This is a genomic window from Echinicola shivajiensis (genome assembly GCF_018642165.1).
Taxonomy (GTDB): domain Bacteria; phylum Bacteroidota; class Bacteroidia; order Cytophagales; family Cyclobacteriaceae; genus Echinicola; species Echinicola shivajiensis.
On sequence record NZ_JAHHZM010000020.1, the window covers coordinates 1 to 93,713 of the forward strand.

The window sequence follows — 93,713 nt, forward strand, 5'->3', positions numbered from 1 at the left end:
ATCCATGATTCAGTCAGATCCAACTCGCCGTCATTATCTGCGTCGCCACTTTCAAGGGTAGCCCCACCCGCAAAGGCATCCGCTACACTTACCCCGGTCAAGCTTACATTTCCGGTGTTGGTTACAGTAATTGTATAGTTAAGGGTAGTCGGTGAACTGATATCAGCCACGTCTACCACTTTTTCGATAGCAATACCTGGGGTCTGCGTGATCGTCGTTGTAGCATCATCCTGCGCATCGGCAGTCTCGTTGCTGCTTACAATGGCTGTGTTAACCAGGTCAGCACCTGCATCGATATCCGCTTGAGTAGCATCATAAGAGGCGCTGTAAATCCATGATTCATCAAGATCCAACTCACCGTCATTATCTGCATCGCCACTTTCAAGGGTAGCCCCGCCCGCAAAGGCATCCGCTACGCTTACCCCGGTCAAGCTTACATTTCCGGTGTTGGTTACAGTAATCGTATAGTTAAGGGTAGTCGGTGAACTGATGTCAGCCACGTCTACCACTTTCTCGATAGCAATGCCTGGAGTCTGCGTAATTGTCGTTGTCGCATCATCCTGCGCATCGGCAGTCTCGTTGCTGCTTACAATGGCTGTGTTAACCAAATCAGCTCCTGCATCGATATCCGCTTGAGTCGCATCGTAAGAGGCACTGTAAATCCATGATTCATCAAGATCCAACTCACCGTCATTATCTGCATCGCCACTTTCAAGGGTAGCCCCGCCCGCAAAGGCATCCGCTACGCTTACCCCGGTCAAGCTGACATTTCCGGTGTTGGTTACAGTAATCGTATAGTTAAGGGTAGTCGGTGAACTGATGTCAGCCACGTCTACCACTTTCTCAATAGCAATTCCTGGGATCTGCGTAATCGTCGTTGTCGCATCATCCTGCGCATTTCCGGACTCATTGCTGCTTACAATGGCTGTGTTAACCAAATCAGCTCCTGCATCGATATCCGCTTGAGTCGCATCGTAAGAGGCACTGTAAATCCATGATTCAGTCAGATCCAACTCGCCGTCATTATCTGCATCGCCACTTTCAAGGGTAGCCCCGCCCGCAAAGGCATCCGCTACGCTTACCCCGGTCAAGCTTACATTTCCGGTGTTGGTTACAGTAATCGTATAGTTAAGGGTAGTCGGTGAACTGATATCAGCCACGTCTACCACTTTCTCGATAGCAATGCCTGGAGTCTGCGTGATCGTCGTTGTCGCATCATCCTGCGCATTTCCGGACTCATTGCTGCTTACAATGGCAGTGTTAACCAGGTCAGCACCTGCATCGATATCTGACTGGCTAGCATCGTAAGAGGCACTGTATTCCCATGCTTCAGTCAGATCCAACTCGCCGTCATTATCTGCATCGCCACTTTCAAGGGTAGCCCCGCCCGCAAAGGCATCCGCTACGCTTACCCCGGTCAAGCTTACATTTCCGGTGTTGGTTACAGTAATCGTATAGTTAAGGGTAGTCGGTGAACTGATATCAGCCACGTCTACCACTTTCTCGATAGCAATGCCTGGAGTCTGCGTGATCGTCGTTGTAGCATCATCCTGCGCATTTCCGGACTCATTGCTGCTTACAATGGCAATATTCACTAAATCAGCACCTCCATCTATATCCGCTTGAGTAGCATCATAAGAGGCGCTGTAGATCCATGCTTCATCAAGATCCAACTCGCCGTCATTATCAGCATCTCCACTTTCAAAGGTAGCCCCGCCCGCAAAGGCATCCGCTACGCTTACCCCGGTCAAGCTTATATTTCCGGTGTTGGTTACAGTAATCGTATAGTTAAGGGTAATCGGTGAACTGATATCAGCCACGTCTACCACTTTCTCGATAGCAATACCTGGGGTCTGCGTGATCGTCGTTGTCGCATCATCCTGCGCATCAGCAATTTCATTACTACTTACAATGGCAGTATTAACAAGAGCAGTTCCTGCATCAATATCTTCTTGTGTAACTGCGTAAGATGCTGAATATATCCAGGTTTCATCTATATCCAGTTCATTATCTCCATCATCACCACTTTGGTATGTGGCTCCACTTGCGAAGGCATCTGCTACGCTCACGCTGGTCAAGCTTACATTTCCAGTATTTCTAATAGTAATAGTATAGTTCAAAGTGGTTGGTGAACTAATATTAGTTTGATCAACTACTTTATCAATTGCAATACCAGGTCCTTGACTGATTTCAGTTGTTGCGTCATCTTGAGCATCTGGCGCTTCATTACTACTTACAATGGCTGTATTCACCAAATCATTTCCTGCATCAATATCTTCCTGAATTGCATTATATGAAGCACTATATTCCCAGATTTCTGCCAAATCCAGCTCACCATCATTATCCGTATCACCACTTACATAAGTTGCTCCGCCTGCAAAAGCATCCGCTACGCTTACACCAGTTAAGCTTACATTTCCAGTATTTGAAACCCTAATCGTATAATTCAAGGTAGTTGGAGCTCCTATGCTGGTAGCATCAACTGTTTTTACAATGGCTATACCTGCATTTTGATCGATAGTAGTGGTAACATCATCCTGAGCATCTGCAGCTTCATTGCTGCTTACAACTGCTATATTTACCAAATCATCTCCTGCGTCAATATCTGCCTGACTTGCATTGTAGGAGGCATTGTATACCCAAGATTCTGCGAGATCTAATTTGCCATCATTATCTGTATCACCACTTACATAAGTTGCTCCGCCTGCAAAAGCATCCGCTACACTTACACCTGTCAAGCTTATATTACCAGTATTGGTTACAGTAATCGTGTAGTTCAAAGTAGTAGGTTCGCTGATACTTGCTTCATCCACTACCTTCTCGATAGCAATACTTGGCGCTTGATCTATTGAAGTAGTAGCATCATCCTGAGCATCAGCAGTCTCATTGCTGCTTACGATCGCAGTATTTACCAAATCAGCACCTGCATCTATATTTGCTTGAGTAGCATTATAACTTGCGCTATAGATCCACTCTTCATCCAAATCCAATTCATCATCTCCATCTTCATCACCACTTACATAGCTAGCTCCATTTGCGAAAGCATCAGTCACGGAAATATTTGTAAGGCTTACATTACCTGTATTGGTTACTGTAATGGTATAATTAAGTGTAGTAGGGGCGTTAATTTCATCTACATCCACCACTTTCTCAATAGCAATACCAGGAGTCTGGTCAATAGTAGTGGTTGCATCAGCACTAGCATCGTCAGTTTCATTACTGCTCACCACAGCTGTATTCACCAAATCATCTCCTGCATCAATATCCTCCTGGGTAACTGCATAAGTAGCACTATATTGCCAAGACTCATTGAGATCTAATTGATTGTCATTATCAGTATCACCGCCTACAAAGTTTGCGCCACCTGCAAAGTCATCCGTTACACTAACTCCAGTCAAGCTTTGATTACCTGTATTGGTAACTGTAATGGTATAGGTTAATGTACCTGGGGCAGAAATGCTAGTTTGATCAACTGTCTTTTCAATATTAATATTTGGCGCATAAACAGTAACCACAAAATCATAATTTGCAGTATTTCCGCACTCATCAGTTGCAATCCAAGAAACATTGGTATCTCCCAATCCAAAAGAAACTCCATCCAAGGAATTAGCTACAACTGCGGTACCACCATTTATGGTATAGCTCAACTCAACATCACTACAGTTATCAGAAGCAACAGCATCAAATTCTCCAGCCGCTGCGATATATTCAGTTCCGCCGGCATCTATTGACCTTACTTCTGAATTGCTTGGTCCAGAACTAAAGGTTGGATCTGTAGTATCATTAATATTGATAAGCTGAATTTGGGTATCAGAAAGACCGCAATTGTCAATTACTGTAAAAGTTCTAGTAACCACAATTGGACAAGTTCCTAAGAAACTGTCCTGATAAGTAATGCTTGAAATATTATCTTCTATTATGCTTCCTCCCTCATCAATAAAATCTTGAAGAGAAATAACCACCTCAGTATCACTGTAAGCCAATGCAGTTTCTCCACTTCCCACTAAATCATCAACACCACAAGCTTCTAGATCCAATCCAGCAGGAGCTGTCATCACAGGAGCCACATCATCATCCAGAACAATGCTGGCATTTATTTCAGTCTGACAACCTCTAGAATCAGTAATCGTTATCATATAATCCCCTACAGGAAGATCAGAAAAAGTCGATCCATTTAATGATCCAGCAGCGGGTGAAATAGAATAAGAATAAGCTCCATCGCCGCCTAGAATATTGGATAGAACAATCGAACCATCATCTACTCCTGAGCAACTTGCATCTATTACTTGTATATCTGAACTGATAACTGGATAAACATTAACTGTCTGAGAATATGTATTAACCGTACCTTCATTATCTGTTACAGTTAATTCAACATCAAAATTTCCAGCATTAGGAAAAGTATGCAAAGGATTCTCATCAGAAGAGCTTGTTCCATCCCCAAAATCCCAATCTATCGTATATGGCGAAATTCCTCCATTGGTGGTGGAGGTGAATTGTACGGTAAAATCACTTTCGGACGGCAAACAGGACTGACTATCAAACTGGACTGCTAAAGGTGCCGCAACCAAAATGCTCTCAGGCCGTTCACATTGAGATTGTGAATAATCCCCGCAATCAATTGGTTCGTCTGGAGCATTGTTACTAGTTTTCCAAACAACCAACGGAAAGCTCAAAGTTAACTCTTGCCCACATTCCCAATTAATCGGACCATAGATCACCTTGTTGGTCACCTCGTTTTTACTGGAAGGCATATTCCCTAAAGGAACATCCAAATAAATAGAAGAGGATCCGATGATTAAATCAGCATATAACCTACCAAAGTAGTTACTGGCATTTTGATTGGACAGAATTCCAATTGAAACGTAAACACCATTAATTGGATCTCCCGTTGTACATGTTTTGTTCGCATCCGTAATTGGAACTCCATTCGCATCGCTCAAATATACTCCAGCAATTGAATAATTGTTGGAGGTACATCCGTATCCACAATCTCTCAAATCAGCATTTGATTGAGCTTGGACATGACCAATGTTAAATATTCCAATTAGACAGAAAAAGATTAATACGAAATACGTAGATAATGATTTCATGACTGTCTCTTTATTAAAGTGAAGCAACCGCTACACTTGTTAAATTGATATGTTGAAAATTAAAACCAGTGTCCTGGATATAAACTGGTGAGCGCAGGAAAGACATATCCTCCTGATCTTCAGTACCTAAAATTCTGCTCATTGAAAAACCATCCATTACTAGATGCACAAGCAGAATGAATTTTTCTCCTCTATTTTTTACTAAATCAAAAAACTCGTTGCGTGTAATTTCCTTGTAAAAGTTTTCGTTCATAAGCCTACTGTTTATTCTTACTTGATGCAGCTCAAACAATCTTTCAGAACACTTATAGACTATTTTACGCTGTTTAAATACACTATTTTGCTATAAAAGTACACCAATTGTGTTTTCCTACAAAGGAAAATGTATTTTATTTTTAAATAAAAGTCATTTTTAATAAACTCAATTGCGTTTTTATGTGTATGAAAAGTGGTTAAAATTACTAGAACAGGACCTATTTAAACGCTTGAAGATGAGGACTATTAAGCACAAAAGATATTTTTCCTATCTTGTATTAAACCAGCAATAGGATAAAAATAGCAGCTATGAATACTACTGAAATTTTATCAAACACCTTCACTCATCAAAAAATCAAAGCAATTGCCAAGAGAAAAAGTACAAGTGAAGAAAGGACAAATTCACTAAAAAAATTACGTGAGTGGATCAAGAAAAACCAGCAAGAAATTGCCAAAGCCATCTATGCAGATTTCAAAAAACCAGCTGCTGAAGTCGCAATTACCGAGACCGCTTATGTCCTTATGGAAATCAATCTTGCCATCAAAAATCTAGCAAGCTGGATGAAACCACAAAAAGTTGCAAGTCCGATATATTTTATAGGTAGTAAGTCTTACACCATCATTGAACCAAAGGGACAGGCATTAATTATAGCTCCTTGGAATTTCCCCTTTAACCTAAGTGTAAGCCCGCTCATTTCTGCCCTTGCTGCCGGTTGCACAGTTTGCCTTAAGCCATCAGAGCTTACGCCGCACTCTTCAGCATTGATCAGAAGGATGTGCATGGAAAATTTTGAAAATGATGAAGTCGCTGTATTTGAAGGAGATGCTGAGGTAGCCAAACAACTATTAACACTCCCCTTTGACCATATATTTTTTACAGGCAGCCCAGGAATAGGTAAGATGGTGATGAATGCCGCGGCACAACATCTGTCAAGTGTAACATTGGAACTTGGAGGAAAATCTCCTGTAATTATTGATAAAGCTTATGATTTAGAAGATGCTGCGCCAAAAATCTCCGCAGGAAAATGGATCAACTGCGGCCAAACCTGTATTGCCCCGGATTTCCTTTTTGTACATGAATCCCAAAAAGAACTTCTTTTAGAATTACTTAGTAGCCAAATCAAAAAAATGTATCCTTCAAAGAAAGAAGGCATCTCCAGTAATAAAGATTATGGAAGGATAATTAGCCGGAAGCATCTGAATAGGCTGCAGCACCTACTGGTGGATGCGCAAACAAAAGGAGCTACAGTTAACCATGGTGGTGAAATAAAAGCAGAGGAAAATTTTATGGAACCTACGGTTATATCAGGAATGACAGAAGAAATGCTCCTGATGAAGGAAGAGATTTTTGGGCCGATTTTACCGGTGATAACTTATAATAAAATGGACGACATTATCACATACCTGTTCCACAAACCAAAACCGCTGGCCTTATACCTATTTTCCAAAGACAAAAGTACTGTTGAAATGATACAACAAAATGCCAGCGCTGGAACCATGGCGATCAACGACTGTGGCATTCAATATTTACAAAACACACTGCCTTTTGGAGGAACGAAACAAAGTGGAATGGGGAAAGCACATGGACATTTCGGATTTTTATCCTTTAGTAATCAAAAATCTGTGTTGAAACAACGTAATGGAAAAACACCATTGAATATGCTTTATCCTCCCTATGACCTCAAAACCAATAAAATCATTTCCGGCTTCCTTAATTTCCTATCCAAAGGCTAAGCCTAGCCTCAGTCAAATTCTAGGAGGTCTTCCATATGTCCCTTATATAAAATCAATGTTTTAGGTTCATCATTGAGATAAAAGTTAATCATATTTTGCTGTTCCTGAAAATCACTGACAAGTACTTTATTGGTGATCTTAACTTTCTTTGGCATAGGTACATTTTTGGCTTCCATATAAAACCAAGCAGCATCTTCTTCAATCTCATAACCGAGGTAATCAATCCTAACCAAATTTCCGTTTACCTCAAACGCATTATTTTCAAGCAGGTATGCTTCTACCAACTCATTAAGTTTTTTGAGGTCTTTAGGATGTAAAAAATCAAGATCCTCATCGTATTTCTTGTTAAGGGCCTGCTCTAAATCGTCCCAAAAAATCTTTTGCGCAATTTCCAAACTTTTGGCTTCAGTATTATAGTTAACATCTGTCACACTGATATAAAAGGGATGAAAGTTAACCATCCATCCAAGCATCCATATGACTATATAATTATATAACATTTCGTTATTGATTTTTACTTTTTGTCCGAATTAAACATTAATATTACACCGCTGTTTTTCTTACCCATATAAAACTAAGCCAAGTCCTCATTGAGAAGTTTCCAAAAGCTTGTGTTTTTTTACAAAAATACATCCTTCAAGCCGAATCTTTTCAATCAGATGGAAAAACGAAAAATTACATGAATCAGTTTCAAGCGTATTTTAAGTTAGGCATGGACCACATCCTTGACCTAAAAGGTTTTGACCACATCTTATTTATCATTGCACTTTGCGCAATTTACCTTCTGAGAGATTGGAAGAAAATATTAATCTTGGTAACCGCGTTTACCATAGGTCATTCCATCACCCTTGCACTCGCTACTTTAAATATCTTTACAGTTAAAGGAAGCCTTATCGAGTTCCTTATACCCGTAACTATAGCTGTCACTGCATTTTTTAACATACTCCGTCCAAGACCCTCTAGCGGTTCTGGAATACAGGCCAACTACTTCTTTGCCCTGTTTTTCGGATTAATTCATGGACTAGGTTTCTCCAACTATCTGAAATCATTGCTAGGTAGAGAAAGCTCCATCTGGGAACCATTATTGGCTTTTAACCTTGGATTGGAAGTGGGCCAGCTGGTTATCGTAGGAATCTTTATCTTGATATCATCTATCGCCATTGGCATATTGAGTGCCAACAGAAAAGAATGGGCCTTGGTCATTTCTTCTGTGGTATTCGGGATGGCCATAATGATGATACTGGATGCAATATATTGGTAATTAACACAACCCAAATACAACCTATTTAAGAGTTCACCGATGAATCGGTGAGAATAGTTCTGTTACTTATTCATAAAAACTCAATAGAGAGATATGAAAAAATTAATTTACTCAATCGCATTTAGTTTAATGTGTGTGGCTACTGCAAATGCCCAGCACAGTGAACAAAATCACGCGGAACGCTTCGAACAACTTGGGCCAATGCTTCGTTCTCCAAACGTTTACCGCACTGCCTCAGGAGCTCCTGGACACTTATACTGGCAGCAGCAGGCCAATTATGATATTAAGGTAGTTCTGGATGATGACAACCAAAGCATCAAAGGATCAGAAACGGTAACTTATATCAATAATTCGCCTGACCAACTTAGCTATCTATGGATCCAACTGGACCAAAACCAAAGATCTAAGGATGCAGAAAGCCAAAAAGCTACCACCAGCAGTATTCACGAAAGGATGTCAATGCGTCAATTGGAATCCATCCTATGGCACGATCTTGACCTTGGATACAAAATCCATAGTGTCAAAGATGCCCAGGGAAACGATATTCCTGTAGCCATCAATGAAACCATGATGAGATTGGATCTTCCGGAGCCGCTTAAAGCTGGTGAGCAATTGGAATTCACCGTGGACTGGAGCTTCAATATCCACGATAGAACCAGCTTTATTGGAGGGAGACCGGGCTATGAATACTTTGAAGAAGACGGAAACTACCTTTATACCATGGCTGAATGGTTCCCTAGAATGGCGGTTTATTCGGATTTTGAAGGTTGGCAAAACAAACAGTTTTATGGCCGTGGAGAATTTGCCCTGACCTTCGGTGATTATAAGGTAAGCATCACCGTGCCTGCAGACCACATGGTGGGAGCAACTGGTGTACTTCAAAACCCTGAAGAGGTTTTGAGTGAAACTGAAATGGACCGGTGGAACAAGGCCAAAACGACCTTTGATGACCCTGTTATCATCCGTACGCAGAAAGAAGCTGAGAAGCTTGAAAAAGGAAAGGCCTCTGAAACCAAAACTTGGGTATTCGAAGCAGAAAACGTGAGGGATTTTGCATGGACATCTTCAAGAAAATTCATTTGGGATGCCATGGCAGTAAACGTGGGTAATAAAGATGTAATGGCTATGTCTTACTATGCCAAAGAAGCTAACCCTCTTTGGGAACAATATTCCACCCGAGTAGTGGCCCATACATTGAAGTCATATTCTGCAAAAACTTTCGATTACCCATACCCTACTGCCATTTCTGTAGAAGCTTCCAATGGGATGGAATACCCAATGATCTGCTTCAACTATGGTAGACCTGATAAAGATGGCACCTATTCTGAAGCCATTAAAAACGGGATGATCTCAGTTATCATCCATGAAGTAGGACACAACTTCTTCCCGATGATTGTCAATTCTGACGAACGTCAATGGACCTGGATGGACGAAGGCCTGAACACTTTTATGCAGTTTATGGCTGAGCAGGAGTGGGACAGAAATTACCCATCCAGAAGAGGCCCTGCCCACAAAATCGTGGATTATATGAAAGGCGAAAAGCAATATTTGGAGCCTATCATGACCAATTCAGAGAATATTATTCAGTTTGGAGCCAACGCCTATGCTAAGCCTGCAACTGCCCTTAATATTCTTAGAGAAACGGTAATGGGCCGCGAACTATTTGACTTTGCTTTCAAAGAGTACGCAAAAAGATGGAAATTCAAACATCCAACGCCTGACGATTTCTTTAGAACTATGGAGGATGCTTCAGCAGTTGACCTAGACTGGTTCTGGAGAGGTTGGTTCTTTGGTACTGAGCCAGTCGACATTGCTATTGAAAATGTTCAATGGTACCAGCTTGACAATAGAACTCCTGCAGAAAAGAAAAAAGCTGAAGCTGCAGATCACGAGAAATATGAGAGTTATATTTCAAGAACTGTCAACGAAAAGGATATCCAAGAAACTGTATTGGAAAAAAACCCAAAAACGAGGGACTTCTATACCACTTATGATAGATTTACAGTAACTCCAAGTGATGAAAAAGCCCATAAGGATTTCGTAGCTAACTTGAGTGAAAAAGAACGAAAGTTATTTAATAGCGGCCTTAATTATTATGAGCTTACCTTCAAAAATGTAGGTGGATTGGTTATGCCACTGATTGTACAGTTTAACTATACTGATGGAACCTCTGAAATAGAACGAATCCCAGCCAATATCTGGAGACACAACGAAACAGTCGTCACCAAAGTATTCCCTAAAGAAAAAGAAGTGGAATCAATCGCGCTAGACCCTTATAGAGAAACCGCTGATATTGACGAGTCTAATAACTTCTTCCCTCAGAGAAACTTACCTTCACGCTTTGAACTTTACAAAAGAGAAAGCGCACCGAGGGGAGCAGCATCTGGCAGCAACCCAATGAAAGACGCTAAGAAAAAGAAGTAATTTAAAGTAATTCGATCCAGAAACTAAAAGGGGATGGCATTAATAAAATGCCATCCCCTTTCTCATTATATCCTTTGTTCGTAATCAGCACCTCAAAGTGCGAATCTCCGAAAGTCTGCTTTTGCATCAAGAATTTAGTAAATTGAAGAAAAGCATTTATAGCCATGATGATATCAAGCCAAGCATTTAGCAGTTTTGCGGTAGACAATTTGGAAAAGGCCAGAACATTCTACGATAAAATACTGGGATTAAAAGTCACTGACCATCCTATGGGAATCCTTGAAATCCATACCAAGGGCAACAATCCAATCATCATTTATCCCAAAGAGGATTTCAAAGCAGCTAGCTACACTGTACTGAACTTCCCTGTGCCTGACATCGAAGCAGCGGTAGAAGCATTAATTGTCAAGGGAATTAAATTTGAGCAATACGCGGGCAATATAATTACTGACGAAAAGGGAATTTCAAGAAGTGAAAAGGGACCGGCCATTGCCTGGTTCAAAGATCCAGCTGGTAATATTTTGTCCGTGATAGAAAGTTAAACAACGATATAAAATCCCTCATAATACGTTCTCTGCTAATCAAAAAGCCGTTTGCATTATTAGCGTCTGAAACATAAACCTTTTGAAGGATCTCGACTCATTTTTTCAATAAGGCAATTGGTTCAAATGCCAATTGAGAAACTCCTTAAAAGCAAAACAGCTTTATATCGTCATATAAAGCTGTTTGATGTAGCCTCGCTAGGAATCGAACCTAGATCTAAAGTTTAGGAAACTTCTATTCTATCCATTGAACTACGAGGCCATAGGAATCTGGAATGAATTATTGGGATAACTTATCATCAATAGATGATACAGTTAAAAAGCCCCTCTGTTTCGAGCCGCAATTTAAAACATATTTTTTCTATTCCGCAAATATTCCTAACCTAACTTGTTCTTTTCAAGATAAATCCGCTATCTTTGCATTCCAAATTTACGATGGACGGGATCCATCAATTAACTAAATATCAATATACTATGGCAGTAAAAATCAGATTAGCACGTAGAGGTAGAAAAAGAATGGCCATCTACGATGTAGTTGTAGCTGATGCAAGAGCTCCACGTGATGGACGCTTTATCGAAAAAATCGGATCTTATAACCCGAACACTGACCCTGCTTCTATCAACATCAACAATGAGCGCGCTCTACAGTGGTTGTTGAATGGTGCACAACCTACGGACACCGTTAAAGCTATGCTTTCTTACAGAGGTGTATTATTGAAGAAACACCTTCAAATTGGTGTTTTGAAAGGTGCTATTTCCCAAGAAGAAGCTGATAAGAAATTTGACGCGTGGAAAGAGCAAAAAGAATCAGCTATCACAGGTAAAATGGACCAATTGGCTAAAGCAAAAGCTGATGCCCGTCAAAAAGCCCTTGATGCTGAAACAGCTAAAAACACTGCTCGTCTAGAGGCGATCAAGAAAAGAGAAGAAGAAGCTAAGGCTGCTGCCGCTGCTGAAGAAGCAGCCGCATCTGAAGAAGCTCCTGCAGAAGGAGACGCTTCTGAATCTAGCGAAGAAGAAACTCAAGGTTAATTACACGTTTTTCCATGAACAAGGAAAATTGTTTCCAAATAGGTTACATTGCTAAGGTTCATGGACTCCATGGGGAAGTAACCGCTGTTCTTGATGTGGATTACCCAGAAGAATATGAAGACATCGAACATGTCTTTCTGGATAAAAACAACAGATTGGCACCTTACTTCTTAGAACATTTTGTCTCACAACCTAACGGCAGAATATTAGCCAAATTTGAAGGTTATGATGACAAAAGTTCTGCAGAAACCTTGGTTGGCTCTGTGCTTTACCTTCCTCTCAAGGATCTGCCTAAGCTCAATGATGACCAATATTATTATCATGAGTTAGTGGATTTTGAAGTAGAGGATGAGACCCGAGGAGTAATTGGAAACGTGCAAGTTATATATGACCTTCAAACCCAGTATCTAATCGGGTTAAACTACCAAGGAAAAGAAATACTAATTCCTATTCAGGATGATGTTATTCTCAAGGTAGATAAGGCAGCAAAAAAAGTTTTCTGCCGTTTGCCGGAAGGCTTACTTGAAATTTATTTGGAGGATTAGTCCATGCAGATCGATATTATCACGGTGGTTCCTGGGCTTTTAGAAGGTCCTTTCTCCCATTCTATTTTAAAAAGAGCGGAAGAAAAAGGTCTCGCAAAAGTCAATGTCCACAACTTAAGGGATTATGCCAGTGGCAAACACAAGCAGGTCGATGACTATGCTTTTGGTGGCGGTGCTGGAATGGTAATGATGGTAGAACCTGTGGCCAAGTGCATTGAGACACTTAAAAGCCAAAGAGAATACGATGAAATTATCTACATGACCCCAGACGGTGAAACGCTTGATCAACAAATGGCTAACACCCTATCCTTGAAAGGAAATCTGATGATCCTTTGCGGTCATTACAAAGGAGTGGACGAAAGAATCAGACAAAAGTACATCACGAAAGAAATTAGTGTTGGAGATTTTGTCCTTTCCGGAGGAGAGCTAGCTGCTGCAATCGTAGCTGATGCTGTTATCCGCTTGATCCCAGGAGTACTCAATGATGAGACCTCTGCCCTTTCAGATTCATTTCAGGATGGACTGCTTGCCCCGCCGATCTATACTAGACCAGCAGAATATGATGGTATGAAAGTACCTGACATATTATTATCTGGACATAATGAAAAGATCGCTAACTGGAGGTTTGAAGAATCGGTTCGCCGCACAAAAGAAAGAAGACCCGACCTATTGGAAGGGAAGGATTTCGATTAAGGCGATTAAGGTAAATAATTGATAATTAATTGAATAAAATAGATAATTGCATACCTTTGCAATTCGAATTTGCGATAAGCACATAAATATAAAGATATGAGCGAACTACTTAAAATTGTAGAAGAGGAATACAAAGACGTAAGAGCTAAGTTCCCTTCTTTCAAGGCAGGAGATACGATCAACGTTCACGTTAGAATTAAAGAGGGTAACAAAGAGCGTATCCAGCAGTTCCAAGGTACCGTAATTCAGAGAAAAAATGTAAATTCTAATGGTGAGACTTTCACTGTAAGAAAAATCTCTAGTGGTATCGGCGTTGAAAGAATCTTCCCTATCCTAGGCCCAAGCATCGAAAAAATCGAACTATTGAGATCTGGTAAAGTAAGAAGAGCTAGACTTTACTACCTAAGAGGTCGTCAAGGAAAGGCTGCAAGAGTAAAAGAAAAAATCCACGTGAAGAAGTAATTCCTCACCCGATGAATACAAAAAAGGAATCCAATATGGATTCCTTTTTTGTTACCGTCCCTTTTATGGACCAGCGACCTTTCCTCCCAGTTCAAATTCCTTTAATACAGACCACCTGTAATCCTTCTTTTTGAGCAGCGCTATTTTGTCCACCTTCATTTCTCCATAAAAGCCTTTCTCTTTGATCCATTTCCAACATTCATCAAAAAACCTATCCTTCAGATCACTATACACCAAGGTCATATGTGGCGTATAAGCCTTATCACTTAACTCTTCATTCAACTTCAACTCCTTCCTACAATATAGCTTAAGCTCCTCCTGCAGAACAGACAACTCAGGACCGTGGCTAACACGCGCATACATGATCCTTTTGCCAAATCTACCTATCCCCTTAAATGTAATTGCAAAAGGCTTGTACCTCTCAAAAAAGCTTGATAAAAGAAATTCTAATTTATCCTCCTTTCGCTCATTCCAGACAAATGGCATTTTCAAGGTTACGTGCGCCGGAGACTTAAGAGCATGCTTTGCATTATACATTTCCTTGACCTCTTCCTTAATCAGCACAGCATCTTCCTGTATTCCTTCACTTGGAACTATAGCCAAGAAATATTTTTGTATCGATTTTGCCATTAAAGAGCATCGTTTTTATTATTAAAAATGGACTTTTAGTCCTAATCCATGATTAAAATCATGATACAAATTTAACATATAATACACTCATAACTTTAATTCTTACAATTATCCATAATTGCTTTCTAAGCTGAGCTCAATCTATTAAATTGTTACAAATCCGTTAATCTTTAATCATGGAAAAACGAAATACCGCTTTAATAGGCTTGGATCTTACCCAGATGGACCAAGTTATTCTTGAAAACACCAACAAAGTCATTCAACTTTTAAATCTGGAAAAAATTTATTTTATGCATATAGCGGAAGACCTGGCTCTTCCTGAGGATATTGCGAGTACTTATCCCAACTTATTGGCACCAATTGATGAAAGCATAGAAAAAGAAATCCTCAATAAAGTAAAATCCCTAAATCTACCAAAAGAAGTAAAAATAGAAGTTACGGCAGAGGAAGGCCATCCTATGGAAAAACTGCTGAGATGGTCCAAAATCAAAAATATTGATTATATCATCATGGGCCGTAAAAAGGAACTCAAAGGTAGTGGTGCGCTACCAAAAAGGATTGCTCAAAAAGCCCCTAATTCCGTCCTCTTTCTTACCGAGGGCATGAAAGATATTGAATTCAAAAAATTCATTGTGCCCATTGATTTTTCTAAGCACACGGAAGTAGTGCTTGAAAGGGTAGAAAAATTCATCAAGTCAAATACTGACGCCGAAATCCAGTATTTACATGTGTATGAAGTACCTATCGGCTACCATAAGACAGGAAAATCCTATGAGGAATTTGCTGAAATAATGCTGAAAAATGCCCAAAAAGAATTTAACACTATGGTGGCAAGGCATAAGATAGAAAAGCATCCTTGTGATTTCATCTTAAAAGGAAACCAATCCAGTGCAGATCATATCTTGGATGCAGCGGAAAGACATGGTGCGGATATGGTTGTCATTGGAAGCAGGGGAAGAAGTAATTCTGCAGCCATTTTACTGGGTAGTGTGACAGAAAAACTCGTTCATATCAACTATAAAATACCTATGCTTGTGATCAAGAAAAAAGGTGAAAACATGAGCTTTCTTGAAGCCCTGCTTAATATCTAAGCCTTTACAAAATAAAAACAGGCCTGATCTCCTTGTCCCTCTCTATTTAAATTGAGGGACATTTTTTTATATTCTTCCAATTCTTCTTTTGAAAAGAAAGAATCCAATTTAGCCCGATGGCGTGGAATTCCCTTTTTATTCAATTCACTGCCCCAAAATTGAAAAGGAGTACTATCATATACCGTTTTTCCCAAAGTGAAACCAACACTCTCTCCAAGTTTTTTCATGGACGTTTCGCTATGAAGATATAAATGCCTAGGTGCGTCCAATTGGACCCAGTCAGCGCCATATTTTCGCCAAGCTTCTTTGTCGGCAAGAGGGATCCTTACGAGCAATTTACCTCCCTGATTCAGCAGATCAAAAGCTTTTCCAAGCACCTCTTTGGGATTTTCCATATGCTCAAAAGAATGATGCATCATAAGACAATCAAACTTTTCCTCAATCTCAAATATTGATTTTTTCAATAATGTTAGGGTACTATTAACCCTCTTGCTACTCGATATAAATGGGTCAATTCCTACTAAAGAAGTATATCCGGACACAGACCATTCATATAACAGTTGTCCATTACCACAACCAATATCTCCAATTTTACTATTAAAAGGAAGATCAAGTTCTTCAAGCCAATCTCCATAATGGTAATGTTTAAGAAAGTTTAGTTTTGTCCATTTAAACAATGATCCCCTAATGATCTTAACAATCTTCTTAATGCTATTCGAATAGTTAATTTCACCAAGAGAATAATACTCGTTTGGATAATATTTACCTAAATCTTCTGGAACCTTGACAATCTGAATTGTTTTGCAGCTACCACATTCGACATAATCAAAAACTTCCTGAAAGCCAAACATCATCTCCCTTACAGGGAATATCGAATTTCCATTATCGTTACCACAAAGTCTACAAGAAGGCGGTTTAATTTCGGCCATTTAATAAACATTATCCCTATTAAGCCCTAGCTCTCTTATCGTTTTGAAAACAATTTCCAAGTCCATCCAAAGTGTCCAATTTTGGATATAGAAATAATCTAAACGTACCCTTGATCTAATTTGATAAGGACGGATAATTTCACCTCTATACCCTTTTACCTGCGCAAGTCCAGTTATACCAGGTTTGATTTTATGACGGGCATTATACTTTTCAATTTGGGTGCGAAAGTTTTCATTCATTGGGACTGTATGTGGTCTTGGCCCCACAATAGACATATCTCCAATAAGTACATTCAAAAACTGTGGCATTTCATCCAATGATGAGCTTCTTAAAAATGTGCCAATACGTGTTATCCTTGGATCATTTTTGACAGCCTGATGGGTGTCTGCGTAGTCATTAGGTGTCATTGACCTAAATTTTAAGCATTTAAAAACCCGATTATTCTCTCCATTTCTATTCTGTATGAAAAAGATAGGACCTTTTGACTCTAATTTAATTAGCAGCCCCACCAAAGGAATCATCCAACTAAGCACAAATACCGTGACAAACAAAGAAAAAAGAATATCAAACGCTCTTTTACTAACTCTATTCAAAGTATTATCTAACGGGATAGCATTGATATTGATTACAAAGAAATCACCATACTTGGAAAAAGAGAGTTTCTTTTCCAGCTGAAGATTACCTCCAGGTATCACTTTAACTTTAATATAATGTTCATCTGCATAATTGATGATCTTTTTCATGGTGGACATCTCAAGTCTTTCATTGATATAAATCAAATCCAAATCCATATTTTTCACATCCCTGAAAAAATCATCGAGATTCCCTCTGGTCTCTACACATGAACTTGCATCATCATAATACCCCATAAAATTGATCCCAAAATCCTTCCGACGTTGAAACACCTTGGCCAACTTATAACTCGTTCCGCCCTTTCCTATAATTACTGCATTCCTATAGTTCCCCCCTCTTGAGCGATATTGTTTTAACACTATATGTACAGAAACCCTATAAACACTAAAAAGCGTCAACATAGCTCCTGCATTCACAAGCAAAAACAGCCTACTTAAATGATATGCCTGAAATGCGATCCATAACACCGATATAATAGAAAAGAACCATAATATGGATCCAAACAGTTTCTGAAGAGTAAAAATATAATCTGTGGTCCGACCTACTTTATAGTCTTTTCTGTACACAATCAGCATTAACCAAATCAATACATAAACACCATAAATCCCCATGCTGATATTATCTACAGCAACATAATTTGATACAATTAAATGCGTAAGTATTAATGATGCTACAATTACCAATGCATCACCCAAAACAAATAACCAAGGGAAGTATTTGTAAAACCGTCTTGCCATAAAAATTTTTCCTACTTATGAATTCCGCAAGGCTAAAGCAATTTAAATACCATTTCTTCTCGTTGTAAAAAATTGCCTGTGCTCTGTATTGATTAAATAGTCTTATTTTTCACTAAAGTCTTGTAAAATTATAAAAAATTCTTTTTTATTCAGCATTAAATATCTGTTAAAATATTTTTACTCCCTTTCCTTGACATCCATCAATATGATTTCTCGAATAAAATCCATGCTTTCATCATCCAACCATCCTGACTCTTTAGGAATGAAATTTCGTAAAGCAAGATTTGAACTATTTACCCAACTTTTTTGGAATACTTTTGAGAATTCCGAAAAAATAAAAATTTTAGATGTCGGAGGTACAGAAGACTTTTGGAAAGACCAAGAAATCCTAAAATCAGGAAAAGTTGACGTGATTATCCTCAATTTGTCCAAAGAACCAGTTTCCACTCCACACATTTTCAGTGTCGCCGGTGATGCTACCGACCTATCAGAATTCGCCGATAATTCAATCGATTTGGTCTTCTCAAATTCTGTAATAGAACATCTCTATACTTGGGATAACCAAATTCTGATGGCAAAAGAAATAAGAAGAGTTGGGAAAAAGCATTTTGTCCAAACCCCTAACAAATATTTCTTTTTAGAACCCCACTATGCTCTGCCCTATTTCCAGTTTTGTCCAAAAGAATTAGGTTATACTATTCTAACAAAAACCAATTTAAGTCGATTTAAAAAGTGGGAATCAGAACAAGCGCGCCAATACTTGGAGGAAATCAGATTAATCTCTGAAAAAGAAATGAAACAATTATTTCCCTTGAGCAAAATCCATTACGAAAAATTCGTGGGACTTAACAAATCGTTTTACGCACATAATCTAAATCATTTTACTAGCTAAAGTCTTAAAAATCTGGCGCCTTTTTATTTAACCACTCAACAAAAAGGCTTAAGTTTTCAATAAAATTAGAACGAAATCTGATCTTTTTCCGTTAATTTTGCAACAATTTAGATTTAATCTAATTTCATAAGCATGAGTACGGCGGATAAAATAGAGCAAGGAAAAATGGCAGTGATTGATAGTATCACGCCCAGTGAACTTACCTTACATTTAATGGAAATGGGCTTTTTACCAGGAAAACGTATTTCCCTTTTGCAAAAAGCACCACTTAAGGACCCCTTAGCTTTTAAATTGGAAAATACTGTCATTGCCCTTAGGAAATCTGAGGCTCGTCTTATCCAAGTGAAATTAGAAAATTAATCTTATATGCCTGAAGTACTTACACCTGAGACTCCTACCCAGCAATCTACCTTTACTGTTGCCCTTATAGGAAACCCTAATGTGGGTAAGACAACTATTTTCAATAGGTTAACAGGACTCCGCCAAAAAGTCGGTAATTACCCTGGTGTGACCGTAGATAAACGATTCGCCAATATTAAATTAGGGGATCAAGAAGCCACAATATTGGATCTACCCGGAACTTATAGCATCTACCCCAACTCAGAAGATGAAGTAATCGTCCATAGAGTATTGAACGGCTTGGATAAAGAAAATAAACCTGACTTTGTGCTGGCTGTGGTCGACATGTCCAGCATGGAAAGAGGCTTGTTTTTGGTGACTCAAATAATGGATCTTGGTCTTCCAATGGCAATAGTGCTAAATATGGAAGATTCCGCAGAGGAACAAGGCATCAAAGTAAAAACCCATGCTCTTTATAAGTCTTTAGGTGTTCCTATCATTCAATCAAATGCCCGAAGCAATAAAGGAATCAACGGGATTTCTGACTTGATTGAAAAAAAGATGTTTGAAAAACCTCAACCTTTTTTAAACATCCAAGAACTATTACCTGAAGCGCTATCCAATGCCATTCAGGAAAAATTTCACTTGCAGAACACTTATCAAGCCTATCAACTTATCCGGTTCCATGAAAATGAACCACTTTTGGATGAGGGCCAAAGGGAATGGTTAGAAAATCAAATGGATTCATCAGGTTTTGATATCAAACAAATCCAATTAGATGAAACCCGACACCGGTATGAAGGCATTCAGTCTGTTTTGGATAAAGCTATTGAGAAAACTGATATCGGGAGAAAAAGATTAACAGACAAACTTGACAGTATATTCCTCCACAAAATCGGTGGATATGCCATTTTCTTAGGTATCCTATTGGTTATTTTCCAATCAGTATTTGCTTGGTCAGCAGTCCCAATGGATTTGATAGATGGCTTTTTTGCCTCGCTCAGCTCTTCTGTTGCCAAACTTCTTCCCGCTGGAGTTCTGACCAATCTCATCACAGAAGGAATTATCCCAGGTATTGGGGGTGTGGTGATATTCATTCCCCAAATAGCCCTGTTGTTTGCCTTCTTAGGCATTTTAGAGGACACGGGCTATATGTCTAGGGTAGTTTTTCTTATGGACAGGATCATGCGTCCATTTGGCTTAAATGGAAAAAGTGTTGTTCCTTTGATATCAGGCATTGCATGCGCAATCCCGGGGATAATGGCCACCAGAAATATTGGTAATTGGAAAGATCGTTTGATCACTATCATGGTCACTCCACTGATGAGCTGCTCCGCAAGACTTCCTGTTTATGTTATCTTAATTGGAATCGCAGTTCCTGAATCCTATATTGGCCCCATTAACATGCAAGCCATCGCATTATTAGGAATGTACTTGTTGGGAATTGTCGCTGTACTTTTCACTTCATGGATTCTTAAACTGGTTTTAAGCTTTAAGGAGAAAAGCTATTTGATGGTAGAAATGCCTTTATATAGACTCCCAAGATGGAAGGATGTGCTGATCACGATGTATTCTAAATCAAAAACCTTTGTTTTTGCCGCTGGAAAAGTGATTTTAACCATATCTGTCATACTTTGGGTACTCGCTTCTTACGGCCCTTCAAGCGTCAAAGAAGAAGTCATTGCAAATATTGAAGTTCCATCAGACAATGCTTCGCAAGACGCATTGGATAATTATCAAACTCAATTGGCCTCAGCAGAACTGGAATCCTCGTATATAGGAATAATGGGCAAGTTCATTGAACCTGCTATCAAACCATTGGGATATGATTGGAAAATAGGGATTGCCCTGATTACTTCTTTTGCAGCGAGGGAGGTCTTTGTCTCTACCATTGCCACCTTATATAGCGTGGGAACTGATGTGGAAGATGAATTGACCATACAGCAAAAACTGGAATCTGAAGTCAATCCTCAAACAGGTGAAAAAGTATTTAACTTGGCCACTGCCTTTTCCCTCATTGTATTCTACGCCTTTGCGATGCAATGCATGAGCACCTTGGCAGTTGTTTATAGGGAAACAAAAGGCTGGAAATGGCCAATTATTCAGACAGTTTATATGACAGCGCTAGCCTATGTATCAGCTTGGGCTGTATACCAAATATTGTCTTAAGAAAACTAGAAGATTATGTGGCAGGAAATTATCGTATTTGCATTATTTGTTGGCATTATTGGCTGGAAAATCTACCAATATGCCAAACCAAAAAAAGCTAATGCTCTCGACTGTGGCTGTAGGAAATGTGATGCAGTAAAATCTTCAAAAAATTAAAATTCATAGTATTTCAGGATCTCTTTGTAAGATCCTGAAATACTGCAATATATTGATCAGTTACATGATCCCAATTGTATTTTTGGGTCAAGCCTCGTTGGGAATTTTCTCTTAATTTTTTCATCATTTCAGGATTAGCCTCTGCCCTTTCCACCATCTTGCCTACATCGCTTTTATCTTTTTCAAAATACCAACCGTACTTCCCGTTCTGAAGCATTTCCTGATTAAACCTCGTATTCAATGCCAAAATAGCACAACCATAACCAAGCGCCTTTAACATGGCGGGATTGGTACCACCATATTCATGTCCATGAAAATAGCCATAACAGTTTTGATACAAGGCTGCCAATTCATGTGGATCTTTCACATACCCCGTGAAAAGCAAACGCTCATCTGGAATATCTTTCAACCTTTCTGCATAGCTGTCCTGATAAGGAACATCTCCCACTACCACTAATTTCCTTTTAGTCTTGGATCGAATAAAGCCTTCAATGACCAAATCTGCATTATTATCAGGCACCAGTCTTCCTACAATCAGGTAGTAATCCTCTTTCTCCAAATTCCACTTTTGGATTAAATTCGGATCTGCTTTTAAGCCTGGATTAGAGCCATAGGCGATTACCTTTGATGAAGCTTGGAAAAGCTCCTCATAGACTTTCTGCATCTCATCAGAATCATTGATGATCTGATCGTAGAATTTAGTGGCCATTTTCGAAGCCCAGTAAAAATATTTGGCACCTAAGCCCTTCCATTTGGGACGCAACCACTCCAAGCCATCCACATTGATAGCTGTGGGTTTTCTGAATAGTTTTGATATCAAACCAAAAGGACCATTGCCACTATTAACCACAAAAATGACATCTGCATTCGAAAAGCAGGCGTGAATCATGGAAAAAAAGGAATGGGTCAATTGGGTAAAAGACTTTGACTCTATAGCGGGCATATAAACTAAATCGATTCCATTAACCTGTTTCGGTCTTTCCTTAAACAAAGAACGATGACAGTAAACCGTTACTTTAACTCCCTTCTTCACCAAACGCTCCCCCAGCTCTTTGACCATAGTATCATATCCCCCATAGACATATGGATAACCTTTTGCGCCAAAAATGGCTACTCTCAGTGGCTTTTCCCTACTCACTTTATGCATTTTCTTTATTGTTGGGCAAAATTGATTGAAATATCTCGCCCATATTTTTAATATAAGCTTCAATAGAAAAATCCTTGATCACCCTTTGTTGACCAGCATTTCCAAAGCTTATTCTTAAGTGTTCATCTCCGATTAATTGCTCAAAGGCTGATGCAGCTTTAGGAGCATTGTCCCAAGGTACCAAATGACCTGTTTGCCCATCCAGTACCATTTCCTTTGCTCCACCATGATTAGTGGCAATCACTGGCTTTCCAGCTGCCATGGCTTCCAAGACGGTAGTAGGCAAGGGATCAGGAAGTATTGAAGGAAGCATAAAGATATCCAAGCCACTCATTATCTCCGGAACATCGGTTCGATAGCCCAAGTCAGTCACTTTGCCCTCAAGGCCATTTTCCTTGATTTTGTGCTTTATCTCATCATATAAATACTCATATCCAGTAAAGGCATCTCCCACCATCACAAAATGAATTTGATCATATTTGCTAGCCAGCTCCTTTGCCACATCCAAAAAGTAGGTTTGCCCTTTCCAAAAATGTACCCTGGCGATCATCCCGATCAAAATGGTGTCCTGGGGAATGCCTATTTCGGCTTTAAGATTATATTTGGTCTCTTTAAACGGAAGGTAATCGATACCATTGTAAAGTAACTTTATTTTGTGATCGGGTAGATTTGGCCTCATATTTTCCATTACAGCCTTAGAAACACAAACGGCCAGCTGACCAGTATACTTGATATATTTTTCTAAAACATACTTGAACCACTTTGGTTGCAATATTATTTCATGGATATGCCAAATATGCTTAACACCTGTTAATCGACTCACAATCCCCCCTACCACATTTGCATTGGAATTGGTATAAATGAGCTTTACCTCTTTTTCTTTTACCAACTTGGCAAGTTTCCTACTTGAACGGAATAATTGTAAACCCAATTTAACCAGACCTTGAGGAGAAAGGTTTTTTCTTCTTAAAACCCCATGGTCAAGAAGAATCACTTTAAATCCAAGATCTTCGATTTGATTCACTAAAGGACCATCAAAAGGAAGTACTGTTATAGGCTCCATCCCTAGACTCTTTATCGCCAATAATGATCTCACTAAATTTCTACTGGCACCATAGAGGTCTGCAGCACTATGAATTACTAAAACACTTTGCACAATTGGTTTTACTTATTGATTTTTAGCTGTTCCACTTCCAAAAAACTTATTTTTTGTCTGCACCAAAAAGTTATAATTATTGGCAAACATTTTTTTAAAATAAGAACTATCTTCCTTAGGGAACCAGTCTGTAGTACGTGGCTTCTCTATGAACATTTTATGCTCTTGGTAGGCATATGTAGCAATTGAAGTTCTGTAGCGTCCCTCAGGAAAATTGGTCATGTCATAACCATGTAAGGTATAAGGACCACATTGCTGGATTATTAATCGATTAAACGGTACGGCTATCTCAGCTTCCTTATCAGTCCTCAAATCCCTTATTCGTAACCCCCCCTTATATTCTGGCTTCCAATCTTTATTCAAATACAAAAGTAAATTCAGTTCTCTGTACCAATTCTTTTGAATGGGATGATAATTGAAATCTAGATGCATATCCAAAAAGCTATTTTTCTTACCCTGATGCAATCCACCACCATGATTTTTTGGATCAACAAAAATTTCCTTGGCCGTAATAAATGAAAGAATTTTATTAAAACGATCAGAACTCAAATCCTCATAAAGTTCTTTAAGCTCAGGACCTATTTCTTTATAATTTGATTTCTCAAATTTATTATTTGCAAATACATAATCCCTACTTTTATTTTCTAGTTCGGGTATAGAGTTATAAGCTGAAAGAAGCTTTTCTTCATCACAGAAATCATCAATTACCAAATGGGGAAAAGGCTGTGCGGAGAGGTAATCAATCCTTAAATTCTCTAAATTCTTTTCTAATTTGTCAAAGTTGATCATATCTTTTATTAATAAAGAAAAACTAAATATCTGTATTTATTGACTTCAACCTGCTTTTAATCACTCTTGCAGGATTACCCCCAACAACACTATATGGAGGTACATCTTTGGTCACCACACTGCCAGCAGCTACAACTGAACCTCTTCCAACCGTAACCCCTGCAAGGATAATTGAATTAGAAGCTATCCAACAATCATCTTCAATAATGGCATAAGATCGAGTTACACCTTGATCGATCATTGGTTGGTTAGTATCTGCAAAATTATGATTTTCGGAATATATGCTTACTCTTGGAGACACCATCACATTATTGCCAATTTCAATATATCCAGAACAGCCTATATAGGCGTATGGCCCAATACTTGAGTTATCTCCCACTTTTAAGCCTACACCCGCTTCTCCACCGTAAAGGTTGGTCGGTCTAATAATGGCATAGCTACCTACCGTCACCTTATCCCCAAAAACAATGCCCTTTTGAGACAAGCAATTAATTTCACAATTATCCTGCGCGATAAAATTCCTACCAACGCTGAGATATTTTGACTGTCTGATAGTAACCCCTTTCCCGATCAAAAGCATTCCTGATGAAGACTTGAACCAAAGTCTTTTCCATAATCCCCGAATAAACCAAACGAACATTCTGAAGATCACTCCTAAAGTGGACTTACTGTCCCAGTCCTCATTAAACCTATCAGAAAAGTCCAAGCCTGTGGCTTTACTTATTGTATTTGCTAGAAAATTGGCCATTATAGTTGCAAAGCTAAAAGGCTAAACTTATTTATTGGCAATTATTGTAAGAAAATCACCTGTCAAAAGTGAGTATCATTTTATCCAAACAAAAATATCTGAAAAAATAATATCTAATAAATACTGAGGTTTAAAACGCCTTTAACAAATTAGGCTATTCATCAAAATAAAAATGGTGGAAGCATTTTTTATGCTTCCACCATTAAATTAAACTTTTTCTTCAATAGGGAAAATACCCTAATCCGTCATTTTTAGAAATCACACATATTTGATTCCGACTTCCATACTAATTTGACTTCAGTCAAATCACTAATTTCTAAGTCTTCCTGAACTTCACCTTCGCAATTATAGAAAATAGGAGCCCAATTGCAGTTAGGACAACAAGATCCCACATAATAATAGTTGTTTCCTTCATAATTCCCGCTTCTGATATAACCATAATCTCTACCTATTTCCGTTGACTTCAGCTCATCAATTACCGGCTTCATCCAAGCCAAATCCTCCGCAGGATTTTCGACGCCACAGCTTGCACTCGGCTGTTCCTCATCTTTACATGATATAGCGAAAACTAAAAAGCAAGCAAAAAGAAAATAAACGGCTTTTTTCATAATATTCATAATTAAAAGATTAAACATATCAACCCCTATACGTGTAAAAACTGAATTATGCTACATAATAAAAATATTATTTCCTGATTACTTTAATCGGCCAATGTCATAGTCGAAAAAACTTTCTCCAGCTTAGCTAAAAAACGGGATCCAGAAAAATTCTTAAGCCTCTTTTCAGCTCTTTCCACTAAGGATTTTCGCACTTTATTATCTTTCACCAATTTTCCCATTTCTTGGGCAAAAGCTGTAGCTGAATCATCCTCAGGATATAGCACTGCATCACCACCAACTTCTCTCAATGCGCCCTGATTGGAGATGATCACTGGAATCATATAGGAAAAAGCCTCCAAAATGGGCATACCAAAGCCTTCACTCAAAGAGGGAAAAACATAGGCAAATGCATGACGATAATAATTATCTAGCTCACTTTTACTGACAAAACCAGGCAAAATGACCTTTTCTTCCAAGCCCAGCCTTTCGATCTCCCTGATGATATTATCATAATCGTCCAATTCTTTCCTAGGACCTCTTTGCCCTACCAATACTAGCTGAAACTCCTTATTGTCTTCTTCAAAAAGAAACTTACTAAAAGCCCTTATTAAAGTCACTAGGTTTTTTCGCTTCTCCATTACCCCTACATGCAAAAAATAGGGAGATGAAATGATTGAATGATCTTCTAATTGTTCTTTAGCAATAATATTTGATGCAGGGTAAACCACATGAACGGACAGTTGCGGCATTTTAAGATACTTCTGGATCTGCTTTTTGGAATAGTCAGTAATAGTGACTACTTGGGCATTTCTCCTGAGTGAAGTCTTCAACAGCCATAGATAATACTTCAACCAATGGGGATTATAATGGCTGGGATTTTCCCAAAAAAAAGCATCATGAATAACAGACAGTTTTTTGCCTCTTGACCATAGTGGAGAAACAATATCCGGGGAGAACACAATATCACTTCTGTACCAATAAGTGAGCAAGGGTAAAATGATTGCCTTCCTTAATAAATAAAGTCCCTGAAAAAGCAGGTTTTTCCATTTGGGGGTTTTCCCTCTATAAAACTGGCTAGACTTTACTTTTGTATAACTGGGCGAAATGATATATTCAAAATCAGTTGTATGCTTGGCTTGAATACTTTCCACCAAAGATGCTGTATAGGTTTTTATGCCTGTTTGGGCCACATACAAATAATAAATATCAACCAGTACTCTTTTATTTCTCATTTTCCTTCTCCCTACCTCAGCCTAAAGCTAAAGAAGTGCTTTTTTGATACTTTAACTTATTGTATTCTTTCACACTGAGTCCAACCATCCACCATGTCAACCAAGAGACAAAGGCATATAATTCTGCATTGGCTGTAAACAAAGGTAATAATAGCCCCACCTTAACAGTAGCCGCGATAAAAGCTATCCTGGCTATATGAGTATTTTTAGAATCCCTAAATACCTTGATCCCCGTCCAGATACCCATTCCTAATATCAATATGTAAAGGAACATACCCAAAAAACCCAACTGTACCCCAAAAACCAAAAATTGGTTTTCCCCTCCAATTCTTAACTCATCTGAAACGCTTCCAACATTCCCACTTGTAGCCAAGCCTGAACCAAAAGGAGCAACCACCATTTGATTTAATGCCTCTAACCAAGCAATCACATGCCCTACACTGGACGCATTCTCAAAAGTGATGGTATCCACCACAAAATAATAAAACTCATCGCTGGCAAAAATGAAAACGAAAACAACAAATGAAGCTAATAGAGCCGCTCCCAATTTAATCAAGCCATATAACCTAAAGATCACCGCAATAAAAATCAGCATGATAAAAAATGAAGCAAATGAGGCCCTTGAAGCTGCAAAAAACAAGCTTCCTATGGAAACCAAAATAACAAGAATAAATATCCAAGATTGTGCTCTTTTTGAGCTAAGATATCCAATTAACCCTAAAGAAAAACCCAATAAACAGGAGCTGGCCAACTCTAAGGGATCGGAGAAAAAAGAGGCCAATCTCATTCCCCCGGTTTGGGTTTCGAAAGTCCAAGTTAAATCATAATTTCCAGACGGTTCAACATTATTAATGGCCTGATTAAACAATGCATAACCAGTAATGTTTTGAAAATGTAGGCCCACGAGCTTTTCAAAAAGATTCAATCCCAATGCCGCAACAAAAATCAACATGATGGATTTAAATAAAACTCGGTAATCCAGATCACTAAAGTTCGTATTCCTGCCTAAAAAATAAAGCATGCCCATCATCAACACATTTTTAAAGTATAGGGCTTTTGTAAGCATATTTGCCGGCCCAATGGGCAAAAACAAAAACACCAGCCCCAAGCCATAAAAGGCCAAAAACAGCTTATCTGTTATTTGTAGCCTAAATGGATAGTCAAACAGATTCCGCTGATAAAAAACAAATGATAGCAGGGAGATCAGTAATACAAATTCTTTTAAATATTGAAAAATACTTACAAAGAACGGAGAACCGGTAGCTTGATATACAATGCTTAAAATTGAGATATAAAATGGCAGGTAAAGCGACATAAATATTATTACCCATTCCCACTTGGTCTCAAATACAATCTTATTAACCGTAATGGAAAGTAATAATCCTACCGCTATAACCACAAAGACAAATAACACTAACCTCCTAATTGATCATTTACATTCCTGAATCATTCCATCCTTGATTCCCATCAGCATGGCCAAAAATTTCTGCTTTCTTCCCCTAAAAAGAAAATAAAGTCCATAAAGCCCCATTTTCCCAAATTGGAAGGGCCATGCTGTAAGCAAATATGGAAAACTCAAATGGTTCCTAAGCTGGAATAGTTGATTTCTGGCATTTAAATAATGAACCTTGGGGGCTAATCTACCTTCTTTGCCTTTTGATTTGGATTTAGAAGAAGCCCCAGCCTCGTGGTAAATTACGGATTTTGGAACCACCCACATTTCATAACCTGCTTTTTCCATTCTTAGGGACCAGTCTACATCCTCATAATAAGCAAAATAATGTTCATTTAGCTTTCCCACCTCTCTAATGACACTGGACCTAACAAGAATACAACAACCTGTAATCCAATCTGTTTTATATGCTTCTATCCCCCTAGGCTTTGAAGTATTAGTAATGGAACTACCTGTCCATGGATTCCAAACAGCACCAGCATTCCAAATTTGTGATTGGTCATGAAGATAATACATCAGGGGCTGAACCGCTCCAATGTTCAAATTGGCCTCCATTAAGTTTAGCAGGGGATCCAAAAAATCAGGCTCTACTTCTGTATCATTATTGAGTAACATAATATAAGCATGGCCCACTCCCAAAGCATAATTAATTCCTACATTATTTCCACCCGTAAAACCTAAATTTTCCGAATTGCAAATGAATTTAGGGAAGTCAAATTCTTCTTTAAGTTTATCAACTGATCCATCAGTAGAGGCATTATCCACTAGAATCACTTGGAAAGCTTGCTTTTTGACCTTTTGCAATGAACGCAAGCATTGCCGAGTATAGTCATAACCGTTCCAGTTAAGTAGGATTATTGCGATGGAATTACTTAATACTTGGGAAGTTCTTTCTTCCATCCATTAACTTTATTTACTCTCACAATTGCTTCTAAGTCCTCTGCAAAAAAACCAGTGCTATTCCCTATCCGTGCCAACAGGTTATAGATCAACCCAGGTCCTTTTAAGCTGTAATTTTTGTAATAATACTTTTCAACTTTTATATCAAAATCATCACTCAAAAACTTAAAATACCGTTTAATCTCACTTCCAGAATATTCCTTCCAGTGATGTCCATATGTTACGCAATCAAAAATTCTAGGTACGCTAATTCCTATTCCTCTTAGCGTAAACAAATTCTTCATACCAATTGCTATACCTGGTAAACTCAGGCTATTTGGAGTAGAAATATAAATGATTCCACCACTTTTCAGGGACTTATAGACCTGTTTCCAAAAATAAATGGGGTTAAAGGTGATATGTTCTAATATTTCAGTAAATAAAATGATATCATAATAATCCTCCTTGTCATCTAAAGAAGCTATTGTCCCCAGATCATTTTCAATAATGGGGTTTAGGCCATAATTAGCCGCCCTATTTTTAACAAAATCTAGCTCCCAAAAATCAGATACATCCATACTGTCCACTTCATAACCTATTTGTTTGGCTAGGATAGAAGTATGCAAATAATGACTTCCAATATCTAAGACTCTCTGTGGTTTATTTCCCTTTTGATTTTTTAAAAAACCATGAACCCTTTTAAACCTATTTTTGTGGAAATTATAGTATTCCTTATCCCTTTCTAAACCCAAATAATCAACTTGATTATTTAATTCTTGTAAAACATTTTCCATTTCTTTCCAATAACATTTTTTCCTAATTAGGGAAACCAATTGATTACCTTAATTCAATTAGACCGCACCAATCCATAAAATAGATCGGGAGCTTTACGCTTAATGAGAATGCTCGAAAAAATAAATACAAGGGCTTCAGATATTATTAGCCCATAACAAAGACCTATCCCTCCAAATAATTTTATTCCAATTAAGGAGAAAGTCAACATGGATAAACACATCACCCAAGATGAATTAAACAATAAGCTTTTATAGTCAGAAACTAGCATTAATAATGAGTTCCCAATGTTCATACTTGCTAGAAAGGGAATAAAACATAGCACCCTTAGAAAAGAAACACTTGTTGCCAGTGATTCCTTAGATAATATTTCAATAATAAAATCCGCTAAAAAATAGGTTACTAGTGATATGGCTAGGCATGATAAGATAGAAAACAGATAAACCTTCTTAACATAGACGAAAAATCTTTTCTGGTCACTTTTATAAAGCTTTGTTGCATGGGGATAAACTGCCTGAGCAATTAAAGCAGGAATAATCCGCAATACAGAACTAACCCGCTCAGCCAAACTGTACATCCCTAGAATTTTGGCACTAGCAAAAAAACTAAGGAGCACAATGCCTCCGCTTACAGAAACATGACTTGCTAAGGTAGATAAAAATAGATACACATTGGCCTTCCAGGATTGAACAATCTTCCTCAGCTTGGGAATGAAAAATTGTATATCCATTACAAAATGGACATAGACTAATATGACCAAATTAGTAGCTAATGCCGCTCCGCCAAAAAAGAAATTCACCAATTTGGCATGCTCTGGGCCAACAATAAAAAGTACTATGCCCATTAGATACAACAGTTTACTGAATACATTGGCCACTGATACTAGCCGCATCTTTTCAATCCCTTGGAAAAACCATACAGGAAGTGTTGCCTCTGAAAAAAGCATCAATAAGGAATAAACCAAAATCACTTGGTATTCCGGGAATAAATCAAAGCCAAAAACCGCTATCAGCAAAGCTAAAGCCGCAATGATCGCCAATAACGTTTTACTGAAAATGGTACGGGAAACAATCTCAGAAAGGGCCTCCTTATCATTTTGGTTCAAGGCTACTTCCCTAGGAGCACTGAGATTATAGCCATATCCTACAAACATATTTGCAATGAGGATAACTGACAAGGCTAAACTCACCAAACCAAATTGATCCACCCCTATTGACTGAATCAACAGAGGCATCACCATCAAAGAAATAAGGATATTGGAGGATTGTATGAAAAGTAAAAAAATAAAGTTCTGAATAGACTTGTGTCTTATCAGCTGTAAAAGTGAAATAGAGCTAAGCTTTTCAAACATAAAAATAATAGCTTAGCCTTCAGTGTTTTTAATATTAGCCTGATATAACCTGCCAACATATAAATAAACTAAAGCAAGGAAAAAAGCAATTGCACTCCCCATAAATAATCCAACATACCATTTAAGCTTCGTTTCCGTGAGTGGAAACCGTGGATGGTCTATAATCTGAATCAAAGGCGAGCTATTTCTATGATTAATTTTAGCCACCTCGAGATTTTTTACTATTTCTGTATAAGCACCACTCGTCACTTGAAGATCAATCTGCTTGCTTTTTGCCTCTACAGCTGCACGCTGCATTAGTGGATTGGGATTAGGTCGATCATCTTGCATTCCGGCTAATTCCAACATATCCTGATCTAATATACTTCTCAGGCTGTCTGCCTGGTTTTGAAGAATAGAAACGTTTTCAGAAGTCTTTTTGGTCTTGGTTTCAAAATAAAATTCATTGACATTCTCTACCAATTTCTCATTATAAGCCTTGGAAAAAATTTCGTCTTTGGATGTATGGGTAACTTTGATAATGCTCAACTTCCTATCTGGTTTGGAAACACCTAATTCCTTGTCTCTAATGATCTTTGCAATGGCTTTCATTACACTATCCTGCAGGACAGAAAAGTGCTCTCTATCCTTAGTAAAATCCAGTTTTTCAAAATCTACCTTATCAGCCCACTTTTCATCCAATTTATGAAAGCTAACAAATCTATCTACCAATAGCCCTCCAGCTTGTTCACTAGGACTAAGAAGCGTCTTAATGAGCATATTATCTGAGCGATATAGTTCCATGATATTATCACCTTGAAACAATCCACTGCTGGACCCCAAGGATCCAAGGTTAATTCCTGCCAAACTGGCCAAACCTGACAAACCTCCCATTCCAGCACCATCGGATTCTTCTAATACAAAGGTAGTTTCAGCGGTGTACCTTGGCTTTTTAAGCCAAGAGGCCACTAGTCCAAGTATTCCTCCAATAACCAAAGCGATAAGCAAAAACCTTCCTTTACTTTTAAAAAAATTCACCCAGTCTTTACCTCTTTGGACAAGTTCTCCAAAAGTAATTTTATCATCAATAATATGTTGCTGACCTGCCATTAGTTTGCTTATTATTAGTTTATTTGAGTGATCACCAATACCAAAGTGGCCAAACCGGATGTCAAGCCAATAATTTCTCCCAGTCTAATGGGCGTACGTGGTCCCTTGGATGGAACGATCACTTCTGAACCCGGCTCAACGGTTGGAAAGGATTTCATGAACAAAAAGGTCTTGGTTCTGGCCACTTCACCATTGGCATAGACCACATAGGTTCTCTTCTTTTTGGCCCTTGTTTCGAAGCCTCCCGCCCTGTCAATATAGTATTTCATGCTACGGTTATTTTCATATCTAACCGTAGTAGGGTAGATAACATCACCTCTCATCCTTACTGTCTGAAGTTGCTTTGGAACGCTAATAATATCACCTTCTTCCAAAATGAGGTCATACTTTGAACCAGGATTTTCCATTATCGCCTCCAAATCAATCGCAATGGCTTCTGTCTCCTTGATTTTTATTGCTGTTTGGGGACCTTCCACCTGGCTGATATCCTTTAATGTCTCCTCTTTTGTTTTAATGATCAAATCACTTTTTGAATTTTGACCATTACCTTTTCCGGTTTCTTGCTGAAGTCTCAATTTTTGGTTGGATTGTGCTTCTGAAGGATCCGTAGCCTCTGTATCCAGCCTTTCAAGAAGCTTTTCCATATTCTTCTCTCTCCTAATCCTCTCAGATTCTGTATTAAAAAATTCAGTTCTTCTGATCAAAGTAGCTCCCTTTGGATAAGCAAAACTGGTCAAACCACCAGCTCTTTTTATGACGTCTGAAACTTTTTCCTCGGCACCACGAAGCGCAAACTCCCCAGGAGCATTGACCTGTCCATCCACCATAACGATTTTTTCCAAAGCAAAATTAGGCTTTCTTCGGATGATCACATTGTCGAAAGGCTTCAGTACAGCTGAATTGGCATTAATGCTTAAGTCTTGATTTACACTTACTGGGATAAGCTCGGCAATCTCTCCTTCACGCTCTCCTTTTAACCTTCTGGCTATTTCAAGATCATCTATTGAAGCGGCCTCATTAAAGCCACCGGCACTGATGATAAGGTCTTCAACGGTCATTCCTTCCGAAAATGGATAAATTCCGGGATTTCTAACCTCACCAGAAATCTTCAAATAATACTCATCCTTTAAATCATAAATAGAAGCTATTTTGACAATATCATCAGCTTCCAGTTTAGTATCTTCAGATCCACTAATCACCTTGTTCAAATCTACCTGAATCACTGAAGTACTCAGGTCCTTCGCTGTCCTTACAATGCTGGCTCTTTTTAGATAGGCCTCACCCTTTAATCCCTCAGCCTTATCAATCAACTTTGATAAAGTCAAGCCATCAGTCAAAGCGTAGTTTCCAGGCCTATAAACAGCTCCTTTAATCTGAACCCGGTTTTTATATCGATCTAGTACGTTCCCAACTTTATATTCATCTCCTCCTTTCACTGTAAAAATATCGTATTGCCCAGCAAATACATCAGAAACTGCTTTTTCCTTTTCTGTATATCGGGTCACATTTACCCTTTCAGTATAGGCATTATCTGTAAATCCTCCTGCATACCTCAAAATGTCTCCAAAGGTCTCCCCTTCCTTTGCCTCAAAAATCAATGGGCGCTTTACCGCTCCCTCCAACTTTACCCTTGATTCGTAGGGCTCTACCAAAATAACATCTTGATCCTGTAATTGAAATCCCATATTGGCTTTTCCATCCACAAGAAAATCATAGGCATCAACCACCGCCACTTGTTTATTATTTCTTATGACTTTGATATTTCTCATGGTACCATTAATATTGGGACCGCCCGCAGCATAAAGCGCATTAAAAACAGTACTGAAAGCACTCAAATTAAAAGTTCCTGGAAGTCTCAGTTCTCCAACCAAATGGACTTTGATACTCCGTATATTTCCCAATGACACCTGAACGAAGGTGCTTGGATTTTCACCTTTCATTTCCACATAATACTGGGACAGCTTATTTTTGATCACCTTACTTGCAGCATCTATGGATAAACCTGCAACACTTATTGGCCCGATATTATCCAATATCAATCTTCCTTCGGGAGTGATGCTTGACTCGTAGTATTGTTCAGATGCTCCATATACATCCACATATACTAAATCCCCTGCTCCCAAAACATAAGTTCTTGGCGTAGCTTGGTTCAAACTCGGTTCAAAAGTCAACTTCCTTTCTTTCTGATAGAATAAATCTAATCCAAAATAGGGTTGGATTTCTTCTAACTCCTCAATTTCTTCTTGATTACTTAGGACTCCTTGTAAAATTTCATTTAGATCCATTTGCCTTCTTGGCTCCCGATTTGACGAAGTTGAGCTTGACTTCATGGTAGTATTCTGTCCATCAAGTTTTTCAACTCTTTTTACCAATTTTTCAAGTTCCATTGTTGACATACCTCTTGCTTTTGCCATTTGCAAAAGTTCCGCCTGACTAATGCCTGCATCAGCGGCCCTTTCGACCATGTCCCTAATTTGGACATCTGAAAGTTCGTCTACTTTAATATTGGCAATATCTGGAATAGATTGGGCTTGCAGCATTGGCTCACAGGTAAAAAGCAGGGCCAGAGCCACAATCAAGCCCAAAGGCATTGACTTTAAAAATTTTATCATCTTTTTTCTTCTCGTTTTTCCATTAAGTTTGCTGTGAACAAAACACAGCTTCGCCACCTTACTCCCATAAAGGGAACAATCCATAGTTTTCAAAAGATTTTGTTTTGAATATTGAAAACCACCGTAAAGATAATTATTCCGAATGATTGAGCCCTATTCTTGATAAGTAATTAGAGCTTCGCTAGACAAGCAACAAACTCAAAATTGATATTTACTATAATCCATCAAGACTTAGAGAATAACCTTAGAATTGTAAGAAGTGGATTTCACTATCAACTATTGTGCTCATCATTGAGTCTCCCCAAAAATAAATTCATCCCGTTAAAAAATCTATGCACACTATTCCGAACAATTTTTGCAGATTTCAATTTGACTTCGATCACTGAGAAGCTGTCGCCTAAATCCATTATAAAGGGAATTTCTCCATACTTTACCAAGTCTTTCCTTAATTAAATTGCCCATTACATGTGAAGCATCCTTGTCAAAGCAACATGGAACAACATCCCCATCCCAAGTCACGACCGCCCCTTGCCACATTCTCCAACATTTGTTTTTGATTTCCTTTTTAAGCTTCCACTTTCCGTTTTTAAGAGGAAGATATCTTGAAAACCTAAGGTCAGAAGGAATTAATTCAGACCCATTTTCATAATCATAAATTTGGGCAGTTTTCAGCTGTAGTTCATCCACTTCTAGCTCCTTTGCCAATTCCTTTATTTTAGGAATTTCATGCTCATTTTTTCCGGTCACCAAAAATTGAAAAATCACTTGTGGAAAACTCGAACCTTTTGCTTTTCTTTCCTGAATCAACATTTTAATTCCTGACTTAACGCGGGAAAGATCTCCTCCTATTCTGTAATTCTCATACACACTTTGGGTAGCACCATCTACAGAGACAATCAATTGTTTTAAGCCCGAACTGACCACCTTCGCAACGGTTCTTTCATTTAAATAATGGGCATTGGTGGAAGTAGCGGTAAAAATCCTTTTTTTATCAGCAAAGCTCACCAAATCTAAAAATTCTGGATGGAGAAAGGGCTCTCCCTGAAAATAGAGGTGTAAATAGGTCAGATGGGTTGCTGATTCATTTATTATTTTATGATAAGTTGATTTTTCCAACATCCCCCTGGGCCTAGTGAAACTCCTCAAGCCTGAAGGACATTCTGGACAGCGCAGGTTACATCCCGTAGTTGGCTCAATGGACATGGCGGTAGGCAAGCCCTTAATAATAGGTTTTTTGGTGAACCTTGACCGATAAAATGAAATATACAGTAAACAAAAATTGGCCAACTTTGCCCATGTAAGGTAGTTCAAGTATGCTTTACCAAGAATCCATTTACTTTTCAAACTCATTTGATTTTTCCATCATTAACCAACAAAACTCACTCTGCAGTAATTTCCTCAATTTTCTCCTGGATCCAAAACAGCTGTTATTCCATGAAACACACCATTAACTGCATACTTATTCACGTAATCAACAACTAAGTTAGTCTCATTTACCTTAGGTCCATCAGAATCTAGTTCCAGCAGGCTTCCCTCTAACCATGTATTCAGCTTATCTCCTTTTCTAAAATCTTGGGTAAAAACTCTCCCTAAAGCAACATGATATTGAAGAGTAGCCCTTAATAGGTCTTCATCTACTTGATAATATCCTGTTACACCCAACTCTTGGTACCATAAGTTGAAAGCCTCATTGTTCGGAGCAAAAATGGTGAATGGTCCCGTACCATCCACTTCCAGATCATTAATGAGACCTGAATATATCATGGCCGCTTCAAACTCAGAATAATTGGCTGAATTACTGCTTTCTGAAAGCAAAATCACAAGCGACTTATCAGGTAAAGTATACACTATATCCACACTATTGATCAAGCCATTTCCAGCATTAATATCTCTATTGCCGATAGAGGCCTGGCCATTTATCCACAAACCATCCTCTATATCCCTGCTAAAATATATCATACCACTTTCAATTGTTTCTAGCTCCCCAGAAACCAAATCAGAGGATTGCTTCATCCCCTCTAGGATAAACAAAGATATAAATGACCTCAAATTAGTAGAAGCAAGCCAGTCCTCTTTAGTGATACCTTGCTTTTCAAAGTAAGCCTCAAAAGCTTCATTGCTTGGAACAAAAACGGTGTACAAGCCTTCTCCTGAAAGTAATTCATCAAAACCAGTTTTTTTAAGCCCATCTACAAAAATGCTAAAACCGAGACTTTCTGAAACTTCCAATAAATTTAAATTCACTGGTTCCAAAATTTGTTCTAATCCATGAACCTCACCATTGGAAGTAGAAATATCCTTGACCAATATCTTAACTTCAGAATTCACCAACAACTGCCTGTCCACCTCCGAAACATACCAGAAATAACCTGGAAGTAAAGTCTCTTGTATCCTATTTAACAAGGAATCACTTATTCTTGCCTCTTCAGTCAAGTGGTATCTCACTATCCTCTCCCACTCTTCTGATGTCCGGTCATCTACCGACTGAATTCCAATTGCTTCAAAAGCCTTGTTTGTAGGAGCCATAAAAGTAAATTCCCTATCACCGTTTAATATCTCCGCCAAACCTGTTAGCTCCATTGCTTCAGACAATATGCTAAAATTAGGATCTTGGTTTATAAATTCGGTAATGGTAAATTGTTTGAAGTCCGGAGGAGTACTCTCCTCCCGACAGCTCGGTAATAAGCCAATAGTCGATATCAAAAAAAATAGACCATATAATACACTTATATATTTGGACTTCCCAAAATGCATAGATTAATGATTTATTAAGCAGAATTCTTGTAAAACTACAAATGCCGTGCTTAAGTTTACCTTTACAAATATAGCGCTATTAAAAAAAATCCTGACCTTTTATTTAATTACCAGAAAATACATGCTCCAATGAAAACCAATCCACTGCTTTTTCTTGCTCTGTTAATAGTTTTATTTTCTTGCCAAAAGGAAAATCAGGATTGTGATATTTCTGAAGATGTACAGGCTATTCAGGTAAATCTAAAAATAGAACGGCTTGAGGATTTACTTTTTAAAGCCAAAAATCAGGAGGACATAGATTATTTCCTTGAATCTCATCCTGATTTCTCTTCGAAATACTTACAAGAAGGACTGTATCCCAGTAGAGAAGCGCTGGTCTCAACCCTTGCTGATATCCCTAAAGACACCCTAATGTTTGAGTTATACCAGGAAGTAAAGGCTGAATTTTCCAACATCAGGGAAATAGAAAAAGATTTAGAGCTTGCATTTAAACATATAAAGTATTTTTATCCAAATTATAAGATACCTAAGGTTTATACCTTTGTCAGTGGTTTTACTTCTGATATTTATCTGGATGAAGAAATGTTGGTAATTGGCTTGGATTATTTCTTGCCCAGTGACCATCGCTTTCAACCTCCAGAAATGCCAGACTATATAGCTAAAAGATATGATAAAGACCATCTTGTCCCCATGATCATAACGGCCATTTCTTCTGTCTTTAATGAGACAGATCTACAAGACAATACTTTATTGGCTGAAATGATTTATTATGGAAAGGCTTATCATTTCACAAAATCCATGCTTCCCTGTATACCAGAAAGACTGATCATTGGATATACAACAGAAGAACTAGCCGCCTGCTATTCCAATGAGGACTTTATCTGGACGCATTTGATCGAGGAAGAGGCTATTTATGAAACTAATCCTTTCAATATTAGAAAATATACCGGAGAAGCTCCCTCCACAGACGTGATCAGCCCTGATGCCCCTGGGAGAGTTGGTCGTTGGGTGGGCTGGAATATTGTCGATGCATATAGTGAAAAGAATAATATTGGACTAGTAGAACTAATGGCCCAAAAAGATGCCAAGAAAATCTTTATGCAATCAGCATATAAACCTCGTCAATAGCAGGCAGCGGGTATTTCTTAGGATCAAGAGTAAACAAAAGCCTGCTGAGCGCCTTCTCTTTTGAAAAATGCAAAACTGCCAAATCATTTGCCCTTTGCTTCATTCCACTGAGTTTCTTTCTATCAGCATCTAAAGCTTCCAGATCAGCCATGCCTACATCCATTTTTTTGGCATTATATAAAATCCCAATCCTATTATGCTTGACTAGGTTATAAACCCAACCCTGATGGTTGACCATAATGGCATTCCCCATGGCTATTGCATCAAAAAATTTATTTGGGCTGTTCGTTTTGAGCACTGGAAGATGATCAAAGGAAATAAAGGACACATCAGTTACTGACAATAATTTCTTGACCGCTGCCTTATCCCCAAAGGGAAGAAATTGAAGATTGTCCAGTTTTTTCTGTTTTGCTTTAGCTTTTAAATCTTCCAGTCGCTTTCCCTTGCCCATAATGGCAAACTGCCAGTTTTTGTTTCTTCTCTGGGCCCCTTCTGCTAAATCCAACAATTCGTCCACCGCATTCACATCCCCTATGGCGCCAGTATAAGCAATACTCAATGCTCCTTTTTTCCAACCAAGATCTTGAAGATATGCTTCATCTTTCTGAAAACCAGGTTTAAAAAATCCTATGTCAGAAAAATTTGGAATCAAATTAACATTGGCTTCTGGGACTGAATCTTCAATATATTTTCTTATTCCAGGAGAAAGGGCCACAATCTTTAATGCATGTTGATAGATTCGCTTTTCAAGCTTATAGAGGGCTTTTTTTAATATGGGGTTTTTCACTGCACCTACCTGAACAGGCGCTTCAGGCCATAGGTCTCTAACCTCAAAAATATAAGGAATCGCCAACCTACGCTTTGCCCACAAGCCAATCAGACCAGTAGTCAAAGGCGTAGAAGTAATATAAAGCAAATCAGGCCGATTAAGCTTCTTCAATAAATGTTTTGCCTGCCTAACAAACCTGAAAAACGCCAATGACCGCTTAGCAAAACCGAAAGAATTATCATAAGACACAGGAAGATAATGTACTTTGACCCCATCCACTAGTTTGAAGTCATATTCCTTAGATGAATGCGCAGTGATCATTTCCACTTCCATACCAGCATCGACCAATCCTTTGGCGAGATGGTATGACCTCACAGCCCCTCCTTCTTGGGGGGTCACAAAATACTGGTGAATATAAATGATTCTCATTTTTGAATTTTCCTATACCAACCTGCAAGCACAAAAAGGTTCCAGATTTGAAGGAAACTGTCATTAATGTGTAAACTTGGCTTTCTAGCTAAGTTAAGCATTTCTTCAGGAAAGTGCTGCCCCTCCTTGGTTTCAAAATCCCTAATTTCCTTGAAAACTTTATCTCTGAAGTTTTTATTTAACTTCAACCATTCTCGTATAGGTAAACCAAACCCTGCTTTTTTTCTATTTGCCAATTGCTTTAGCCCAGTATCTTCAAGAAGCTCCTTGATCCATTTTTTATTGCCTGATTCCAAATGCTCCTCCTCATTAAGTGATAAACTCAATTCCACCAATCCCTTATCCAAATAAGGTGCTCTCCCTTCAATTCCATGGCTCATCAATGCATTATCATGAATTTTCAGTATATCATTTACCAAATAATATTGCCTGTCCCATTCCAGGGCAGCTTTATAAGGATTTAATCCTTTTGGGAAGTATTTCAAAAATGTACCTATATCTTTTTTGGGTATCCTTTGCAAAGAACTGAAATTTAAAAATGTAATTTGCTCTACCTCATCTATCGCATAGGCCATTTTACTGGCCTTACGGCTTAGAAAGGGAAATACCTTTCCAATCTTTGCCATTTTCAGCAATACTCTCTTATTTTTTAGATAGTACCTAAAAGCTGTATGTCTACTGTATCCGCTGAAAAGCTCATCAGCACCAGCACCACTGACCAAGATTTTAACATACTTTTTAGCTTCCTTCGCTATCATCCAACTAATGAAACCTGCACTATCCCCAATTGGCTGATCAAGTGAAGCTAGATAATCTTCCCAATTCTCTAACACCAACTCTGGAGTAATCAGTATTTCGTGATGAGCTGAATTATATTTCTTTGCTACATTTTTGGCATATTTTGAGTCTGGGTATTCCTTTAAATAATTGTCTTCAAAAGTGAGTGTAAATGTATGCAGGGGAATCCCCGTCTCCTCCACCCATGTATGAAGCAATAAACTGCTATCAACACCTCCACTCAATAATACACCAACTGGAACATCAGCCTGAAAATGCCTCAGCACAGCCTCTGTCAATAGATTTTTGAATTCCTTCTTACCAGAAAATTCATTTTTACAAGGTTTTGTAACTAGTTTAAAAGTATCTAAAATTTCTCCGCTGAAGTCTAGTTTTATTATTTCTCCAGCCGCTAACTGATTGATGGATTTGTAGAAACTTTTATCTGGAAAACTATGCCTGCTGTAATAATACGGCAGATATTGGTCTACATCCACAGCGGTATTTATTAAGCCAGAGGAAGCAATTGCCCTTGCCTCTGAAGAAAACATCCATTGATCTCTATAATGGAAATAATAAAGTGGCTTTTTTCCATATTCATCGCGGGCAACTATTATCTGTTTCTTTAGCTTATCCACAAATGTAAAGGCAAACATTCCCTCTAAATCTCCTATTCCTCTCTCTCTCTTTTGTATTAACCAGCGCAAAAACACCTCACTGTCAGACCTACTTTCGAAAGAAACCCCGTCTTGGAGAAGTTGGTTTCTAAGCTCCTCAGAATTATAAAGCGCTCCATTCCAAGCAAAAAAATATTGATCATCAATACAGACCGGTTGGTTTGCCCAATCACCTAGATCTACGGTTTTCAACCTATTACCTGCAATAAACAAATTGGGATTAATTGACTTCCAAGATGACTGGTCTGGACCACGATGCCGAGTTGACTCCATCATAAGCTTTATGGCTTCCTTCCCCGCCGTGGAAAAATTCAATACCAGGTTAATCCCGCACATAGCCTATTTCTTGGAGCCTGACAATAACTCTTTTTCTATTTCCATTTTGGCTTTATTTTTCTCATAATATCTACAGAAATAGGTAATATCGCACACATCACATTTTGGCTTTCTTGCTAGGCATACATATCTTCCATGAAGGATCAACCAATGATGAGCAATGTGTATATGTTCTTCTGGGATATGCTTGATCAATTGCTTTTCTACTTCCAAAGGAGTTTTGGCATTCTGAGGGACCAATCCCAATCTTTTGGAAACCCTGAAAACATGCGTGTCCACTGCCATATTGGGCTGGTTCCAAACAACGGAAGTGATTACATTGGCTGTCTTCCTTCCTACCCCTGGAAGTTTCACCAACTCTTGCACAGTAGAAGGAATTTCGCTATTGAAGTCTTCCACCAACATCTTCCCCAAGCCGAGCAGGTGCTTGGTTTTATTATTGGGATAGGATACCGATTTGATATAAGGAAATAACTCATCAAAACTGGAGGAAGCTAAGTGTTCAGGCGTTGGAAAATCCCTAAAAAGAGCTGGGGTCACCATGTTGATCCGTTTATCAGTGCACTGAGCACTGAGCACTACAGCTATTAAAAGTTGAAAAGGGTTTTCATACTCCAATTCCGTTTCTGCCACAGGCATATGGGTGGAAAAGTAATCTGTAAATGCCTTATATCGCTCTTTTTTCAACATGTTTTGTCTCCTTTATCCTTTCAAATATAAGGGAATTCTAAGCCATTATTTAAGTCCTTGGCTATAAAAAAGCCCTCTGAATATGTTTATTCAGAGGGCTCTCACCAAAGTTTCTTGATGTCAGACCTTTTGGAGCCCAGAAGTCTTGGCTTTTTCCTTGATAGTAGCTACCACCTTATCAGACGGCTCCAACATCAAACCATTGATTTGATCAATGGTACTCAAAAAGCCTAAGTAATCTTGCATGAGACCATCATCTTCACGCAAGAGCTGCTCGAATTCGATACTTTCTTCTTCGCTCATTTCCTGATAGACATACCGTATCAGGTGATCATTTGGGGTAAAATATATTGTCATAGGCAACATTTATTTGTTTTAGTTTCTTCCTAATGTTGATCAATGCATACCTCATCCTTCCAAGAGCAGTATTAATACTTACTCCAGTCTGATCAGCTATCTCCTGAAAACTCAAATCCATATAATGTCTCATGATCAAGACTTGTTTCTGAGAATCAGGCAACTCATTGATTAAATCCCTTACCAATTCATGTGTCTCATCTTTGACCTTTTGGTCTTCGACATTATCCTCGGCAAATTTTAATGTATTGAATAAACTGGAACCATCCTCCATGACAATAGAGGGATACCGCTTCATCTTTCTGAAATAATCGATGGCCAAGTTATGCGCAATGCGCATGAGCCACGGCTGAAATTTTCCTTCTTCGTTATACCTGTCTGAGTTTAGGGTCTGGATTACTTTTACAAAAACATCTTGTAATAAATCCTCCGCTAATCCTTGATCTTTCACTATCATATAAATCGTGGTAAAAACACGCGATTTATATTTATCTACCAACACTTCGAAAGCTGCTTCGCTTCCATTTCTATACTGAGCAATAAGCTCACTGTCTTTAGGTCCTAACCTTTTACTCATAAATTCTGACGTTTAAATAACGTAGAGGTTTATTTCATATTGCGGATTTTAGGTGGGAAACTGAAATTATTATTATCAAATGTATCGAATTGAAAAACACAAAGCAATGAAATAAATGATTTTTTTATGTTGTCAAAACTCTTATAATCAACCCTTTCCAAACAATTATCTGAATTACATTAAAAAAACAAAACTTTCAATTGAATCCACCATATAGCAGCAGGTGAATTTCCCAAGATAACTCTGGTTAAAATACCTGATTTACCGCTGTCTATACCATTAGAGATAATTAAAAGCCAATTCAGTCGATATTTTTCAAAGCATCTTGCTAACTGGCTCATTTATTGATAAGTAGAACTCAAAGGTCGAAAATTTTTCATTTAACCACTTAACAACTATGAAAATCATCCTGATCAATACCCTCTTATTTATAATTATTTGTACTTCAATATTTTCCTGCAACAATCAGCCAAACCAAGAATTTCAAACCATAGAAATAATAGGAGCTGCTGAAATTAATTTTGAATCGCTACAGCCTTGTTTGAATATCAATTATAACGGTCAAAAAAAAGGCAAGGAAAGCTTAGAAAAATTAATGAATGGAAAGAAAATGGAAGCCTTTCAAGCCAAAAAAATGTATGAGAATTATTATAAACCTAATAACTTAAAAGGAGGAGAATTTGAATATGGAGTTAATTACCGCTTAATAATAAATAAAGAATCCGACAGGGACCAAATAAGTACCCTGTTACAAGAAAATAATATTTCTGCCAATCTAAACAGCGGCGGATATTACATCGAAACATCTGAAATGAAATCTAAAAATGATCAGGGATTTAATATTGCTATAGAAAATGCAAAGTCGAGAATTGAGAAACACGCCGGTTCTTTGGGAAAATCTTATAAAATATTGTCCATCGAAGAAATCGATGATTACCAACAATTTCCCATTGATGGCATCATTTACAATAATAGCCTTATCAAAAAAGTCAAAGTAAAGGCCCAATTACAATAAAAATACCATAAGGAACTTTTCATCTTAATTCAGCTTTAAACAAATTACCATTTCACCTGTTCACTTGGTATCTTTGTAAGCTATGAATGAGACTACTGCTTTGAATAAGACTTCCATAGAAGATCTTAACCCCAAAGAATATATAATTATTAAGAATGCTAAGGTAAACAACCTTAAAAGTTTGAGTGTGGCTATCCCTAGAAATAAACTGGTGGTGGTCACAGGGCTTTCTGGATCTGGTAAATCCTCATTGGCTTTTGATACCTTATTTGCTGAAGGCCAAAGAATGTATGTGGAAAGTCTCAGTTCCTATGCAAGGCAATTTTTGGGCAGAATGGAAAAACCAGATGTGGAATACATCAAAGGAGTCTCTCCTGCCATAGCCATACAGCAAAAGGTTACCACAAAAAACCCACGCTCCACTGTAGGCACTACTACAGAAATCTATGATTACCTCAAATTATTATTTAGCCGAATAGGAAAAACCTTCTCTCCAATCAGTGGCGAAGAAGTAAAACACAATACCGTCACCGATGTCGTGGATTATATCCATAGCTTTGATGAAGGAGAAAAGGTAATGATCAGCTGCCCCTTGCAGATTAGCGAAGGCAGAAGTATTAAAAAAGAATTGGAAGTATTACTACAAAAAGGCTTCACTAGGATATTGATCGATGGTGATGCCCATTTTGTAGAAGACCTTTTGGAAGAAAACAAAATCCCTGATGGACAAATTGAAATCCTCATTGACAGGGCCATGATCCAAAAGGAGGACGAGGACAATCAATTCAGAATTGCCGATAGCGTTCAAACCGCATTTTTTGAAGGACATGGGGAATGCATAGTGGTGGTACCAAGAAAAACCAAGAAAAAATTCAGTGACAAGTTTGAAATGGACGGCATGTCCTTCGAACTACCTACTGTCAACTTCTTTAGCTTTAATAATCCATATGGGGCTTGTAGAAGATGTGAGGGATTTGGATCAGTACTTGGCATAGATCCAGATTTGGTCATTCCCGATAAATCGCTTTCCATATATGAGGGAGCCATTGCCCCCTGGAGAGGGGAAACCACCAAAAAATGGGCTGCCCCTCTTATAAAAAATGGAATCCAATTCGACTTTCCCATCCACAGACCTTATGAGGAGCTAGATAATGCCCATAAAGAGCTTCTTTGGAAAGGCAACAGTTATTTCAAAGGACTTGATGCCTTTTTCGAACACCTTCAAAGCAAAACCCATAAAATACAATACAGGGTAATGTTGTCCAGATTCAGGGGACGCACTACCTGTCCGGACTGTAAAGGAACAAGGCTTAGGAAAGATGCCGCCTATGTGAAAATCAATGATCATTCCATAACGGACATTGTACTGATGCCAATCGAGAGGGCATTGGACTTTTTTCAGAATCTCCAATTAAGTGATGCAGATGCAAAAACTGCCAATAGACTTTTGAAGGAGATTTTAAACCGGCTGGAATATATAGATAAGGTAGGCCTTGGCTATCTTACCCTGAACCGACTCACTTCCACACTATCTGGCGGTGAGTACCAAAGAATCAAATTGGCTACTTCGTTGGGAAGTGCCTTGGTTGGCTCGATGTATATATTAGATGAACCAAGTATTGGCCTACACCCAAGAGATACCGATAGACTAATCTCTGTATTGAAAACCCTAAGGGACCTGGGCAACACTGTTATTGTGGTGGAACATGAAGAAAAAATCATGAAGGCCGCAGATGAGATCATTGATATTGGTCCTGATGCCGGTGTAAACGGTGGTGAATTGGTATTCCAAGGCGGACTGGAAGAGCTGCTAGACCATGGTGAGACATACACGGCTAAATACCTAAAGGGAGAAGAAAAAATCAATATCAAAACCGGCAACCGGAAATGGAAAGATAAAATTATTATCAATGGAGCCAGAGAAAACAATCTAAAGAATATTGATGTACAGATCCCACTAAATACCCTTACCTGCATCACAGGTGTAAGTGGATCTGGAAAATCCACATTGATCAAAAAAGTGCTTTACCCCGCATTGGGCAAAACCTTAGGAACAGTCATTGATGAAACTGGCAAGTTCGACAAACTAAGTGGCGACTATAAATCCATTGGGCAGGTAGAATTTGTAGACCAAAATCCAATTGGTAAATCTTCGCGTTCCAATCCTGTAACCTATGTAAAAGCCTATGATGCCATAAGAAGTCTTTTCTCTGAAATAGGAATCTCCAAACAGCGAGGATACAAACCTGCATTCTTCAGTTTTAATGTCGACGGAGGAAGATGTGAAGCTTGTCAAGGTGAAGGAACCCAAAAGATAGAAATGCAGTTTATGGCTGATATCTTTCTTACCTGTGAATCCTGTAAGGGAAAACGCTTCAAAAATGAAATTCTCGATGTCACTTACAAGGATAAAAACATTGCTGATGTACTGGATATGACGATTGACGAGGCAATGATTTTCTTCGAAGGAAAAAACGCCATCATCAACAGACTTCAGCCTTTGCAAGAAGTTGGACTTGGATATATTGGGCTAGGACAGTCTTCAAATACCCTCAGTGGTGGAGAAGCCCAAAGGGTGAAACTGGCCTCCTTCCTTGGCAAAAGTCATGGCAAAAGCAAAGATCATATACTTTTCATCTTTGATGAACCAACAACAGGCCTACACTTCCATGATATCAAAAAACTCCTTCACTCCATCAATGCATTGATTGAAGAGGGACACTCTGTTATCATCATTGAACATAATACGGAAGTGATAAAATCTGCCGACTGGGTGATCGACCTTGGACCTGAAGGAGGAGAAAGAGGTGGACATATTACTTTTGAAGGAACTCCTGAGGCCCTTAAAGAAGTAAAGGACAACTACACAGCTAAATACCTCAGAGAGTCCTTTATGGATTAACCTCTTCAAACTCCCAAACAAAAAATAATGCCCATAGAAACTTTTCTATGGGCATTTGAGTTTTAAAATCTATCAAACACAATCAAAACTGCATTCTTAAATATTAAAATGAGAAATATTTTCTATCTCCTTTTTTTAACCACTATATCTAGTCTACTAATTAGTGCTTGCCAAGCCCCAAAGGCGCAGGAATTAAAAGTCCCTCTTGGCTGGGAAATAGTAGATACTCCTACCAATAGCTCCATCAGAGGCCTTTGCCCACTTACTGAAGATATTGCTTGGGCCACAGGCTCCAATGGTCTTTGGATGTTGACTGTAGATGGAGGAAAGACTTGGGAACACGGCGTTATTGACGGGTTGGACTCTGTTGATTTCAGGGATATCGAGGCTTTCAATGCCAAAAGCGCAATTGCAGTTTCTGCTGGGCAACCAGCCGTGATCTACAGGACCAATAATGCAGGTAAAACCTGGAAAAAAACCTATGAGGGGCCAAAAGAAGCCTTTTTGGATGGCTTATCCTTTGAAGACAAAAAGAAGGGCTTCGCATATGGTGATCCTGTAAATGGCAAGTTAATGGTATTGCAAACCTTAAATGGCGGAAAATCATGGATAGAGCTAAGCACTACACCAGAATTAGCTGAAGGTGAAGCAGGGTTTGCAGCAAGCGGCTCAGGAATATTAATTGACGGAAATGAAATTTGGATTGCATCTGGGGGAATTCAAAGCCAAGTCTATTACTCTCAAAATGCTGGTGTAAACTGGAAAAGCTTTTCCGTGCCCATTCTTCAGGGGGAATCGTCTCAAGGCATTTTTTCAATGACCTTCATTAAAGAAGAAAATATTATAGCTGTTGGAGGAGATTATAAAAACCCTGATTCCAACAATAAAAATATCGTTATATCCTTAGATGGAGGCAATACATGGACAACACCTTCTGGAAAAGGGCCTTCTGGCTATCGCTCCGGAGTGGCTTACTTTCCTAAAGAAGGTTGGCTTATCGCCGTAGGCACCAATGGAAGCGATTACTCAACCGATGGAGGGAACAATTGGTCAAAATTCTCTGATCAAGGTCCTCACGCAGTCAAGCTTTCAAAAAACGAAGGCACTTTATGGGTTTCAGGGGCTAATGGCATGGTTGGCAAACTCAAGTACTAAAGATTTTCGTCATTCTTTAACATTAAATAGGTACAATTATTATTAATTAAGGCTCCTATTTATTATATTAGGTAGCTTTCGGCATGAAACAGTATCCTATTTCTTTAGGAGTCGATAGCAAACGAAAAGACCTAAATAACCCAAAATGTTCGAGATTATTCCATCCATCTATATTATAAATGGGAAGTGCGTCCGTCTGAAAAGAGGGGACTTCACCACTGAGAAAGTTATATCCAATAACCCGCTTGAGATTGCTCAAAAATTTGAAGATAGTGGGTTCGAAAGGGTGCACTTAGTGGATTTGGACGGCGCCAGAAGAGGTGAGCCCAAAAACTATCACATACTAAATATCATTGCTGGATATACTAGCCTAAAGATAGACTATACTGGAGGTCTTTATACTGATGGAGATGTCATTAAAGTTTTTGAAAACGGAGCTAAAACTATCACTGCCTCTACAGCTGCGGTAATAACTCCGGAAAAATTTTCACAATGGCTCATGTCATATGGAAGGGAAAAAATCAATATGGCAGCTGATACAGACCCCAAAGACTACAAAATCAAAATAGCAGGATGGCAAAAAAACACTGACATCAACCTTTTTGATCAAGTACAATATTTTTATGATCGTGGACTCAAATACCTTAAATGCTCAGACACGACACGTGATGGAATTTTGGAAGGACCAAACTTTAAACTTTATGAGGAAATGGTGAAAAAATTCGCTGACCTTCACGTAGTTGCTAGTGGAGGGGTTAGAGATGTCGAAGATTTAAGAAGATTAAGAGACTTAGGCTTGCGTGGTGCAGTAATCGGATCGGCTTTTTATGAAGGCAAGATCAAACTAGAAGATCTCAAAGAATTTGTGATTACCGTATAAACAAATAATTCTCCCAATAGGTACAAAAAAGAATAAGGAGACAAATTTTGCCTCCTTATCTTGGGTTATTGTTAATTGTAAAACTAATTGGGTTCAAATTTTAATCCTCTTTAAACCTATCCATAATATAAATGAATAAATTAAAAGACAATGTAGACATTTCTTCCTTGTTCACCTCTTTTTCTCCTGAGGCTTTATATATGGGATTTTCTTTCACCTCTTTTACTGAAGACTTGGCCTTATTGGAAATTGACACCTTTTCAGGCTTATATTCTTCAGAAGAAAAACTTTCAACACTTTCAACAGAGTTGAGCATATTGCTTCCAGCCCTATCTGGTCTTTGGTCACAATCCCTAACCTCTTGAGCACCAACCTCCACGTTACAGAAAGCAGCAACAGCAATACCTGCTATTACAGCCTTATATGAATGTGGTAGAATTTGGCTTATGTTAAACATTATAAAATATTATTTTAATAATCTTTATCTTGCCCTTAATTGGTTTAAGGTTTCCAAATATACAAATTATTCAAAAACATGCAAACGATTCAGTTTTCTGATTTCCAAAAGGTTGATATCAGAATTGGTACAATTACAAAAGCCGAAATTTTCAAGGAAGCCAAAAATCCATCCTATAAGCTCTTTGTAGACCTTGGTGAACTTGGCATTAAAAAGTCATCAGCACAAATTACAGAGAATTATAAACCTGAAAATTTAGTTGGAAAGCAGGTGATTTGCATTTGCAATTTCCCCCCAAAGCAAATTGCCAATATAATGTCCGAGGTTCTTGTAACAGGCTTTCATGATGAACAAGGGAATGTAACATTAGCTACTTCCGATTTAAATGTTCCAAATGGAGCTAAACTCTATTAACTTTATACTTTTCTCAATATTAGTGCCTCCAACTATCCACAAAGATGATCAATCCTTTAGCGGCAAACAGACTTCCCTCCATTATTAATGGTCAATTTATCCAGCAAAACAATAACTTAACCATAAAGGAAGTATTAACGGATTCTAGAAAAATCATTAGTGGGAAGGATACTGCGTTTTTAGCCTTAAAAGGTTTTAAGGTGGATGGTCATGACTATCTTGAGGAAGCTTATAATCTTGGGGTGAGAAACTTTATAGTACAGGAAAAATCAAGTTTAAATAAGCTTGAAAATGCCAACATCATCCAAGTATCCAATACTACTGAAGCCCTCCAAGCCTTGGCCGAATATAATCGTTCCCAATTCTCCAAACCAGTAATAGGCATTACGGGTAGCAATGGCAAAACCATTATTAAGGAGTGGCTTGGTCAATTGCTATCTCAAAAATACCACATTGCCAAAAGCCCAAAAAGCTATAATAGTCAAGTCGGAGTACCTTTATCCATTTTCGGGATTAACCAACAACATCAAGCAGCTATTTTGGAGGCGGGCATTTCCAAGACTGGAGAAATGGCCAAATTGGAGAAAATGATCAAACCCAATATTGGCATTTTCAGCAATATTGGAACTGCCCATGCTGAAGGTTTTTCTAGTCAAGAAGAAAAGCTCCATGAAAAGCTATTATTATTTAAGCATGCGCAGTATATCATTTACAGAAAAGATCAGCAAATGGTCCATCAGGCTATGCTAGAGCATTTTAATCATGAAAAACTCATCTCATGGTCTGAAAAACCGGGAGCTGATTTTACACTTTCTACAAAAAGAAATAATTCAACTTGTAAGATCACATTGATCAAACCCGACATGGGCTTATACACATTTGAAACTGGATTTACCGATGAAGCCTCATTAGAGAATCTCAGACATTCTATTGTAGCAGCACTTACTTTGGGAATGTCAGAAAAGGAAATACAAGCTTGTCTACCACAATTGAATACGGTAGAAATGAGACTTACGTTAAAGTCCGGGCTCAATCAATGCCTGTTGATTGATGACACCTATAATAATGATCTTGCGGGACTGGATATTGCACTTGAGTTCTTGCAAAACCAAAGGCCAAAGAACAGAAAGATCTTAATTCTCTCTGATCTCTTGCAGGCAGGAAAATCTGAAATGGTCTACCAAAGAGTAAGGGAATTAATCCAGCATAATCAACTAGACTTACTTATTGGAGTAGGAGAAGAAATAAAAAAATTAGAAAACACCCCTCCTTGCAAAAGCCTCTTTTTTAGAAACACTGAAGACCTACTTTCTTCTCTGCCTGATATTTCATTCCAAAACGACCTTATACTTATCAAAGGTGCCAGGGCTTTCGCCTTTGAGCAGGTGGTAAATGCCCTACAGGCCAAACTCCATGGTACTGTTCTGGAAATCAACCTTAATGCGTTGCGAAGAAATTTCACCTTCTATAAAGAGCAAATTAAACCTTCCACCAAAATAATGGTGATGGTTAAGGCCTTTGCCTATGGAGGGGGAGCTACCGAAATAGCCCATCATTTAGAACAACTTAGGGCAGATTATTTAGCTGTGGCCTATACTGATGAGGGGGTTTCACTTAAAGAGGATAAAATCAAACTGCCCATTATGGTCCTCAACCCTGCCCCAGAATCATTTGGCAATTTGGTTAAATATAATCTAGAGCCAGTGGTTTATAGTCTTTCTTTCTTTGAGCAGCTAGGCAGGTATTGCCGCAGCCAATCATCTAAACTAAATATCCATTTGGATCTGGATACGGGAATGCACCGTCTGGGTTTTGATCAGGAAGATCTTGAAGATCTCAAGAAACTGATCCACTTATATCCGGAACTTAGTATATCAAGCTTTTACACCCATCTCGTTGGTGCAGATGAAAGTATCCATGAAGATTTTTCATTGGAGCAGATTAGGCGTTTCAAATCCATGGGAGAAGAACTAAAAAAAGAGCTGAATTACCGTCCAATCATGCATGCACTCAATTCAGCAGGTATACTTAGATACCCGGAACATCAACTGGATATGGTCAGACTAGGGATTGGACTTTATGGGATAGAGGTCAATGGTCTTCTTGAAGCGGCTTTGCAGCCTGTAAGCATTCTAAAAACCACTATCTCTCAAATCAAAAAACTCAAAAAAGGCCAAACAGTAGGCTATAGCAGAAAAGGTATAATGAATAGAGATGGTAAAATAGCAACCATTGCCATAGGTTATGCCGATGGTTATGACCGCAGGTTCAGCAATGGAGTGGGGAAAGTGCTCATCAATGGTCAAATCGCGCCCATAATAGGTAATGTCTGTATGGACATGTCCATGGTTGATATCACAGATATTAATGCTAAGGAAGGTGATGAAGTCATCATTTATGGAAATGGATTATCTCTAAAAGAGCAGGCCAAATCTATCGGTACCATTCCCTATGAATTGCTAACCAACATAAGTGACAGGGTAAAACGAATCTATTATTTGGACTAACTCCCTATCCATATACTTCCTGAAGTTTTTCCACTATTCTCATGGCTGTCTTTCCATCCCAAAGCGGAATCCCCTGATATTGCTTCCATGTACCAGATAACAATTTTTCTAAATAGGGCTGTAACTTAGCAGGATCTGTTCCTACCAATTCATTTGTTCCCAATTCAATGGTTTCTGGTCTTTCGGTATTGTCCCTTAGAGTAAGGCAAGGAACATTCATTACTGAGGCCTCTTCAGTAATTCCGCCAGAATCAGTGATTACAGCCTTGGCATTTTTGACCAGATAATTAAACTCTAAATAAGAGAGTGGCTCAGCATAATGGAGTCTTTCATGCTTGATTCCTAAGCGCTGCAACACCTTAGCGGTCCTTGGGTGAACTGGGAAAATTATTGGATATTCCCCTGTACCATCAATTATCGCTTCCATCATTGCTTTTAACTTACTTTCCTCATCTACATTGGCAGGCCTGTGCAAGGTCAATACAAAATAGGATTTTGGTTGAAGCTCCTTATAATGTGCATCAGTTGGTTGCTTCAGCTCATCCATTTTGTGTATGAGCGTATCAATCATGGTATTTCCCACAAAGTGGATCCGATCTTTACCTACTCCTGACTTTAGGAGATTATCATTTGCCAAGACTGAAGTGGTGAAAAAATGATCAGTAATGCTATCAGTTACCATTCTGTTGATTTCCTCTGGCATCCTCATGTCACCTGATCTAATCCCTCCTTCCACATGTACCACGGGAATAAGCAGTTTTTTTGAAGTAATGGAGCAGGCCAAAGTAGATGTCACATCCCCTACCACCAAAACCACATCAGGTCGATTAGCTTCCAGTTCCTTTTCAAATCCAATCATTATAGCAGCGGTCTGCTCTGCTTGTGATCCACCGCCAGCTCCCAAATTTGCATGCGGATCTGGAATCTCCAATTGCTCAAAAAAATCTCCAGACATTTTACGGTCATAATGTTGTCCAGTATGCACTAGCCTAAAATCTATAGCATCCCCTGACTCCTTTTTCTTTTGGATAGCACGAATTATAGGAGCAATTTTCATGAAATTTGGCCTTGCCCCAGCCACTAAAGTTATATTCAGCATGATATTATTTCCAATTTAATTACTTCCAAGGCAAAGCTTGATTTGGAAAGCGAATATACACATTCTTAGACTTCACAAAAAACTAGCTTTCTACTCTTCCTCCACTACCTTAAAATAAGCAAAACCCTAATTTCCTTTATTTTATCTTATATTTGTGCCATTGTTAAAACCCTGATAATAATATCATTCATATCAGGTGATTAATAAGTATATTATTAAAAAACCATCTAAATTACCACATGCAGCAAGCTTGTTTCAGGCCCAACTATTTACTTTTTGGGCTATTGATTTCATCCTTCTTTTTCAGTTCCTGTCAAGAGGATCAGCTACTAGACGAGGTCTTAGTCTATGATAATGATTTCTCGCAAGTAGGAAGCCTTACCAATATTGAGAATGGAAAACTACATATCTATCAAAATGACACCATATTGGGAAACTTCACCAATGAATCATTTACCGTCAGACTTAATGAGCTTCCTGGCCATAACACAGTAAGGATCGTGATTGATCTCCTTCTGCATGATAGTTGGGATGGTAACGCCACAGGCTTAAGTGGTCCAGATTACTGGTATCTTAGTGTGGATTATCAGGAGATATTTAAAACCACCTTTTCAAACTCCCCTTGTGAATGGAATTATTGTCTTTTCCAGTCTTACCCAGACCAGTATGGAAGGCATAATGACCCTAAAACTGGCGCTATAGAAAAAGAGTTACCTGGTCTCTGCCAATATAAGGATACTCCTGGTTGGACTACAAAATACAGAATCAGCAAATTGATCAGGCATACTGGTCCAAAAATTGAATTCACCTGTGGGGATCTATTAAAACAGGACAATGCACCTTCCTTGATTTGCGACGAAAGTTGGTCTGTATCAAAAATCGAAGTCAGTACTCTCTCTGTTAAATAAATGATGATTTTGACAACTCCTAAAAGCTTCCAAAATATAAAAGCAATATTTTTTTGCTTATTGTTTGTTATTCCCATTTACTCCAAATCTCAAACTGCCAACCTAAACACCCCTTACTTAGAGGATTATCTAAGAAGGCAGCAGCTCATGGGAAATTTTGACAAAAATTTCTCTTTCAATATTCGACCGATCACTCCCGAAATGGGTGATTTGGAATTAGCCGGTGAAAAATCAGATTTCTTTGAACGCTTGTATGGGTTTAAAGAACATCAATTATTTGCCAATGGAGAGGGTAAAATCAAAGTCTTGCCTCTACTTTTTAAAAACCAGTATAATTCCAACTATTCATTTGGTACCAATGATGGTTCCATGATTCCGAATAAAGGGATTCAATCACTCATAAGTGGTGGACTATATGCTTCCTATAAAGGTTTCAGCATCCAGTTTCAACCAGAATTTTTGACTGCTCAAAATCTAGATTTTGAAGGATTCCAATTGAGTACCGATGGATACCATTGGCTGGACTATTTCGAATGGCTAAACACCAGTGATATTCCTGAACGATTTGGGACTGGATCTTACACAAAATTCTTCTTGGGCCAATCAAATATTAAATACACCTATAAAGATTTTTCAATTGGGGTCTCCAATGAAAATATTTGGTGGGGACCAGGCAAAAGGAACTCATTATTGATGAGCAATAATGCACCTGGATTTCTTCATGCCACCATCCACACAAATAGACCAATAGCAACACAAATCGGATACTTTGAAGGGCAACTTTTCTCAGGAAAGTTAAAAAACTCAGGTTACTTACCCCCAAACCATGGGTTTGTTTATAAACAAACTGAAGCCTATATCCCCAAAAGGGATGAGGATTGGAGATATCTCTCTGGCATAACTATCAGCTACCAGCCTAAATGGGTACCTGGACTTTCTGTAGGCTATAGCAGTGTATCACAAATGTATTACAATGATATGGACAAGCTGGCAGATTATCTCCCTATATTTAATGGAGAAAAAGGCCCCTCAAATATTGTCAATACAGACCGTGATCAAAGAAACCAATTGAGCTCTGGTTATTTTAGATGGATGAGCCATGGTGGTCTGTTTGAATTTTATGGAGAATACGGCTCCAATGGAAACAGTAGACAGTTGAGAAATTTCTTGGTCAACCCAGACCTAAACCGAGCATTTACCTTTGGATTTAGTAATCTGATTCCACTGAAAAAAGAAGATGCTTATATTCAGATAAGTTCTGAAATGACACAAACAGGCCAGACAGTTAGAGAGGCGATTATTGCTGAAAATAGTTGGTATACGCACCCTCATGTGCGCCATGGTTACACTCACTTAGGGCAGGTTCTGGGAGCAGGTAATGGCCCTGGAAGCAATGTAATCTTCCTAGAGGCCAGTTGGGTGAAAAACTATAACAAAATTGGATTCCAAATGGAGCGAATCGTTTACAATAATGATTACTATTATAATACATTTGAGATAATAAAAGACTATAGAAGAAAATACATAGACCTAGTACCATCACTATTAGCTGACTGGAAAATCGACAATTTTATTCTTTCCAGCAAATTCCAATATGTCAACACCCTAAATTATAAATGGTACTTAGAAAACAATCCTAATCAATATTTCATCGCAGGACTGGACAAAACAAATTTTGTGGCTCACATTAGCTTAAGTTACGTTTTTGACTAATCACTAAGTAAAAAATTAAGCAAAAAAAGATAGGTCAAACTAGTAGCCTATCTTTTTTTGTTTCTATGGAAAAACAAAGTCCATCAAATAACCTCATTTAGCCCAAAGTAAAAAGCTGTCTGGTCACCAAATGCAAAATCAATTCTAATATTTATTCCCTCATCGTTCATCCTATACCGAATCCCGAAGCCAGCCCCATAATGGAAACGGTCAAAGGCATATTGGGAAACCTTATTGGCAACCTGCCCGGTATTGCCAAAAAAAACCATTCCTAGGTTTCCATATACCGGCAATCTCAGCTCAGCCTGGTAAACCATGGCCATTTTTTCTCTGTATCTGCCCTCAAAATAACCTCTCATCCGTTTGCTTCCCCCAATCAGTGACATTTGTTGAAAAGGGGCTTCACCATTAATAAAACTCCACCACGCTTGCATTGCCAATATCTTATTCCTCCAAATAGGCACGTATTTCCTAAGGTCTAACTCATAACGATTATAGGTAAATTTACTTCCCAAAAAGGGCTGAAATGTCATCCAGGAAAACTGATGATAAGAGCCTGAATTGGGTTGGAAAATATCGTCCCTGGAGTCATAATTCGTTTTAAGCCCAAGACCTGCAACCCTAGGATCATTGGAACCAGGAACCTCACCACTTTCCAAGGTACCATTGAGCTGGGTCTCATAAATATTATCTGTTCGGAATTCCAACCTTGGCCCCAAATAAACATTTGGAATAATCCTGCGCATATAATTTAAGTGAAGATAGGCATACCTCGTAGCATAATCTTCCTGATTATCTATGGGCGTATTATTCCCTATTCCATAAAATTTAAAAGGATAATCCGTCAGCTCCAACCTTGCATTGATATAATCCTTATTGTAGTTTTTCCATAAATCTAAATCAAGCTCTAAAATGGCCTGCTTCTTTAAAGTATAAATAAAAGTAATTGGCATGGAGGATGGCCGCAGTTGTTGCTCTTCCATTTTTTTGGACTTAAAAACCTTGATAGCCCCGGCCCCAATTCCCAGACTAGTTTCAGGAGAATAAGTCACTGCAGGGATAAATGACCAAGTATCTGTACTCAACTTATTCAATACATGATCTACCGTATTAAAAAACTTACTTTCTCCCTGCTCATTTTCTACTGAACTTGAATCAGTTTGCGCATGAGCGAATCCCCCCCCTATAAAAACCTTAACAAATAATAGACATTTAATTGACCTATGAAGAAATTGGTACATATGGAGAAAAACTATTATATATAAAATCCCACAAAAATAGCTGAAATTAAGGGGAATATTGGTTCGGAAAGCTTAATAATATTCTTCTGATCACTTCATTTTCCACAGTCTCCACCACGGGGTTCCGGGAGAATCATGATGCTCATAATGGTATCCAAAAAAATAACAGGACAAAAAAGCCCATAAATGGTTCTTCGGCAAGGTTCCAGACTTATGTTTGTTATGGTGTTCTCCCCTATGTGGCAAAAAAGTACCAAAGTAAAACAATTGAAAGGTTGATAAGATCGCTGGCAACATCCAGTAGAGAATCAGATTTTCAACAGGAAAATATATTCTCAAAATTTGAAAAGAAACCCCCATCAAAATCAATTGACCTATGGTAATGTAGGCCTTTATAAAACTCCAGTACCATTTCCAAAATTGATGAGATTCATGATAATCGGGATCCTTTCCTGTAGCTACAAAACGGTGATGCTCATGGTGCTTGGGAAATAGCCGAAAATAAAAATTGAATGAAAACAGGATAGCAGAAAACCAGCCTATCGCATCATTGATTTTTTTATTTTTGGCAACCGTCCCATGCATTGCATCATGAGCCGTGATAAAAAGCCCTGTATACAAATGCATTTGCAATAAAATGGCCAGATAGGTCAATGGATTATAATAATCTAATTTCCAATTCAATAAAAAACAAAGGACCAAAGCCCAACAAGTAATGATCACCAAAGCGATGATAACACCGAAAGGACCCACTGATTGATTTATAGATGTTGATTTGGTCATATTACTAAGGTACTCTACTGAAGCTATAAAAGGAAGATTAATAGCTAAGTAGTGACTTTCTTACGTCCTCCATCAGCCACATTGGAGTAGAAGTTGCTCCACATACCCCCACAGAATCACCCGAAGAAAACCAACTTTTTTCAAGCTGATCAGGATGGGAAACAAAAAATGTATTTGGATTATTCTGTCTGCACACCTCATACAAAGCTTTACCATTGCTGGATTTTCTTCCACTTACAAACACAATTTTATCATATGACTCAACAAACTTCCTCAATTCTTTATCCCTATTGGAAACCTGTCTGCAAATAGTATCATTGGTTTGAACAGTAACTCCTTGCTCTATTAATATCCTGTTAATCTCATAAAACTTATCGGTACTTTTGGTAGTCTGACTGAATAGTGTAATGTTTTCAGGCATATTATCTAAATCCAGTTCCCCAATATCCTGAAACACTATCGCCTTGTTAGCGGTTTGTCCAAGCAGTCCTTCTACCTCCGCATGCCCATGTTTTCCGTAAATATATATCTTCTCTTTTTTATCAAAGGAATTCTTTATTCTGTTTTGAAGCTTCAACACAACCGGGCAACTTGCATCCACCAAAGTCAATTCGTTTTTTATGGCCAGTTCATAGGTTGAAGGGGGTTCTCCATGTGCCCTAATTAGCACTTTCTCACCTGTCAACTCTTTGAGTCTTTCATGGTCGATGATCTTAAGGCCCTTTTCTACCAACCTTTTTACCTCCTCATCATTATGCACTATATCCCCAAGACAATACAAATGACCTTCCTCATTAAGAATATCTTCGGCCAACTCAATCGCATACACCACACCAAAGCAAAAGCCTGAATTAGTATCAATATGAACATTAAGATCCAACATAACTTATTAACCTTTAGGACTGATTATTGTTTTGCCTTCTTTTATTTTTTCATAAATGCTGATATTCATCAACATTAGCCCCAAGGAATAAATGAAGTCCTCAATAGGAATTGTTATGATTCGAAAACTCAGATTTTCGGCATTATCATAAAACACCACCGGCTCTGGAGTAAAAGCACCTGTCAAGGCGCCATTAAACAATAAAAAGGGAATGAGATGCACTAAATAAAATAGGTAAAACCTACCCAGAATTTTGGTTCCAAAATAATGGTAGTGAAACAACAACAACATAGCAACAAACAAGAAATTGACACTTGTATACCATTTGTCGAGATTCAAAATTCCAACCAAGATTAATATGCCCAATAGTGCAAAAGTCAATACCTTGGCCTTACTAGCCAAATAATCCTTTCTAATATAATATTGGAGTACCTCATAGATAAATATGGTAGAAAAAGGAACTATCAGAAAAAAAAGACATTCTTCCACAGGCAGGCTCCCAAAGTAAGCACCGGTCAAATATCTAGGGTTAAATCCCCAAACTTCTATGACGGTAAACCATTCATCCCAGATGATAAATACCAAGCTGGTGATCAAAATGGCAGGAAATAGGGCAAACCATTTTTTATAATAGTTGATTTTGGATTCGAAACTCCACAGCAAAGGCAACAGTAAAGTTGCTATGTCTAAAATCAAATAGAGATATTTCTCCATAAACACCTTATTCGAAACCTAATTTGGTACCAAAATAAATACTCATTAAAAGGGATAATTTTTTGATATTTGGAACCCTCACCCTCCTAAGGGTAATGGTATTTGGCTCTAATTTCTTGATTTTCCTGAATAGATTGAGATAATACAGATACGCAATCTTAACCCCTATTTTGGCCCCCACTGGCAATCTCTTTATTCCTTCATAGGCATCCTCAAAATCCTTTTCTATGTCTGCTTCAATCATCTGTTTCATTGAATGGTCAAAAGTCCGATAGTCTACCCCTGGGAAATATACCCTTCCGCGCTCTTCAAAATCACTCTTGATATCTCTTAGGAAATTAACTTTTTGAAAAGCAGACCCCAATTTACAAGCAGGGGATTTTAATTTCTCGTAGGCTTCATGATTACCCTGGCAAAACACTTTTAAGCACATCAGGCCAACCACTTCTGCTGAACCATAAATATATTCCTTGTACCTATCATCACTATATGTACTAAAATCCAAATCCATCGCCATGCTATTCAAAAAAGCATCAATCAAGTCCTTTTCAATTCCATATTGATGAACGACCATTTGAAAAGCATGCAATATGGGATTTAAGCTGATCTGTTGATCAATAGCCTCGTAAGTATCCTTTCTGAATTTTTCCAAAAGATACGCTTTGTTCTTGTGGTGAAAAGTATCCACTATCTCATCTGCAAACCTTACAAAACCATATATCCCATAAATTGGCATATGAAACTGGTCATCCATCACTCGAATACCCAAACTAAAAGAGGTACTATAGCGACGTGTCACAAGCTTGCTGCATTCCAATGTCGTATTATGATATAACTTTAAGGCGTCCATAAGTCTAGTTTTGATGAGCTTTAGAAAAATGATTTTTAATGATTTCATGAGCGACCACCTGCCCAGAAATCAGGGAAGGCGGAACTCCTGGTCCTGGCACTGTTAACTGTCCTGTGTAATATAAATTTTTTAACTTCTTGTTCTTGATTTTTGGTTTAAGCAAAGCTGTCTGACCCAAGGTATTGGCCAGACCATATGCATTACCTTTATATGCATTATAATCTTGAACAAAATTGCTTTGAGCATATGCCCTTTTGTAGATCACATGATCACGAATAGATTGACCGGTGAGCTTTTCAAGCCTATCCATAACCATATGATAATATCTTTCTTTATGCTCCTCTGTGTCATCCAAGCCAGGCGCCAACGGAATAAGGATAAACAAATTTTCCTTCCCTTTGGGGGCTACAGATGGATCGGTGACTGATGGCGCGCACACATAAAACAAGGGCTTGTCTGGCCAATCAGGATTTTCATATATAGCGTCAGCATGTGGCTCCAATGCTTCATCAAAAAATAAATTGTGATGATTGAGCCCAGATAATTTTTTATCGACCCCTAAATAGAAAATCAAACTGGAGGGTGCTAGGGTACGCTTGTCCCAGTATCTTTCGGAATAATTACTGTATTCTGGAGGTAATAGTGCGGCATCGACATGATGATAATCAGCGCCAGCAATTACTATATCAGCAGGTATGATTTTTCCATTCTTCAAAAAAATTGAGGATACAGCGCCCTCCTTAATCTGAAGATGAGACACATCTGCATTATACACAAATTCAACCCCCTTTTCCTCAGCAAGAGTAACCATTGCCTTCACTATCTCATGCATTCCCCCCATAGGATACCAAGTTCCCAAAACCAAATCAGCATAATTCATCAAACTATACAGTGCTGGTATCTTTTCTGCTGTTTGGCCTAAAAACAAAATGGGAAACTCCATCAGCCTTATCAGCTTTTCATTTTTAAAAAATTTGGCCACATGTTTTTTCATGGAATGGAATATATCCAGCTTTATCAGGTCGTTGATTATACCTGGCTGGGCAAATTCCCAAACGGATTGGCCAGGCTTGTAAACCCATTCTTGAATACCAATCTTATACTTTTGTTCTGCTTGAGCCAAAAACTCTTCTAATTTTTTAGCACTTCCAGTTTCTGTTCTTTCAAAAAGCAACTTTAACTCTTCAAAATTGGCGGGAATGTTCATTTCATCATTCTTAGCAAAAATCACCTTATAAGAAGGGTCTAACCTCACCAATTCATAATAATCAGACACTTTCTTTCCAAATTGGGAAAAATAGTTTTCGAATACATCAGGCATCCAGTACCAACTAGGCCCCATATCAAAAGTAAATCCTTCAGCGAAAAAATTCCTTGCACGTCCGCCAGGACTATTGTGCCTCTCCAACAGCTTTACACTATAGCCTTGATTGGCCAACCTGGTAGCAGCCGCTATTCCAGCAAAGCCCGCCCCTATTACCACTACCTGATCATCCGTCATCCTAATCAACTTTATAAATTTTTAAATCCTCTTTAAGAATTTTTCTTGCGATATGAATTCTGTTTTTAACAGTACCTATTGGAAGATCTAATTTCTCAGCAATCTCCTGATACTTATATCCACTGAAGTGCATCATAAAAGGCTCTTTGTACACTTTGTCTAAATTCTCGATACAGGCTTTGATATCTTCAAGGGTAAAGCCTCCCTGAGCACCATTTTCAATACAGACATCACCAGAGTTAATATAATGTAAATTATCAGTTGTATCTACAAAAGTGGCTCTTCTTACCATTCTCTGATAATTGGTAATAAAAGTGTTTTTCATAATGGTATAAAGCCATGCTTTCAAATTAGTACCATCCGAAAACTTATCTCTATTCGTAAATGCTTTTAGGACTGTGTCCTGTAGCAGATCATTTGCATCATCCACATCCTTGGTCAGCCTAAGTGCAAAAGGCTTTAATGTCTTGGAATACTGGTTAAGCGAGTAACTGAATTCTAAAGTTGTCATGCCTTTGATTATTTTGTTTAAGTAAATATAATTTTAATTAAACAATATTCAAAGTTTTGTTTATTATTTTTTTAATTATAGTTAAACAATTTTATGGAAAGGCAATAAAAAAGCAGACTTTCGCCTGCTTAGTTCAATCCAATACATCTCCCCTTCTTACTTTTCCTGTGGAATATTGTTCATCTCCTCCATAAACATTTTTATATCTTCAATTTTTTCCATTAAATATATGTTTTTAGGAAACTCGAACTCCGCCCGCAATGCCTGATAACCAGAGACTATAATTTTACTCTCAGAAAACTGGTTGGACAAGGCTTCCAAATACACTTGTAAATTATGGATATCCGGAGAAGTGGTGACAACAGTGATCAAATAATCTGGTTTATGAAAACTATATACTTCACCCAAATCATTTTGTGGAGTACTTTGTCCCAAATAAATAACCTTATGCCCTTCTCTTTTGATCAGGTAACTTGCAAAAAGTAACGAGATCTCATGCAGTTCTCCTTCAGGCAAAAACAACATGAATTTTTTTCCTCCACCTTGATAAACATACCTATCAATGGCAACAATTAGTTTTTGCCTAATCAAATTACTTATAAAATGTTCCTGTGCAGGTGTAATTGAACCAACCTGCCATAAAACACCAATTTTTGCCAAGAAAGGATAAATGACCTTTAGCATGGTTTCATCAAAACCAATGCTTCTATTGTTCATAGATAATACCTTATCAAAGCGCTCCTCATCAATTTCTATCATAGCTACCGTCAAGGCATAGATCTGATCTTCATGCGCCATCACTCCTTCCGTCAGCTCAACCACCTTTAACCGAACCTCTTCAGAGGACATTTTGGCAATTTTAGATATCTTCAGACCATTATTGTTCAATAAAGCTACATTCAATATGAGCTTTAGATCATCATCATCGTAATAACGAATATTGGTTTCGGTGCGCTTTGGATGCAACAAGTCATAGCGCTGCTCCCATATCCTCAAGGTATGGGCCTTGATCCCTGAGAGATGCTCCAGATCCTTTATAGAATAACTACTCATTTCTTCCCTTCTTTAAAATACTTCTTTGGAACAATAAATAAACCAAATGCTTCCGCTCCTTTCTTTTGGTTATTGGCATGATGGGCTTGGTGGGCCTTGAATATTCCGGAAAAAAAAACATTCTTAGGCCTTTTCAACCACTTACTTCTTCTATGAATAAGTACATCATGCAATAGAAAATAACAAAGACCATAAACACTAATCCCCACTCCAAGCCAAAAACGATAGTCCAAAGACCCAAAGCCTTTCCACATCAGTAAAACTGACACGCCACCAAACAATATTGAGAAAACATCATTCAGCTCCAAAAACCCCTTGGAATGCTCATGGTGAGTTTTATGGATTCTCCACAATAACCCATGCATAAGGAACTTGTGTATAAACCAACCAGAAAGCTCCATCAACAAGAAGCCTATTACCACAAATAAAATTGCATTAACCATCATCAAAAGAATAACCAGTTTTGATTTGAAATGTTTATCGGGTGATTTACAATATTCACTTTTTCTTAATTGAGCCTAAGTTAAAAGTGCTTTCCAGGGATTATTCCTATTTTTGTAACAAAGTAAACAAAATTAAAATTGTTTACTCTTTCCGTCATGAATTTAAACAAAATAAACAAATATGATTTTATATAATATTACTGTAAATATTGACCAAGAGGTAGAGCAGAAATGGATCAAATGGATGAAGGATGAGCATATACCATCTGTGATGGCCACTGGTATTTTCAGTGAAAACAAATTCTACAAGTTAATGCACGAGCCACACGATGGTGGAGTTAACTATTCTGTACAGTATTTCGCAGATAGCATGGAAAAGGTTTACGAATACCAAACCAAATTCCTTCAGGCCCATCAAGAAGATTTCCAAAAATCCTTTAAAGACAAATACGCGATTTTCCGCTCCCTCCTTCAAGAGGTATAAAAAGCAAAGCCCCATTGTTGGGGCTTTGCTTTTTATTATTTGGAAGCTAACATTTCTTCTATCTCTTCAGATTGCAAATGGCAGTTGTACCACCCACCTTCTATGTCAGCCTTATATTTTTTATAAAAGTTAATAGCAGGATCATTCCAATCCAAAACTTGCCACATCATACCCGTGCATTTCTCTTCCACAGACTTTTTCATTACTCTTTCAAAAAGTAATTTCCCTGCTCCTTTGCCTCTTTCCTTTTCGGTAACTATATAATCTTCCAAGTACAATCTCCTTCCTTTCCAAGTACTGTATCTATAATAATATATTGCGGTCCCTATAATTTCCTGTGTACTTTCCTTGATCAAAACAAAAAAGCCATACACCGGATTAGGGCCAAAACCATCTTCCTCCATCATTTTAACCGTGTTGGTCACTTCCTCTGGAGCTTTTTCATACAATGCCAATTCCTCGATCAACTCAAAGATCCTTGGCAAGTCTTCTCTTTTTCCTTCTCTGATCGTATACATGACTCGAAATTATGAAAAATTGTAAAAAGAACTAAAGACTTCCTTCCTTTTGGAATAGAGACATGCTAGTTTTAAGTATCTCAGTAAAGTCACTGAAGATTATCCTTACCCTAACATAATCAAATATTAAGAATATGTTTTTATCTATAGACGCAGGAAATTCGAATATCGTTTTTGGATTTTATAATCCAGCAACTGAAAAATGGACCCATGAGTTTCGTCTGGAAACCAAAATGGACCTAACGCTGAATTATCTGGTAAAAAACATTCAATTCTATTTTCTCGAAAATGGTTTGAGCGCTACTTTAGTAAAAGCAGTTGGGATCAGTTCGGTAGTACCGGAAATAAGCAATCTATTGGTTCAATTTTCAGAATCATTTTTTAACAAAAGCCCACACTTAATCAATGAAAGAAGTTATTCAAGCCTTTTGGTTTCAACGGCTAGACCTGCAGAAATAGGCACTGACCTTATGGCAAATGCGGCAGCAGCTTATGAATATTTCCGAACCGCCTGTGTGGTCATTGATTTTGGAACGGCGCTTACATTTACCATTATTGATGAGCAAGGCAAAATTATGGGAGTCAACATAGTACCAGGGCTTAAAACAGCCATTAAATCTCTATTTAGAAATACCTCCAAACTTCCAGAAGTAAAATTGGAAATGCCCAAATCCGCAATTGGGAAAAACACTATACATTCCATCCAAGCGGGCATCCTCTATGGCTACACTGGCCTAGTAAAAGGAATGCTTGCGGCCATACGTAAGGAAATGAATAGGGAAGTAAAAACAATTGCTACTGGTGGACTCTCAGCAATCATCAGTAGCTTAGAAGGTGAATTTGATATGATAGATAGAGAACTTACTCTGAAAGGAATCAAGTTGATCACTGAAACCAACAATCCCTAATAGTTTAAAAAAAAACGGAGCTTATTCGGCTCCGTCTTTTACTGTAAGTTCTATTTCTTCTCCTGTTTCATCCAGGAATTTATACTCCGTCACTGGTAATGAAGAATCTTTGATCAGTTTTACCCATTTGAAATATTTAAAAAACCACTTTACCCTTCTGGAAATCATACCCTGGGTAAAATAAGCATGAAGGTAAGGGTGTAAGCCAACCTTAATATTGGCTAAGTTTTGATGCACAGCAGTGTACTCAAGATCTCTTTCCAGCTTATCAGCCACCAAAATAGAGGCTTGGATTTTTCCTGTCCCATTACATGCAGGGCAGGTCTCCTTGGTCACAATATTCACTTCAGGTCTTACTCTTTGCCTGGTGATCTGCATCAACCCAAACTTGGTCAATGGCAACACTGTATTCTTGGACCTATCATCCTTCATCTCAGCCTTCATTGCGTCATATACGGCCCTTTTATTCTCAGCCTTCTTCATATCTATGAAGTCAATGACTATAATCCCTCCCATATCTCGGAGGCGAAGCTGTCTGGCAATTTCTTTGACAGCCACCAGGTTGGTTTTTAATGCCGTTGTTTCCTGGTCGCTTTCTTGGTTGGACTTATTTCCGCTGTTTACGTCGATAACGTGCAGCGCTTCGGTATGTTCTATAATAAGGTATCCGCCATGCGGAAGACTTACCGATTGTCCAAACAGGCTCTTGATCTGCTTTTCAATTCCAAAACTTTCAAATAGCTTGGCTTTACCGTTGTAAAGCTTAACAATTTTTTCCTTTTCAGGGGCGATCGATCTGATATAAGATCGAATCTGATCATAGATTAATTCATCCTCTACCGTGATTGCATCGAATGATTCGTTGAGCAGGTCTCTTATTATGGAGCTGGCCATACTCATTTCTCCTATAACCTTGTCTTTACTTTTGGCTTTCATCAACTTCTTCATCCCATCCTCCCAGGTGTTCACCAAGTTTCTGAGGTCTTTGTCCAGTTCCGTTACAGACTGTCCTTCAGCAACTGTTCTAATGATAACACCAAAATTGGCAGGTTTGATGGAAGTGATTAGCCTGGCAAGTCTTCTTCTTTCTTCAGCTTTACGGATCTTTTTAGATACATTGACTGAATTGGAGAAAGGTACCAGTACCAAATAACGACCGGCTAAGGAGAGCTCACAGGATAGTCGCGGGCCTTTCGTAGAAATCGGCTCCTTTACAACCTGAACTAAAATTTGATTGTTTTTAGAAAGGACTTGAGAAATCTTTCCAAGCTTTTCTATCTCAGGTTCTAGCTCAAACCCTTTAAGCGTGGGATGCTCGGAGTGATTGTTTCTGATCTGTTTAGTATACTTGATCAGACTTTTCACTTTTGGCCCGAGGTCCTGGTAATGCAAAAATGCATCCTTTTCATAGCCCACATCAATAAAAGCTGCATTGAGCCCATTGACGATTTTACGGACCGTGCCCAGGTACATATCCCCCACTTTGAACTGGTTGTTTTCTTCATCGGAATGAAGTTCAACCAGTCCTTTATTTTTTAAAAGGGCTATTCGACTACCGTTTTGAGCAGAATCAATTACTAATTCCGTACTCAAATCGTGTCTCCTTTATGTTAATGAACGTTCTTGTGTAAAAACTATAAAAGAAGAAGTGTATTACTTCTTCTTATGTCTGTTTTTTCTTAGTCTTTTCTTACGCTTGTGCGTAGCGATCTTATGTCTTTTTCTTTTTTTACCGCAAGGCATAATCTTATGGATTTTAGTTTAACAATACTTTTATAATTGCCCCAGATAGTTATCTACACTTGAGATGATCATAGGATCTTCTGTCATGTCTTTCACCAGCTGAAACTGTTTTTTCGCTTTATTTTTCTGCTTAGCTTCGAAATAGCTCACCCCCAAGTAAAACTGACCTTGGACATTCGCTGGATGATGACTGATTAGGTCTTCAAAACGCTCCACTGCCTTCTTATACTGACCAGATTGCATGGATAATACCCCCATATTAAATAGGGCTTCTTCATTTTGAGGATCCTGCTCAAGCACCTCTCTAAGCATCATAATACCCTGCATAGGGTTTGTGGATGACACATGTGTCATGGCCACTTTAGTTTTTAGATCAAGCCTCTCAGGATTATTTTCCAATACCTGATTTAGATATGATCTGGTCTGCTCAGCCAAATAGGCCATTTTATTTTGGTCCATCGCAAAGCCAAATGCCTCATAATAAGCATTTCCTGCTTTCTCTAAAGATTTGGGATCAGGGAACTTCTCAGCACTTAGCCCTAAATAATAGGCCGCGCTATCATACATCCCAGCTCCAGAATAGATAGAGGCTATTGAATCTGCAAAGATAACAAAATTTTCTTTACTTTCTTCTTTTTCCAGTTTGGTAGCCAGACCACTAACTGTTAATTTGTCTGAATCTGCCACACTTGCATTGTGTGCTTCGGTGACAGGTTCAGAAGCCGCATCACCTTGCTGCGCCATACTTTGACCTTCTTCTGAGTTATCCACCACTACCCTGGGAAGGGAGTACAAGACACCAACAGCGACAATTACAGCTACGACAAGAATGATTTGCGACTTTTTCATAAATCAGAAACTTCTAAGGATTAATCTTGAAAAGCTACTTCTTTAACTTTTTTGCTGTTTTTGATTTTGTCAATGAAGACTTTTGATGGCTTAAAAGCCGGAACATAGTGCTCATCGATCACGATAGCAGTGTTTTTAGAAATGTTTCTGGCGATTTTCTTAGCACGCTTCTTATTGATGAAGCTACCGAAACCCCTCACATAAATATTCTCTCCCTCAGACATGGAATCTTTCACCACCTTGAAAAATGCTTCAATGGTTTGAGTCACATCGTCCTTCTGAATTCCTGTCTTGTCCGAAATCTTGGTAATTACCTCTGCTTTAGTCACTGTATTTAAATTTTAATTTGATTAAATTGCTTAACAATCTATTAACCAACTAATTTTGGGACTGCAAATTTAAATGATGCTTTTCAATATAAAAACAAAATGAAGAAAATTAGCGTCTTTTGTTCAACGAAAAGAATTAAGAAAAAATTTCAAAAGTTTTGAATTTCAACCATTTTTCCCAAAAACTACTCCAGTGGTACCCGGAAAATAAAAGGGATCTGCCTTGGAGAAACACCCAAAATCCATATATCATTTGGCTATCAGAAATTATTCTTCAACAAACAAGGGTGGCACAAGGCTTACCATATTTCCAAAAATTCATAGAAAATTATCCGACTGTTGGCGATTTAGCAGCCAGTCCACAAGAAGAAATTTTAAGACTTTGGCAAGGACTTGGATACTATAGTAGAGCCAGAAATCTACACAAATGTGCCAAACAAGTAGTGGACAACCACCAAGGCGAATTCCCAAACACCTATAAAAGCCTACTCAAACTACAAGGAATCGGTCAGTATACAGCCGCTGCAATTGCCTCCTTCGCCTATAAAGAAAAAGTAGCCGTGGTAGACGGAAATGTATTCCGGGTATTAAGCAGATATTTCGGAATTGACACAGATATTAGCAGCACTGCAGGCAAAAAAGAATTTCAAAATCTGGCCAACCAGGTCATTTCCCCTGAGCAGCCCGATGAATACAACCAAGCCATCATGGAATTTGGCGCATTGCAGTGCACCCCGAAAAAGACGGACTGCAATAGCTGTCCCTTACAGTCAGGATGCTACGCTTATAACAATGACTTGGTCGAAAAATTACCGGTCAAGAACAAAAAGATAAAAGTTAGCACAAGGGCTTTCTTGTACCATGATATAGAGTGCAATGGGAAAACCATCACTAAAACAAGAGGACCTAAAGATATTTGGGAGGGCTTAACCGACTTTCCCTTGGTTGAATTTCAATCACCGGAAAACATAGACCTCGAAGAATCAAAATTGTTTCATGAACTTCAAGCATTTAGCCCAACGATCCATTTTGAAAGCGAAAAGACTTATAAACATATACTAACTCATCAAAAAATTTTTTCAAACTTTGTCTCTTTCAAAATCCCAAGTGATTACCAAAAAGCACTTGAAGATTGGGCAGAACATAAAGGATACCTCCTTCGTGAGCCAGATGAATTGGAAGCCTTGGGCAAGCCAAAACTGATTGTCCGATATTTGAACGATAAAAAATAATCCTTAATTTTAACTATACGCATTTAAGCAACATAAATTTTAATTTAAACTATGGCCGGTGTAAACAAAGTAATATTAGTAGGCAACCTAGGTAAAGACCCAGAAGTAAGACACTTGGAAAGCGGGAGTGTGGTGGCCAACCTTACCCTAGCTACCACGGAAGCCTATAAGGACAGAAATGGAAATCGTGTAGAAAACACCGAATGGCATGATCTTGAACTTTGGGATGGACAGGCAAAAATAGCTGAACAATACCTTAGAAAAGGCAGTCAAATCTTTGTCGAGGGAAAAATCAAATCCGACACTTGGCAAGATGAACAAGGCAATAACAGGAAAAGGACTAAAATCAGGGTACTAAGCTTTACTATGCTAGGATCAAGAAATTCCGAAGGAGGTGGCCAACCAAGCTCAAATCCTAACACCATGAGCCAAGCAAGCTCAAACAGTCCACAACCTGCATCAATGCCTTCATCGAATACCAATATAGATGAGGGAGAAGATGACCTTCCATTCTAATTTACATCAGATTAGAATCCTAATGGATAAATCATTAATTTTGCATAACAATATTTGAATCATTTAATGGACGATCCATACCCGAGTTTGTCAATGCTGGCTGAAATTAACCAGATTTCAGCTGGCTATATCATAATAAACAGCCTCATTTTTCTACTTCTGTTAATGGCTTCAGCCCTAGTATCAGGCTCTGAAGTGGCTTATTTTTCTTTATCCCACGATGATCTAGGAGAGTTGAGTAATGAATCGGAAGAAAACTCTGAACTGGTCATCAAGCTAATAGAAGCTCCTCAAAAACTTCTTAGCACTATATTAATACTGAACAACCTTATTAATATTGGTATTGTAACCCTGACCACTTTCTTCACCATCAACCTTTTTGGAACAGATGCCACAGGAATTCTCATCATTCTTATTCAGACCGTTGGAGTTACCTTTGCCATTGTCTTTTTCGGTGAGATAGTACCAAAAGTATATGCCAACAATGCACGGGTAAGCTTCTCCAAACTCATGGCCAAATCCTTGCATTTTTTCTCTATTGCCCTAGCACCGCTTTCTTCTTTCCTTATGGCCATAAGCAACATCATTGAGAGAAGAATTGAAAAAAAGGGCTATACACTCTCAGTAAACGAACTTCACCAAGCATTAGAAATCACCGCGGAGCACACTACAGAAGGTGAAAAAGATATTTTCAAAGGCATTGTGAACTTTGGCACTTTGTCAGTGAAACAGGTGATGTGCTCAAGAATGGACATTACAGCAGTGGATGTAGAAATGGACTTCCATGAGCTAATGGACAAAATCAATAAAAGCGGCTATTCAAGGATTCCTGTTTATAAAGAAACCATAGACAATATAGAGGGGATACTCTATATTAAGGACCTCTTGGCACATATAGAAAAAGAAGATGATTTTCAGTGGCAAACGCTTACCAGAAAGGGATTGTTTGTCCCTGAGAACAAAAAGGTGGACGCCCTTTTAAAGGATTTCCAGAACAAAAGAGTCCATATGGCGATTGTTGTGGATGAATACGGTGGAACATCCGGGCTTGTTACCCTTGAAGACCTGATCGAAGAAATCATCGGTGAGATCAATGACGAATTTGACGACGCAGACAATTTGCTTTACAAGCAAATCGATGAGAACACCCATGTTTTCGAAGGAAAAGTATCCTTAAATGACTTCTGCAAAAGACTGGAACTCGACCCGCAATCATTTGACGAGGTAAAAGGAGATAGCGAGTCGCTTGGCGGCCTACTACTGGAACTTAACAGAAAACTCCCTAAAAACGGATCCAAGATTCAATTTGATAAATTCACATTTACCATATTGGCTGTGGATGCAAGGAGAATCAAAAAAGTAAAGGTCTATATGAACCCACAAGTAACGGGAGATTTATCGCATAACGAAGATTAACATCCAGAAAAAAAGAAAGAAACAGTCAATATAAATTTTCAAAGAAGGATAAAGGATATAAGTATTCACATTTTTTCAAAAATTCACCAATAAACTTGAATACTATCAGGTTTACCCTAATTATTTTTAATTTCAGAGAAAACAATTAGAAATTCATTTTTTCAAACCCCATCTGAGTAATTTTACGTAAAATTCAAAAAAACAAGTTTATTTTTCAACCTATTTCAGTCAATTCAACATAAAATTACCAATAGTCAGCAATAACAGCTTCCAGATTTCTATTTTAATAATTGTAAAAATCATAGCCAAATTTGGTTACTAATGTATTTTTTTCGTTCTTTTGTTGCCGAGATTTTAAAAAAAGAAAAATTCTTTGTAATTTATTCAATCGAATTTACAAACCTATTTAAATAACACTAACTATGAATGAAGGATTATACCATTCACAGTTTGAGCACGACGCCTGTGGGATTGGCGCTGTGGTCAATGTGAAGGGCAACAAAAGCCATGAGACGATAAGTGATGCGCTCTTTATGCTGAGCAATATGGAGCATAGAGGAGGAAGAGGCAGTGATCCTAAAACAGGTGATGGAGCGGGTATTTTGATTCAGGTACCACATGATTTTATGAAGGAGGTGACTCACCGTGCTGGCTTTGAACTACCAGAAGAAGGTAGTTATGGAGTGGGCATGACATTTTTTCCTAAGAACAAACAACTACATAAAAAATCAAAAATACTGCTCAATAAAATCCTGGAGGAAATGGATTTTGAGCTCATCGGTTACAGAGAAGTCCCTGTGGATGAAACTGTACCAGGCTCAGGTGCTTTGGAAGTAATGCCAAATATTGAGCAGCTTTTCGTTAAACATAAAGAAGGTCTAGTAGGCAAGGCACTTGAAAGAAAACTTTATGTGCTAAGAAACTATGCTACAAAAGTAATTAACTCAACAATCCCAGGGGTTAATAGATCATTTTACTTTGCTAGTTTCAGTTCCAATACCCTTATTTATAAAGGACAATTGAGAACTGATCAGGTTCTTGCTTTTTATAAGGATCTTCAAAACAATAAAATAACTTCTGCCCTTGCATTAGTTCACTCAAGATTTTCTACCAACACATTCCCTAACTGGAGATTGGCGCAACCTTTCAGGTATTTATCCCACAATGGAGAGATCAACACCATCAGAGGTAACCTGAACAAGATGCGCTCTAAGGAGTCATTGATGAAGTCTGAGTTGTTTAACGATGAAGAGCTTGACAAATTAATGCCAATTACCAATTCTACTTATTCTGATTCAGCTAACCTGGATGCGATGGTAGAATTGCTGACCCTAAGTGGAAGATCTTTACCACATGTTATGATGATGTTGGTACCTGAAGCTTGGCAGGACAATAAATCAATGGACAAGTCCAAAAAGGCATTCTATAAGTTCCATGCAGCATTGATGGAGCCATGGGATGGTCCTGCGGCCTTATTGTTCACTGACGGTAAGTCTTTGGGCGCAACTTTGGACAGAAACGGCTTAAGACCACTTCGTTACTTCACTACTTCTGATGACAGATTGATTCTTTCTTCTGAGGCAGGTGCTTTACCAATCAGAGAAGCTACTGTAACAGAAAAAGGTAGAATCAGCCCTGGAAGAATGATTATGGCTGACCTTGAAAAGGGTAAGGTAATGTTCGATGAGGAAGTAAAAGCTGAAGTTTGCGAAAACAAGCCTTACGATACTTGGGTAAGAAAAGAAAGGTTGAAATTGAGATTGATGCCAAGCCCTAAGGTGCTTTCTCAGCCTTATAACACCCAAAATATCAAAGAAAGACAAACTGTCTTCGGTTATACTACTGAAGATGTCAATACTATCTTGGCTCCAATGGGAGATACAGCTTATGAACCACTAGGTTCAATGGGTGCGGATACGCCTCCTGCTGTACTTTCCAAGCAAAGCCAACATATTTCCAATTACTTCAAGCAGTTATTCGCCCAGGTAAGTAACCCTCCTATTGACCCGATCAGGGAGAGATTGGTGATGTCACTTTTCACCAGAATCGGTGAAGGCTACAATATCCTACAGGAAAGCCCTCAGCACACCAGACAGATCCACATTTCTCAGCCAGTGTTGTTGAATGAGGATTTGGAAAAAATCAAGAACCTTGAAAACAAAGGATACAGGTCTAAAACCCTTTATGCTCATTTCAAAGCTGACCACAAGCCAGGCAGAATGCTTGAGGCATTGGACAAGCTTTGTCAAGAAGCTGTTGACGCTATCAACGAAGGCTATAACGTCCTGATCATTTCTGATAGAAACACTTATGAAGGTGTTGCTCCAATCCCTTCACTATTGGCTATTGGTGGTGTTCACCACCACTTGGTCAACAAGAAATTGAGAACCAAGGCTGGCATTATTGCTGAAGCTGGTGATATCAGAGAGACCCATCACTTTGCCACTGCTGTTGGTTACGGTGCTAGTGCGGTCAACCCATATTTGGCTCTTGAGACACTTGTTCACTTGAATGAGAATGAGCAGCTTTCTAAAAAATTCGAAGAGAAAGAATTGTTCGAAAACTATCAAGATGCGATTGGAAAAGGCTTGCTGAAAGTCCTATCAAAAATGGGTATCAGTACTCTTCAGTCATACCAAAGTGCCCAGATTTTCGAGGCAGTTGGTTTAGGCCCAGAGGTAATCGAAAGATGCTTTAAAGGTACTATCAGTAGAATCAGCGGTGTTTCTTTTGACGAACTAGCTGAGGAAGTACTTACCAGACATAATGCAGCGTATGGATTTGAAGGACCGAGATTGGAAACTGGTGGAGTATACCAGTGGAAAAGAAGAGGTGAGAAACACCTTTTCAATCCTGAAACCATCCATTTGCTACAAAAATCCACAGCAAACAATGACTACGCACTGTACAAGAAGTTTGCTGAAAAAGTAAATAACCAAACCAAAGATGCCCTTACCATTAGGGGATTGTTTGAGTTTAAGAAAAGAATTTCTATTCCGATAGAAGAAGTAGAACCAGCTGAAGCTATCCTGAAGCGTTTTGCTACTGGTGCCATGTCATTTGGTTCCATTTCTCACGAAGCTCACTCTACCTTGGCTGTCGCCATGAACCGTATCGGTGCAAAATCCAACAGTGGTGAGGGTGGAGAAGATGAAATCCGTTTCGAAAGAAAAGAAAACGGTGATTGGGAAAGATCAGCTATCAAGCAGGTCGCTTCTGGTAGATTTGGTGTGACCAGTAACTACCTCACCAATGCCGAAGAATTGCAGATTAAAATGGCTCAGGGAGCGAAACCTGGTGAAGGTGGACAGCTTCCAGGTCACAAAGTGGATGATTGGATCGGACGTGTAAGACACTCTACTCCAGGAGTAGGTCTTATCTCCCCTCCTCCTCACCACGATATTTACTCTATTGAGGATTTGGCTCAGTTGATCTATGACTTGAAAAACGCCAACAGAAAAGCACGTATCAACGTGAAACTGGTTTCTCAAGCTGGTGTAGGCACAGTAGCTGCCGGTGTTGCAAAAGCACAATCTGATGTTATCTTGATTTCAGGTGCTGACGGTGGTACTGGTGCTTCTCCATTGAGTTCCATCAGACACGCTGGTTTACCTTGGGAACTTGGTTTGGCTGAAGCTCACCAGACTTTGGTGAAAAACAACCTTAGAAGCCGAGTAACCCTTCAAACTGACGGTCAAGTAAGAACTGGTAAGGATTTGGCCATCGCCGCCTTATTGGGTGCTGAAGAATGGGGTATTTCTACTGCAGCCTTGGTTGTGGAAGGATGTATCATGATGAGAAAATGCCACTTGAACACCTGCCCAGTAGGTATTGCCACGCAAAATCCTGAGTTAAGAAAACTATTTACAGGTAACCCTGACCATGTGGTTAACTTCTTCAAATTCCTTGCTGAAGACTTGAGAGAGATCATGGCTTCCTTAGGATTCAGAACGGTTAACGAAATGGTAGGTCAGTCAAATGTACTGAAATCTACCGGTCACTTGAACCATTGGAAATGGGATAAACTAGACCTTAGCCCAATCTTCCACATGGTAGAAGTTCCTGAGCACGTAGGTATCTACAAGCAAATCGACCAGGATTTCAAATTGAAGAAAGTATTGGACAGAAAGTTGATCAAATCAGCACTTCCAGCACTTGAGCAGGCTAATCCTGTTAAGGATAATTTCCAGATCAAAAATATAGACCGTTCGGTTGGAGCTATGCTTTCCAATGAAATCTCCAAGATTTATGGAAGTCCAGGCTTACCGGATGATACTATCCACTATAAGTTTATGGGTTCGGCAGGGCAAAGCTTCGGCTTATTCCTGACAAAAGGAGTAACATTCGAGTTGGAAGGTGAAGCCAATGATTATTTTGGTAAAGGCCTTTCAGGTGGTCAGTTGGTGATCTATCCTAGCAGAAATGCAAAATTCAAAGCTGAGGAAAACATCATCATCGGTAACGTAGCCTTCTATGGTGCCACTTCTGGACACGCTTACATCAACGGTAAGGGTGGAGAACGTTTCTGCGTAAGAAACTCAGGTGTGAAAACCGTAGTAGAAGGTATCGGAGATCACGGTTGTGAATACATGACCGGTGGCCAGGTGATCAATCTAGGTGAAATTGGAAGAAACTTCGCAGCAGGTATGAGCGGCGGTGTCGCCTACCTACTAAAGGATAATGTGAAACATATCAATCAGGAAATGGTTGATTTGGATCCATTGGAGCAAGAAGATTTCGACATCATCAAGAAAGAACTCGAACTTCACGTTAAGTACACCAACAGTAGCTTGGCAGCTAAATTCCTAGAAAATTGGGAAACCGAGAAGGAGAAATTCATCAAGGTGATGCCAAGAGATTACAAAGCTGTACTTAAGCAAAGAGCGTTAAAACAAGAAGAACAATCAAAAACTTTAGTGTAAGATGGGAGCGAACGACGGATTCCTTAAATATAAAAGAGAGTTAGAAGATAATAGAGACCCAAAAGAAAGGGTTGGCGATTATAATGATATCCATCATCCGATTGCCCCTGAAAAACTAAACAATCAGGCTGCAAGATGTATGGATTGTGGTATCCCTTTTTGTCATCAGGGATGTCCACTGGGCAATGTAATCCCAGAATTCAATGATGCAGTTTACCGTAAAGAATGGGGAGAGGCTTTTGATATCCTAAGAGGCACCAATAATTTCCCTGAATTTACAGGAAGGATTTGTCCTGCCCCTTGTGAGGCCAGCTGTGTGCTAGGTATCAACAAGGATCCTGTTGCAATTGAATTGATCGAAAAAAATATTGCGGAGAAGGCCTATGAATTGGGCCTTGCTACTCCAAAATCTCCAGAAACCAGAACGGATAAAAAAGTGGCAGTTATCGGTGCAGGTCCTGCAGGACTTGCTGCTGCTGACCAATTGAACCAAGCTGGGCATGAGGTAACCTTATTTGAGAAAGACCAAAAAGTAGGTGGTCTGCTAAGATATGGGATCCCTGATTTCAAAATGGAGAAATGGGTAATTGATCGCCGTGTTAAACTGATGGAAGATGAAGGGGTTATTTTTGCCACCGGAACTGAAATCGACACAACAAAAGCAGAAAGCATCCTTAAGGACTTTGATGCAGTAGTGCTTTCCACTGGAGCTCAAGAACCAAGAGATCTTAAGATCAAAGGTAGAGAAGCTAAAGGAGTTCACTTTGCCATGGAATTCCTAGGAGAACAAAATAAAGTGGTTAGTGGAGAAAGAGATACCCCAAACCCAATTTCTGCTAAGGGCAAGCATGTCATCGTAATCGGTGGCGGTGATACTGGAAGTGACTGCATCGGTACTTCTAACCGTCACGGTGCTGCTTCCATTACTCAGCTGGAATTATTGCCAAAGCCACCAAAGCAACGTGCTCACTTGAACCCTTGGCCTGAATGGCCAATGACCCTTAAAACTTCAAGCTCCCATGAAGAAGGTGCTGATAGGGTTTGGTCGGTATTGACCAAAGAGTTCACCAAAGATGAGCAAGGCCAAGTTACCGGTCTTACCTTAGTGGACATCGAATGGAAAGAGGAAAACGGCAGAATGCAGTTCTTCGAAATTGAAGGAACTGAGAGAACCGTTCCTTGTGACCTTGCTTTATTGGCTATCGGTTATACCGGCCCTAAGCAAAATGGTCTTCTTGATGCATTTGGTGTGGAAGCTATGGAAAATTCACTTCCTAAGTCAAAAGAATACCAAAGTACTAACCAAAAAGTTTTCTTGGCTGGTGATATGCGAAGAGGACAGTCTCTAGTGGTTTGGGCTATTTCTGAAGGAAGGGAGTCAGCTGTAAAAGTGGATGAATTCCTAATGGGTAAATCTAACCTCCCAAGAAAAGATCGTTCTTTCTTTGAGAACGTAGAAGACGCTGAATTCTGTGAATAACAGTAGTTTAGTTTTATTTAACAAGTTTGTTAATTCGATGGAAACTCCCTGTCTCGGCAGGGAGTTTTTTTTATGATTTAGTGAATATTAAGTAAACCTTTTAGACTTTTCAAATCTTCGTATACTTCCACATCTGAAAGTGTCTTCAACTTGTGGAGATTGAGCTTTAGTTGCTTTGCATCAGCATAAATATCCTCCACATCAGAAAGGTCTTTCCACGATTTCTCTTCAAAGAGTTCATCATAAAGAGTTCCCATTCCCAATAGATAAAATGAGCCATCTTGTGCTGGCCCGACAACTAAATCCTGATAATTAAGTGCTTCAAATGCCTCATCTAAAATATCAGTGTTCAGCTCCATGCAGTCAGACCCAATTATCAGAACCTTTTGATATCCTTTACCTAAAACCTCCGCAAAAGCTTGTTTCATCTTATCTGAAAGTCCGCCATTACCTTGTAAACTAAGGTGATAATGCTCATTCAATAAAAATGATTTATCAACCTCTTCCTGAAAATATACAAATACATCTGCCGGATAGTTTTTCACCAAATCGTGGGTATAATTCAACAGGTATTCATAAACCTCAGCGGCCTTTTCTCCTCCGATGACCTCACCAAGTCTGGTTTTTACCTTTCCTGGCTGAGGATTTTTTTGAAAAATGATAATTGCATGTTCATTCATGGTCTTACATGTTATACTCGGGTGCGCTATATAATTTAATTTACTTTTATTGCTCAAATCATCTGCCAAAACATAAAAAAAGAAGATCTAAAAAGATCTTCTATGATAAATGAACCAAAATTTGTCATTAGACGCAAGAAATTATTTTTTTATTTATGAACCACCATTTCCACGCCTTTGTCTGTCACCTCCACGTTCACGCATTCGCTCTTGCATCTTCTTCTGCATCTCTTCCCACTTAGCAAATTGCTCTTCAGATAAAATTTCCTTTAACTTTGCTTGCTGCGCTTCCCTGTCAGCCTTCATTTGTTCACGAGCTGCCTCTCTTTCCTCTTTTTCTTGATTCCTCATTTCCATTCTTTTCTTGGAAGACTCCAAGAAAAGCGCATAAACTTCTTTCTTTTGATCCTCACTGAGTTCTAGCTCCTTTTCCATATGGCCGGCCACTCTCTCGGCCATTTTTTCTGGATCCATTTCACCGCGCCCTTGTCTTTGTTGCGCCTCTGATTGTAAAACGGTGGCAGTCAATATCGCCAGCAAAAACATTATTTTTTTCATAATCATTATATTTTTTGTTTAATACTCCTTTGACCATTATTCCTATCTGGGGTTTAAAGGGTCAATAACTTTTTAACAAAATTTTAACATTTGTGCTACTGAAGTTCTAAACCCTTAATCATTTTAATAGAGAAGATAATGCTCAACATTTGGAAGAAATAAATCTGACTGCCCCATTTATGATATTTAACTTTTCAACGTCCAAAAGATTAGACGGAACTATTTTATCTTGGCCTTATGACTGGTCAAATTGACATGCTAGCTAAAGTTCTAAAAAGGCCCTGATTGGGAAAGTCCCTCTCCCATAAATGGCGGGAAAAAAACCAAGTTTAGTATATTATGAAAAATGTAAGAGTATTGAACTTTGAGGAAATGAGGGAAACAAATGGAGGCTTGGGGTCAGATTTTTTGGAAAGGGTAGGCTATATTATAGCTGAGACTTTTTGTCAATTATGAAATACCGCCTACGACAACCCTATTAGAGGAGGAAACGGCGAAGACATGAATAAGTATCGTTTTGAATAATTAATTAAAGCCACTATGAAAGATAACAACATAAAAATAGTCGAACTAAACACTGATGAGTGTACCAGCATAAATGGTGGATGGATTGGTATAGCTATTGAGATAATAAGTGCTTTTGGAACAGGTTTTTCAGCAGGTTATGGTTATGGGTCTTATGATTGTGATTGTCCTGATTCAGATGGGAGGAGGTTTGATGAAATGGGGCCAACCCATTATAGAGCCTAAAATTTAGACGGGCAGAACATTCCCCTGCCCCAATAAGCTGGTAATTCAAGTTATATGAAATTCTTACAAACTTTCTTTATTATTTTAGCTACTATATTTCTTTTTAATGCATTATATGCCTTATTTGTTTCGAGTGAGAGATATTTATTATTCAGTTTTCAGGTAAGTAAGCCCGTATTTATTATTTACTATCTCGCTTTATCCATCGCATTATTTAGTATCTGTATTCGATCAATACAAAAGAGAAATGATAATTAAAATAACAAAACTGTTAAGAAGCGTTGTCACTATTATTATTGTAGTAATCCTCAGAATTGATTTGGGAATTGTTTATTAATAGACCCCAAATCTCTTAACGAACATATTAGGAGCCATGACTGCCAATGCGTGTAATTTTGCTGATTGGCTCGCAGAAAATATATCTGAGGCAGTTGGAACGGCAAGATCCCTTGTAAGGTAAAATCAAAAAGGTGTGAGCAATAATCTTACACCTTTTGCATCATCTGATGAAAAATAAAATGTATAAAAAACTTTTCCAATACCTCTTTCTTAATTTTTGCGCTCAAACTTTAGCTTTTTTGTTGAATAAAAAACTACTTGAATTAGGCTACCTTGAACGATTGCATCCATTTCAGCATGATGAAGTAACCTTTAGGTATGCATCCAAACTTTTCCTCTTACTTATCATTTTGGCCCCAATTTTTGAAGAATTGGCTTTTAGGTTATTTCTTGTACGAAATCCACTAAACTTGAAAATTGGGGGAGCATTCTTCTTGTCAATAGCAGTATTCAAAGCCATAAGCTACTTCGCCAACTTGAATATTTTTGTTGATTACGCATTGCAATTCACCTTGGCTATCTTACTCTATTTGCTATTGGAGCAATTTATCAAGGCAATCCGCATCCCTAAAGTTGGCTTTTTCAATCAACATGCATTTTTAATAATAAGTAGCGTCATATTCGGCTTATTTCACATAGGTATTTATTATACCAGTGAAACAACTTCCTTCAAAGTGATTTCTGTATTAGGCTTTATGTTTTCAGGATATATTTTTGGGAGATTTAGGATAAAGTATGGTGTTTTCAACTCCATTAAATTACATGCCTCTGTAAACAGTCTCTCATTTATAGCTATTATACTATAATCAGTTTTTAATTGTGAAAGCGATAAATGCCAACATTTAATCATTCCACTAAAATCCTTTCCCTTTTCATCTTGGGCTATTTACTTGTAAGCCATTATCGACCTTATCATACAAAGAAAGAGTTTAATAACTTAGGCTTAGCGGATAGCGGGCCAGGACTGGTTTCATTACTCATAGTCTACCTCTTTTTTAACAAGCCTGCAAAAAGTCAATCCCCTTCCTTGAAAAGTGCCCTGCTGATTCTTACTATATATTTATCTCAAGAACTATTCTGCCTGTTGGTTCCAGGAATAATTGGGGCTTTTGATTATAAAGACCTTATATTTTATATAATTGGATTCTTCCTCATCTATTTACTTGATATCCGTAAAAAGGCTTTAGTATCGTAAACTTTCTTTGTACTAGATTATTGATTCCCAGAAACAATTCCCTACTTTTCAATAGCTTCATTCAAATTAGCCTAATATGGAAAACATAAAGTATTTTGGCTTTGCCAGTAACCCTGACCAATCTACCCTTGACAGCCGACTAATACACCCTTCAAAGTATATGGGCATAGGAGTCCTTAAAGGCTATGGGTTTAGATTCAATCATAAAAATCCAAATGGAAGTGCAAGAGCAAATATCATAGTAAGTCCAAATGAAACTGTTTATGGAGCCCTGTACCAACTACACAAAGATGATATCAAACATTTTCTAAAATCTGAAAAACTTTATGATTTTAAGGAATTGGATATACAAACAAAAAATGGGGAATTAAAAGTATTCACCTTCATTTCCCCACAAAATATATCAGCCATTTTTCCTGAAAAAGAATATCTCGAAACTATTCTAAAAGGTGCAAAAAACATAAAACTGCCCAACACCTATATTAGCTCCATTCTAAACAGAAATAAACATAAACTGTACTAAAACTGGTATCAACTGTTTAAAAACACTAATGAAAATACACATCATTTACTATCATATTCCTCATGTTTGTCTTCAACTAACTCTTCCTTCTCTTTAGGTTTTACATAACGTGGCCTAATCAACAATCTCAAAGAAGGGTCAAATGAAAGATAATTCCATGCCCAATCCAAGAAAATAAATATTCTGTTTTTCACCCCAACAATCGCCATTAAGTGAACGAAAAGCCAGGTGATCCAAGCGAAGAAACCTTGGAATTTCATAAATGGCAAATCCACTACGGCCAAACTCCTACCGACAGTGGCCATAGAACCAAGATCTTTGTATTTAAATTTCTTTAATGGACGATTATCGGCCATTGCTTTTAAATTATTGGCCAAATTATCTGCTTGCTGTATGGCAACCTGCGCTACTTGAGGGTGCCCCCTTGGGTATTCTTCATCTGTTTGGATACACAAGTCCCCAATTACATAAACACCGTCGGCATCAACAAGCGCATTATACTCATTGACTTTCAAGCGGCCATTAGGAATCATTTGATCTTCCCTAAGTCCTTTTATATGGTTAGGCTTTACACCTGCTGCCCAAAGTAAAGTTCGTGTCTCCAGGCTTTCATGGTCTTTGATTTTAATGGTAAGACCATCATAATCTTCCACTACCGCATTGACCATGATCTCCACGCCCAGTTTATCCAGATACACTACAGCTTTATCGCTCGCCTCGCTTGACATCCCTGCAAGTAGTTTAGGTCCTGCCTCGGCAAGTACTACTCTCATATTCTGGAAATTCAACTCTGGATAATCCTTGGGGAATACGTTATTCCTCAATTCTGCGATGGCTCCTGCTAGTTCCACCCCTGTTGGTCCACCTCCCACGATGACCACATTCATCATGGATTTTCTCTTCTCCACATCAGCTACATTTATGGCCCTCTCATAGTTGGAGATAATACGGTTCCTGATGTAAAGCGCTTCAGATACTGTTTTCATTGGGGTACTGTGCTCCATGATATTCTTCATACCAAAATAATTCGTATCCGCTCCCATGGCCAAAACCAAATAGTCAAAATCGATATAGCCTACATTGGTAAATAATCTTTTATTATCTTGATCCACTTCCAAAGCCTCTGCCATCCTGAAAGTGATATTGGGCGTGTGATGAAATATCTTTCTCAGAGGAAAAGAAATAGCACTGGGCTCTAATGCTGCTGTAGCTACTTGATAAAATAAAGGCTGAAACTGATGATAATTATTCTTGTCCAGAAGGATCACCTGATATTCAGAATTGACCATCTTTCTGGCCAATTTAAGACCAGCAAAACCTCCTCCTAAAATAACCAATTTAGGTCGGTTGGATACAGGGAGATTTGGAATGGGGTAATTTATAGTTTCTGGCATAGCTGCTAGGGTTAAGTCTATTATTTGTTGAAGCAAGTCCGTTAAAATTGCCATAACAAATATAAAAAGCATAAACTTGAAAAGTACTTGTTTAGCCAGTTATGATGAGCCAATTCAAAAGATTTATTATTTTTACAATCCTGAAATTAAAATCATATGGGAAGAGCATTCGAATTTAGAAAAGAAAGAAAGTTCAAGCGTTGGAGTAAAATGTCCAAGGTATTTACCCGCTTGGGCAAGGAGATCGTTATAGCTGTAAAAGCTGGGGGACCAGATCCTGACAATAACCCTAAGCTAAGGACGGTCATGCAGAACGCCAAGGGTGCTGCCATGCCAAAAGACCGTATCGAATCGGCCATAAAAAGAGCGAGCAATAAAGACCAGAGCAACTATGAAGAAGTAGTATATGAAGGCTTTGCGCCTCATGGAGTGGCTATTTTATTGGAAACCTCCACAGATAATATTAACCGGACTGTAGCTAATGTAAGACACTATTTTTCTAAAGGTGGTGGCTCACTGGGGACTTCAGGATCTGTTAGTTTTATGTTTGATCACAAAGCAGTATTTAGGTTTCCTAAAGATGAACATGATCTTGAGGAGCTTGAGCTTGAATTGATTGATTTCGGCCTAGAGGATATAGATGAAAATGAAGGTGAAATCTTTATTTATACCGCTTTTGAGGAATTTGGCAATATGCAAAAAGCCTTAGAAGATAGAAATATTGAAGTTACCAGTGCAGAATTCCAACGCTTCCCAACCACTACCGTGGACCTTACAGAAGAGCAGGAAGAAGAGGTCAATAAAATGATTGAAAGAATGGAAGAAGACGATGATGTCAACCATGTCTATCATAATATCTCGTAATTAACAAAACAATCCCAATTGCCTTTGGTATAGAACCAAAGGCTTTTTTTATTTTTAACAAAAGCTATTTAATGGCATTTCCTAAAAGAAAAAACATTCAAAAGCGTGACCGCCAGCAATTGGTCGTGGTAGGTAGTACTAATCCTGTAAAGGTAAGCTGTACTGAAAGTGGCTTTGCCCAAGCTTTTGAACAATCCTATTTTGTGGTTCAAGGCCTTAATGTCCATTCAGAAGTAAGTGAGCAGCCTTTTGGGGATGAGGAAACCTATACAGGAGCCTATAATAGGGCGAAAAATGCAAAAAGCGCATTTCCGGAGGCGGACTATTGGGTAGGCATCGAAGGAGGGGTAGCGAAGATGGGCAATGACCTGGAGGCTTTTGCCTGGGTGGTTATTTTGGACAGAAATGGTAAAGAAGGCAAATCCAGAACAGCCACTTTTTTCTTGCCTGAAGCCATCAGTAAATTAGTAAATGATGGAATGGAGCTTGGAGCTGCCGATGATCAGGTTTTCCAAAGAGAGAATTCCAAACAAGGAAATGGCGCTGTAGGAATTTTAACCAATGGAACCATCAATAGAAAAGAATATTATTACCAAGCAGTCGTTTTAGCTTTGATCCCCTTCATCAAAGAGGAGTTATTTTAAGCACATCTATGACTCATAGATTTTATCAATTGGTTAAATAATTTAATTGATATTACTTTTGTTTCATCAATAAGCAACTGATAAACGAACAAGAATATGTTACAGGAATTAGAACAAGACAACCTACAGGAAGTAATTTCAGAAAACGATAAAGTGATTGTACAATATGGTGCAACATGGTGTGGCAACTGTCGTATCATGAAGCCAAAAATGAAACGACTTTCTGGCAACTATGAAGACATCACCTTTTTGTATGTAGATGCAGAAAAGCTTCCTGAATCAAGAAAACTGGCTGAAGTAACCAACCTACCAACTTTTGCCACTTTCAAGGGAGGAAAACTGGTTAACCAAACTCAAACAAATAAAGAAGACAACCTTAAAGCTTTGATAGATGAGATTGCCAATAATTAAGCATGTGCTCGGTTTTATCGAGGAAAACGATGAAGACTGGGTAAATGAAACCATAGAACTTTTAGAGTCAATGACCGAAATTTCTTCGCTTAAGGACGAAGAATTGGAAGTTATGGGCGAATTACTTTCCAACCTCTATGGGTCCTTAGAAGTAAATACCATGATCAAGGATGGCATGGATAAAAAAGAAGCCATGAATGCTTTTATGAAGCGAGTAATGGGTTCTATAGACAAATAAAAAAAATCCCCGGTAGAAATACCGGGGATTTTTTTATTTCACCCATTTTACTTTTTCAGCAATAGGCTTTCGCTTTCCTTCAGGCCAGATATCCAACTTAGGCTTGGCCACATAGAAAAACCCCATCAGCTTGTCTTCCTCTCCTAATCCAAAATACGCTTTGGCTTCAGGATAAAAAGTAACTCCTCCTGTACCCCAATAAGCCGCCAATCCATGGGCACTAGCCGTCAAGTACATATTCTGAACAGCCATGGAAACTGAAGCTATTTCTTCTATCTCAGGAAGATTGGCTTTCAGATCTCGCTTCATTACTATGGCTATAACATGAGAACATTTCAACGGGTTTTCTTGAAGCTTTTGATAAACCGGCTCTTTAAAATTCCCATTTCTTTCTGCTCTTTCCTTATAACATTCAGATTGGAAATCGGCCAGTTCTTTAAGCCCCTCTCCTGAGAATACTGTAAATTCCCAAGGCTCAGTCAATTTATGCGTAGGTGCCCAGTTGGCATTTTCCAGCATTTCTTCAATGATACTGTCCTCTACAGGGTCATTTTCCTTAAACTGTGCCACAAACATGGAGCGACGGTTTCTAATGATCTTATTTACCTCTTCTATATTAAATACTGGTTTTTCCATCATAGGTAATCTTACTGTTTTAATTATTCAGGTTGCAAAGGTAGCAAAGCCTTTGAAAAGACTGATCATGCTCTCTATTGTGACTTAATATTTATCAATTAAATAATCGTTAAATAGGTTCAAAAAATTTGAAGCAAAATAGATTCATATTAATATTAGTCTTCATTTTTTAGCAAAAACCAGATATATGTCCAAAACGACGCAAAGATGTCACCAATTAGACGCAATTACGACACTATCATTCTCCTCTATGCATCACTAGTTTTGAGGTAAACAAATCGTAAAATCATGGCAAAAGAAACCATCGCACAAAAAGTAAGAACACTAAGAACCTCCAAAGGAATATCCCAAGAGTTACTAGCAGATGAAGCCGGGCTTAGTTTAAGAACCATTCAACGAATAGAAAATGGGGACTCCAAACCCAGTGGCGCTACCTGTGCCAAACTTGCCGAAGCGCTAAAAGTAGATCCCCAAGTATTATTGGACAGCGATCATTCAAAGGACATCGCTTATCTAAAAAAACTAAGCCTGTCTGCTCTCTCATTTATTTTATTCCCTCTGTTGGGAATTTTAGTCCCAGCCATCCTTTGGGTGCTTAAGAAAGACGAAATAAAAAACATCAATGAGGAGTCCAAAAACTTGATCAATTTTCAGATCACTTGGGTGCTACTACTATTCCTTATTCCATTTATTCTGATCCCAATATTAGGGATGCTCCTCAGTATTCTAGTTTCATTCGTTTTTAAAGAGGCAATCTCTTTCAATATTGGTTACTATGGAGTTAGAGTTATTTGGGTTCTGATGTATATCACCAATGCTACTTTTATTATCATCAATACTTTCAGGATCCATGACCAAAAAGACACCAAGTATTATCCAAAGATCAGGTTTATACGAGCTTGATCTTATCCTATTTTATTTATCTAATGCCTCTTATTTTATGACTATTTTAATTTTTTTTCGTACCCAAATACAAACGAAATATTTGTACGCAAATTAACCATTTGGACTTTGGAACATTCGTTTTTGGGACAATTGATGGGGGTGTTAAAAAAATGAGTTAGCTCACGAAGTGGACGAGCGAGATCCACTCATTTTTAGCCTACAACAAATGGCAGAAAATCAAATTGAGCCAAACGTATTATAATCGGAAACGAAATTTACTCAATTTGAATATCTTGCCCGCCCGTGGTGGGAGGTTCCTTGGCCTAGATTCATGCCTGCCGGCAGGCAGGTTTGGCTCTTTTCATCAATGGAAAAGAACAGAAAACAATAAGATCCTTACAATGTTCGGCTCCCCACAACGATGCGGACGCACATAATTTACTTTAATAATTCACTTTTAACTTAATTCCCCCATAAAAATTCAATGGGGCAGCAGGCTGATAATAGCGTCCACCAAAGGCATTTAGATCATTGCCCAGACTATATTGCTCATCCAGTATATTCTCAGCTCCAAAATACAGCTCCAAATCAAACAATGCCCCCAAACTCTGCCTCCAGCCCATTCTGGCACCCAATAAATTGTAAGCATCCTGAAAAACAGTATTGGCATCATCCAGAGGAATTTTATCTACAAACTGATGGGTAATATTAAGATACAGGCCAGCCCTAGTCTTTAGATTAATTTGATTAACCAAATTATTAGGAGCCACACCAGTCAGTTTATTCCCAGAATAAACCTCACCATCATCCACATAGTCCTTAAACCTAAAATGGTAAAAGGAATAGGCATGTATGAGGTTCAATTCTTGTAGCCAAGACAAAGGATTTCTAAAAACTATATAATCCAGTTGAGCTTCCAGTCCTTTTTGATCTGTGGCACCGGCATTTTGGAAAAGTACCACTCCTTGCTCATTGGTATAAGTGGTAATGGTTTCATCCAACTTAAAATAGAAGGTACTTATATCAATATCAAATCTATTATCCCAATAACTCGCCCTATAACCTATCTCATAATTCACCCCTTTTTCAGCTTCCAAATCCAGATTGATGGTACCTTCATTTGTCCTCACCTCATCAATCGTCGGTGGCGAAAACCCAGAGCTGATGCTGCCAAAAACCGAAGAATAATCATTCAGCTTTCCAGAAAGAGCCAGTCTAGGGACCCAAACTGGATCAAATGTCCTTTCCACAGCATAGGGCTCTCCTGTAGATGCATCAATGGTCCTATTGATATCAAACTTTGAGAAATTCTCACTTAAGCCCAGGGTCATTCGAACAGCCTCAGTCCAATTTATTTCCAACTGCTGAAACAAAAATGCTTGGGTTGTGATCAAATCGTCACTAAATCTAATGGTATCTGCTTGTCCCCCACGATTCCCAAAGTTTTGCGCACTGGTATTGGAAAATTGATATTCCCCACCAAAAATGACTTTTACCGGAAAACTAGCCCATTGATCGTTCAAGCTAAATTTTGTCCTTCCTCCATAACCATACTGAGTTTCTTTTTTATAATCCAAATTAAAAGGGTTTTCAAAATCCGTTGTTTGGATATATGCAGAAGTGTGATTATTCCACTGATCATTAAAATCATAATCATGGACAAAAGTCCCATACAAGGTTTTTTGGGAAATAGAGGCATTTTGGGCTGCAGAACCAGGCCTAGCTTGTTGTGGGTTTTCTGCTACTTGATCAGCATTTAAGCCACCGGGAATCTGATAGAAAAGATCTGAGTAAAGTAGCTGTGTAGAAACTGATTGCTTTTCAGAGGGAAAAAAATTGGCTCCCAGCTGTAGGACCTTCCTGTCAAAGGCACTGTGATCCCTATAACCATCTGACTTTTGTTGGACGAAATTAGCATGTATATTGGCCTTTTCCATCTTTTGCTGCACTGCTAAGCTATATTTGACCAAGCCATATTCTCCCAATCCCAAGTTCATTTGGAGATTGTTTTCATCGATGGGCTTAGAATTGAAACTAATGACACCACCGTTTCCAGCTCCATAGATACTCCCTGCTGGTCCTTTTATGATTTCTGCACCCTGCACATTATTCAAATCCAATAAATTAAGTGCAGTTGTTCCATCCGGAGATGTAAAGGGAATGCCATTCCAATAAACCTTAACATTTCTAACACCAAAAGGTGCCCTTAAGGAACTGCCCCTGATAGAAACCCGATAGCTCCCTGGGGCTCTTTCCTCAAGTCGAATCCCAGATTTTGTATTAAAGACAGATACCAAAGAGGTCTCGTTAAAACGATAAAATTCCTGTTCACCTATTTGGCTTACTGCGGCGGATTGTTCTATTAGTGGTCTTGAAGAACCAAAAGTAGAAACCACCACTTCTGATAGGCTATTGGTCTTACGCTGCAATAATATCGTTTTGTTTTCATTTGGCTGGATCTTTACCCATAAGCCATCATATGAAATATGTGAAAATGAAACATTCTCAGTTTTCTGGATGTCTAGCATTACCTGACCTTGCTCATCGGAAATTTCTTTATTCTGAGAATTGATCTTGACCAATACGGCTGGAATAGGTTCCTGATTCTCGGCATCTAGAATGGTCAAAACAGTTTGTCCCAAAAGTAAATTGGGCAAAAGGCCAACAAAAATGGCAAAAGGTATGGTCAACTTTAATTTCATCTGCCAAAAATAAGGATTAATATCCTTTCCGAAAGAAAAAGTCAACGACCTTTATTTTACAAATAACATAAAACCCCAATCATTGAAAATATAATTATTCCTCCAAATTCTAGGCCTTTCCACCTATAGATTGATTCACATAAGCTCTCCTAAACTTGAAAATACCTTGCTAATACTAATACAATTTTGACACATTTAAAGGACAATGAAGTATATAAAGTCAAAATTTATAAAATTACCCTCCAATTAATTATATTGAAGCTTCTTTATAAACCATACCCAATGATAAAAAATTTAGCATCTCTATTATTGCTCATTACGGTGGCATGCCAGACTAGCACAGTCGCACCTCCTGCACCTGTAGAACCTACCCCTTCCGCACGCCAATTAGCTTGGCAGGACTTGGAATATTATGCCTTCGTTCACTTTAATATGAACACTTTTACCAATATAGAGTGGGGACTGGGCGGAGAATCCCCAAACACATTCAATCCCACCGAATTGGATTGCAGACAATGGGCTAAAGTTGCCAAAGAAGCAGGCATGAAAGGTATCATCATCACTGCAAAGCACCATGATGGATTTTGTCTCTGGCCAACTGCAACCACAGACCATTCAGTAAAAAGTTCTTCTTGGAAAGATGGAAAAGGAGATGTCTTAAAAGAACTATCTGAGGCTTGTAAAGAGTATGGATTGAAATTTGGCGTTTATCTCTCTCCTTGGGACAGAAATAACGAGCACTATGGTACTCCAGAATATATTGAGATCTTTAGAGCCCAGTTAAAAGAACTATTGACCAACTATGGTGATGTCTTTGAGGTATGGTTTGATGGTGCCAATGGAGGTACTGGATACTACGGTGGTGCCAACGAGGACAGAAAAGTAGATAAGAAGACTTACTATGATTGGGAAAACACCTATAAGATCATCAGAGAACTTCAACCCAATGCCGTAATTTTCAGTGACGCAGGTCCTGATATCAGATGGGTGGGCAATGAAGAAGGTCATGCCTATAAAACTACTTGGTCAAATTTACTACGTGATGAGGTTTATGGAGGCATGCCCAATTATCACACTGAGTATGCAGATGGACAAGAAAATGGTACGCATTGGGTGCCTGCAGAAGTGGATGTATCCATCCGACCAGGTTGGTATTACCATGAGTACGAAGACCACAAGGTAAAATCACTTCCTACACTTTTAGATATATATTATGAAAGCATTGGCCGCAATGGCTCGCTTTTATTGAACTTCCCCGTGGATAAAAGAGGCTTAATCCATGAGAATGATGTAGAGCAGGTATTGAAATTGGCTGATAAAATAAAAGAAGATTTTGCCAAAGATCTAGCTGCTAATGCCGGCAGCATCGAGGCCTCCGAAAGCAGGGGTAATGGTTATGAAGCGGAAAATGTAATAGATGAAAACCCTGAAACTTATTGGGCGACTAATGATGGAGTAATTGAAGCATCATTAACCATCAATTTTGATGGACCTACTACTTTTAACCGTTTCTTGGCCCAAGAATATATTACTCTAGGACAAAGGGTGAAAGCTTTTACGGTTGAAGCCCAAACTGAAAACGGATGGGAAGAAATTGCCTCGGAAACCACTATTGGCTATAAAAGGATATTGAGATTCCCTGAAGTAACTGCCAAGGCTGTAAGGTTTACTATTACTGACGCCAAGGCTTGTCCAACCATTTCAAAGTTGGCAGTCTATAATGCTCCTAAGGTAGTTTTGGCTCCCGAAATCAAAAGAGCGATCTCCGGAAAAGTGAGCTTAGAGGTTCCTGATCAAGGCGTGGATATCTACTATACCACAGATGGAAGCCAACCTCATCAGAATTCAACCAAATATGAAGGCGAATTTGATGTAAAAACGCCACAAATTATTCAAGCTATTGCCTTAGATAAAGCTACCGGAAAAGTAAGTGAAGTAAGCAGAAAGGATTTGGACCTGGCCAAAACCAACTGGAAGGTAGTAAATGGAGGCGAAAAAGCGCAACAAGCCATTGACGAAAACATCCACTCCAACTATGTCAGCAAAAGCAACGAAATTATAATCGATCTTGGAACCGAAGTGAATTTGAAAGGCTTTACCTATATACCTATGCAAAATCGCTATATGTCTGGAGTCATCCATCATTACAATTTTGCTGTGAGCACAGATGGGAAAAGCTGGAAAACCGTCAAGACTGGCGAATTTGGTAATATTGCCAATAGCCCAATTGAGCAAAAAATAAGCTTTGGCACTGTTCCTGCTAAATTTATCAAATTAACAGCTACCAAAACTCTAGATGGAAAGGATGCTTCCTTTGCTGAAATCGGTACCATTTCTGAATAGAAAATAAAAATAAAGAGGCTGCCTCAAATCAAGGGATTTCTCCTAAAGTACCAATGACGTAAAGAACTAGGCATGAATTTGTTCGAGTTCATAACCTAGTTCTTTAGCTGTTTTTTGTAGCCACCTTTCTCTGTGAAGCTGCATTTTTTCTTCATAGGCCTTGATA

83 protein-coding genes and 1 tRNA gene are annotated in these 93,713 nt (G+C 38.5%); 38 read left to right on the forward strand and 46 right to left on the reverse strand.

The window, feature by feature from the left end; translation table 11 throughout:
• Positions 1-5,093, reverse strand: a 5,093-nt coding sequence (locus tag KMW37_RS20650) for a DUF7507 domain-containing protein (protein WP_215226545.1), incomplete at its 3' end; no start/stop codon positions are given.
• Between the two features lie 13 nt (positions 5,094-5,106).
• Positions 5,107-5,346 (reverse strand): hypothetical protein, encoded by a 240-nt coding sequence (locus tag KMW37_RS20655; RefSeq protein ID WP_215226546.1) that lies wholly within the window; start codon positions 5,344-5,346, stop codon positions 5,107-5,109.
• A gap of 311 nt (positions 5,347-5,657) precedes the next feature.
• Between KMW37_RS20655 and KMW37_RS20660 the strand changes: the two genes are divergently transcribed.
• Complete coding sequence (locus KMW37_RS20660; protein ID WP_215226547.1) at positions 5,658-7,082, forward strand: aldehyde dehydrogenase family protein; 1,425 nt, start codon at positions 5,658-5,660, stop codon at positions 7,080-7,082.
• 8 nt (positions 7,083-7,090) lie between these two features.
• Here the strand turns inward: KMW37_RS20660 and KMW37_RS20665 are convergent, their stop codons facing one another.
• Complete coding sequence (locus KMW37_RS20665; protein WP_215226548.1) at positions 7,091-7,582, reverse strand: DUF6702 family protein; 492 nt, start codon at positions 7,580-7,582, stop codon at positions 7,091-7,093.
• Positions 7,583-7,761: 179 nt separating this feature from the next.
• On the opposite strand from KMW37_RS20665, the gene KMW37_RS20670 reads away from it, so the two are divergent.
• The 3 genes from KMW37_RS20670 (at position 7,762) to KMW37_RS20680 (ending at position 11,309) form a co-directional block, all read left to right on the forward strand.
• On the forward strand, positions 7,762-8,343 hold the full coding sequence (locus tag KMW37_RS20670) for a HupE/UreJ family protein (RefSeq protein WP_215226549.1): 582 nt from the start codon (positions 7,762-7,764) through the stop codon (positions 8,341-8,343).
• A gap of 93 nt (positions 8,344-8,436) precedes the next feature.
• The gene (locus KMW37_RS20675; protein ID WP_215226550.1) at positions 8,437-10,767 is read left to right on the forward strand and encodes a M1 family metallopeptidase; all 2,331 of its coding nucleotides are present in this window, start codon (positions 8,437-8,439) and stop codon (positions 10,765-10,767) included.
• A gap of 164 nt (positions 10,768-10,931) precedes the next feature.
• On the forward strand, positions 10,932-11,309 hold the full coding sequence (locus KMW37_RS20680; RefSeq protein ID WP_215226551.1) for a VOC family protein: 378 nt from the start codon (positions 10,932-10,934) through the stop codon (positions 11,307-11,309).
• A gap of 190 nt (positions 11,310-11,499) precedes the next feature.
• Here the strand turns inward: KMW37_RS20680 and KMW37_RS20685 are convergent.
• Positions 11,500-11,571 (reverse strand) — tRNA-Arg (locus KMW37_RS20685).
• Positions 11,572-11,783: 212 nt separating this feature from the next.
• Between KMW37_RS20685 and KMW37_RS20690 the strand changes: the two genes are divergently transcribed.
• The 4 genes from KMW37_RS20690 to rplS all read left to right on the forward strand — a co-directional run bounded on the left by KMW37_RS20690 (position 11,784) and on the right by rplS (position 14,041).
• Positions 11,784-12,341 (forward strand): 30S ribosomal protein S16, encoded by a 558-nt coding sequence (locus KMW37_RS20690; protein WP_215226552.1) that lies wholly within the window; start codon positions 11,784-11,786, stop codon positions 12,339-12,341.
• Positions 12,342-12,355: 14 nt separating this feature from the next.
• Entirely contained in the window at positions 12,356-12,886 is a 531-nt protein-coding gene (gene rimM / locus KMW37_RS20695; protein ID WP_215226553.1) for a ribosome maturation factor RimM, read from the forward strand.
• A gap of 3 nt (positions 12,887-12,889) precedes the next feature.
• Complete coding sequence (gene trmD / locus KMW37_RS20700) at positions 12,890-13,579, forward strand: tRNA (guanosine(37)-N1)-methyltransferase TrmD (protein ID WP_215226554.1); 690 nt, start codon at positions 12,890-12,892, stop codon at positions 13,577-13,579.
• 96 nt (positions 13,580-13,675) lie between these two features.
• The gene (rplS, locus tag KMW37_RS20705) at positions 13,676-14,041 is read left to right on the forward strand and encodes a 50S ribosomal protein L19 (protein ID WP_186757013.1); all 366 of its coding nucleotides are present in this window, start codon (positions 13,676-13,678) and stop codon (positions 14,039-14,041) included.
• A 63-nt stretch (positions 14,042-14,104) separates the two neighbouring features.
• Here the strand turns inward: rplS and KMW37_RS20710 are convergent, their stop codons facing one another.
• Positions 14,105-14,671: a 2'-5' RNA ligase family protein gene (locus KMW37_RS20710; RefSeq protein WP_215226555.1), complete on the reverse strand. Its 567-nt coding sequence runs from the start codon at positions 14,669-14,671 to the stop codon at positions 14,105-14,107.
• Between the two features lie 176 nt (positions 14,672-14,847).
• Between KMW37_RS20710 and KMW37_RS20715 the strand changes: the two genes are divergently transcribed.
• Entirely contained in the window at positions 14,848-15,762 is a 915-nt protein-coding gene (locus tag KMW37_RS20715) for a universal stress protein (RefSeq protein WP_215226556.1), read from the forward strand.
• Here KMW37_RS20715 and KMW37_RS20720 read toward each other — a convergent pair.
• The gene (locus KMW37_RS20720) at positions 15,759-16,691 is read right to left on the reverse strand and encodes a class I SAM-dependent methyltransferase (RefSeq protein ID WP_215226557.1); all 933 of its coding nucleotides are present in this window, start codon (positions 16,689-16,691) and stop codon (positions 15,759-15,761) included. The genes KMW37_RS20715 and KMW37_RS20720 overlap by 4 nt on opposite strands.
• Positions 16,692-18,062 carry an exopolysaccharide biosynthesis polyprenyl glycosylphosphotransferase gene (locus KMW37_RS20725; RefSeq protein ID WP_215226558.1) on the reverse strand — a complete coding sequence of 457 codons (1,371 nt, stop codon included), beginning with the start codon at positions 18,060-18,062 and terminating at the stop codon, positions 16,692-16,694.
• Positions 18,063-18,324: 262 nt separating this feature from the next.
• On the opposite strand from KMW37_RS20725, the gene KMW37_RS20730 reads away from it, so the two are divergent.
• The 4 genes from KMW37_RS20730 (at position 18,325) to KMW37_RS22680 (ending at position 21,618) form a co-directional block, all read left to right on the forward strand.
• Positions 18,325-18,954: a methyltransferase domain-containing protein gene (locus tag KMW37_RS20730; protein WP_246581589.1), complete on the forward strand. Its 630-nt coding sequence runs from the start codon at positions 18,325-18,327 to the stop codon at positions 18,952-18,954.
• A 132-nt stretch (positions 18,955-19,086) separates the two neighbouring features.
• Positions 19,087-19,314: a FeoA family protein gene (locus tag KMW37_RS20735; protein ID WP_215226559.1), complete on the forward strand. Its 228-nt coding sequence runs from the start codon at positions 19,087-19,089 to the stop codon at positions 19,312-19,314.
• 6 nt (positions 19,315-19,320) lie between these two features.
• Positions 19,321-21,462: a ferrous iron transport protein B gene (gene feoB, locus KMW37_RS20740; protein WP_215226560.1), complete on the forward strand. Its 2,142-nt coding sequence runs from the start codon at positions 19,321-19,323 to the stop codon at positions 21,460-21,462.
• Between the two features lie 15 nt (positions 21,463-21,477).
• Positions 21,478-21,618, forward strand: a complete 141-nt coding sequence (locus KMW37_RS22680) for a FeoB-associated Cys-rich membrane protein (protein WP_394369630.1) — start codon at positions 21,478-21,480, stop codon at positions 21,616-21,618.
• A 13-nt stretch (positions 21,619-21,631) separates the two neighbouring features.
• Here the strand turns inward: KMW37_RS22680 and KMW37_RS20745 are convergent, their stop codons facing one another.
• The 14 genes from KMW37_RS20745 to KMW37_RS20810 form a co-directional block, all read right to left on the reverse strand.
• Positions 21,632-22,765 carry a glycosyltransferase gene (locus KMW37_RS20745; RefSeq protein ID WP_215226561.1) on the reverse strand — a complete coding sequence of 378 codons (1,134 nt, stop codon included), beginning with the start codon at positions 22,763-22,765 and terminating at the stop codon, positions 21,632-21,634.
• Positions 22,758-23,921 (reverse strand): glycosyltransferase, encoded by a 1,164-nt coding sequence (locus tag KMW37_RS20750; protein ID WP_317195596.1) that lies wholly within the window; start codon positions 23,919-23,921, stop codon positions 22,758-22,760. Before KMW37_RS20750 ends, KMW37_RS20745 begins: the two co-directional genes overlap by 8 nt.
• Before the next feature lie 12 nt (positions 23,922-23,933).
• Positions 23,934-24,710, reverse strand: a complete 777-nt coding sequence (locus KMW37_RS20755) for a 2OG-Fe(II) oxygenase (RefSeq protein ID WP_215226562.1) — start codon at positions 24,708-24,710, stop codon at positions 23,934-23,936.
• A gap of 22 nt (positions 24,711-24,732) precedes the next feature.
• Positions 24,733-25,458 (reverse strand): acyltransferase, encoded by a 726-nt coding sequence (locus KMW37_RS20760; RefSeq protein WP_215226563.1) that lies wholly within the window; start codon positions 25,456-25,458, stop codon positions 24,733-24,735.
• Positions 25,459-25,709: 251 nt separating this feature from the next.
• Positions 25,710-26,066 (reverse strand): hypothetical protein, encoded by a 357-nt coding sequence (locus KMW37_RS20765; protein WP_215226564.1) that lies wholly within the window; start codon positions 26,064-26,066, stop codon positions 25,710-25,712.
• Between the two features lie 92 nt (positions 26,067-26,158).
• On the reverse strand, positions 26,159-27,289 hold the full coding sequence (locus tag KMW37_RS20770) for a glycosyltransferase family 4 protein (protein WP_215226565.1): 1,131 nt from the start codon (positions 27,287-27,289) through the stop codon (positions 26,159-26,161).
• 16 nt (positions 27,290-27,305) lie between these two features.
• A complete protein-coding gene (locus tag KMW37_RS20775) occupies positions 27,306-28,703 on the reverse strand; it encodes an O-antigen ligase family protein (RefSeq protein WP_317195597.1) in 1,398 nt (465 codons plus the stop codon).
• Positions 28,704-28,718: 15 nt separating this feature from the next.
• A complete protein-coding gene (locus tag KMW37_RS20780) occupies positions 28,719-29,642 on the reverse strand; it encodes a glycosyltransferase family 2 protein (RefSeq protein ID WP_215226566.1) in 924 nt (307 codons plus the stop codon).
• Entirely contained in the window at positions 29,615-30,415 is an 801-nt protein-coding gene (locus KMW37_RS20785; RefSeq protein WP_215226567.1) for a class I SAM-dependent methyltransferase, read from the reverse strand. The genes KMW37_RS20780 and KMW37_RS20785 overlap by 28 nt, the downstream gene beginning before the upstream one ends.
• 53 nt (positions 30,416-30,468) lie before the next feature.
• Complete coding sequence (locus KMW37_RS20790; RefSeq protein ID WP_215226568.1) at positions 30,469-31,764, reverse strand: oligosaccharide flippase family protein; 1,296 nt, start codon at positions 31,762-31,764, stop codon at positions 30,469-30,471.
• A 12-nt stretch (positions 31,765-31,776) separates the two neighbouring features.
• Positions 31,777-32,853 carry a GumC domain-containing protein gene (locus KMW37_RS20795; RefSeq protein WP_215226569.1) on the reverse strand — a complete coding sequence of 359 codons (1,077 nt, stop codon included), beginning with the start codon at positions 32,851-32,853 and terminating at the stop codon, positions 31,777-31,779.
• A gap of 14 nt (positions 32,854-32,867) precedes the next feature.
• The gene (locus KMW37_RS20800; RefSeq protein WP_215226570.1) at positions 32,868-35,465 is read right to left on the reverse strand and encodes an SLBB domain-containing protein; all 2,598 of its coding nucleotides are present in this window, start codon (positions 35,463-35,465) and stop codon (positions 32,868-32,870) included.
• A gap of 339 nt (positions 35,466-35,804) precedes the next feature.
• The gene (locus KMW37_RS20805; RefSeq protein WP_215226571.1) at positions 35,805-36,815 is read right to left on the reverse strand and encodes a radical SAM/SPASM domain-containing protein; all 1,011 of its coding nucleotides are present in this window, start codon (positions 36,813-36,815) and stop codon (positions 35,805-35,807) included.
• Positions 36,816-36,863: 48 nt separating this feature from the next.
• Positions 36,864-38,219, reverse strand: coding sequence for a fasciclin domain-containing protein (locus KMW37_RS20810; protein WP_215226572.1), 1,356 nt, complete (start codon positions 38,217-38,219; stop codon positions 36,864-36,866).
• A gap of 129 nt (positions 38,220-38,348) precedes the next feature.
• Here KMW37_RS20810 and gldB point away from each other — a divergent pair, with 129 nt between their 5' ends.
• Positions 38,349-39,347, forward strand: a complete 999-nt coding sequence (gene gldB, locus KMW37_RS20815) for a gliding motility lipoprotein GldB (RefSeq protein WP_215226573.1) — start codon at positions 38,349-38,351, stop codon at positions 39,345-39,347.
• Here gldB and KMW37_RS20820 read toward each other — a convergent pair.
• From KMW37_RS20820 to KMW37_RS20840, 5 genes are all read right to left on the reverse strand, one after another.
• The gene (locus KMW37_RS20820; protein WP_215226574.1) at positions 39,316-40,545 is read right to left on the reverse strand and encodes a glycosyltransferase family 4 protein; all 1,230 of its coding nucleotides are present in this window, start codon (positions 40,543-40,545) and stop codon (positions 39,316-39,318) included. The two genes, gldB and KMW37_RS20820, sit on opposite strands and share 32 nt — an antisense overlap.
• Positions 40,542-42,335 carry an asparagine synthase (glutamine-hydrolyzing) gene (asnB, locus tag KMW37_RS20825; RefSeq protein ID WP_215226575.1) on the reverse strand — a complete coding sequence of 598 codons (1,794 nt, stop codon included), beginning with the start codon at positions 42,333-42,335 and terminating at the stop codon, positions 40,542-40,544. Before asnB ends, KMW37_RS20820 begins: the two co-directional genes overlap by 4 nt.
• A 3-nt stretch (positions 42,336-42,338) precedes the next feature.
• Positions 42,339-43,025, reverse strand: a complete 687-nt coding sequence (gene nth, locus KMW37_RS20830; protein ID WP_215226576.1) for an endonuclease III — start codon at positions 43,023-43,025, stop codon at positions 42,339-42,341.
• Between the two features lie 120 nt (positions 43,026-43,145).
• Positions 43,146-43,382, reverse strand: coding sequence for a hypothetical protein (locus KMW37_RS20835; RefSeq protein WP_215226577.1), 237 nt, complete (start codon positions 43,380-43,382; stop codon positions 43,146-43,148).
• On the reverse strand, positions 43,357-43,959 hold the full coding sequence (locus KMW37_RS20840) for an RNA polymerase sigma factor (protein ID WP_215226578.1): 603 nt from the start codon (positions 43,957-43,959) through the stop codon (positions 43,357-43,359). The genes KMW37_RS20835 and KMW37_RS20840 overlap by 26 nt, the downstream gene beginning before the upstream one ends.
• 397 nt (positions 43,960-44,356) lie before the next feature.
• On the opposite strand from KMW37_RS20840, the gene KMW37_RS20845 reads away from it, so the two are divergent.
• The 4 genes from KMW37_RS20845 to KMW37_RS20860 all read left to right on the forward strand — a co-directional run bounded on the left by KMW37_RS20845 (position 44,357) and on the right by KMW37_RS20860 (position 49,911).
• Complete coding sequence (locus KMW37_RS20845; protein ID WP_215226579.1) at positions 44,357-44,974, forward strand: hypothetical protein; 618 nt, start codon at positions 44,357-44,359, stop codon at positions 44,972-44,974.
• Between the two features lie 82 nt (positions 44,975-45,056).
• Positions 45,057-47,876, forward strand: a complete 2,820-nt coding sequence (gene uvrA / locus KMW37_RS20850; protein WP_215226580.1) for an excinuclease ABC subunit UvrA — start codon at positions 45,057-45,059, stop codon at positions 47,874-47,876.
• Positions 47,877-47,984: 108 nt separating this feature from the next.
• Complete coding sequence (locus KMW37_RS20855; RefSeq protein WP_215226581.1) at positions 47,985-49,031, forward strand: WD40/YVTN/BNR-like repeat-containing protein; 1,047 nt, start codon at positions 47,985-47,987, stop codon at positions 49,029-49,031.
• Between the two features lie 145 nt (positions 49,032-49,176).
• Complete coding sequence (locus KMW37_RS20860; protein ID WP_215226582.1) at positions 49,177-49,911, forward strand: 1-(5-phosphoribosyl)-5-[(5-phosphoribosylamino)methylideneamino]imidazole-4-carboxamide isomerase; 735 nt, start codon at positions 49,177-49,179, stop codon at positions 49,909-49,911.
• 100 nt (positions 49,912-50,011) lie between these two features.
• Here the strand turns inward: KMW37_RS20860 and KMW37_RS20865 are convergent, their stop codons facing one another.
• Entirely contained in the window at positions 50,012-50,368 is a 357-nt protein-coding gene (locus KMW37_RS20865; RefSeq protein WP_215226583.1) for a hypothetical protein, read from the reverse strand.
• Between the two features lie 78 nt (positions 50,369-50,446).
• On the opposite strand from KMW37_RS20865, the gene KMW37_RS20870 reads away from it, so the two are divergent.
• Positions 50,447-50,782, forward strand: a complete 336-nt coding sequence (locus tag KMW37_RS20870) for a tRNA-binding protein (RefSeq protein WP_215226584.1) — start codon at positions 50,447-50,449, stop codon at positions 50,780-50,782.
• 44 nt (positions 50,783-50,826) lie between these two features.
• Positions 50,827-53,289: a bifunctional UDP-N-acetylmuramoyl-tripeptide:D-alanyl-D-alanine ligase/alanine racemase gene (locus KMW37_RS20875; RefSeq protein ID WP_215226585.1), complete on the forward strand. Its 2,463-nt coding sequence runs from the start codon at positions 50,827-50,829 to the stop codon at positions 53,287-53,289.
• A 4-nt stretch (positions 53,290-53,293) separates the two neighbouring features.
• Here the strand turns inward: KMW37_RS20875 and wecB are convergent, their stop codons facing one another.
• Positions 53,294-54,388 (reverse strand): non-hydrolyzing UDP-N-acetylglucosamine 2-epimerase, encoded by a 1,095-nt coding sequence (wecB, locus tag KMW37_RS20880; protein WP_215226586.1) that lies wholly within the window; start codon positions 54,386-54,388, stop codon positions 53,294-53,296.
• Positions 54,389-54,627: 239 nt separating this feature from the next.
• Between wecB and KMW37_RS20885 the strand changes: the two genes are divergently transcribed.
• Positions 54,628-55,296, forward strand: a complete 669-nt coding sequence (locus KMW37_RS20885; protein ID WP_215226587.1) for a hypothetical protein — start codon at positions 54,628-54,630, stop codon at positions 55,294-55,296.
• 147 nt (positions 55,297-55,443) lie between these two features.
• A complete protein-coding gene (locus KMW37_RS20890; RefSeq protein ID WP_246581591.1) occupies positions 55,444-57,009 on the forward strand; it encodes a capsule assembly Wzi family protein in 1,566 nt (521 codons plus the stop codon).
• Positions 57,010-57,092: 83 nt separating this feature from the next.
• Here the strand turns inward: KMW37_RS20890 and KMW37_RS20895 are convergent, their stop codons facing one another.
• From KMW37_RS20895 to KMW37_RS20935, 9 genes are all read right to left on the reverse strand, one after another.
• On the reverse strand, positions 57,093-58,250 hold the full coding sequence (locus KMW37_RS20895; RefSeq protein WP_215226588.1) for a BamA/TamA family outer membrane protein: 1,158 nt from the start codon (positions 58,248-58,250) through the stop codon (positions 57,093-57,095).
• A 90-nt stretch (positions 58,251-58,340) separates the two neighbouring features.
• Positions 58,341-59,033 carry a fatty acid desaturase gene (locus KMW37_RS20900; RefSeq protein WP_215226589.1) on the reverse strand — a complete coding sequence of 231 codons (693 nt, stop codon included), beginning with the start codon at positions 59,031-59,033 and terminating at the stop codon, positions 58,341-58,343.
• Positions 59,034-59,070: 37 nt separating this feature from the next.
• Positions 59,071-59,916 carry a 4-hydroxy-3-methylbut-2-enyl diphosphate reductase gene (locus KMW37_RS20905; RefSeq protein WP_215226590.1) on the reverse strand — a complete coding sequence of 282 codons (846 nt, stop codon included), beginning with the start codon at positions 59,914-59,916 and terminating at the stop codon, positions 59,071-59,073.
• A 6-nt stretch (positions 59,917-59,922) separates the two neighbouring features.
• A complete protein-coding gene (locus KMW37_RS20910; protein ID WP_215226591.1) occupies positions 59,923-60,630 on the reverse strand; it encodes a lycopene cyclase domain-containing protein in 708 nt (235 codons plus the stop codon).
• A 7-nt stretch (positions 60,631-60,637) separates the two neighbouring features.
• Entirely contained in the window at positions 60,638-61,480 is an 843-nt protein-coding gene (locus KMW37_RS20915) for a phytoene/squalene synthase family protein (RefSeq protein ID WP_215226592.1), read from the reverse strand.
• A 4-nt stretch (positions 61,481-61,484) separates the two neighbouring features.
• Complete coding sequence (locus KMW37_RS20920) at positions 61,485-62,981, reverse strand: phytoene desaturase family protein (RefSeq protein WP_215226593.1); 1,497 nt, start codon at positions 62,979-62,981, stop codon at positions 61,485-61,487.
• Position 62,982: 1 nt separating this feature from the next.
• Positions 62,983-63,492, reverse strand: a complete 510-nt coding sequence (locus KMW37_RS20925; protein WP_215226594.1) for an RNA polymerase sigma factor — start codon at positions 63,490-63,492, stop codon at positions 62,983-62,985.
• 156 nt (positions 63,493-63,648) lie between these two features.
• Entirely contained in the window at positions 63,649-64,545 is an 897-nt protein-coding gene (locus tag KMW37_RS20930) for a MerR family transcriptional regulator (protein ID WP_215226595.1), read from the reverse strand.
• Complete coding sequence (locus KMW37_RS20935; protein ID WP_215226623.1) at positions 64,542-64,988, reverse strand: sterol desaturase family protein; 447 nt, start codon at positions 64,986-64,988, stop codon at positions 64,542-64,544. Before KMW37_RS20935 ends, KMW37_RS20930 begins: the two co-directional genes overlap by 4 nt.
• A gap of 181 nt (positions 64,989-65,169) precedes the next feature.
• Between KMW37_RS20935 and KMW37_RS20940 the strand changes: the two genes are divergently transcribed.
• Entirely contained in the window at positions 65,170-65,472 is a 303-nt protein-coding gene (locus KMW37_RS20940) for a DUF4286 family protein (RefSeq protein WP_215226596.1), read from the forward strand.
• Between the two features lie 35 nt (positions 65,473-65,507).
• On the opposite strand, the gene KMW37_RS20945 is transcribed toward KMW37_RS20940, so the two are convergent.
• Complete coding sequence (locus KMW37_RS20945; RefSeq protein WP_215226597.1) at positions 65,508-65,990, reverse strand: GNAT family N-acetyltransferase; 483 nt, start codon at positions 65,988-65,990, stop codon at positions 65,508-65,510.
• Between the two features lie 134 nt (positions 65,991-66,124).
• Here KMW37_RS20945 and KMW37_RS20950 point away from each other — a divergent pair, with 134 nt between their 5' ends.
• Entirely contained in the window at positions 66,125-66,898 is a 774-nt protein-coding gene (locus tag KMW37_RS20950) for a type III pantothenate kinase (RefSeq protein ID WP_215226598.1), read from the forward strand.
• Positions 66,899-66,919: 21 nt separating this feature from the next.
• Here the strand turns inward: KMW37_RS20950 and KMW37_RS20955 are convergent, their stop codons facing one another.
• The 3 genes from KMW37_RS20955 to KMW37_RS20965 form a co-directional block, all read right to left on the reverse strand.
• Positions 66,920-68,491 (reverse strand): Rne/Rng family ribonuclease, encoded by a 1,572-nt coding sequence (locus KMW37_RS20955; RefSeq protein ID WP_215226599.1) that lies wholly within the window; start codon positions 68,489-68,491, stop codon positions 66,920-66,922.
• Positions 68,492-68,671: 180 nt separating this feature from the next.
• Positions 68,672-69,490, reverse strand: a complete 819-nt coding sequence (locus KMW37_RS20960) for a tetratricopeptide repeat protein (protein ID WP_215226600.1) — start codon at positions 69,488-69,490, stop codon at positions 68,672-68,674.
• A 20-nt stretch (positions 69,491-69,510) separates the two neighbouring features.
• On the reverse strand, positions 69,511-69,819 hold the full coding sequence (locus tag KMW37_RS20965) for an HU family DNA-binding protein (RefSeq protein WP_112784269.1): 309 nt from the start codon (positions 69,817-69,819) through the stop codon (positions 69,511-69,513).
• Between the two features lie 158 nt (positions 69,820-69,977).
• Here KMW37_RS20965 and mutY point away from each other — a divergent pair, with 158 nt between their 5' ends.
• From mutY to KMW37_RS20990, 5 genes are all read left to right on the forward strand, one after another.
• The gene (mutY, locus tag KMW37_RS20970) at positions 69,978-71,051 is read left to right on the forward strand and encodes an A/G-specific adenine glycosylase (RefSeq protein ID WP_215226601.1); all 1,074 of its coding nucleotides are present in this window, start codon (positions 69,978-69,980) and stop codon (positions 71,049-71,051) included.
• 51 nt (positions 71,052-71,102) lie between these two features.
• Positions 71,103-71,567 carry a single-stranded DNA-binding protein gene (locus KMW37_RS20975; RefSeq protein ID WP_215226602.1) on the forward strand — a complete coding sequence of 155 codons (465 nt, stop codon included), beginning with the start codon at positions 71,103-71,105 and terminating at the stop codon, positions 71,565-71,567.
• A gap of 66 nt (positions 71,568-71,633) precedes the next feature.
• A complete protein-coding gene (gldE, locus tag KMW37_RS20980) occupies positions 71,634-72,983 on the forward strand; it encodes a gliding motility-associated protein GldE (RefSeq protein WP_215226603.1) in 1,350 nt (449 codons plus the stop codon).
• Between the two features lie 422 nt (positions 72,984-73,405).
• Positions 73,406-77,905, forward strand: coding sequence for a glutamate synthase large subunit (gene gltB, locus KMW37_RS20985; RefSeq protein WP_215226604.1), 4,500 nt, complete (start codon positions 73,406-73,408; stop codon positions 77,903-77,905).
• Position 77,906: 1 nt separating this feature from the next.
• Entirely contained in the window at positions 77,907-79,385 is a 1,479-nt protein-coding gene (locus KMW37_RS20990) for a glutamate synthase subunit beta (RefSeq protein WP_215226605.1), read from the forward strand.
• 77 nt (positions 79,386-79,462) lie between these two features.
• On the opposite strand, the gene KMW37_RS20995 is transcribed toward KMW37_RS20990, so the two are convergent.
• On the reverse strand, positions 79,463-80,065 hold the full coding sequence (locus KMW37_RS20995; protein ID WP_215226606.1) for a TIGR04282 family arsenosugar biosynthesis glycosyltransferase: 603 nt from the start codon (positions 80,063-80,065) through the stop codon (positions 79,463-79,465).
• Positions 80,066-80,218: 153 nt separating this feature from the next.
• Positions 80,219-80,623 (reverse strand): DUF4890 domain-containing protein, encoded by a 405-nt coding sequence (locus tag KMW37_RS21000; protein WP_215226607.1) that lies wholly within the window; start codon positions 80,621-80,623, stop codon positions 80,219-80,221.
• Between the two features lie 540 nt (positions 80,624-81,163).
• On the opposite strand from KMW37_RS21000, the gene KMW37_RS21005 reads away from it, so the two are divergent.
• The 3 genes from KMW37_RS21005 to KMW37_RS21015 all read left to right on the forward strand — a co-directional run bounded on the left by KMW37_RS21005 (position 81,164) and on the right by KMW37_RS21015 (position 83,430).
• Complete coding sequence (locus KMW37_RS21005) at positions 81,164-81,373, forward strand: class IIb bacteriocin, lactobin A/cerein 7B family (protein WP_215226608.1); 210 nt, start codon at positions 81,164-81,166, stop codon at positions 81,371-81,373.
• Between the two features lie 578 nt (positions 81,374-81,951).
• The gene (locus KMW37_RS21010; RefSeq protein ID WP_215226609.1) at positions 81,952-82,518 is read left to right on the forward strand and encodes a CPBP family glutamic-type intramembrane protease; all 567 of its coding nucleotides are present in this window, start codon (positions 81,952-81,954) and stop codon (positions 82,516-82,518) included.
• A 465-nt stretch (positions 82,519-82,983) separates the two neighbouring features.
• Positions 82,984-83,430 (forward strand): gamma-glutamylcyclotransferase family protein, encoded by a 447-nt coding sequence (locus KMW37_RS21015; protein ID WP_215226610.1) that lies wholly within the window; start codon positions 82,984-82,986, stop codon positions 83,428-83,430.
• A gap of 41 nt (positions 83,431-83,471) precedes the next feature.
• Here KMW37_RS21015 and KMW37_RS21020 read toward each other — a convergent pair whose 3' ends face one another.
• Positions 83,472-84,824, reverse strand: a complete 1,353-nt coding sequence (locus KMW37_RS21020) for an NAD(P)/FAD-dependent oxidoreductase (protein WP_215226611.1) — start codon at positions 84,822-84,824, stop codon at positions 83,472-83,474.
• A 156-nt stretch (positions 84,825-84,980) separates the two neighbouring features.
• Between KMW37_RS21020 and KMW37_RS21025 the strand changes: the two genes are divergently transcribed.
• The 4 genes from KMW37_RS21025 (at position 84,981) to KMW37_RS21040 (ending at position 86,981) form a co-directional block, all read left to right on the forward strand.
• Positions 84,981-85,688 (forward strand): YebC/PmpR family DNA-binding transcriptional regulator, encoded by a 708-nt coding sequence (locus KMW37_RS21025; protein WP_215226612.1) that lies wholly within the window; start codon positions 84,981-84,983, stop codon positions 85,686-85,688.
• A gap of 71 nt (positions 85,689-85,759) precedes the next feature.
• Positions 85,760-86,332, forward strand: a complete 573-nt coding sequence (gene yjjX, locus KMW37_RS21030; RefSeq protein ID WP_215226613.1) for an inosine/xanthosine triphosphatase — start codon at positions 85,760-85,762, stop codon at positions 86,330-86,332.
• Between the two features lie 96 nt (positions 86,333-86,428).
• The gene (locus KMW37_RS21035; protein ID WP_215226614.1) at positions 86,429-86,743 is read left to right on the forward strand and encodes a thioredoxin family protein; all 315 of its coding nucleotides are present in this window, start codon (positions 86,429-86,431) and stop codon (positions 86,741-86,743) included.
• Positions 86,724-86,981 (forward strand): DUF6952 family protein, encoded by a 258-nt coding sequence (locus KMW37_RS21040; protein WP_215226615.1) that lies wholly within the window; start codon positions 86,724-86,726, stop codon positions 86,979-86,981. Before KMW37_RS21035 ends, KMW37_RS21040 begins: the two co-directional genes overlap by 20 nt.
• Positions 86,982-87,014: 33 nt before the next feature.
• Here the strand turns inward: KMW37_RS21040 and KMW37_RS21045 are convergent, their stop codons facing one another.
• Positions 87,015-87,617, reverse strand: coding sequence for a nitroreductase family protein (locus tag KMW37_RS21045; protein ID WP_215226624.1), 603 nt, complete (start codon positions 87,615-87,617; stop codon positions 87,015-87,017).
• A gap of 288 nt (positions 87,618-87,905) precedes the next feature.
• Here KMW37_RS21045 and KMW37_RS21050 point away from each other — a divergent pair, with 288 nt between their 5' ends.
• On the forward strand, positions 87,906-88,520 hold the full coding sequence (locus KMW37_RS21050) for a DUF4870 domain-containing protein (RefSeq protein ID WP_215226616.1): 615 nt from the start codon (positions 87,906-87,908) through the stop codon (positions 88,518-88,520).
• A gap of 425 nt (positions 88,521-88,945) precedes the next feature.
• On the opposite strand, the gene KMW37_RS21055 is transcribed toward KMW37_RS21050, so the two are convergent.
• The gene (locus tag KMW37_RS21055) at positions 88,946-91,204 is read right to left on the reverse strand and encodes a TonB-dependent receptor family protein (RefSeq protein WP_215226617.1); all 2,259 of its coding nucleotides are present in this window, start codon (positions 91,202-91,204) and stop codon (positions 88,946-88,948) included.
• 282 nt (positions 91,205-91,486) lie between these two features.
• Between KMW37_RS21055 and KMW37_RS21060 the strand changes: the two genes are divergently transcribed.
• Positions 91,487-93,547, forward strand: a complete 2,061-nt coding sequence (locus tag KMW37_RS21060; RefSeq protein WP_215226618.1) for an alpha-L-fucosidase — start codon at positions 91,487-91,489, stop codon at positions 93,545-93,547.
• Positions 93,548-93,713: the final 166 nt, after the last annotated feature.

What these genes read in the sequence shown, in the direction of transcription:
- KMW37_RS20780 (WP_215226566.1), bottom strand. Translation starts at nt 29,642, where the DNA reads ATGGAAGAAAGAACTTCCCAAGTATTAAGTAATTCCATCGCAATAATC.
- KMW37_RS20730 (WP_246581589.1), top strand. Translation starts at nt 18,325, where the DNA reads ATGAAATTTCGTAAAGCAAGATTTGAACTATTTACCCAACTTTTTTGG.
- KMW37_RS21035 (WP_215226614.1), top strand. Translation starts at nt 86,429, where the DNA reads ATGTTACAGGAATTAGAACAAGACAACCTACAGGAAGTAATTTCAGAA.
- yjjX (WP_215226613.1), top strand. Translation starts at nt 85,760, where the DNA reads ATGGCATTTCCTAAAAGAAAAAACATTCAAAAGCGTGACCGCCAGCAA.
- KMW37_RS20795 (WP_215226569.1), bottom strand. Translation starts at nt 32,853, where the DNA reads ATGGCAGGTCAGCAACATATTATTGATGATAAAATTACTTTTGGAGAA.
- wecB (WP_215226586.1), bottom strand. Translation starts at nt 54,388, where the DNA reads ATGCTGAATATAACTTTAGTGGCTGGGGCAAGGCCAAATTTCATGAAA.
- KMW37_RS20995 (WP_215226606.1), bottom strand. Translation starts at nt 80,065, where the DNA reads ATGAATGAACATGCAATTATCATTTTTCAAAAAAATCCTCAGCCAGGA.
- KMW37_RS20745 (WP_215226561.1), bottom strand. Translation starts at nt 22,765, where the DNA reads ATGCATAAAGTGAGTAGGGAAAAGCCACTGAGAGTAGCCATTTTTGGC.
- KMW37_RS20845 (WP_215226579.1), top strand. Translation starts at nt 44,357, where the DNA reads ATGAAAATCATCCTGATCAATACCCTCTTATTTATAATTATTTGTACT.
- KMW37_RS21045 (WP_215226624.1), bottom strand. Translation starts at nt 87,617, where the DNA reads ATGGAAAAACCAGTATTTAATATAGAAGAGGTAAATAAGATCATTAGA.
- KMW37_RS21050 (WP_215226616.1), top strand. Translation starts at nt 87,906, where the DNA reads ATGGCAAAAGAAACCATCGCACAAAAAGTAAGAACACTAAGAACCTCC.
- KMW37_RS20725 (WP_215226558.1), bottom strand. Translation starts at nt 18,062, where the DNA reads ATGGCAAGACGGTTTTACAAATACTTCCCTTGGTTATTTGTTTTGGGT.
- KMW37_RS21020 (WP_215226611.1), bottom strand. Translation starts at nt 84,824, where the DNA reads ATGCCAGAAACTATAAATTACCCCATTCCAAATCTCCCTGTATCCAAC.
- KMW37_RS20975 (WP_215226602.1), top strand. Translation starts at nt 71,103, where the DNA reads ATGGCCGGTGTAAACAAAGTAATATTAGTAGGCAACCTAGGTAAAGAC.
- KMW37_RS20810 (WP_215226572.1), bottom strand. Translation starts at nt 38,219, where the DNA reads ATGCATTTTGGGAAGTCCAAATATATAAGTGTATTATATGGTCTATTT.
- KMW37_RS20665 (WP_215226548.1), bottom strand. Translation starts at nt 7,582, where the DNA reads ATGTTATATAATTATATAGTCATATGGATGCTTGGATGGATGGTTAAC.
- KMW37_RS20820 (WP_215226574.1), bottom strand. Translation starts at nt 40,545, where the DNA reads ATGAGAATCATTTATATTCACCAGTATTTTGTGACCCCCCAAGAAGGA.
- nth (WP_215226576.1), bottom strand. Translation starts at nt 43,025, where the DNA reads ATGTTGAAAAAAGAGCGATATAAGGCATTTACAGATTACTTTTCCACC.
- uvrA (WP_215226580.1), top strand. Translation starts at nt 45,057, where the DNA reads ATGAATGAGACTACTGCTTTGAATAAGACTTCCATAGAAGATCTTAAC.
- KMW37_RS20770 (WP_215226565.1), bottom strand. Translation starts at nt 27,289, where the DNA reads ATGAGAAATAAAAGAGTACTGGTTGATATTTATTATTTGTATGTGGCC.
- KMW37_RS20990 (WP_215226605.1), top strand. Translation starts at nt 77,907, where the DNA reads ATGGGAGCGAACGACGGATTCCTTAAATATAAAAGAGAGTTAGAAGAT.
- rimM (WP_215226553.1), top strand. Translation starts at nt 12,356, where the DNA reads ATGAACAAGGAAAATTGTTTCCAAATAGGTTACATTGCTAAGGTTCAT.
- KMW37_RS20925 (WP_215226594.1), bottom strand. Translation starts at nt 63,492, where the DNA reads ATGACAACTTTAGAATTCAGTTACTCGCTTAACCAGTATTCCAAGACA.
- KMW37_RS20800 (WP_215226570.1), bottom strand. Translation starts at nt 35,465, where the DNA reads ATGATAAAATTTTTAAAGTCAATGCCTTTGGGCTTGATTGTGGCTCTG.
- KMW37_RS20875 (WP_215226585.1), top strand. Translation starts at nt 50,827, where the DNA reads ATGATCAATCCTTTAGCGGCAAACAGACTTCCCTCCATTATTAATGGT.
- KMW37_RS20735 (WP_215226559.1), top strand. Translation starts at nt 19,087, where the DNA reads ATGAGTACGGCGGATAAAATAGAGCAAGGAAAAATGGCAGTGATTGAT.
- KMW37_RS21000 (WP_215226607.1), bottom strand. Translation starts at nt 80,623, where the DNA reads ATGAAAAAAATAATGTTTTTGCTGGCGATATTGACTGCCACCGTTTTA.
- KMW37_RS20935 (WP_215226623.1), bottom strand. Translation starts at nt 64,988, where the DNA reads ATGGTTAATGCAATTTTATTTGTGGTAATAGGCTTCTTGTTGATGGAG.
- KMW37_RS21060 (WP_215226618.1), top strand. Translation starts at nt 91,487, where the DNA reads ATGATAAAAAATTTAGCATCTCTATTATTGCTCATTACGGTGGCATGC.
- KMW37_RS21055 (WP_215226617.1), bottom strand. Translation starts at nt 91,204, where the DNA reads ATGAAATTAAAGTTGACCATACCTTTTGCCATTTTTGTTGGCCTTTTG.
- trmD (WP_215226554.1), top strand. Translation starts at nt 12,890, where the DNA reads ATGCAGATCGATATTATCACGGTGGTTCCTGGGCTTTTAGAAGGTCCT.
- KMW37_RS20860 (WP_215226582.1), top strand. Translation starts at nt 49,177, where the DNA reads ATGTTCGAGATTATTCCATCCATCTATATTATAAATGGGAAGTGCGTC.
- KMW37_RS21015 (WP_215226610.1), top strand. Translation starts at nt 82,984, where the DNA reads ATGGAAAACATAAAGTATTTTGGCTTTGCCAGTAACCCTGACCAATCT.
- KMW37_RS21005 (WP_215226608.1), top strand. Translation starts at nt 81,164, where the DNA reads ATGAAAGATAACAACATAAAAATAGTCGAACTAAACACTGATGAGTGT.
- KMW37_RS20950 (WP_215226598.1), top strand. Translation starts at nt 66,125, where the DNA reads ATGTTTTTATCTATAGACGCAGGAAATTCGAATATCGTTTTTGGATTT.
- gltB (WP_215226604.1), top strand. Translation starts at nt 73,406, where the DNA reads ATGAATGAAGGATTATACCATTCACAGTTTGAGCACGACGCCTGTGGG.
- KMW37_RS20895 (WP_215226588.1), bottom strand. Translation starts at nt 58,250, where the DNA reads ATGTACCAATTTCTTCATAGGTCAATTAAATGTCTATTATTTGTTAAG.
- KMW37_RS20660 (WP_215226547.1), top strand. Translation starts at nt 5,658, where the DNA reads ATGAATACTACTGAAATTTTATCAAACACCTTCACTCATCAAAAAATC.
- KMW37_RS20670 (WP_215226549.1), top strand. Translation starts at nt 7,762, where the DNA reads ATGAATCAGTTTCAAGCGTATTTTAAGTTAGGCATGGACCACATCCTT.
- KMW37_RS20835 (WP_215226577.1), bottom strand. Translation starts at nt 43,382, where the DNA reads ATGACAATATATTTTACCCCAAATGATCACCTGATACGGTATGTCTAT.
- KMW37_RS20755 (WP_215226562.1), bottom strand. Translation starts at nt 24,710, where the DNA reads ATGATCAACTTTGACAAATTAGAAAAGAATTTAGAGAATTTAAGGATT.
- KMW37_RS20885 (WP_215226587.1), top strand. Translation starts at nt 54,628, where the DNA reads ATGCAGCAAGCTTGTTTCAGGCCCAACTATTTACTTTTTGGGCTATTG.
- KMW37_RS20945 (WP_215226597.1), bottom strand. Translation starts at nt 65,990, where the DNA reads ATGTATACGATCAGAGAAGGAAAAAGAGAAGACTTGCCAAGGATCTTT.
- gldB (WP_215226573.1), top strand. Translation starts at nt 38,349, where the DNA reads ATGAAAACCAATCCACTGCTTTTTCTTGCTCTGTTAATAGTTTTATTT.
- KMW37_RS21040 (WP_215226615.1), top strand. Translation starts at nt 86,724, where the DNA reads ATGAGATTGCCAATAATTAAGCATGTGCTCGGTTTTATCGAGGAAAAC.
- KMW37_RS20930 (WP_215226595.1), bottom strand. Translation starts at nt 64,545, where the DNA reads ATGAGTAGTTATTCTATAAAGGATCTGGAGCATCTCTCAGGGATCAAG.
- KMW37_RS20920 (WP_215226593.1), bottom strand. Translation starts at nt 62,981, where the DNA reads ATGACGGATGATCAGGTAGTGGTAATAGGGGCGGGCTTTGCTGGAATA.
- KMW37_RS20840 (WP_215226578.1), bottom strand. Translation starts at nt 43,959, where the DNA reads ATGAGTAAAAGGTTAGGACCTAAAGACAGTGAGCTTATTGCTCAGTAT.
- KMW37_RS20765 (WP_215226564.1), bottom strand. Translation starts at nt 26,066, where the DNA reads ATGAAAAAAGCCGTTTATTTTCTTTTTGCTTGCTTTTTAGTTTTCGCT.
- KMW37_RS20760 (WP_215226563.1), bottom strand. Translation starts at nt 25,458, where the DNA reads ATGGCCAATTTTCTAGCAAATACAATAAGTAAAGCCACAGGCTTGGAC.
- KMW37_RS20680 (WP_215226551.1), top strand. Translation starts at nt 10,932, where the DNA reads ATGATGATATCAAGCCAAGCATTTAGCAGTTTTGCGGTAGACAATTTG.
- KMW37_RS20720 (WP_215226557.1), bottom strand. Translation starts at nt 16,691, where the DNA reads ATGGCCGAAATTAAACCGCCTTCTTGTAGACTTTGTGGTAACGATAAT.
- KMW37_RS20960 (WP_215226600.1), bottom strand. Translation starts at nt 69,490, where the DNA reads ATGAAAAAGTCGCAAATCATTCTTGTCGTAGCTGTAATTGTCGCTGTT.
- asnB (WP_215226575.1), bottom strand. Translation starts at nt 42,335, where the DNA reads ATGTGCGGGATTAACCTGGTATTGAATTTTTCCACGGCGGGGAAGGAA.
- KMW37_RS20905 (WP_215226590.1), bottom strand. Translation starts at nt 59,916, where the DNA reads ATGTTGGATCTTAATGTTCATATTGATACTAATTCAGGCTTTTGCTTT.
- KMW37_RS20855 (WP_215226581.1), top strand. Translation starts at nt 47,985, where the DNA reads ATGAGAAATATTTTCTATCTCCTTTTTTTAACCACTATATCTAGTCTA.
- KMW37_RS20865 (WP_215226583.1), bottom strand. Translation starts at nt 50,368, where the DNA reads ATGTTTAACATAAGCCAAATTCTACCACATTCATATAAGGCTGTAATA.
- rplS (WP_186757013.1), top strand. Translation starts at nt 13,676, where the DNA reads ATGAGCGAACTACTTAAAATTGTAGAAGAGGAATACAAAGACGTAAGA.
- KMW37_RS20715 (WP_215226556.1), top strand. Translation starts at nt 14,848, where the DNA reads ATGGAAAAACGAAATACCGCTTTAATAGGCTTGGATCTTACCCAGATG.
- KMW37_RS20940 (WP_215226596.1), top strand. Translation starts at nt 65,170, where the DNA reads ATGATTTTATATAATATTACTGTAAATATTGACCAAGAGGTAGAGCAG.
- KMW37_RS20870 (WP_215226584.1), top strand. Translation starts at nt 50,447, where the DNA reads ATGCAAACGATTCAGTTTTCTGATTTCCAAAAGGTTGATATCAGAATT.
- KMW37_RS20785 (WP_215226567.1), bottom strand. Translation starts at nt 30,415, where the DNA reads ATGGAAAATGTTTTACAAGAATTAAATAATCAAGTTGATTATTTGGGT.
- KMW37_RS22680 (WP_394369630.1), top strand. Translation starts at nt 21,478, where the DNA reads ATGTGGCAGGAAATTATCGTATTTGCATTATTTGTTGGCATTATTGGC.
- KMW37_RS21025 (WP_215226612.1), top strand. Translation starts at nt 84,981, where the DNA reads ATGGGAAGAGCATTCGAATTTAGAAAAGAAAGAAAGTTCAAGCGTTGG.
- KMW37_RS20900 (WP_215226589.1), bottom strand. Translation starts at nt 59,033, where the DNA reads ATGACCAAATCAACATCTATAAATCAATCAGTGGGTCCTTTCGGTGTT.
- feoB (WP_215226560.1), top strand. Translation starts at nt 19,321, where the DNA reads ATGCCTGAAGTACTTACACCTGAGACTCCTACCCAGCAATCTACCTTT.
- KMW37_RS20890 (WP_246581591.1), top strand. Translation starts at nt 55,444, where the DNA reads ATGGGAAATTTTGACAAAAATTTCTCTTTCAATATTCGACCGATCACT.
- KMW37_RS20675 (WP_215226550.1), top strand. Translation starts at nt 8,437, where the DNA reads ATGAAAAAATTAATTTACTCAATCGCATTTAGTTTAATGTGTGTGGCT.
- KMW37_RS20790 (WP_215226568.1), bottom strand. Translation starts at nt 31,764, where the DNA reads ATGTTTGAAAAGCTTAGCTCTATTTCACTTTTACAGCTGATAAGACAC.
- KMW37_RS20690 (WP_215226552.1), top strand. Translation starts at nt 11,784, where the DNA reads ATGGCAGTAAAAATCAGATTAGCACGTAGAGGTAGAAAAAGAATGGCC.
- KMW37_RS20655 (WP_215226546.1), bottom strand. Translation starts at nt 5,346, where the DNA reads ATGAACGAAAACTTTTACAAGGAAATTACACGCAACGAGTTTTTTGAT.
- KMW37_RS20910 (WP_215226591.1), bottom strand. Translation starts at nt 60,630, where the DNA reads ATGGAGAAATATCTCTATTTGATTTTAGACATAGCAACTTTACTGTTG.
- gldE (WP_215226603.1), top strand. Translation starts at nt 71,634, where the DNA reads ATGGACGATCCATACCCGAGTTTGTCAATGCTGGCTGAAATTAACCAG.
- KMW37_RS20710 (WP_215226555.1), bottom strand. Translation starts at nt 14,671, where the DNA reads ATGGCAAAATCGATACAAAAATATTTCTTGGCTATAGTTCCAAGTGAA.
- KMW37_RS20915 (WP_215226592.1), bottom strand. Translation starts at nt 61,480, where the DNA reads ATGGACGCCTTAAAGTTATATCATAATACGACATTGGAATGCAGCAAG.
- KMW37_RS20805 (WP_215226571.1), bottom strand. Translation starts at nt 36,815, where the DNA reads ATGAGTTTGAAAAGTAAATGGATTCTTGGTAAAGCATACTTGAACTAC.